This window comes from Streptomyces sp. NPDC002125 (assembly GCF_053593715.1).
Window position 1 is genome coordinate 1 of the sequence record NZ_JBSFDD010000027.1, and the last position, 113,523, is coordinate 113,523.

Below are 113,523 nucleotides of genomic sequence, written 5' to 3' on the forward strand. Positions count from 1 at the left end.
TCGACGCCACCACCGCCGCCGAACGCTCCATGGCCTTCGAAGCCCTCGACCAGCTCGCCATGGAACACCTCCTCGGCGTCCGCTGACCCACCCCCGGGTGACCGGAGATATGCGGGCTCCGCCCCTCGCCGTTCGACGGCGGGGAGCGGAGCCCGCCCGGCATTATCGGCCGTCCGTCAGCTCAGCGACGCGGGCCGGGCGTAGGCGGCCGGGTCGGCCAGCACGTCCTGGACCACCAGCGCCGCGGCGCCCCGAGCCGCGTCACCCGCGACGGACGACGCGCGCAGCCTTCCGCCGCCCCGCGTCCAGAGCCCGGACACCACACGGCCCGTCAGTTCCTCGTCGGCGGGCGGCGAGAGCCACGGCATCAGACCCCGGTACATCCCGCCGAGCACCACCGCGTCCGGGTCGAAGAGATTCACCGCGCCGGACAGCACCTGCCCCAGCATCCGGCCCGCCTCGGCCACCGCCGCCAGCGTCACGGGGTCGCCCGCCTGGGCGCGCCGCTCCAGCTCCATCACGGCGGCCGCCCCGCCCGCCGCCTCGTCGATGCCCGCGGCCCGCAGCAGGGCCGACTGGCCCGCGTACTGCTCCAGGCAGCCGCGCGACCCGCACCGGCACTCCGGGCCCGCCGGGTCCACCACCACATGGCCGATCTCCCCGGCGAAACCGTGCGCGCCGCGCAGCAGTTCCCCGTCGAGCACCAGGGCGCCACCGACACCGATCTCGCCCGTCAGATAGAGAAAGCTGCGGACCGTGTCGAGCCCGCCGAACCACAGCTCGGCCAGCGCCGCGAGATTCGCCTCGTTCTCCGAACGCACCGGCAGCGGACCCGTGCCCGGCCGCTGGGCGGCGAGGGCGTCGGCGAACAGTTCCTCGGCCGCGACCTGGTTCCAGCCCAGGTTGGGCGCCTGGCGCACCGAGCCGCCCGACACGAGTCCCGGCAGCGCGAGGGCCGTACCGACCGGGCGGAGATCCTGCTCCCGCGCCGAGTCCAGGGTCCGGGCGGCGATCGCCGCGGCCCTGGCCAGCACCTCTTCCGGGGGCGCGCCGCGGTTGTCCAGGTGCTCGGTCTGCCGGACCCGTCCGGTGCCCGCCAGGTCCACGACGCACACCGACACATAGTCGATGTTGACCTCGACGCCGAGCCCGGCGGGCCCGGTGCGGGCCACCTTCAGGGCCGTACCGGGGCGCCCGGCCTGCCCGCTGAACGTCTTGCCCGACTCCGTGACGAAACCGCTGTCCAGCAGCTGCTCGACCAGGGAGGACACCGCGGCCCTGGTGAGTCCGACCCGGGCCGACACCCCGGCCCGGGTCGCCTCGCCGGCCTCGCCCTCGTCCCGTACGGCACGCAGCACGAGGCTCAGATTGTGGCGTCGCACGGTGTCCTTGTCGGCCTTGGACCCCAGGGGCGCGAGGTAGCTCTTCATATCGTCGACGAGCCTATGTGATGCCCGTCGGGGCCGGTCCCGCGGTGGTGGCGATGTGCGTCACCGGGGCGCGCGAGCCCGGCCCGGCCCGCACGGGGCCCCTAGAGGTCCGCCGCGTCCTTCACCACGCCCAGGTCGACGAACTTGAAGCCGGTCGCCTCCCTGCCCTCCCCGCCGCCCGCCGCCGAGGTCTCGTGTCCGTCCTGGACCACCAGGAGACCGCGCGGATAGCGGGAGCCCAGCGGCTCGTCGAGCACGGCGGCACCGTCGCACTCCTCGCTGCCGTCGAGGTCGGCCGAGACGGCGGTGACCCGGAAGCCGCCCTCGTACTCGTTGTCCTCGGAGACCTCGCGGTCGTACAGGGCGAAGCTGTTGTCACCCTGGCCGGACGCGAGGAGGTAGCCGTCACCGCCGGACTCCTGGAGAAGGGTCAGCCCCTCCACGTCGGCCGCCAGCCGCTTGCCGCCGAAGCCCGGGTCCGTGCCCGGCGCGCACTCCTCGGTCTCCGGGTCGTACGTCCCGGGGACGCCGTACTCCCTGACCTTGTCCACCAGGACCGGGCGGCCCTTCAGCCCGGCCGGCAGACGCCAGATGCCGACGTCCTCCTGGCCCGCGTAGAGGGTGCCGTTCTCCGGGTCGACGACCATGCCCTCGACCTGCGGCAGCTCGCCCGGCTCACCGCACGGCGTCCACGAGGTGCCGTCCGGGAGCCGGAACGACGAGGGCAGGGAGAGCGTGCGGACGAGGCTGTAACCCACCGTGCCCGCAGCCGTCGGCCGGAGTTCCAGCAGCGCGAGGTCGGTGGTGTTGCGGCGGCTGACGAGCGCGTACGAGCGCCCGGTCGACCGGTCCTGCCAGGTGGCGAGCCCGTACACCGTCCGCTGCTCGTTGATCTCGGCCTGGTCCGACGAGAAGACCGGGGCCGCGGCGGGGTCGGTGACGTCCTTGAGCGGACCGCCCGGCTGCGAGGGGTCGACGCGGTAGATCCGGAGGCGGTCGTTGCCCCGGTCGCTCACCACGGCGACGTCGGCGCGGCCCGTCGGGGTGCCGAGCCCGGTGAGCAGGTCGACGTTGTTGAACCGGCCCGGGGCGTCGTCCTCCGAGGCCGCCGCGGGTGCCGGGAGGGACTGGACCAGGGACGCGTCCAGGCCGTAGACCCGGAGCCCGCCCTCCTTGGCGGTGGCGACGACCAGGCTCCGGCCGGGGTCGGCGTCGTTGCGCCAGATCGCCGGGTCGTCGGCGTTGGCGTTGTCCCCCGCCTCGTCGTCGTACAGCGCCGCCGTCTCCGACGTCGCACCGACGGACGGCAGGGACCGCGCGTGGGCGGGGGACAGCGGGACGAGGGTGATCAGTGCCGTACCGAGGAGGGCGGAGGCCGCCAGGCGAGGCGAGCGGTGCGTGCGCACAGATGCTTCCTGTCGTGAGAGGGACATGTCCATGACTCGTCAGGAAGTGTCGGGCGGCGGGGCGGGCCTACGGTGTCACGCCCATGAGAAGGACGTGGGCGGCAGGTGAATTCGCGGTGTCGAGGGCCCGGGTCCGGTGACGGCCGCCACCGGACCCGGGCACCCTCGCGCGCCGGTGGGGATCAGGGCTTCGCGCCCCGGGCCTCCAGCATGTCCGCCATGAGCGTGATCTCGGACTCCTGGGCGCGGGCCATGCCCGCCGCCAGGTCGCTGATCTCGTCCGTCCGCGCCGAACCGGCCGCCGCCCGCGCCATGTCGGCGCCCGCGCGGTGGTGGACGGTCATCAGCCGCAGGAACAGCACCTCGGCATCCCTGCCCTTGGCGGCGCGCAGCCGGTCCAGCTGGGTGTCGGTTGCCATGCCCGGCATGAGCGCTCCGTCGTCCGGGGTGGCGGGGTGGCCCATCCACTCCATCGGCGCCCGGTCCGAGCTCTTGGGCCTGCCCCACGACTCCAGCCAGCCCAGCATCATGCCCCGCTGGTTGGCCTGGGTGTTGATGATGTCGTACGCGAGCCGTCGCACGGCCTCGTCGTCCGTGCGGTCCCGGACGATGAACGCCATCTCCACCGCCTGCTGGTGGTGGACCGACATGTCCCGGGCGAAGCCCACATCGGCCGAGCTCTCGGCCGGGGCGGTCGCGGAGGTCCCGGAGCCGGACGTCCCCGAGCCGGAGGGGGAGGCCTCCGACGGCCGTACGACCATCAGCAGCACCAGCCCCACCGCCACCACGAACACCACGGCCCCCGCCCACACCAGTGACCGGGAGGAGCGCGCCGTCGAGGTCACTTGGCGATCCCGCCCGAGCAGGCGGCGCCCGGCTCAGGGGTCTGCGCTCCCTGGACGTACTTGGTGAAGAACTGCGCGACCCGTGCGTCCGTGGCGCTCTTCACCGTGAGCTGCTTGCCCCAGGCGCTGAGCATCAGCGGGTCCTTCTGGTCGGCCACGGGGCTCATCAGCGAGTAGGGCGTCTTGGACACGCGCTCGGCGAGCGCCTCGACGTCGGCGTCCTTCGCCTTCTCGTTGTACGTGACCCAGACGGCGCCGTGCTCCAGGGAGTGGACGGCGTTCTCGTTCGGTATCGCCTCGGTGTAGACGTCGGCGTCGCAGTTCATCCAGACCGGGTTGTGGTCACCGCCGACGGGCGGGTTCATCGGGTAGTCGACGGCCTTCTCGACGTGGTTCTGGGTCAGCTTGTCCCAGGACTTCTCGCCGGTGACGGGGGAGGTCTTCGCCTGTTCCTCGGCCTTGTCCTGCTCGTCGGCGGCCGACATCAGATAGCCGCCCCCCGCGACGAGGCCGGCGAGCACGACGACGGCAGCGGTGATGGTGATGATGCGGCTGCGGCGCTCGCGGGCCCGCTCCTTGCGGCGGGCCTCGTCGAGCTTGGCGCGGCGAGCGGCGGCAGAGCTGTTCTGGTTCTTGGCGGAAGCCATGTCTCAGGTCCTCGGATTCGGCGGATGGCGTGCGCGGAACGTGCGCTACGCGGGGAAGAGGGCATACGGACGTGCCGCCTGAGGCGCTCTCACGGCGCGGGAGGGCGGAGATCCGGCCTCTAGATCCGCTGGACCTGAAGACGCAGACGGTCGACGGCGTCCACGCCGTCGTTGCAGGGCCCCCGGATGGGCGCCGCGCCGGTGGGCGGAGCGGCACGGGGCGCGGCCGAGCCGCAGGGCAGCGCCACGGGAGCGGCGTGCCCGGGCAGGACCACGGCCGACGAGTGGTCCGTCGTGCCGTGACAGGAGCTGCCGACCCCGCGCTCGGCCGGTGAGTCGGCCACGACGACGGACACGACCGCCGACGGCACAGGGGTGAAGGCCCGGACCTCGGTCCGGGAGGAGGCGTCGTCGCGGGGCGCGGCGGTGGCGGTGTGCGAGCAGCAGAGGAACACGGCCAGGAGCATCAGCGCCCATGCCAGGGCGACGGGCAGGCTGTTCGTGCCCCGCCGCCGTGTCGTCCGCCCGCTCTCTCCGGTCATCGCCGCCATCGTAATGGTGTGTGAATGTTCAATGAGTCCGGCCCACAGCTTGGCAGGATAGTGTGCCGCGGTGACGACGCAATCGAACGTACCTGCGGGCTGGCATCCCGATCCGCATGGCGCACCCCAGCTGCTGCGCTACTGGGACGGCTCCAGGTGGACCGAACACACCCACCCGGCCCAGACCGCCCAGGCCCAGCCCGCGGCTCAGCCCCAGGCCGCTCAGGCTCAGGCCCCGGCGCAGGCCCAGGCTCCGGTCCAGGCGGCGCAGCCGCAGCCCGTGGTGCCGCAGCAGCAGTTCGCTCCTCAGCAGGCGGCTCCCCAGCAGGGCGTGCCCGGCGCCGGCTCGCTCTTCGACCAGCAGGTCCTGGTCGTGAACCAGAAGGCCAAGCTGATCGAGCTCACCAACGAGTACAGCGTCTTCGACCAGCAGGGCAACACCGTCGGTTCGGTCGTCCAGGTCGGCCAGAGCACCGCGCGCAAGGTGCTCAGGTTCGTGTCCAGCATCGACCAGTACCTCACCCACCGGCTGGAGATCCGCGACGCCTACGGTCAGCCGCAGCTGCTGCTGACCCGCCCGGCGAAGTTCATCAAGTCGCGGGTCGTCGTGCAGCGCCCGGACGGACAGCCCGTCGGCGAGATCGTGCAGCAGAACGCCATCGGCAAGATCAATTTCGCCATGATGGCCGACGGCCGGCAGGTCGGAGCGATCAAGGCGGAGAACTGGCGCGCCTGGAACTTCGCCATCGTCGACCACAACGACGCCGAGATCGCCCGGATCACCAAGACCTGGGAGGGCCTGGCGAAGACGATGTTCACCACGGCCGACAACTACGTGCTCCAGATCCACTACCAGCTGCCCGAGCCGCTGCTGAGCCTCGTCGTGGCGACGGCCCTGACCGTGGACACCGCCCTCAAGCAGGACGCCCGCGGCTTCGGCTGAGCCCCGGGCCGGTATCTCTCGCGCACGCGTACGGGGCGGCGCCCGGCCCTGCCGGACGCCGCCCCGTACCGGCGTCTACTCCGCCTTCTCCGGCTCGCTCTCCGCCATCTCGGAGAGCACCCGCTCGGCCACCGAGAACGCGGAGTTGGCCGCGGGGACCCCGCAGTAGACCCCCGTCTGCAGGAGCGCCGCGCCGATCTCCTGGGGGCTGAGGCCGTTGCGTACGGCCGCGCGGACATGCATCGCCAGCTCGCCGTAATGGCCGTGCGCGACCAGGGCGGTCAGCGTGATGAGGCTGCGCTCGCGCCGGGACAGCGTCGGGTCGGTCCAGATCTCGCCCCAGGCGTAGCGGGAGATGAAGTCCTGGAACGGCGCGGTGAACTCCGAGGTCGCGGCCTGGGCCCGGTCGACGTGGGCATCGCCCAGGACCTCGCGGCGTACGACGGTGCCGCTGCCGCGCTCCCGGGGCGCGAAGTGGGCGCGCAGCGCCTCCCGCACGGCCGCCGGGCGTTCCGCCGGCGCCAGGTGCGAGGCGTGCGGCAGCTCGGTGAGGGCCGCGCCCGGGATTCCGTCGGCGATCTCCCGTGCGTGCGCGGGAGGCGTCGCCGGGTCCTCGCGGCCCGCGACGACCAGCGTCGGCGCCCGCACGTCGGAGAGCGCGTCCCGCAGGTCGAAGTCCGCCAGCGCGTCGCAGCACGCGGCGTACGCGGCGGGGTCGGTGCCCAGGAGGTCGTCGAGCAGCCGGGGTTCGGTGAACCCGGGCGTGAACCAGCGGCCGGCCGCGCTCTCCGCGACCTTCCCGAGCCCTTCGGCGCGCACCAGCGCGGCGCGCTCCCGCCAGGGGCCCGGGTCGCCGAAGTGGGCGGAGGAGCAGACGACCGCCAGGCGGTCGACGCGCTCGGGGTGGTGGGCGGCGAGCCAGAGGCCCACCGCGCCGCCCAGCGAGACCCCGGCGTACGAGAACTGCTCCAGGGACAGCGAGTCGGCGAGCTCCAGCACCAGGGCCCCGAGATCGGCGACGGCCGCCCCGGGGGCGATCAGACCGGCGGGCGAGCCCCCGTGCCCCGGCAGGTCCCACCGCACGACCCGGTGGGCGGCGGAGAGTTCGGGGGCGACCCCGTCCCAGAGGGCGGTGGACGTACCGAGCGACGGGCCGAGCAGGAGCGCGGGAGCGCTCGCCGGACCTTCGGCGCGGTGGTGGAGGAGACGGGCGGGTGTCGTGGTCATCGGCGCTCCAGAGCGCGGTCGGTGAAGGGCCCGGCGCAGCCGGTGTACCGGGCGGGGTCGGTCAGTTCTTCGAGATCGAGGCCCTCGAAGGCGGGCTCCGCCGCGAGGATCCCGGCGAGGGTCGTGCCCTCGTCCCGGGAGCGCGCCGCGGCCTCGGTGAGGATCTCCTTGGCGCGTGCGCGGCCCACCCGGGCGGCGGCGACGGCGGCCAGCCGCTCCGAGACGATCAGGCCGCCGGTCAGTCCCAGATGGCTCCGCATCGTTTCGGGGAAGACCCGGAGCCCCTCCGCGAGCTCCGCCGCGTCCCGGGCGGCGCCGCCGACCAGGCGCAGCAGGTCGCGCAGCGGCTCCCATTCGGCGTGCCAGGCCCCGGCGGGCCGTTCGTCCTCGGCGGCGAGCGAGCCGTAGAGCGTGGCCGCCGCGAAGGGCGCGCGGCGCGCGGCGGCGGCGATCAGGGTGGCGCGCACCGGGTTGGCCTTGTGCGGCATGGCGGACGAGCCGCCGCCGGAGCCCTCCGCGAGCTCGGCGATCTCCGTACGGGAGAGCGTGAGCACATCGGCCGCCGTCTTGCCGAGCACGCCCGCGGTGAGGGCGAGCGCACCTGCCAGGTCGGCGACGGGGGTACGCAGGGTGTGCCAGGGCAGCAGCGGTTCGGCCAGGCCCAGTTCCCGCGCGTAGGCCGCGACGAGCCCGAGCCCGCCTGTGTCCCCACCGGTCCCGGAGGCATCCGTGGCGAAGGCGGCCAGCGTGCCCGCCGCGCCGCCGAGCTGGGCGGGCAGCGAGTCCCGTACCGCACGCAGCCGGTCCCGCGCGTCCAGCACCGAGGACCGCCAGCCCGCGGCCTTGAGGCCGAAGGTGGTCGGCACGGCGTGCTGGGTCAGGGTGCGGCCGGGCATCGGCGTGTCGCGGTGCTCGGCCGCCAGCCGGGCCAGCGCGCCGGCGGTCCGGTCCAGGTCGGCCAGGACGGACGACAGGGTTCTGGACGCGACCAGCATCGCCGCGGTGTCCAGGATGTCCTGGCTGGTGGCGCCCCGGTGCACATACGGCCGGGCCTCCTCGTCGACCGCCCCCGACAGCGCGGCGACCAGGGGGATCACCGGATTGCCGCCGGACCGCGCCCGCAGCGCCAGATCGCGTACGTCGAACCGCTCGGCCTCCGCCGCCCCGGTGACCGCCCGCCCGGCCCCCGCGGGAGCCAGCCCGCAGGCGGACTGGGCCCGCGCGAGAGCCGCCTCGGCGTCCAGGAGCGCCTGGAGAAAGGCGTGGTCGCCGGTGGCGGCCTCGGCCGCGGAGCCGGCCCGCCCGGGGGCGAGAAGGCCGGCGTCGCTCTCGTGCATCAGCTGAACTCCAGGAAGACCGTCTCGCCGTCGCCCTGGAGACGGATGTCGAAGCGGTAGGTGCGGGGGTCCGTGCGCGTCGCGACCAGTGTGGCGCGGCGCTCGGCGTCCAGCGACTCCAGCAGCGGGTCGCCGGCCCCGGCCGCCCCGTCCAGCAGGTCGGGGAGGTACACCCGGGTGAAGAGGTGGTGGACCAGACCGCGGGCGAAGACGGCGGCACAGATGTAGGGGGCGCCACCCGGCGGCAGGGTGCGTACGACCCATCGGCCGTCCGCGTCCGTCGGCGCCCGGCCGAAGCCGGTGAAGTCCACGCCGTTGCGCCCGATCACCTTCCCCGACGAGGGGTCGTGGCGCAGTGAACCGGGGAGGCCGGTGCGCGATCCGTCGGGCGCGGGCTGCCAGGTCTCGACGATCGCGTCGGGCACGGGGACGCCCTGGCCGTCGAGGACGTAGCCGTGGACGGTGATCGTGTCGGGGTGGCCCGCCGGGGCGACCTCGCCGCCGCCGGGGAAGGGCAGGGCGTAACCGTAGAAGGGACCCACGGTCTGGGAGGGAGTCGGTGCGTGGGACATCAGGCGTCGCCTTCTTCCTCGGTCCAGGTGGCGCACGGGCCGTCGAGGACGATGTCCCAGCGGTAGCCGAGGGACGTCTCGGGAACGGACAGATCGTGGTCGTACGCGCAGACCAGCCGCTCGCGCGCGGCCTGGTCCGTGACGGAGCGGATCACCGGGTCGTACGGGAGGAGCGGATCACCCGGGAAGTACATCTGGGTGACGAGCCGCTGGCTGAACGACGTGCCGAACAGCGAGAAGTGGATGTGCGCGGGGCGCCAGGCGTTGGTGTGGTTGCGCCACGGATAGGCACCCGGCTTGACGGTCGTGAACGAGTAGCCGCCGTCGTCATCGGTGAGGCAGCGTCCGAAACCGGTGAAGTTCGGGTCGAGCGGCGCCGGGTGCTGGTCGAGCTGGTGGGCGTACCGCCCCGAGGCGTTTGCCTGCCACACCTCGACCAGCTGTCCGCGCACGGGCCGGCCGGCCCGGTCCAGCACGCGGCCGGTCACGGTGATGCGCTCACCGAGCGGCTCGCCGTGGTGCTGTGCGGTGAGGTCCCGGTCCAGCGCGGTCACATCGGTGACCCCGAACGCGGGCCCGGAGAGCTCGACCGCCTCCGGGTCGCGCAGGGGTATGAGCGAGCGGTGCGGGTGGCGGTAGTGGCTGCTGCGGTACGGGGGATAGTCGCGCGGCGGATGGGAGGCACCCGGCACCGCGGCGGCCTGCGCCTTGGCCACCTCCGTGTCGATCTCCTGCTGGGTCAGTCCGTCGGGCAGGGGCTGGGCGGGAAGGTCACGTGCGGTCATGTCACGGCTCCGTGAAAGCTGATAATGCTCAGTACACTGAGTAAATGCGATGTCCGTGAAGCTATCCAGAGGTCGCTGTCACGGTCAAGACCCTCAGTGCACTGTGTATCTTCGACATCCTGGCCGGCGGAGGGTCCGGCCCACAGCGATCCGGGGCCGACGGGGCGCCCGGCCCACGGTGATCCGTCGGCCGGCGACACCGTCGGCCGGCGGCCGACAGAGAGGGCGTGCCGTGCAGGCGGTCGACCTGAGCACCCACCCCGGGCACCTGGCCCGGCGTCTCCAGCAGGCGCACCACCTGCTCTGGAACGCGATGGTCTCGCAGGAGACCACCTCGCCCCAGTTCGCCGTGCTCAACGCGCTGACCGCCGAACCCGGCCTCGACCAGCGCACGGTGGGGGAGCGGGTCGGCCTGGACCGGTCCACCATCGCCGAGGTCGTCAGCCGGCTGCTGCGCCGGGGGCTGCTCGACAAGGTGCGCGACCCCCAGGACGGCCGGCGCTCCCTGCTGCGCCTCACGGAGGAGGGCGCGGACACCCACCGGAAGCTCGCCCTGCGCACGGTCCGGATGAACCAGGTCTTCCTCGGCCCGCTCTCCGCGGACGAGCGGCGGACGCTCTTCGACCTGATGCACCGGGTGTCGGACGCCGCCGAGACCTTCCGGGTGCCGGAGGAGGCCAGGTGACGGCGGGCCGGGCCGGGAGGTTCGAGGTGGCACCCGTGGACCTTCGTCCGGAGGAGGCGCTCCAGGGGCTGCCCCCTCGTCCCTGACGGGACAGCCCTCAGGGAGTGCGGAGGCCGAAGCGCGCGCCCCGGGGGTCGCGGACGACGGCGACCCAGGGGCCGCCGGGGACGTGCCTCGGCGGTGCGAGCTGCTCGCCGCCCGCGCTCAGCACCGTGGCGGCGGTGGTCTCCGTGTCGGTGACCGTGAAGTAGGGCAGCCAGTGCGGCCCGGTCTCCTCGGCCTCGTCGGGTGACTGCTCCTTGAGACCGCCGAAGGCCGCCCCCTCCACGCCCCAGTGGGTGAAGTGCTCCGACGCGTCGACCGTCCAGCCGAACACGGCCGGATAGAAGGCGAGCGCTCCCTGTGGGTCGGAGGTGCGCAGTTCGGTCCAGCCCAGGGCGCCGGGGGAGTTGAAGCGCCCCGCGCCCGGGAAGGCGCGTGCCTGCCAGAGGCAGAACGCCGCCCCCGACGGATCGGCGGCCACGGCGAACCTGCCCTGGTCGAAGACGTCCATCGGCCCCATCAGCACGGTGCCGCCGGCCGCGCGCACCGCCTCCGCCGACGCGTCCGCGTCCTCGGTGGCGAAGGAGACCGTCCAGGACGGCGGCTGGTCCGGGCGGTAGACGGGGGTCAGGGCGGCGACCGCGTCCTCGCCGATGCGCGCCATTGTGTAGCCGCCGGCCTCGGGGCGGGGGTCGGTCTCGGACCGCCACCCGAAGACCGCCGCGTAGAAGGCCTGGGCGCCCGGCACGTCCGGCGTGCTGAGCTCGACCCAGCAGGGCCCTCCCGGCACCGGCTTCATGAGCTTCATCCCGTTTCCTCCCGATGCGCGCGCCTGTGCACGCCTTCCTACGCTGTTGTCCAGCACGCTAGAGCGGCGTGGAAGCGGCGGCTACCGGAGGCGGAGCCGCGCACGATCCAAGTGTTTTACAGGTGTAACACCTGTTAAGGTAAATGGGTGAGTGATACAGCCATGCGACCCCGGAAGCCATCCGTCCACAAACTGCCGGTCACTGGCGTCCTGCGGCTGAGGAGCCCCGCGGAGACCTGGTACAAGCCCGCGCTGAGCGTGGTGGTCGCCTCGGCGGTCCCGAATCTGCTGCTGTACTCGCTCGACCGGCTCGACCTCGTGATGTACACGATGGCCGGCTCGCTCTGCGCGCTGTACGGGCACAACCTGCCGTACGCCCGACGGGCCCACACCGTCCTCCGGGTGATCCTCGGCATGGCCGCGGGTTTCGCCGTCGCCCTGGTCACGGCGTCGCTCACCGACTCGACCGCTGTCCTGATCGCGGTCGGAGCGCTGCTCGCCGCCGTGCAGAAGACCTTCTGCGACGCCACCCGCATCGGCCCTCCCGGCAACGTGATCTTCGCGTTCGTCACATCGGCCGCGCTCTTCGTCCCGCAGGAGCTGGGGCAGGTGCCCGGGCACATGGCGCTGATGCTGGCCGCGGGCGCCTTCTCCTGGCTGGTCACGGCGGGGCCGGCCCTCTGGCGCAGGGAGGGGCCCGAGCGCCTCGCCACCGCCCGCGCCCTCGACGCGGCAGCGGCGTACGCGGCGGAACCCGGTCACCGGACCCGGCACGCCGCCGCGGCAGCGGTTCAGGCCGCCTGGCAGGCGCTCCTCGCCTCAGGCCGGCCCACCCCCGTACGCCAGGGACTGGAGAGGCTCGTCGTCCATGCCGAGCGCGCGCTCGCCACCACGGCGGTCGACGGCCCCGTCCGCGGCGTCGACCCCGAGCAGCTGCGCCGATGGGCGAAGGAGACCCGGGCGCGCGGCCCCGTCCCCAGCCCGCCGCCCGCGCCCGGCACCGTCGAGCAGCTCTTCGGGATCGACGCCGAACGGGCCGGTCAGCGCATGCGGCGCGGCAGGCGCGAGGCGCGGCGCAGGCTGCTGCGCGCACTCGGCCCCGGCTCGCCCGTGCTGCCCGTCGCCTTCCGCACCCTCCTCGGGACCGCCCTGGCCGGCTATGCCTCCTGGGCGCTCGGCGTGGGCCACCCGTACTGGGCCATCGTCACCGCGGCCTCCGTCTACCAGCCCAATCTCGCCCTCTCCTGGAGCAGGGCCGTGCAGCGGACCGTCGGCAACCTCCTCGGCGTCCTGGTCTTCGCCGCGGTCATCCCGGTCGCCCGTATCGGCCCGCTGGCCCTCGTGCTGTGCGTCCTGTTCTTCAGCTTCGCCGCCGAGGCCCTCATCACCCGCAACTACTGGCTCGGTTCCATCGCCGTCACCCCGATGGCCCTGCTGATCCTGGAATTCGGCGGCTTCCAGCCGGCGGGTCAGCTCATCACCGACCGTGCCCTGGACACCCTGGTGGGTGTCGCCGTCGGCTTCCTCGCCGCCGTCGCCGTCACCAATCGGCGCGCTTCCGGCCGTGTGGAGCAGGCCCTCGCCGCGGCGGGGGACGCCCGGGAGCGCGCCGAACGGGCCGTCGCCGACCCCGAGGCGGACCCCCTGGCGCTCGAAACCGCGCGCAGGCGGCTCACCGCCGCGCTGGTGGAACTGCGCGACGCCAGTGATGTCGCGTCCGGCGAATGGTGGCAGCGCGCCCTGCCGGAGGAAGAGCTGCTCGCCGCTGAGCAGGCAGGACACCGTACGCTCGCGGCGACAGCACAACGGCAGGGGCTGATCACCCTGCCCCCGGCGAACGGAGCGGTGTGACCGACGACATCGTGGCCTCGGTGGTACGGCAGTGGCAGGCCGTCAAGCCGGGACTGGACACCGGACCGATGGAGCTCATCGGCCGAATCAACCGCTGCGCGGCCCTTCTCCAGCAGGCCGAGGACGCCCCGCTGCGGGCCGCCGGACTGACCCGGGCGGAATTCGATCTGCTCGGCGCGATGCGGCGCACCGACCGCGAGCTGACCCCGGGTGAGCTGGCCCGTGAGACCTTCTCCTCCGGTGCCGCCGTCACCAAGCGCCTGCGCGCCCTCCAGGAAGCCGGTCTGATCGGACGCCGCAGTGACGCCCGCGACCGCAGGGTCGCCCATGTCGGGCTGACCGACGAGGGGCGCGAGCTGGTCGACCGGCTGCTGCCCGAGCAGCTCGCCTACGAGCGGTCGGTGCTCTCCGGGCTGGACGACGAGACGCGCGGCGGGCTCAGCGAACAGCTCGGCGAGCTGCTGGTACAGCTGGAGGGCCGCCTCGGCGGAGGCCGCCGCTGACGCACCGTCGCTCCCTTCGGCGAGGCGCCGAGCCTGACGAGCGATCTCACTCTCCGTCATGGTCATGGGGGTGGTGAACCGCCGCTTCCGGCGGGTCGGGCGGGAGTTCGACCACGGCGCCGCATCGTGACGGCCGGGCGCAGGCGCATGCGTACACCCGTCCGTCGCTCAAGGATCTGCTCCTTTTCGATCCGATTCGATCACATGTACCCCTGTCCTGTTCTGCGGGACAGGGGTATTCGTATCTGCGGAAGGTTTTCGCTCAACTGATCGGATTATTCGGCTTTGTCGCTGGAAATTCGCGGGCTGCTCCAGCGTGCCTTTCTGGGATCTTGTCCTTATCAGCAGGACAAAGTAGTCCGGTTTGGGCTGATTCCCTGTGGATGTCACTCCTCGCGCACGTCTGACGGCGGTGAGTGCGAAAACTGGCGAGTGTATTACCGCCGGCGTGCTCGCGCAGGGGGTTGGGCGAATGTGCCGAAGCACTGATCTGATCTGGCTAGGCTCACGCGCAGTGAAGTCGAGTTGATATGAATTCGCGCACTCGTTCATAACTGTCCGAACAAGTGCGTATACCTCCCGAATCAACCGCCAGAGGGTTTAGATGGTCCGTGTTGAATCACCGCCGACCAACAGAGACATCCCGGTAATCCGCGCCGCACTCCTGCCCGTTGTGCTGATGGCCGGAGCCACCACCGCCGGCGCGGTGCCGGTCACCGGGGACACGCGGGTGGCAGTCGTCCTGTGCGGTGCGATCGCCACCGTCGTGGTCGCCACGCTCGCCGTCGTGCTCAACCGCCGCCGCCGGGCGACGCACGTCCAGCGCGCGCAGTACGAACAGCGCATCGCGTTCCTGGAACACCGCATCGCCTCGCACGACCAGGAGACCGTACGGCTCACCAAGGAGCTCCTGCCCGCCGCGATCCGCAGGCTGCGTGCCAGCAACTCGCCGCAGGAGGTGATGCGCGACATCGTCGACGCCGACGAGACCTACCGCAACCTCCCCAAGGCGCAGCGCGCCCTGGTCCTCCAGGTCCTCGACATCATCGACAACGAGGAGGCGATGCGTGACTCCGCGCAGCGCGCCTTCGTCAGTGTCGCCCGCCGCGTCCAGGCCATCGTCCACCGACAGGCCAGTGAGCTCCGGGAGATGGAGGACCACCACGGGCGCAACCCCGAGGTCTTCGACGACCTGCTCCGCATCGACCACGGCACCGCGCTGATCGGCCGGCTCGCCGACTCCATCGCCGTGCTCGGCGGCGCCCGCCCCAGCCGTCAGTGGCCCAAGGCCGTACCGCTCTTCAGCGTGCTGCGCGGCGCGATGTCCCGCATCCTCGAGTACCAGCGCGTCGACCTGCACTCGATCGCCAAGGTCGCCATCGTCGGCACGGCCGTCGAACCGCTGATCCACGCCTGTGCCGAACTCCTCGACAACGCGACCCGCTACTCGCCGCCCCAGACGCGGGTGCACGTCACCGCCGTCGAGGTGCAGACCGGCATCGCCATCGAGATCGAGGACGGCGGAGTCAGCCTCAGCGAGGAGGCGCGTGCGCGGGCCGAGAACATGCTCGCCCAGGCTCAGGCAGGCATCAACATGAACGACCTGGGGGAGTCCCCGCGCCTCGGCATGGCCGTGGTCGGCAGGCTCGCCCGGATGTACCAACTCCAGGTATCCCTGCGGCAGTCCGCGTACGGCGGTGTCCGCGCCGTGCTCGTCGTACCCCGCGACATGATCACCACCGGGCCCGCTCCCGGCATCGCACACGGCATCGGCGCCACCTCGCGGCCCCAGAGCTCGCTCGACATGTCGCAGATGAAGCACGTCGTGCCCCCGCGCGGCAAGCACAAGGTGCGTCCCGCCGCGACCGGGCCCGTCCCGTCGGTCGCCGCTCCGGCCGCCCCCGTCCCCGCACCGGCGGCATCCGCCGCACGGCCCGCCACCCCGGCGGCCGCCATGGGGGACGACGAGATCGTGGTCACCGAGTGGACCGCGGGCGGGCTTCCGCAGCGCCGAAGCCGGGGCCGCGCACCGCTCGGCTCGCACAACCTCCCGCAGCAGTCCGCGCCGGCCGCCGAGCCCCCCGCCGCGCGCAACGGACACGGCGGCGACACGGCACCTCCCGGTCTCTGGCTGGAGGCATTCACCCAGGCGGTCAACGGTGTGCCCAAGGACCAGGACAACGGCGAAGACTCTGACGACGCGTGGGACAAGGGAGACCAGAAGTGATCCAGCAACGGGGAAACATGGACTGGATGCTCAAGGAACTGGCCGACGACGTACCGAGCATCCACCAGATCGTGGTGCTCTCCGCCGACGGACTGCGCATCGCCCGCCACGGCGGTGACCCCGACGTCGCCGACCGCCTCGCCGCCGCCTGCGCCGGGCTGCAGAGCCTGGCGGCGGCCGTCGCCACCGAAATCCCCTACAGCGACGGCCTGATGAAGCTCGTCGTCATCGAGGTCACCGGAGGGTTCTTCTACCTGATGGCGGCCGGAACCGGCGCCTACCTCGCGGTGCTGGCCGGGGAGACGGTCGACGCCGGCCTCGTCGGAGCCCGTATGCGCGACATGGTCGTCCGCATCGGGGCGCATCTGACGAGTCCTCCGCGCCACGACGGGCAGGCCGGATGAGCCCTCCCCGACGAGAACGCCGCAAGGCCGACCCGGAATTGAGCGACCCGGAACGGCTGTATGTGATCACCGGTGACACCGACGGCGAGAGAGCGGCACTCGACCTCGTCACGATGGTGGTGGCGCAGGCCGAACCGTCGCCCACGGTCCAGCCCGAGCAGGCCGCGATCCTGCGGCTCTGCAAGGCGCCGCTGTCCGTGGCCGAGATCTCGGCCTATCTGAGCCTGCCCTTCAGCGTGGTCACCTCGCTCCTGACAGAACTCCTGGCGACCGAACTGATCGAATCGCGCGCGCCCATCGTCCGCGCCGCGCTCCCGGACCGGTCCCTCCTCGAAGCGGTGATGCATGGACTTCAGAAGCTCTGACACGATCACGGGCCCCCGCAGCGAGGACGTCCTTCCCAGTACGGCCACGGCCGCGGTGAAGGTCGTCGTCGTCGGAGGGTTCGGGGTCGGCAAGACGACCATGGTCGGCTCGGTCAGCGAGATCCGGCCCCTGACGACCGAAGAGACCATGACCCAGGCCGGTGTCGGCGTGGACGACAACGTGGGCGTGGAGACGAAGACCTCCACCACCGTCGCCATGGACTTCGGCCGGATCAGCCTCAGCGACGAACTGATCCTCTATCTGTTCGGCACCCCCGGCCAGGAACGCTTCTGGTTCCTGTGGAACGGGCTGTTCGAAGGAGCACTCGGAGCCGTCGTCCTGATCGACACCCGGCGGCTCCAGGTCAGCTTCGACGTCATCGGCAGGCTGGAGGAGCGCGGGGTGCCCTTCGTCGTCGCCGTCAACACCTTCCCCGACGCACCCCATCACCCCGTCGAGGCACTGCGCAGCGCCCTCGATCTGCCGGACGAGGTCCCGATGATCGACTGCGACGCCCGGCTGCGCACCTCCAGCCGCGACGTGCTGATGACCCTGATGCGCTATCTGCACCGCCTCGCCGTGCCGCTCGCCTGACCACCGGCACACATCCGTCTCCGAACGGGCCCTGTCCCCCACGTGCCCGTCTCGCGTACGCCATATTCCTGGAGCCACTGTGACAACCCCCTTCCCGTACGAACCCGGATCGGCCACAGGTCCGGTGCCACCCCCGCAATGCCCCGCGCACGCCACGGGTACGGGCCCCGGCGGCCTGCGCCGTCTCTTCGGCCCCGAGGCCGAGGCCGACCCCGCCGGACTGTACGAGAAGCTGCGCGCCGAACACGGGACGGTGGCGCCCGTCCTGATGCACGGGGACGTTCCCGCCTGGTTGGTGCTCGGGCACAGCGAGAACCTCCACATGACCCGTACCCCCTCGCAGTTCTCCCGCGACTCGCGCCGCTGGCGCGCCCTGCAGGAGGGCACCGTGGCCCCGGACCACCCGCTCGCCCCGGTCTTCACCTGGCAGCCCGTGTGTTCCTTCGCCGAGGGCGCCACCCACGAACGGCTGCGCGGAGCGGTCACCGACAGCATGGCGCGCATCGACACCCGCGGGGTGCGCCGCCACATCAACCGGTACAGCAACCGGCTCGTCAACGACTTCTGCAAGGAGGGCCGCACCGAACTGGTCAGCCAGTTCGCCGAGCGACTCCCGATGATGGTGATGTGCGCGATCATCGGCATGCCGGAGGAGTACAACGACCGCCTGGTGCAGGCCGCCCGTGACATGACCCGGGGGTCGGAGACCGCCGTCGCGAGCAACGCCTACGTGATCGGCGCGCTGGACCGGCTGGTGGAGCGACGCCGGAAGGTGCCCGGCGAGGACTTCGCCACCTGGCTGGTCGAACATCCCGCCGGCCTCACCGACAAGGAGGTCAGCGAGCACCTGCGGGTGGTGCTGATCGTCGCCTACGAGACCACCACCAACCTGATCGCCAACGTGCTGCGCATGGTCCTCACCGACCCCAGGTTCCGCGCCCGGCTCAGCGGCGGGCACATGACCGTCCCCGAGGCGGTCGAGCAGACGCTCTGGGACGAGCCGCCGTTCACCTCGGTCCTCGGCCGCTGGGCGGTGGGCGACACCGAGCTCGGCGGGCAGCAGATCAAGGCCGGTGACGCCCTGATCGTGGGCATCGCCCCCGCCAACACCGACCCCGCCGTGCGGCCCGACCTCACCGCCAGCATGGAGGGCAACCGCGCGCATCTGGCATTCAGCAGCGGCCCCCACGAGTGCCCGGGCCAGGACATCGGCCGCGCCATCGCGGACGTCGGTGTCGACGCCCTGCTGATGCGCCTTCCCGACCTCGAACTCAGCGTGGAAGAGAGCCAGTTGAGCTGGGTCGGGAACTTCGTTTCACGGCACCTGGTGGAGCTGCCCGCGAGCTTTGCCCCGAGCCCTGAACAGGAGATCGACGCCGAACCGCTGCCCGCGGTCTCCCGTGCCCGGTCGCAGGCCGACTGGGAGGTGGCCTCGCCCGCGATGCCGCGGCCCGCGGGGACCGTACCGGCCGGCTACGCACCGGGCGGGGCGCAGGCCGCCGCCCCGCACGCGCCGTCCGACACCCCTGTGGCCGTCCCGGCGCAGCGGAGCAGGCCGCCGAAGCTCTGGCAGGCCGTGGTGCGCTGGTGGAACGGACACTGACACCGGACGCCGTGCCGGGTGCCCTGGTCCTCCGGGTCCAGGGCACCCGGCCGCGTGCCCCGTACCATCGAGCAGCGTGAAGCTGACAATTCTTGGCGGTGGCGGATTCCGGGTCCCTCTCGTGTACGGGGCGCTGCTCGGCGACCACGCCGAAGGCCGCGTGACACGGGTGACCCTGTACGACACGGACGCCGACCGGCTCACCGCGGTCGCCCGGGTCCTCGTCGAACAGGCCGGGGGCATCGGTGACGCGCCCGCCGTCCTCGCCACGACGGATCTCGACGAGGCCCTGCGGGGAGCGGACTTCGTCTTCTCCGCGATCCGGGTCGGGGGACTCGAAGGCCGGGCGGCCGACGAGCGGGTCGCGCTGGACGAGGGCGTCCTCGGCCAGGAGACGGTCGGGGCCGGAGGTATCGCCTACGGGCTGCGCACCGTACCCGTAGCGGTGGACCTCGCCCGGCGCGTCGCGCGGCTCGCACCCGACGCATGGGTCATCAACTTCACCAACCCGGCGGGGCTGGTCACGGAGGCGATGTCCCGGCACCTCGGCGACCGCGTCATCGGCATCTGCGACTCGCCCGTGGGACTGGGCCGCCGGATCGCCCGCGTCCTCGGCGCGGACCCCGACCGGGCGCGGATCGACTACGTGGGGCTCAACCACCTCGGCTGGGTGCGCGGTCTGCACGTCGGAGGCCGCGACGAACTCCCGCGCCTGCTGGCCGACCCGGAGCTGCTCGGCTCGTTCGAGGAGGGCAGGCTCTTCGGCCCGGACTGGCTGCGCTCGCTCGGGTCGGTCCCCAACGAGTACCTGCACTACTACTACTTCAACCGGGAAGCCGTCCGCGCCTACCAGGAGGCCGAACAGACCCGGGGCGCCTTTCTCCGCGAGCAGCAGGAGGGCTTCTACGCCCGTATGAAGGACCCGGCCGCCCCGCCGCTGGCCACCTGGGACCGTACGCGCGCCGAACGCGAAGCCACGTACATGGCGGAGAACAGGGACGTGGCAGGGGCGGGCGAGCGCGAGGAGAGCGACCTGGAGTCCGGCGGCTACGAGCAGGTTGCCCTCGCCCTCATGAGGGCCGTGGCCCGCAACGAACGCACCTCGCTGATCCTCAACGTCCGCAACAGGGGCACCCTCCGGGTGCTCGACGAGGACGCCGTCATCGAGGTGCCCTGCATGGTCGACGCCGACGGCGCGCACCCGGTGACCGTCGATCCGCTCCCGTACCACGCCGTCGGGCTGGTCACCGCGGTGAAGGCCGTGGAACGCGCCGTGCTGGAGGCCGCGGAGACCGGCTCCCGGGCGGCGGCCGTGCGGGCCTTCGCCCTGCACCCGCTGGTCGACTCCGTCTCGGTGGCCCGCCGGCTGGTCGACGGCTACACCAAGGTCCACCCCGGGCTCGCCTACCTGGACCGGCCGTGACCGTCAGCCGCTTCCCACGTCCAGGAGTTCACGGCTGACCAGGATGTGCAGCTGGGCCTCCAGCCAGGCGGCGGACCCGGCGGAGCCGGGCGCGCCCGTCGCCTCCAGGAAGGCCCGGAGCAGGGCCGCGGCACGCGCCAGGCCGCAGGCCCGGGCCAGTGCCCTCAGATCGCGGACCAGGAGGGAGCCGGGCAGCTCGGTCCAGGAGGCGCCGGCCGGGGTGACGCTCGTGGCGCCCACTCTGTTGCCGGAGATCGTCAGCGCTCGGCTCGCGGTGCGCCGGGCGCTCTCACTGACCGGATTGCCCGTGGCCAGCCTGCTCAGTGTCGTACCGAGGTGACGGCGCGCGGACAGCCGGTGGCCCGTCAGCTCCTGTCCGTCGGCGGCGGCCCATTGCTTGTGGAGCACGAGGACGGCGGCTGCTCCCGGATGCGCGAAGTACACCTCTGCGGCGGCTCCGGCAGCGGTCGTGCGGACCCGGCAGCCGAGCGCGGTGAGCCGCACGCGGCGCAGCGGTGTGTCGCCGGGCTCCCGCACCCCGAGGACCGACGGCAGCGCGGCGGCCCTGCGCCGGGCATGGATCTCGGTGAGCAGCTCCGCGACGAGCTCGGGGCGGTGGTCGGCGCTGCGGGTGGTGTAGGCGGTGAGCCGTTCCGCGAGTTCGGCGACGGCGCCGGCCGGCCAGTGCAGGGATCCGGCGGTGAGCGCCTCGGCGGCACGGGTCAGCGCACCGGCGAGCACCGGGCTCGCGTGGACGACTCCCGTCATCAGCAACTCGTCGGCCAGGGATGCCGCGTGGTCCAGCGCGGGTGAACCTCCGGCGGCGGTACGGGCCGTGGGAGGACCGCCGACCTGGACGGTGTCCTGCCCGCCCTCCTCGGTGGCGGCGCGGAAGGCCCACACGGCGAGGGCCACCACCTCGCCGCGCAGTGCTGCGGCGGCGTCCGTCAGGGCGTAGGCGATCTCACCGGGAACCGGGAACCGGGAAGCGCACGGTGCACGTGGGGAGTTCCACCCAGGGCTCCGGGCGGTCGGAGGTGGGGTGGTGCACGCGCGCACCGTAACCGCGCTCGAACGTGCGGCGGGCGGCGGCCAGGGCCGGTGCCCCGAAGGCCCTGGTCAGTGCCTCGTCGTGTCCACCAGCCCGCTCACGCGGCCACGCCCTCGGTGAGTTCGGCGAGATCGGCGAGCAGTTCGGACACGACGACCGGGTCCAGGCCGGAGAAGCGCAGAGGGTAGCCGTGCCTCGCGGGGTAGTGGTCGCCCGGAGCGGAGGCGAGCCAGACCGTCTCCAGGGTCTGGTCGGGGAACATGTCGACCACGCCCACGGCGATGCCGGTGTCCAGCGCGATCACCAGGTACTCCTTGTCGCCGAGCCGCTTGGAGATCCAGCGCTCCACCCCGGCGTCCTGGGGCACGCCGCGCTCCCACCCGCGCCGCTGGAGCCCCAGCACCTTGCCCGTCGTCACCTTGAGCCCCTCGAACCGCGGCAGCCGGTAGCTGTCGGCCTCCTCCGGGCCCAGTGCCGCCACCGCGCGGCCCAGCTGGGGGAACGGCTGGAGGATCTCGTAGTCCGCGAACACCTCCGACCATGCGGCGAGCCCGGCCCCCAGGTGCAGCGGGTGCGCGAGGTACACGGTCGCCCCGTCGGGCAGAGCGAAGGCATCGTCCTCGGCATCGGCGAACGTACGGTCCTCCGCGACCCGGAACGCCGTGCGCACCCCGTCCGTCTCGCTCAGCCACACCAGACGGCGCACCAGGTGCCACAGCAGCGGATGTCCCACGAACAGCTCGCGGAACTCCTGCGCCGTCCAGGAACGCCCCGTCACCATCGCGGCCTCGAACCGGCGCACCTGGTCGGACGCGATCGTGCGCACATCCTTCTTCAGCGCCATGAACCGCTTGCGCTCGGCCGGAGCCAGCTCCGCGTCGTCCTTCGCGCCGGGCACGGGCAGGTCCTTGCGGCGCTTCCCCTCACCGTCCAGGACGAACGGCCGCAACTGCTCGTCGAATCCGACCGTGAAGGTGCGCGTACCGTAGTCGACGACCGTCGAACCGCTCGCGTCCAGGCCGAAGTCCGGGACGAGCCTGTCGGACAGCTGCTCGCCGGACAGCCCCAGTCCTGCGGCGACCTCGGCGATCTTCTCCTGGGCGCGCGCCTTGAGGCCCTTGAACTTCACCCGCTGTGCGATGCCGTGCAGATGCAGCAGCGCCACATCCGTGCCGATCTCTGCCAGCACGTCCAGCCCCTCGACGGCCCGGTGGTGCGCGGCCTCTCCCGGCCAGGCACGGATGACAGGGGTGAGCCGCCGGACCGTCCCGTCGTCGCCCAGCAGCCCCAGGGCGTGCAGCGCCCATGCCTCCTTCGCCGGCTGGTCGGCCTCCCTCCACCGCTCGAACAGCGCCCACACGAACTCGGCGAGCGAGCCGGCCTCCGCCACGTCCGTGACCGCGGTGAGGCCCGGATACGGGTCTCCGGGCCTGGACATGGCCAGCATGGTCAGGGCATGGCGCACCGAGTCCTCCGGCAGTGCGCCCCCGGCCCGTGCCGCGATCTGCGGCAGCAGCAGCGGCTGGGCCCAGCCGGGAAGCTGAGGCACCGTCGAGGGCAGGGCGAGCTCCAGCGGGTCAACGGCCAGCAGCACACCCACCGCCTCCGCCGCCGGCTCGCCGTACGTCGCGGCCGCCTTCCGCACCGTGTCGGGCCCGTGCAGGGAGGCGATCAGGACGAGGGCCTGCTCGGCGGCCCGGCGGGCGGCCCCTGCCTTGCCCACGGCGTCCGGAACGAGGAACGCGGCGGCCGTGACACCGTGCCGCCGGAACCAGGAACGCGCCGTCGCCGCCGTCGACTTCAGCCGCAGCGTCCAGCTCGCCATGTGCCGGGCGACGGACACGTCGACGAACGGCAGCAGCAGCGGGGCGAGCGAGCCCGGCTGGCGGGGCACGGCCCGCAGCAGCAGCGGCAGGGCGTCGAGCCCGAAACGCGCGACGACCGGCCTGAGGGTGTCCAGGCCGTCGTAGATGTCGGTCGGATCCCAGACGGCGAGCGCCTCGGCCACCAGCTCCTCCGGCGCGTTGATGTAGACCCAGGCGGACTGCAGGCTCGATCCGGTCAGACCCTGCCACAGCCCGGCGATGTCCCTCTCCCAGTCACCGCTGCCGTGCGCCTCGGTGTACCAGCTGGAGGACGCCGCCCAGGCGTCCCGCTCCCCGGGCAGCCAGTCCACCGACGGCGCGTGATCAGCGGTCAGCCCCGTCACGACGACGGGCGCGGCCGTCGCCCGCGGCCGGGTCCACGGCGGGGACGTCAGCACGGAGGGCAGGGCGCTCGCGTCGGTGTCGGGGACACGGTCCACGGGGTTGAGCAGCGGATCGATCACCGCCACGAGATCGTCCCCGAGCGTCGGCAGCACCGAGGACACCAGCGCGGGGTGCGCGGCAACATGGCTCAACAGCCATCGGCGCGCGTCCTTGGCCCCCTGCTCGTCCTTGTCGCGGACCTCCTCGGCGAGCAGACGCAGGGCGCGCACGGGATAGCGCCGCATCGCTTCGAAGAGGGCGGCGCGGGTGTGCTTGGAGTCCGCGTGGCGGAGCAGCAGGCGCAGTGCCTCGTCCGTCGGGATCTCGGCCAGGGCAGCGGCTGCCTTCTTCGTCGTGTCCGCGTAGTAGCTGGGCTGGAGGCCCTGGGCCAGCAGCGGGGCGACGGCCGTGCCGACGCCCTCCGCCACCGTCGCGGTCAGCGCGACGCTCTCGTGCACGCCCGGGGGGTCGCTGAGCGCCTCCAGCTGATCGGCGGAACGGAGCGAGCAGAGGAGCATCACTCCGATGGTGTGGTCCCTGGAGCCGGTCGCCTCGGGGTCCGAGCAGAGCTCGTCGACCCAGGCGGTCTTGCTCGGCGCGAGGTACGAGGCGATGACCTTGCGCGGGGTGTCCGTGCGGGACTCCGCGAGCGCGGCGACCGTCGCGCGGTACGTCTCCTCGTCGGCAGCGGCGATCAGCGCCCGGACGCGGTCGCCGACCGGGCCGTGCGAGCCCAGATGGCTGTACAGATGCGTGGTGAGGGGCGCGGTGCGCGCCTCCAGCCAGGGATCGGAGCGTTGCGCACCGGACTGCATCCAGTGCGCCTCGACCAGGAAGTACTCCACGGCGGCACGTGCGGCGAACGGCAGCCCGTGCCGGGCGATCCACAGATCCGCCCACCCGGACGTCGGCGGCACCGCGACGACCGACGCCAGCACCGCCGCGCCGGTCGGCGAGTGCGCCCCCGCCCGGTGGGTGCGCAGCGCGGCCACGAGCGCGTCGTCGCTGCGGGGCGCGTCCATGAACTGCTGGATCCAGCCCGTCTCCTCGGCTTCCCTGCGCTCCAGTGTGTCTAGCTCCTCGCGGCGCACCCTGCCCGGGGCACGCCGCACGCCGCCGCGCCGGGGATGGAGCGCCCGCTGCCAGGCGGCAGGCAGCACGAAGGTGTCCTCGTCCGGGAGCGTCCCGGACTCCTCGGGGGCGGGCGAGGCGGCGGGGACGGAGCCGGCAGCGGGGACGGAAGCGGCAGGCGTGCTCCCGGACGCCCCCACCTCGCGATACCCCTTGCGCTCCTTCTCGGCGATCGTCTTCAGCACCTGGGCCTCGGCCGCCTCAGCCGACGGATACTCCTTCGACTGCGTCCGCCCGTCGCTTCCGCACCGGCCGTACCGCACGGTCACCACGGTGCCCTCCGCCCCGGTCTCCCAGAACTTCGACGCACTGCCCTCAACGAACTCCCAGCGGCGCACAGGCCTGCCCCCCTTACCCGACCCCCGCTCCGCAGCGGGTTTGTGGATCAATGGGGCCAGACTAGAACCGGCCACTGACAACGCCCTCGGGAGGTGCCGCCGAGGGCCTCGGGTCAGGGAGCGGGCACGGCCCTCGGCCGGCCGGCCGGGTCCCAGGACGGCACGACACCGGTGACCTGGCAGACCATGAGGAAGAGCGGGATGGGCGGCGTATAGGGCGTGCGGCTGTCCGGAGCGTGGATCAGCCGAGGGCGCCCGGCGGGGACGTACGCCCCGGTGGCGTACGACGACTGCTCGGGCCAGTCCAGATCGAGATCCGAACCCGAGGGGACGATCCACCACCACTGGTCGGCGTCGGCGAACACGCATCCGGCGCGCGGCAGATGCGACATCAGGCGGAACCCGTAGCGCGCGGGCACGCCCACCGCGTCGTATCCGAGGCTCGCCGACAGCGCGGGTGGCAGCGGCAGCCGGACGCGGCCACCTGGCCCGTCCTCCTCCACGGAGCGGGCCCGGCGCGTGCCGAGCAGCTGGGACAGGGCGTTCTTCAGCATGTCCGCTCCATGTCGTACGGCAGTTCCGCCCATACGATGCGACCCGAGCCGTTCCCCGCGTCCAGGGAACCCCAGGCGGCGCTCATGGAGTCGACGAGCAGCAGTCCGCGTCCGTGTTCCCCGTCGGCCGTGGGAGACATCCGGGGGCCGCCGGGCTGATGGCCCTGGTCCTGGACGGATATGCGCAATCGGTCCGCGTCGCACCTGAGCTCGCAGACGACACGGTAACTGGCGGTGTGCACGACGGCGTTGGTGACCAGCTCGGAGACGGTCAGAACCGCAGCGTCGTGGGCATCGCCGCTCACCCGCCAGTCCGCCAGCCGCTCCCGCGTGAGGCGCCGGGCACCGGCGACCGACTCGGGATGCGCCGGCAGCGCGAAGCAGTAACGGAGCGCTTCCGTCCCGGGACTGAGGTCCAAGAGCCGGGGGATGAGCGCACTGCCAGGTGCCACGACCGATTCCTCACAGTGGGGGCTGTGTCACGCTTCGCACCGTCCCGAAACGGCCGGGCGCGACTACGCGAACTTGGTTCGGTCACCAACTCTCCCCCTGACATGAACACTTGGCAAGGGGCACTCTGAAAAATTCAGAGTGGCTGTGTCCTTGGAGCCGGGCACATGGCACACTGCTCGCACACAGCGCATCTGGAGGTCTGAAGTGAGCGAACCGCGGTCCGCCCCGACCGTGGGCCAGGTCGTTCTCGGCAAGCGCCTGCAGGATCTGCGGGAGCGCGTCGGCCTGAGCCGCGATCAGGCGGCGAAGGTGCTCCGTGTCGCCCCCGGCACCATACGCAGGATGGAGACGGCCGAGGTCGGGCTGAAGATTCCCTACGTCCAGCTCCTCCTGAAGGCGTACGGGATCAGCGAGGACGAGACCGACGCGTTCGTCGTGCTCGCCGAAGAGGCCAACAAGCCCGGCTGGTGGCAGCGCTTCCACGACGTGCTGCCCGACTGGTTCAGCATGTACGTCAGCCTGGAGGGCGCCGCGAGCCTCCTGCGCATGTACGAGCCGCACTTCATCCCCGGCCTGCTGCAGACGGAGGACTACGCCCGCTCCGTCCTGCGCACCGGCGCCGTCGGCCAGACCAGGCCGGCGGACATCGAGCGCCATGTGGCGCTGCGGATGGAGCGTCAGTCGCTGCTCACCAAGGCCGAGGCGCCGAAGCTGTGGGTGGTGATGGACGAGACGGTCCTGCGCCGTCCGGTCGGCGGCTCCGAGGTCATGAGAGCGCAGATCGACCGGCTGCTCGAAGCGACCGAGATGCCTCATGTGACCCTCCAGATCGCGGAGTTCTCGACCGGTCACCACCCGGGTACCTACGGCCCGTTCGTCCTCTTCCGCTTCGCGGTCCCCGAACTCCCGGACATGGTCTACAGCGAGTACCTCACGGGCGCCGTCTACTTCGACGCGCGCCCCGAGGTGGCTTCCTATCTCGAGGTCATGGACCGAATGGCGGCTCAGGCCGCAACTGCACAAGGCACGAAGGAAATCCTCCGGGACTTCCGCAAGGAGTTGTGATGAACCACATATACAACGGCATGCCGGCCGCCGACCTCGGCACCGAAGGCTGGTACAAGCCGTGGAGCGGTGGTAACGGGGGCAACTGCATCGAGGCCATGAAGCTGGCGGACGGCCGAGTGGCGGTACGCCAGTCCGCCGACCCGGACGGCCCCGCGCTCATCTACTCCAACGGCGAGATCGCCGCCTTCATCCAGGGTGCCAAGGCCGGCCAGGCCGACTTCCTCCTCACCTGACACACCGCCACACCTCCTCGCTCCACACGCTGTTCGCCGAACACCACGACCAACGGAGTGCGTCATGACCGGGCAGGACCCCCAGAACGTCGAGATCGACACGAGCAAGCCGCATCCGGCACGGATGTACGACTGGTTCCTCGGCGGAAAGGACAACTACCCGGTCGACGAACAGATGGCCAAGCAGCTCCTCGCGCTGGACTCCCGGGGCCGGGACATGGCCCGGGTCAACCGGGCCTTCATGCACCGAGCCACCCGCTGGCTCGCGGAGAGCGGCGTACGCCAGTTCCTCGACATCGGCTCCGGCATCCCCACCGAGCCCAACCTCCACCAGATCGCCCAGCGGACCGCCCCGGACGCCCGCGTCGTCTACTGCGACAACGACCCGATCGTGCTCGCCCACGCCTCCGCACTGCTGCGCTCCACCCCCGAGGGCGCCACCGAATACATCCAGGCAGACGCCCGGCGGCCCGACGTGATCCTGGAAGCGGCGGGCAAGATCCTCGACTTCGACCAGCCCATCGCGCTCTCCCTCCTCGCGCTGCTCCACTTCGTGGACGACGAGGACGGCGCCGCCGAACTGGTCGACCGGCTCGTGGAGCGCCTGCCGTCCGGCAGCTACCTGGTGCTCTCGCACACCACGGGCGACTTCGACCCCGAGGGCGCCGCCAAGGCCCGCGAAATGTACAAGGCCCGGGGGATGACCCTGCGGCCCCGCTCGCGCGCCGAGCTCACCGCGTTCTTCCACGGCCTCGAACTCCTCGAGCCGGGCGTCTCGCTCTCCGCCGACTGGCGTCCGGAGCTCGGCGAGGTGATCGACGTCGCGGGCGTCGACCCCATCCCGGGCTACGCGGGCGTGGCGCGCAAGCGCTGATCCCCGGACCCGGCCCACCTCCGACCACGGGGGCGGGCGACAATGGGGGCATGTCACGACGTACCTCCCGCCCGCGCGTCCCGGCCTCCGCGGCACCGGGCCGGACCACCCCGGAATCACCGTGCCCGTGCGGTCTGCCCGCCGCCTACGCCGAGTGCTGCGGCCGGTTCCACTCGGGTGCGGCGGCGGCCCCGACCTGCGAGGCGCTGATGCGTTCGCGGTACGCGGCCTTCGCCGTCCGGGACGCCGGATACCTGCTGCGCACCTGGCATCCGGCGACCCGCCCGCAGACCCTCGACCTCGACCCGGCGACGCGTTGGGTCCGGCTGGAGATCCTGGCGGCCACCGAGGGCAGCGCCTTCCACACCACCGGCACGGTCACCTTCCGCGCCCACTACACCGACGGCGGCGGGCCGGGCTCGCTCCACGAGAAGAGCCGCTTCGTCCGCCACGAGGGCGCGTGGGTGTACGAGGAGGCGGTCTTCGCCGAGTAGGGCCCGGCCCGGCGGGATCAGACCGCGGCCACGGCCGGCTCGGGCGGGGCCAGCTGCTGGGCCAGGTCCTCCGCGAGCAGCCGCTTGGCGATCACGTCGACCGCCGCCCGCAGCTGCCGGTCGTCGGGCCTGGCGCCGTCCTCGGCCAGCCGTTCGTTGAGCCAGCGGCCCCACGCGTCCGAGATGGTCGCCGCCTCCCGCGCGCCCGCCGCCGTATGGGTGAAGAGGTGGCCGTCCCCCGTGAGGTAGCCCTCCTCGATCATCCGGTCGAAGACCGGCACCAGGACCTCGGGCGGGATGCGGTGGCGGGCGGCGATCAGCCTGAGCCCCGCGTGGCCCACCATCCGGGTGAAGAGGTCGACCTGCATCACGGCCCAGGCCCCCGCCATGTCGAGGCGGGTGTCGGACCGGGCCACGATCCGCCGGGCGGTGTCCGGACCGGCCCCGTGGAGGATTCGTGCCACGGCGGATTCGAGCACCTTCTCCGCGTCCCCGGTGCTCGGCTGGGCGAAGCCCTCGCCCATGTCGGTCGAACCCGCCCGGGCGCTGTCGCGCAGCTTCACCTGCTTCAGGAAGAGCGAGACGACGAAGCCCAGCAGGGCCACCGGCACCGTCCACAGGAAGACCGTGTGCAGGGTGTCCGCGTAGGCCTGGGCCAGGGGCGCGGTCTGCTCCGCCGGCAGCGCGTGCACCGCCTGCGGGCTCTGAGCGGCCCGCGCGAGCGTCGCCGGGTCGCCGCCCGCCCGCGCGGCCTCCTCGACGCCGTGCGTCAGATTCGGCCGCAGCGCGTTGGCGTAGATGGTGCCGAACACCGCCGTGCCGAACGAGCTGCCGAGCGTACGGAAGAAGGTCACGCCGGACGTCGCGGTGCCCAGGTCCGCGTAGTCGACGGTGTTCTGCACGGCGATCGTCAGCACCTGCATCGACAGGCCGATGCCGATGCCCAGCACCAGCATGTACAGCGATTCCAGCCAGACCCCGCTGCCCGGGCCCATGCGGGACAGGAGATAGAGACCCGCCGCCATTACCAGGGAGCCGATGACGGGGAAGAAGCGGTAGTGACCGGTCTTGCTCACCACGTTGCCGCTGAAGATCGAGGCGGCCAGCAGGCCCAGCACGAGGGGCAGGGTCCGTACACCGGAGAGCGTGGCCGAGTCCCCGTCGACGTACTGCAGATACGTCGGCAGGTAGATCATCGCGCCGAGCATGGCGAAGCCCACGATGAAGCTCAGGACGGAGCAGACGGCGAACACCGGATTGCGGAAGAGCCGCATCGGCAGCATCGGTTCCTTCGCCCGGAGCTCCACCACGCAGAAGAGCGCCAGGGCGACGAGGCCGCCGACGAACAGGCCGATGATGACCGGTGAGCCCCAGGCGTACTCGTTGCCGCCCCAGCTCGTCCCGAGGATCAGCGCGCTGGCGCCGGCCGCGATCAGCGCGATGCCCAGGTAGTCGATGACCGGGCGGCCGGCAGCCCGCACGGAGGGGATGGTCCGGGCGGCGGCGATGACCACCACGATCGCGATCGGCACATTGACGTAGAACGCCCAGCGCCAGGTCAGATGGTCGGTGAACAGTCCGCCCAGCAGCGGTCCGACGACCGTGGCGACACCGAAGACGGCGCCGATCGCCCCCTGGTACTTGCCCCGGTCGCGCAGCGGGATGACATCGGCGATCAGCGCCATGGACGTCACCATCAGCCCGCCCGCACCGATGCCCTGCACACCCCGCCAGATGATCAGGAGGAGCATGTTCGACGCGAGACCGCAGAGGAACGAGCCGGTGATGAAGATGACCGCGGAGATCTGGAAGATCAGTTTCCGCCCGAAGAGGTCGCCGAACTTGCCGACCAGCACCGTCGCCACGGTCTCCGCCAGCAGATAGGCCGTCACCACCCACGACATGTGTTCCGCGCCGCCGAGGTCCGAGACGATCGTGGGGAGCGCCGTGCCCACGATCGTCTGGTCCAGGGCCGCCAGCAGGATGCCCAGCACGATCGTGACGAACACGATGTTCCGGCGCCGGGGGTCGAGGACGGGCGGCGCTGCGGCACTCCGCGGGGCGGGGGCGGTATCGCTTGCAGTCGTCACCTTCGCACCGTCACACCCGGCCCCGCCCCACGCATCCGGGGGACGGCCGGACGGGTCAGGCCAGAAGGGCCCGCACGGAGTCCGTCATCCGGGCCACGAAGTTGTCGCGCACGTCCTCGGGGACGCGGTCGAGGGAGAGATACGGGTTGAGGTCCTCCAGCTCCACGAGCAGCAGCTCGCCCTCCGGCGCCCGGCAGGCGTCCACCCGCTGGATACCGTGGGAGAGGGTGTTCCACTCCACGAAGCGGCGCGCGAATTCCAGGTCCCCGGGGCCCGGCGCGTACGGTTCGAGCACCCAGCGCCGCTCGGGGTCGGGCGCGTGCAGGGCGTACTGGAAGTCGTGGTCGACGAAGTAGAAGGACACCTCGTAGCTGAAGTCGATCCGGGGCTGGACGAGCAGGGTGCCGTCGGCGCCCTCGGGAAGCTCCGGCTCCTCGGTGAACCGCAGGCCCACGGAGTCCGCCCCGAGCTTGGGCTTGACCACATATCCGGCGGCCCGGGGGAGCAGCCCCAGGTCCTCGGCGCGGTCCACCGTGGGGATCACGGGGAACCCGGCACGGCTCAGATCGACGAGATACTGCTTGCCCGCCATGTCCGCGCGCCCGTCGAGCGTGTTGTAGACCCGCACCCCCGCTTCCCGCGCCCGGGCCCGGAACGCGTCGTAGGCCTCCTGGTAGTGCAGCACCGGACCGCTGTTGCGTACGACGACCGCGTCGAAGCCGTCGAGGAGCGCCGCCGCGTCCCGGGGGTGACAGAGCGCGACGTCGAAGGCCTCCCGCAGCCGGGACGTGAGGAAGATGTCCTCGTCGCAGTAGCGCCGGCCGCGTGCCTCGTAGGCGAGATCGGTGACGAAGAGGAGAGAAGGGCGTGGTGCGCCGGAGACGGCGTTCAAGGAATACTCCCAGGGGGTTCGGGATCGGGCTGCCGGTCAATAGCCTTGCTGGTGTTGCCCGTTCACTGTCATGAAGCACCTTGGTCTCTGCCCCACAGGAGTCACACGTGTCCCAGGCGTCCTCACCTCCCGATATTCTCTCGCCCGCCTTCGCAGCCGATCCCTACGGGGCCTACCGGACGATGCGTGAGAGCGCCCCACTGATCCACCACGAGGCCACGGGGAGTTACCTGGTCTCCCGCTACGAGGACGTCGAGCGCGTCTTCAAGGACAGGGCCCAGGAATTCACCACCGAGAACTACGACTGGCAGCTGGAGCCCGTCCACGGCAGGACGATCCTCCAGCTCAGCGGCAGGGAGCATGCCGTCAGGCGCGCCCTGGTGGCCCCGGCCTTCCGCGGCGCGGACCTCCAGGAGAAGTTCCTGCCCGTGATCGAGCGCAACGCCCGCGAGCTCATCGACGCCTTCCGGCACACGGGCGAGGCCGATCTCGTCGCCGCCTTCGCGACCCGCTTCCCCGTCCTGGTCATCGCCGACATGCTCGGCCTGGACAGGGAGGACCACCAGCGCTTCCACGGCTGGTACACCAACGTCATCGCCTTCCTCGGGAACCTGGCGGGCGACCCCGAGGTGACGGCGGCGGGGGAGCGCACCCGCCAGGAGTTCGCCGAGTACATGATCCCGGTCATCCAGCAGCGGCGCGAGAAGCCCGGCGACGACCTGCTCTCCGCGCTCTGCGCCGCCGAGGTGGACGGCGTACGCATGAGTGACGAGGACATCAAGGCGTTCTGCAGCCTGTTGCTCGCGGCCGGCGGGGAGACGACCGACAAGGCCATCGCCTCGGTCTTCGCCAATCTGCTGGCCAACCCCGAGCAGCTGGACGCCGTGCGCCGGGACCGGTCCCTGATCGACCGGGCCTTCGCCGAGACGCTGCGCTACACCCCTCCGGTCCACATGATCATGCGCCAGACCGCAGGAGAGGTGGAGCTCTCCGGTGGCACCGTCCCGGCCGGTGCCACCGTCACCTGCCTCATCGGCTCGGCCAACCGGGACGAGGCCCGCTACGCCGAACCTGACCGCTTCGACCTCTTCCGCGACGACCTGACCAGCACCACGGCGTTCTCCGCGGCGGCCGACCATCTGGCGTTCGCGCTCGGCCGGCACTTCTGCGTGGGCGCGCTGCTGGCCAGGGCCGAGGTCGAGACGGGCGTGAACCAACTGCTGGACGCGATGCCGGACCTGCGGCTCGCGGAAGGCTTCAGCCCGGTCGAGGAGGGCGTCTTCACCCGGGGCCCGGCATCGCTGCTCGTACGGTTCACCCCGGCCGGAGTCTGAGGGCCGCCGGACGCCCCCGGGCCCACCCCCGTCTGCCGGGGGCCGGCCCGGTGCGTCAGCGGATGTGCCGCCCCGATATGGCGCGGGCGATGACCAGGCGCTGGATCTCGCTCGTCCCCTCGAAGATCGTGTAGATCTTGGCGTCGCGGTACATCCGCTCCACCGGGTGCTCCCTGCTGTAGCCGGCGCCGCCGAGGATCTGGACGGCCTTCTCCGTGGCGGAGACCGCGAGCTCGCCCGCGCGGAGCTTGGACATGGACCCCTGCCCGGCGTCGAAGGTCCGGTCGTTCCGCGCCATCCACGCGGCCTGCCAGATCAGCAGGCGTACGGCCTCGATCTCGGTACGGATGTCGGCCAGCGCGAACGCGATCGACTGGTTCTCGATGATGGGGCGGCCGAACGCCTCGCGTTCCCCGGCGTACTCCAGCGCGTACTCGTACGCCGCCCGCGCGATGCCCAGCGCCTGCGCCCCCACCGTGGGGCGGCTGACCTCGAAGGTCGCCATGGCCGCCTGGCCCTTCGCCGTGCCGCCCTCGCGGGCGCGGGCGAGCCGCGCGTCGAGCTTCTCCTTCCCGCCGAGCAGACAGTGCCCCGGGACGCGTACGTCGTCGAGGAAGACGTCGGCGGTGTGCGAGGCGCGCAGGCCGAGCTTCTTGATGGTGCGGCTCGCCGCCAGGCCCTCGGTGCCGGGCGGCACGATGAACGCCGCCTGCCCCCGGGCGCCCAGCGAAGGGTCGACGGACGCGACCACCACATGGATCTCGGCGATGCCGCCGTTGGTGATCCACGCCTTCTGGCCGGAGAGCACCCACTCGTCCCTGGCCTCGTCGTAACGGGCCCTGGTCGTCATCGCGGAGACGTCCGAGCCGGCCTGGGGCTCGGAGACGCAGAACGCGGCCACCTTCGGGTCGTCCTCGTCGCCGTAACACTGCGGGACCCACTCGGCGAGCTGGTCGGGCGTGCCGGAGGCGAAGATCCCCGCGACTGCGAGCGAGGTGCCGAAGAGCGCCATGCCGATGCCTGCGTCCCCCCAGAACAGCTCCTCGTTGGCTATCTGGAGGGAGAGACCGCTGGGGTCCCCGTACATGTCGGCGAGGGACTCGAATCCGTACAGACCGATCTTGGCGGCCTCCTGGATGACGGGCCACGGGGTCTCTTCCCGGGCGTCCCATTCGGCGGCCGCGGGGCGCACCACCTGGGCGGCGAAGCCGTGCACCCAGTTGCGCAGGTCCTGCTGTTCCTCGGTCAGGGCGAGGGAGAAGTGGCTCATGGCTCAGGCCTTCGGGATGTCGAAGTAGCGGGTGAGCCCGGAGGCCAGACCGACGTCACCGGCGACCTTCAGCTTGCGCATCATGAACATCGTCACGGGATTGCCGTTGCCCGAGACCAGTTTGAGGAATTCGGCGTCGCCCATCACGAGCGTCGTACGGGGGTCACCGTCGGAGCGGCCCGCGCTCACGGTGCAGGCGCCGTCGGCTATCGCGGTCTCGTAGACCTCGTCCGTCTCGCCGGTGATCTTCCAGCGGATCAGAGCCGTCAGCCCGCCGGCCGCTTCCGGGCGGAACTGCTGCCGCATCCTGCCGAAGACCTCGCTCAGCACCCGGGTGCGCAGGTCGCCGCGCATGACCTCGCCCAGCTGCTGGGCGGACAGGCCCTTCACGATCCGCGCGAACTCCTCGGGGGAGACGGCGGCGAAGTCGAGCCCGGACAGTTCACCGGTGAGGTTGCCGCTGCTGTTGTCGGCCACGCCAAATCCTTACTCCAGAGTAAACTTACTTCTGGGTAAGGTAAGGGGGCAGCCGCCGCTTCGCAAGCGTCACCAGGCGCTGTCCGGACGGACCGGGAGACGGGGGTGATAGGCGGACAGCACCTTGTTGGCCCACGCCAGCTCGGACAGGGCCTGCTCGCGGTCGGCCTGGTCCTCGACGCCGAGCGTCGGTCCGCGGAACCTGCGCACCTCGCGGGCGGCGCAGACGGCGTCGAACTCCGCCTGGAGGATGTGCGGCGGCGTGCAGGAACCGATCAGCTCGGCGACCCGGTCCGGGATCGGCACGGGGACGAGGAGGTGCGAGGCGGTCATCGGGGTTTCCCTCTCGGATGGTTGGCCAGGAGGTGGTGCTCCGCGGCGGCCGGTGGGCCACCGCTCCTCCTTATGTAACGGGACGCAGTTCCTGGTTTCTCGTTGAGAACGTCTCCGTGTCGCAACCGTTTGGGACTGACCGTCTATTTCGCTTTACCAGAAGGTAAGTTGACTTCCCGTCATGTGTGTGGTGGTGCGGCTTCAGCTGAGTGCCTGGCCGCCCCGGGCGCGTAACCGCAGCGCGCGCAGCACCGCTTCGGTGGAGAAGCGGCTCTCCGGATCGGTCAGCTGCTCGCCGAAGATGGCCTCCAGGCTGCGCATCCGGTACCGGACCGTCTGGGGATGGACATCCAGCAGCTCGCCCATCTGGGCAGCGGTCCCCCGGGTGTCGAGCCAGATCCGCAGCGTCTCGATCAGCCGCTCGCGCCGTGTGGTGCTGATGCCGGACACCGGGGCCAGCTCGCGCTCGGCGAGCTGGTCGAGGAGGACGGGGTCGGAGAGGAGCCACAGCGTGATGAGGTGGTCCTCGCAGAGGATGACCGGTGCGTCGTCGATGACCCCCGCGTCGACCAGTTCGAGCACACGGCGGGCCCAGCGGATCGAGTCGGCCGCGAGCGCGGTCGGCACGGTCAGCCCGACCGCCGCGCCGCCGCCCGGGATCGTCCGGGCGAGCATCTCCCTGCGCGCTTCGCTGAAGGCCCCGGGAACCAGCAGGTGCGGCTGAGGATCTCCCGGGTCGATCAGGACGTCGTGGTCCGCGCTGATCCGGTCGAGTCCGGCCGGTGCGCGCACCGCGACGAGCGTGACGGTCTCGGGCAGGGTCCACCCCGTCTGCTCGCACAGCTCGGCGATGGCGCTGCGGGGCACCGGCCTGCCGGCGAGGATCAGATGCAGCAGCCTCCGGCGCACCGCCTCGCTCTGCTGGTCGGACTGGGCCTGCACCTCCAGATAGCCCTCGCGGGACAGCGACTCGAGCTCGTCCACGTAGGCGAACAGGGCGTCGGCGAAGCTGAGCATCAGCGCGGGCGAGAAGTTGTAGCTCCGGCCCACCTTCTTCGCCCGGCGCAGCGCGACCCGCGCGCCCAGTCGGTAGGCGCCCTGGAGCGCGTCCATGGTGCGGCCCTCGTATGCCTCGAACCTGCCGAATCTCCGGCACATGTCGTCACGCAGGACGGTGGGGGAGGAGGGTTCGGCGACCAGGTCGACGAATGAGGAAAGGCTCTGTTCGACGCCCATGCGGATGGACGTCCCATTGGGGCCGTTCAGCAGACGCGCGTATTCCGGATAGGCGCGGGTCACTTCCATGCCTATCTCTTTGATCAGGCTCGGCAGTTCGGGTCGCATGATCGCGGCGAACTCCTGGGGGAGGGGCCCCAGCGGGTCTCCGGTGTCCAGCGGCTGGATGAGTCTCGGCATGACCGTCCCCTTGCTTTCCTGGGCCCGGCTGAGTGGAGCAGGTGGGGGAAAGCGCTCCCACGGACCGACAGGTGTATACCAACATCGGCGCCGAAGATAGACCAAGTCGGGCGGGGTGCACACAGCTTGGACAAGATCGAAGTGCAAGGGGCACACATCGTGGCGCCGTTGTGGTGCTCCCGTGCAGGTGGGGCGGTAAATGCTCACTTCCGGACAATGTTTTCGGCCGCAGGCCGCCTCGAGCCGCAGATGAGGGGGGTCCGGCGGTCGCGCCGACGGCCGTCGCGGGGTGGCGGTCGGGCCCTCGGCCGGCTCCTTGTGATCTTCTCCCGGCACCCCGGCGTGAGCGCCGCGTCCGCGCCGGGTTTCCGGCACCGTGTGGTATTCCCGAGAAATATTGCGCACCAAGTGACAAGTGTGCGGGCCGAATTAGTGACCCGTTGACGAGTAAAAAAACTTGCCGGACCAATCTTGACCCGCAGGATTGTGCTCCAAGTTTCCCGCAAGTAACGTCACGCCCTGTCACAGAACGTGTGTGGCTGAAAGCGCAGCACGGCCCCCCACGCAACACGATTCATCGCGGCACTCCCTGCGCCTTTGCAGGAATTCGAGTGCTGTCCCCGCAACAGTGCACCCGCACTGCCGAATCGGAGGAACTCACTGTGCGCAACACCCTCAGAAAGATCGCACTCACGGCCGGTGCCGCAGCGGCCGCCGTCACCCTCGGAGCCACCACCGCCACCGCCGGTGTGGCCGCACCGACCTGGACCGTCACCCCCGCTCCCTCGCCGGTGGCGGTCTCGGCCACCAACTCCGGCACCGTCTCCCTCAGCCTCAACGGCATCCCGCTGACGTGTACGACATCGGCGGCCAGCGCCGTGCTGGCGACCGCCTCCGGCACCACCAACGTGACGGTCGGCACCATCGCTCCGCTGACCTGGAGCGGGTGCACCAGCCCGTTCGGCCCGGTGACACCGACCGCCAACACCTCCCCGGCGTGGCAGCTGAAGGCGAACACCTACAGCGCCGGCACCACCACCGGTTACATCACCGGCGTCAAGGCCACGCTGACCGTCCTCACGTGCACCTTCACGGTGACGGGCGATGTCACCGCCAGCTACAACAACACGAGCGGTCAGCTCACGATCGGCAACAACGCCACGTACCAGCTGACCGTCGCCACCGTCACCCCGGGCTGCGCCGGGATCGCGGCCGTGGGCCAGCACCCGACCTACACCGCCAAGTACAACGCGGTCAAGACGGGCACCACCATCAAGCCGGGCATCGTGTACACCCCCTGATCAGGCCACGAGCCACTCAGGAGTGAGCGGGGATCGCACGGCGGGGCCCGCCCGCCGTGCGATCCCCGTGTCCACCAGCACGTGAGTCCACTCGCCGGGGGTACACGTCCGACCGGTCCGAAAGGGGACATCGTCAGTGAGAGGCACTCGCATGACGGGAGCACGCAGGCGCACGGCTCGGGGGGCCGCGGTGGCCACCGCGGTGCTGCTGGGAAGCATGGTCCCCGGGGCGCAGGCCGTGGCCGGTGTGCAGGAGGTCGATACGGAGCTGGCCTACACCTGCGGCTTTCCGGAGGGCGAGCACGCGGTGGAGGTCCACGTCACCGCGAAGGCTCCCGAGTCCGCTCAGGCGGGACAGGCGATACAGCCCGAGGACCTGCGGTTGGACCTGATGCTGCCCGTGGGTGCGTCGGCCGCTCTCTCCGACTCCGGAGCGGCGACCGTGAGCGCGGAGGCGCAACTCTCGGTCGACATCGCCCAGGGGGATCAGCGCGCCCGGACGGAGTGGATCGGGAAGACCGCCGAGCCGGCGCCGATCCCGGAAACGGGCGACCTGGCGCTCAGCACGTCGGGGAGCGTCCCCTACGTGAAGCCCGAGGTCCCCGGTGACCTGGCATTCGAGGCGGGCGCCCTCTCCGTGGAGCTCGCTCTCAAGAAGGCCGACGGGGCACCGGCCGAGCCGCCGGTCCAGTCCCTGAGCTGCACCTTGGACGCCGGGCAGGAGGCGACGCTGGCAGAGGTGCCGGTGAGTGGTGAGAGCGGGGAGCCGGGGGCGGAGCCCACCCCGACCGCGTCCTGGCCCGACGAGCGGGTGACAGGCGGAGACGAGGACCTCCCGGAGGTCGGAGCTCCGGCCAAGCCCGCTGCGGCCGATGCACCTCCGTGTGCGGGCGATCCGAATGACTACATGGGCATGGTCGCCTATGTCACCGGCTATGCGAACGTGACGAAACTCAAGGGGGCGACCAAGTTCCCGCCGGCTTGTGCGCGGATCACACAGGGCGAGAGCAGGATCGTGCCCGATGGTGAATTCCTGCACGTCTACCAGGACTCGGCGGTGGATCTCGACCACGAGGGGAAGCCGCAGCTTCCTCCTGTTTCCAGTACCTTCCTCACCTTCGGATTCATGCCGACGACCGCGACCCTGGAAATGACTCAGATCCCCCCGGCGACCAACCCTGACGGCACCCGTGTTCCGAACATCAAGTCAGACCTGGCGATCAATATCGCCGAGGGTTCGACCAAGGCCGTGACGGTGGTGACTCTCGATCTGATGCTCAGGCTCCGCGACGTCGAGGTCAACGGTGTTCCTCTGGACGTCGGAGCCAACTGCCGCACCAGTAAGCCCTTCAGCCTGAGACTGGAGGGGCACATGACGCTGAAGGACGGGGTCCAGGTGGGGTACACCCTGGCGACCGGGGGCGAGCTGACCGGCGCGGTGACACTGCCTCCCTTCAGTGGGTGCGGCGCCGACGAGGACCTGGACAACATCTTCACCGCGTCCCTTTCCGGAGTGCCGGGCTATGTCAAGCAGGTGCAGGGGGCTCCTTGTGCGCCCTCGCAGCACACGCCCGGTGCCGGCGGCGTCTGTACGGACGCCTACGAGCCGACGGACGTGCCCCAGGCGCGCCGCTGACCCCCAGCCGAACCGCCCAACCGCACCGAACACAGCAATCCCCCGACACGCCTGACGAATTGAGGGAACGATGAGATCTGCCTCGAGGACCTGGATCAAGGCCGGCGGAGCCGTCGCCGCGTCGGCCGCGCTGGTCATGCCGCTGACCGCGTCGCCGGCCGGTGCGGCCACGGCCGCCGCCCAGCTGGGCGGCGCGTGGGCCCCGTTCGACCGGTGTCCCGTGGACGCCCCCGCCATGCTCGCGACGGACGGCGACACGGCCGTCCCGCTGTGCGTGACGTCCACCTCGCCCAACGGGACGATCAAACTGGGCGACGTCACGGCGACGACCGGTTCGACGAACCTGCAGTTCGGTGTCATCCAGCACCCGGCCGATGGGACGTACACGGTCGTCCCGCCGCCGGCCGGATCCATCGTCAGCGGGAAGACCACCATCCCCGGCGGTCTCCTCGGCATCATGTGCCCCAGCAACGTCCCCGTGGTCTCCGCCGTCTGCGGGCAGATCACCAACGCCACCCTGAACAAGGTGACCGCCACGGTGGAGTCGGCCGGCACACCGACCGAGTTCAGCCTGGTCGCCGGGATCTCCACCGGGCCGATCGTCAAGCTGCCCGTCAAGATCCGTCTGGAGAACCCGTTGCTCGGCTCCAGCTGCTACATAGGGAGCAACAGCAACCCGGTGCTCCTGCGCCCCGGGAACCTCAGTGCCCCGTCCCTGGCCGCTGCCCGATTCAACGGTGACGGAACGCCCAACCCGGATGAGGGCTCGCTCATCAACCTCGCCCTGTCGGGGGCCGGGCAGGGCGACAGCCAGTTCTCCGCGCCCAAGGCCGGCGGCTGCGGTCTCGGCGGCATCCTCAGCTGGGCGATCGACCTCAAGGTGGGCCTGCCGGCCGCCGCCGGGTCGAACAACCTCGTCCTGAACGATGCCAAGACCTCGACGATCGGCCTCACCGCGCCGGGGCTCTCCGTGCCCAACGCCGGCAAGGAGCTCTCCCAGAACTGGCACTCCGCAGTGCAGTAGTCCCGGGTACCGGCGCGGCACGCACCTTGTCACTCGGTGCGTGCCGTCGTACCACCCGTCCGAGCCCGCCCCGACCGCATGCACCCTGGTCGGGGCGGGCTTCGGCGCGTCCGGAGGCGTTCACGGAGCCCGCCGACCCGCTCCGGGGTCCCTCACTTTTCGACAGGTTTCGCGCGCCGATTACTCATCGGGACACAAGAAAACGGGGCTGCGCAATTACCTCGGAGAAAGTTCGTGAAGTGCTATTGCGGACTTAGGTTACTGGCCCGTAGCGTCCCGTCTGAGCAGCTGGGAAACACCTCCGTACCTGCTTGTTCGACGTACGTGGAGTCCTGGTCGAGCCCTCTTGAACCGGGATTCCGCCGGGAGTTCATCCGGCCCCGGACCTTCCGCCGGAGGTGGACGACTTCCACCCCCGGGGTCCCGTGGCTCCGGCCCCCCTGGGCCGCGGGACCCCGGTGCACCCGGAGAGCTTGCGCAGTTTCCGACAAACCCGCCGAGCGGGGTTGTCATTCGGTGACAAGTGATCCGCACCGAGATCGACATCCGGCGATTTCCGCTGCTCAACGGCTTGTCCTGGCGGTTTCGACGGACATAACGTGCGCCTCCTGGTGCATGTGTGACAAGCCGTCGTTGCACGTACCGGAGCCGGAGCGCAGACAGATGACGTCGTTCACCACCACTTCGAGGGAGGGCCGATGGGAATCGAAGTAGTCGTCGAAGGCCTGACGAAATCCTTCGGCAAGCAGAACATCTGGCAGGACGTCAGTCTCACGCTGCCGGCCGGTGAGGTGAGCGTCATGCTCGGCCCTTCCGGCACCGGGAAGACCGTGTTCCTGAAATCCATCATCGGACTGCTGAAGCCGGAAAAAGGCCGTGTGCTCATCAACGGCGTCGACATGGTGAACAGCCCCGAGCGGGAAATCATGGAGACCCGGAAGCTGTTCGGGCTCATGTTCCAGGACGGCGCCCTCTTCGGCTCGATGTCCCTCTTCGACAACATCGCCTTCCCCTTGCGCGAACACACCCGCAAGAAGGAGTCGGAGATCCGGCGCATCGTCATGGAGCGGATCGACATCGTCGGACTGCTCGGCGCGGAGGGAAAGCTGCCGGGCGAGATATCCGGCGGTATGCGCAAGCGGGCCGGCCTCGCCCGCGCCCTCGTCCTGGACCCGCAGATCATCCTCTGCGACGAACCGGACTCCGGACTCGACCCGGTGCGCACCGCCTACCTCTCGCAGCTGCTCATCGATCTCAACGCGCAGATCGACGCGACGATGCTCATCGTCACCCACAACCTCGACATCGCGGCCACCGTCCCGGACAACATGGGCATGCTGTTCTGCCGCAACCTCGTCACCTTCGGGCCGCGCGAGGTGCTGCTCACCAGCGACATGCCCGTGGTCTCGCAGTTCCTCGCCGGGCGCCGCGAGGGCCCCATCGGCATGTCGGAGGAGAAGGACGCGGCCACCCTCGCAGCCGAGCAGACGAACGGCCACGGATACGCCACGGGCCCCCGCTCCGTCGTCCCGCAGCTGGAGCCCTCGCCCGGGATGCCCGTACGGCAGGCGGCCCTGCGGCGCCGGGAGCGGGTCATCTCCATGATGGGCCAGCTGCCGGAGGCCGCCCGTACGGCCATCATGAACAGCTACACGCCGACCTTGGACGGTGGGCGCCGATGACGGCACCACTGCCCGTGCGGCCACCCGCTCCGGCCGCCGAGAAGACGCCGGAGCCCCCCGGACAGCGACCGCCCTCCCGGCTCCTCGCCCCGCTGCGCCAGACCGGGCAGCTCTTCGCCCTCGCCCTCGCCGTCGCCCGGGCCGTATTCCGACGCCCCTTCCAGGTACGGGAGTTCATCGAGCAGTTCTGGTTCGTCGCCAGTGTCACCATCCTGCCCGCGGCCCTGGTCTCGATTCCCTTCGGCGCCGTCATCGCCCTCCAGGTCGGCTCCCTCACCGAGCAGCTGGGCGCCCAGTCCTTCACCGGCGGCGCCAGCGTCCTCGCGGTCATCCAGCAGGCCAGCCCGCTCATCGTCGCCCTGCTGATCGCCGGAGCGGCGGGCTCGGCCATCTGTGCCGACCTGGGCTCCCGCAAGATCCGCGAGGAGCTCGACGCCATGGAGGTCATGGGCGTCTCGCCCATCCAGCGCCTCGTCGTGCCGCGCGTCCTGGCCACCATGTTCGTCGCCGTCCTGCTCAACGGCCTGGTATCCGTCGTCGGCACGCTCGGCGGCTACTTCTTCAACGTGATCATGCAGGACGGCACCCCCGGCGCCTACCTCGCCAGCTTCTCCGCCCTGGCCCAGCTCCCCGACCTGTACGTCGGCGAGCTCAAGGCCCTCATCTTCGGCTTCATCGCCGGCATCGTCGCCGCCTACCGAGGGCTCAACCCCCGCGGCGGCCCGAAGGGCGTCGGCGACGCGGTCAACCAGTCCGTCGTCATCACCTTCCTGCTCCTGTTCCTCGTGAACATGATCATCACGGCGGTCTACCTCCAGATCGTCCCCCCGAAGGGGGGCTGACCGATGTCGATGCTCGGCTGGCTCGACCGCTCGGGTGAGCAACTCACCTTCTACGTACGGGCACTGATCTGGATCCCCCGGACCCTGCGCCGCTACCTCAAGGAGGTGCAGCGGCTGCTCGCCGAGGTCGCCTTCGGCAGCGGTGGCCTGGGGGTCATCGGCGGCACCATCGGTGTGATGATCGCGATGACCCTCGCCACCGGCACGGTCGTCGGCCTCCAGGGGTACGCCGCCCTCGACCAGATCGGCACCTCAGCCCTGACCGGCTTCATCTCCGCGTACTTCAACACCCGCGAGATCGCTCCACTCGTCGCGGGCCTCGCGCTCTCCGCGACCGTCGGCGCGGGATTCACCGCCCAGCTCGGCGCGATGCGGATCAACGAGGAGGTCGACGCCCTGGAAGCGATGGGCGTGCGCTCCATGCCCTACCTCGTCACCACACGGATCATCGCGGGCGTCGTCGCCATCATCCCGCTGTACGCGATCGGGCTGCTCTCCTCCTACGTGGCGTCCCGCTACGTCACCGTGCTGTTCAACGGGCAGTCGGCGGGCACCTACGACCACTACTTCAATCTCTTCCTCTCCCCGGACGACGTGCTGCTGTCGGTGCTCAAGGTGCTGATCTTCAGCGTCCTGGTGATCCTCGCCCACTGCTACTACGGCTTCCACGCCACCGGCGGCCCGGCCGGCGTGGGCGTGGCCGTGGGCCGCTCGGTGCGCAACGCCATCGTGCTCATCAGCGTCACCGACTTCTTCCTCTCGCTCGCCATCTGGGGCGCGACAACAACTGTGAAGGTGGCCGGCTGATGCCTTCTCCGACGGCGCAGACGGCGCGCCGCAGACTCGCGGGAGTGGCCTTCGTGCTCGTGCCCGCCATGCTCGTATGGCTGTCGGTGTCCGTGTACGAGAAGGACTTCACGGAGACCGCCACCGTGACCGTGCGCACCGGCAGCGTCGGCAACGAGATGCACGACAACGCCGATGTGAAGCTGCGCGGTGTCGTCATCGGCCAGGTGCGCGACATCGCGGCCGAGGGGGACGGGGCGCGCCTCACCCTCGCCATCCAGCCGGACAGGCTCGGGCAGATACCCGACGACGTCACCGCCCAGATGCTGCCCACCACACTCTTCGGCGAGCGGTTCGTCGCCCTCGTGCCGCCGGCGGTGCCGTCCGCACGGGCACTGAGGGCGGGCGCGGTGATCCCCCAGGACCGCTCGGCCAACGCCATCGAGCTGGAGGAGGTCCTCGACAACGTCCTGCCGATGCTGACCGCCGTCAAGCCGGAGAAGCTCGCCGCCACCCTCGGCGCCGTGTCCCAGGCGCTCGAAGGACGGGGCGACAAGCTCGGCGACACCCTGGTCACCCTCGACGCGCACCTCAAGGAGTTCAACCCGCAACTCCCCACGCTCAACGCGGACATCAAGGAACTCGTCAAGGTCAGCACGCTCTACGCCGACGCCGCACCCGATGTCCTGGACGCGCTCACCGACTTCACCACCACCAGCGGAACCATCGCCGAACAGCAGGCGGAACTCGCCGGTCTGTACGGCTCCACCACCGCCTCCGCCCAGGACGTCACCTCCTTCCTGCGCAAGAACAAGGACAACCTCATCCACCTCTCCGCCTCGGGCCGCCCGACGCTGGAACTCCTCGCGGAGTACTCGGACGCCTTCCCCTGCACCCTGCGCACGATGGCGGGGTTCGTCCCCGCCATGGACAAGGCGCTCGGCAAGGGCACCGACCGGCCCGGACTCCACGTCACCCTCAGGCCCGTGGAGTCCAAGGGCAAGTACGTGGCCGGGAAGGACACCCCGGTGTACGGCGCGACCGGCGGCCCGCACTGCTACTCGGTGCCCTACACCGGAAGGACGGTGCCGACCGCCGATGTGCGGTCCGCTCCCACCACGGACACCGGCACGCCCGAAGGGGAGGCCCAGGAGTCCGGGGAGAGGGCGCTCGGCATGCCCAACTCGCCCGAGGAGAGCCGGCTCGTCAACGAACTGGTCGCCCCCTCCCTGAAGATCCGGCCCGAGACCCTGCCCGACTGGAGCAGCGTGCTCATCGGTCCCGCGTTCCGCGGTGCGGAGGTGAAGCTCAAGTGAAGCGCCGCTCCCTCACGGGACCTCTCGTGAAGTCGATCGTCTTCGTCGTGGTGACCGTCCTGGCCACCACCGTCCTGGGCCTGTCCATCGCCAGTACGGATGTAGGCGACACCACCTCGTACAAGGCGAGGTTCACCGATGCCACAGGGCTCGTCGTCGGCGACAGCGTACGGATCGCCGGGGTCAAGGTCGGGCAGGTCGAGTCCATCGAGGTCGCCGACAAGCGGCTGGCCGAGGTCGGATTCGCCGTCCGCAAGGGGCGCAAGCTGCCCGCGTCGGTGACCGCGTCGATCAAGTACCTCAACATGGTCGGCCAGCGCTACATCGACCTCGACCAGGGCGCCGGGCCCGTCGGCGAGAGCTTCAGGTCGGGAGCCACCATCCCGCTCTCACGCACCACACCCGCGCTCGACCTCACCCAGCTCTTCAACGGCTTCCAGCCGCTCTTCGAGGGACTGTCGCCACCAGACGTCAACCAGCTCGCCGGATCGATCGTCCAGGTCCTCCAGGGCGAGGGCGGCACCGTCGACAGCATCCTCTCCCACGTCGGATCGCTGACCGGCACCGTCGCGGCCAAGGACAAGGTGATCGGCGAGGTGATCAAGAACCTCAACACGGTCCTGAAGACCGTCAACGACCGCGAGGCGGGTTTCGACGAACTCGTCGTCACCCTCCAGAAGCTCGTCACCGGCTTCGCCGGCGACCGCGAACCGCTCGGTGAGGCGGTCACCGCGATGGGCGCGCTCACCACCGTCACCGCCGGCCTCCTCCAGGACGGACGGGGGCCACTGAAGGACGACATCGCCCAGCTCGGACGCCTCACCGACCGGCTGGACAAGAACGCGCCCACGATCGAGAGCTTCCTGAGGAAGACCCCCGCCAAGATGGAGGCGATCACCCGCCTCACCTCCTACGGGTCATGGCTCAACCTCTACCTCTGCGAGGCCAGGGTCAGCGGTGTGACGACCGAGGACGGCAGTGCTCCGCCCACCGGCATCACGATCGCCCAACCGAGGTGCCAGGCATGAGAATCAAGCCCGTACGCGAACGCAACCCGGTCGCCGTCAGCATCGTCGGACTCCTCGTCCTGGCCCTCGTGGGCCTCGCCGCCTACCGCGCGGACGCCCTGCCCTTCATCGGCGGGGGCACCACCTACAGCGCCGACTTCACCGAGTCGGCGGGGCTCGGCGAGGGCGACGAGGTCCGCATCGCCGGAGTGAAGGTCGGCGAGGTCACCGGCGTCTCGCTCGACGGCGCCAAGGTCAAGGTCGACTTCAAGGTCCGGGACGCCTGGATCGGGAACTCCTCCACCGTCGGAATCGCCATCAAGACACTCCTGGGCGACAAGTACCTCGCCGTCGACCCGCTGGGCGACGCCCCGCAGGACCCGGGCTCCCGCATCACCGCGAGCCGCACCACATCCCCGTACGACGTCACCCAGGCGTTCAACGGACTCGGCGACACCATCGAGGAGATCGACACCGCCCGGCTCGCCCAGAGCTTCGAGACGATCTCCGAGACCTTCAAGGACTCCCCGCCCGACGTGCGCAGCGCGGCGGACGGACTCTCCGCGCTGTCGAGGACCGTGTCCCAGCGGGACGCCCAGCTCGCCACCCTCCTCAAGGGCAGCAAACAGCTCACCAAGACCCTCGCGAGCAGGAAGAGCAGCTTCGAGACCCTGCTGGAGGACGGCAATCTGCTGCTGGGCGAGATCCAGGCCCGGCGCGACTCCATCCACCTGCTGCTCACCGGGACCCGGGACCTCGGCACCCAGCTCACCGGCCTCGTCAAGGACAACGACAAGCAGCTGAAGCCGACCCTGGACTCGCTCGGCCGGGTCACCGCGGTCCTCGTGAAGAACCGCAAGAGCCTCGACAAGATGCTGTCCCTGGCGGGTTCCTACAACCGGCTGGTCGGCAACACGCTCGGCAACGGCCGCTGGTTCGACAACTACGTCTGCGGTGTCGTCCCGAAGAGCTACCTGCCGGCGGGCACACCTCCGGCCGGTGGCGACTGCATGCCGCCGAAGCAGGGAGGGCGCTGACATGAGACGCACCCGCATCATCGGCATCGGCGCAGGTCTCGCCGTCGTGGCCGTCGCCGCCACCTCGGGGGTGATGGCCATGGACGACCAGGGGAAGACCACCATCACCGCCCACTTCGACCAGGCGACAGGCGTGTACGCCGGATCGGACCTGCGCATCCTCGGAGTCAAGGTCGGCACCGTCGAGTCCGTGCAGCCGCGCGGCAAGGAGGTCCGGGTCACCCTGAAGCTCGACAAGGGCGTCGAGGTCCCCGCGGACGCGCATGCCGTCGTCGTCGCCCCCAGCCTGGTTGCCGACCGGTACGTACAGCTCGCCCCGGCCTACACCGGGGGAGCGAGGCTGAAGGACGACGCCGTCCTGCCGGCGGCGGCCAACGCCACGCCCATCGAGGTCGACCAGCTGTACGAGTCGATCACCGAGCTCTCCACGGCGCTCGGCCCGGACGGGGCCAACGCGGACGGGGCGCTCTCGGAGCTGCTCGACACCGGCGCCAAGAACCTCGACGGCAACGGAAAGGCGATCGGGGACTCCGTCGAACAGTTCGGCAAGGCCACGAAGACGCTGGACAGGAGCAGCGGCAACCTCTTCGACACGCTGTCCTATCTCCAGACCTTCACCACCATGCTGAAGGACAACGACGGCAACGTGCGCGCCGCCGAGCAGCAGCTGAACTCCGTCACCGGCTTCCTCGCCGACGACAAGGAGAACCTCAGCGCGGCACTCACGGAGCTGAGCAAGGCGCTCGGCCAGGTCAAGGCCTTCATCCAGAAGAACCGGGGCGCGCTCAAGAAGAACGTGGACCTCCTGGTGCCCCTCACCCAGACCCTCGTCGACCAGCGCGCCTCGCTCGCCGAGTCGCTCGACACACTGCCCCTCGCTGCGGGCAATGTGCTCAACGCCTACGACCCGGCGAACCGCACCCTCAACGGGCGCACGAATCTCAACGAGCTGTCGATGGGCGGACCGCTCACCGAACCAGGGTCCGCGGCCGGACCGGAAGGGCTGGCGCCGGTGGACACCGCCCGGCAGAAGGCACTGCCCGTCCTGCCGCTGCCCCCGGTCGGCACCGTCTACGGCACCCCGGAGAAGACCGGCACCCAGCAGAAGAAGGAGGCGACCGAATGAGCCCCGCCCTGCGCAGACCCGGCACCCGCGCGGTCACGGGCCTCGGCGCCCTGGTCGCCGCGGGCGTCGGCTTCGTGCTCGTGGCCACGACCGTCGGCCTGCCCTCGCTCGGGGGCATCGACCAGGTGCCGCTGCCCGGCGGGGCCGACCTCGGCGACCACCCGTACGAGATCACCGCCGAGTTCGGGGACGTCCTCAGCCTCGCACCCCAGTCGTCCGTCAAGGTCAACGACGTCGCCGTGGGACGGGTCACCAGGATCTCCCTCACACCGGGCAGCTGGACCGCCAAGGTCACCATGCGCGTCAACGGCACGATCGAACTGCCCGCCAACGCCTACGCCCACCTCGAACAGTCCAGCCTCCTCGGCGAGAAGTTCGTCCAGCTCTCGGCCCCGGCCTCCGGCACCGCCGAGGGCGCACTCAGCGACGGCGACCGCATCCCGCTCTCCCGCACCAACCGCAACCCCGAGGTCGAAGAGGTCTTCGGCGCCCTGTCGATGCTGCTCAACGGCGGCGGGGTCAGCCAGCTCAAGACCATCACCACCGAGCTCAACAAGGCGCTCGCCGGACAGGAACCCCAGATCCGCTCGATGCTGACGCGGGTCGACACCCTCGTGACCGACCTGGACGCCCACAAGGAGGACATCACCCAGGCGCTCGACGGCGTCAACCGGCTCGCAGCCACCCTCGCCACCCGTAAACAGGACGTCGGCACCGTCCTCACCGGGCTCAGCCCCGGACTGAAGGTCCTGGAGAAGCAGCGCGGTTCGCTCATGACCATGCTCCGCTCGCTCGACTCGCTCTCCACCGTCGCCGTCGACACGATCAACAAGAGCAAGGCGGACATGATCGCCGACCTCAAGGCCATCGCCCCCACGCTCACCGCACTCGCGGACTCCGGCAACGACCTGCCCGACTCCCTCCAGGTGCTGCTCACCTACCCGTTCACCGACGAGGTGCTGCGCGGGGTGAAGGGCGACTACCTCAACGTCTACCTGGATGTGACCGCCCTGCCCGGCACGCAGATCATTCCCGCGCTCACCGAGCCCACGGAGCCCGGCACGGCGCGGAAGCCGAAGACGGCGCTGCCCCTGCCGCTCCCCTCCGTCACCACGTCAGGAACGGAGGGCACCGGCTGATGATCACGCTCGCCGTCAGGCTCAAGAACATCGCCTTCCTCGTCATCGCCGTACTCGTCCTCGGCTTCCTCGGAGTGCGGTACGCCGACCTCGGCCACTACGTCGGGATGCGCGACTACTACACCGTCACGGTCCAACTGCCGCAGACCGGCGGCCTGTACACCCACTCCAACGTCAGCTACCGGGGCGTGTCCGTGGGCAGGGTCGGCCCCATCGAGCTCACCGACGAGGGCGTCGAGGCCGAACTGCGCATCAAGAACGACGCACCCCGCATCCCGGACGGCCTGCGTGCCGTCGTCGCCAGCCTCTCCGCGGTCGGCGAGCAGTACATCGACCTGCGGCCCACCCGCTCGGACGGCCCCTTCCTGGAGAACGGCTCCGTCATCGACCAGGCCGACACGACCATTCCCGCACCGGTCACCGACGTCCTCACCAGTGTCAACGACCTGACGAAGTCCGTGGACGCGGAAGCCCTGCGCACGGTCGTCGACGAGTTCGGCGCGGCGTTCGAGGGGCGTGGCGACGACCTCCAGGTCCTGCTGGACACCGGCAGCGAGTTCGTCCAGGCCGCCGACGAGGCACTGCCGACGACCACGAAACTGATGGCCGACGGCGAGACCGTGCTGCGCACCCAGGCCGAACAGGGCGAAGCGCTCAAGGGCTTCGCCTCCGGGGCCAGGGAACTCGCCGCCGAGCTCAAGGGATCCGACACCGACCTGCGCCGGCTCATCGCGGCGGCCCCCGGCGCCACCGAACAGATCAGCGGGCTGCTGCGCGACCTCGACCCCGCGTTCGGCGTGGTCGTCGCCAACCTCCTCACCACCTCCGAGGTCGCCGTCACCCGGCAGCGCGGGCTGGAGGAACTCCTCGTGAAGGTCCCCGCCGTCGCTGCGGCGGGCGCGAGCGCCATCGACGCCGACGGAGCGAGGTTCGGCATGTCGGTCACCTTCTTCGAACCCCTGCCCTGCACCTCCGGATACGGCGGCACCACCTACCGCGTGGGCACCGACCTCTCGACGCCCCCCGCCGTCAACACCAAGGCACGCTGCGCCTCCTCACCCGGCAGCGGGATCAACGTCAGGGGCAGCGCCAACGCACCCAGCGGCGGCCCCGTGCCCGAACCGTTCGAGCCCGGCTCGGGGCTCCTCCCCGACGCACGCGGCACCACCGGGGACACCGCCGGGCCGCGCGCCGGCGGGATGGCCGGACTGCTCGGCCTGGGAGGCGAGTGATGGACAGGCGCACGAGGACGGGGCTCGGCTGGGCCGGACTGCTCGCCGCCGTACTGGTCTGCGCGCTCGGCGCGTGGTCGTACGCCGGAGCGCGCGGCGACGACACCCTGGCGTACGCGAAGAGCCGTGACGCCGCGCTCGCCGACGGCAAGCGGCACCTCACCCGGCTGACCAGCATGGACGGCAGGAGCGCCGCGAGCGTGAAGTCCGGGCTGACCGCCTGGCTCGCCGCCTCGACCGGACCGCTGCACGACCGGCTGGAGAGCTCGCGGAAGAAGGACGCGGGCGAACTCACCGAGTCCGGCGCCACCGCGCGGGGCAAGGTCACCGACGCGGCCCTGACCGCGCTCGACGACCGCGCCGGAACGGCGGCGCTCATCGCGACCGTCGACGTCGAGGTCACCCCGCGCACCGGCAAGGGCGGCACGGAACGCAAACGCTTCGAGGCGACCCTTGCCCGGACCGGGGACGGCTGGAAGATCAAGGCACTTGACGCACTGCCGGTCGGGAGCGGCTCATGAAGCAGAGCACGGCGACGACGGAGGCCCTTGCGGACTCCGCCCCGGAGACGGACCACGGACCGGAAACGGACTCCGCCCCGGAGACGGATCCCTCTCCGGAGACGGACCACGGACCGGCGGACGGCCCCGAGCCCCGGCGGTGGACGCGCGTCCTCGCCGCGGTGCTGGCCTTCGTCCTGCTGGGCGCGGGCGGAGCACTCTTCGTCCAGGGGCAGCGGCTGCGCGACACCCCGGCCACCTCCAACCTTGCGCTGACCGACTCCGAGGCGACCACCCGGGTCGCGGGCGATGTGAGCAGCGCGCTGGGCAAGGTCTTCTCGTACAGCCCGGGGGCCACCGCCGCGACGAAGGAGTCGGCGAAGCAACTGCTCGCGGGCGAGGCGCTCCAGCAGTACGCGGCCCTGTTCGGCCAGGTCGAGAAGCAGGCGGCGGACCAGAAGCTGACGCTCACCACCCAGGCCGTACGCGCCGGGGTCACCAGGCTCAGCGGCAGCAGCGCCCACCTCCTCGTCTTCCTCGACCAGGTCTACGAGCGCGAGGGGAAGGCCGCCACCACGGCGGCGGCCCAGCTGTCCGTCACGGCGGAACTGCGCGGCGGGCACTGGCGGATCGTCGACATCACCTCCAGGTAGGGGAGAGGCACCAATGGCACGGGTACGGACGACGACGAATCCGCTGCGGGCGGCGGCGGTCGCGCTGACGGCCGTGGCGGCCGTCGCCGCGGGATGGGGCGGCTGGTCGCGCTACGACGCCGCGCACGACGCATCGGCGGCCTACGCGCAGGCCCGCGACGACGCGCTGGCGGCGGGGGAGCAGGCCGTGCAGAACATGAACACCCTCGACCACGCGAAGCTCGCCGACGGTCTGGACAGCTGGGAGGACTCCACCACCGGTGACCTGCACCGGCAACTCGTCGATGGCCGCGACGCGTTCGTCAAGCAGATCGAGGAGGCCAGGACCGTCAGCACCGCCAAGGTCCTGTCCGGAGCGGTGACGGAGCTGGACGACCGGGCGGGCAAGGCCGGAGTGATGGTGGCGCTCCGGGTCACCGTGACCGCGCCCGAGGGCGAACCCGCGGTCAAGGAGAGCCGGATGCTCGGGCAGCTCACCCGCACCTCGGAGGGGTGGAAGCTCAGCGCCCTCGGTCAGGCGCCCGTCGGCAGCACCGGCGGCTGACCGCGCCCGCCCTTCCCGCCCAGCGCCCCGCCTCCGAGAGGACCACCGACATGTCGACCACCCGACACCTCGTCAACCGCCGCCGCAGGCTCGCCACCGTCGCCGCGGCCACCGCCCCGCCCCGGACGGCCACGGCCCCCGCAGAGGAGACGGAAGCCTGGGCACCCGAGGCCGTGGACCCGCCCCGGGCCGAGGAGGAACCCGCGGCGGAGGAGAAGGACGCCCCTCCGCGCAAGCGGCTGCCCAGCCTCCGCATCAGGCTGCCCGCCGTCCTCTGCGCCGCGACCCTGCTCCTCGGCGCCTTCGCCGCCTGGTCGTTCACCTCGGCCGGGACGCTGCGGGACGAGCCGAGCCGGCAGAACACGGCGCTCACCGACATCGGCCGCACCAGCGAGGTCAAGGGACAGATCACCGAGGCCGTCGGCGCGGTCTTCTCCTACGACTACGCCTCGCCGGAGAAAGCGGACACGGCCGCGAGGAGGTACCTGACGGGCAAGGCGGTCCAGCAGCACGAGGACATGCTCGCCGAGGTACGCGCACAGGCGCCGAAGCAGAAGCTCGTCCTCACCACGACCGTCACCCAGAGCGGCGTGGAGGTGCTGGACGGCGACCGCGCCCGGCTGCTGGTCTTCGCCGACCAGAGCAACACCCGCACCGGCAAGGAGGAGGAGACGACCTACGCGGCGGCCATGTTCGCCGTGGACGCCGTTCGCCGCGGTGACACCTGGCGGATCGCGGCCATCGACACGTTCGCGCGATGACCCAGGAGAGGGAGGACACATGAGGTTCGACGGAACCATGCGCCGCGGACTCACCGGCACGGCCACCGCGGTCGCCGCCATGGCGGCGCTCACCGCGTCCCAGGCCCCGGGCCTCGCACTCGGAGGCACCGCCGACAGCACGAAGAACGTGGCATCGGACGACGTCGTCTGGACCGAGGTGCCGAACGACGACAGTTACCACACCGAGCTGCCGCCGCTGGAGTCACCGGAGCCGCCGAAGACCACCGGGCCGCGGAAACCGGCCCCCGCCGTCGCACGGTCCTGGGCGGAGGCGGGCATCCCTTCCACGGTCCTGGCCGCCTACCGCAACGCGGAGAGAGCCATCGGCCGCAGCGACCCCGGCTGCCGTCTGTCCTGGCAGTTACTCGCGGCCATCGGCAAGGTCGAGTCCGGCCACGCGAGCGGGGGACGGGTGGACACCGCGGGCACCACCCTCACACCGATCCTCGGCCCCGTGCTGAACGGCGCGGGCTTCGCCAACATCCCGGACACCGACGGCGGGGCCTACGACGGCGACACGCGCTACGACCGGGCCGTCGGGCCCATGCAGTTCATCCCCTCGACCTGGGCGCACTGGGGCGCGGACGGCAACGGCGACGGTCGCAAGGACCCCGGCAACATCGTCGACGCGTCCCTCGCCGCCGGTCACTACCTGTGCGCCGGAACCCGCGACCTCTCCGTACGGTCGGACCTGGACCGGGCGATCCTCAGCTACAACCACTCGGACACCTATCTGCGTACGGTCCTGTCCTGGCTGGAGTTCTACCGCAAGGGCGCCCACCCCGTCGCCGACGGAAAGGGCGTGATCCCGAAGAGCCCCGGTGCGGGAAGCCCCAACGCGCCGAAGGCCCCGGTCGGAGGACCGGGCAGCCCGAGCGACCCCGGCAAGGGTGGCGGCGGAATCATCATCGGCCCGCAACCCGGCGGCACACCGGGCCCCTCCGCCTCGCCGACCCCGACGCCCTCGGGGACCGGCACTCCCGGCCCGAGCGCCACCCCGACACCCACGGACCCGGGCCCGGGCCCGGACCCCGATCCCACCGATACCAGCACGCCCGACCCGACGACCACCCCGGACCCCACCACGACACCGGACCCGGAACCCAGCACCACGGACCCCACCCCCGACCCGGAGCCCGGCACCACCGGCCCCGGCTGCCCCACACCCACCGCGGAGGCCGACGCCACGACGCCCACGGACGCGCCGACCGACGATCCCTGCGCCACGCCCGCCCCCACCCCCAGCGCCTGACGGGTCAGCCGGCGTCGAGCACCTCGGCCAGGTCGTACCGCACCACTTCCTCCAGCTGCGCATAGGTGCAGCCGGAGGGGGTGCGGTCCGGCCGCCACCGCCGGAACTGGGTCGTGTGACGGAAGCGATCGCCCTCCATGTGGTCGTACGCCACCTCGCAGACCCGCTCCGGCGCGAGGGCCACCCAGGACAGGTCCTTCTTGCCCGACCAGCGGCTCGGCGCACCCGGCAGCCGTGACCCCTCGTGTGCCGTGGCATCCGCCCAGGCCGCCCACGGGTGGCCGGCGGGGTCGATGCGCAACGGGTCCAGCTCCTCGATCAGTTCGGCGCGCCGCTTCATCGGGAACGCCGCGCACACCCCCACGTGCTGGAGGACGCCCCCGGAGTCGTACAGACCGAGCAGCAGGGAGCCGACCACAGGGCCGCTCTTGTGGAAGCGGTAGCCCGCCACCACGCAGTCGGCGGTCCGCTCGTGCTTGATCTTGTACATCGCGCGGGTGTCCGGCCGGTACGGCAGATCGAGCGGTTTGGCGACCACACCGTCCAGCCCCGCGCCCTCGTACCGCTCGAACCACTCCCGCGCGAGCGCCTGGTCCGTGGTGGACGGGGCGAGGTGGACGGGTGCCGACGCGCCTGCCAGCGCACCTTCCAGGACGGCCCGCCGTTCCGTCTGCACGGTGGCGAGAAGCGAGGAGTCGTCCAGGGCGAGGATGTCGAAGGCGACGAGACTCGCCGGGGTCCGCCCGGCCAGCATCCGCACCCGGGAATCGGCCGGATGGATGCGCTCGCTCAGCCGGTCGAAGTCCAGCCGCCCCTCGTACGTCAGGACGATCTCGCCGTCGATCACACAGCGCCGGGGGAGATTCTCCCGTACGGCGGTGACCACCTCGGGGAAGTAGCGGGTCAGGGGCTTCCCCGTCCGGCTCCCGATCACCACCTCGTCGCCGTCCCGGTGCACGATCGCCCGGAAGCCGTCCCACTTCGCCTCGTACTGCATCCCGGGCGGAATCCGCTTCACGGACTTGGCGAGCATCGGCTTCACGGGAGGCATCACCGGCAGGTCCATGCCCCGATTCTCGCCCACCGTACGGAGCACGTCCTCCGATATGCGGCATATGTGGTCCCGGCCTACGGTGTCCGACATGGGAGCAGGAGCAGCGGTGGAACTGGACGTGGACGGGCGGGCCGTCCGGCTGTCCAACCCGGACAAGGTGTACTTCCCGGAGAAGGGCTACACCAAGAAGGACGTGGCCGACTACTTCCAGGCGGTGGGGCCCGGAATCCTCCGCGCCCTGCGCGAGCGCCCCACCACTCTCCAGCGCTTCGTCGACGGGGTCCAGGGCGAGTTCTTCTACCAGAAGCGCGCGCCCAGGAACCTCCCCGACTGGACCCCCACCGCCCGGATCGAGTTCCCCAGCGGCAGGCATGCCGACGAGATGTGCCCCACCGAACTCGGCGCGGTGCTGTGGGCCGCCAACCTCGGCACCCTGACCTTCCACCCCTGGCCGGTGCGCAGGGCCGACACCGACCACCCCGACGAGCTGCGCATCGACCTCGACCCGCAGCCCGGCACCGACTACAAGGACGCGGTACGGGCGGCCCACGAGCTCCGCTCCGTCCTGGAGGAGAACGGACTGCGCGGCTGGCCCAAGACCTCCGGCGGGCGCGGCATCCATGTCTTCGTCCCCCTCGTCCCGGAGTGGACCTTCACCCAGGTCAGACGCTCCGCCATCGCCGTGGGACGGGAGCTGGAGCGCCGGATGCCGGAACGGGTGACCACCGCCTGGTGGAAGGAGGAGCGGGGCGAGCGGATCTTCGTCGACTACAACCAGACGGCCCGCGACCGCACGATCGCCTCCGCCTACTCCGTACGCCCCTTCCCGCACGCCCCGGTCTCCGCGCCGCTGCGCTGGGACGAGATCGACGACGCGGAACCCCGCGACTTCGACCTGCGGAGCATGCCCGCGCGGTACGCGGAGGTGGGCGATCTGCACGCCGACATGGACGACCACGCCTTCCGGCTCGACCAGCTGCTCGAACTGGCGCGGCGGGACGAGCACGAGCACAAGCTCGGTGACCTGCCCTACCCGCCGGAGTACCCCAAGATGCCGGGCGAGCCCAAGCGCGTACAGCCCAGCCGGGCCCGCCGGGACGACGGCGACGGCGACGGCGACGGGGCATGAGCGAGCGGGCCGACGGCGCACACGGAGCCCAGGGCGAGCACGAGGCGCAGGGCGAGCAGGGGGCCCACGGCGAGCACGGGACGCAGGGCGGACGCGCGGCGCACGGGGCGCACGGGAGGCCGCCGACCCGGCGGGAGAAGTGGCAGACGTACAAGGACTCGCCCTTCTTCCCCGCGACGGTCCTGCTCTTCATCCTCGCGGCAGCGGCGGGGCTCTTCGCGGGTTCGTACACCTATGCGATGGCCAATCCGACGCCGCACCGCATCCCGGTCGCCGTCCTCGAAGGCTCCAGGACGCCCTACGCCGCCGAGTTCGTCAAGGAGATGGAGGAGGCGCTCGACGCCTCGCTCGAACTCCACAGGTACCCGGACATGGCACAGGCCGACGCGGCGATGAACGAGCAGAGGGTGTTCGCGATCCTGCGGAGCAAGGGCGACGGCGTGATGATGCAGGTCGCCGGAGCCTCCGGGGCCACCGTCGCCCAGCTCCTGGGCGAGACCGGGGTGAAGGTGGCCGACACGATCGGCGTCCCGCTCACGGTCGAGGACGCCAAGCCGCTCCAGAAGGGCGACCCGCGCGGTCTCGCCCTCTTCTACATCTCGCTCGCCGCCGTCATCATCGGATTCGTCGGAGCGATCCAGCTCAGCGTGCACGCCCGTGCCCTGCTGCCGCTGGAGCGCATCCTGTTCACGCTCGGCTACGCGCTGCTCGGCGGCTTCGCCATCGCCGCCGTCGTGGACTGGGGGCTCGGCGCGCTCGATCTGCCGTTCGTCCAGTCCTGGCTCATCCTGGCGTTCACGATGTTCACGTCGGGCATGGTCTTCACGATGTTCAACACCCTCATGGGACGCTGGGCGATGATCCCGACCTGGGGTGTCATGGTTCTGCTGGGCAACCCCTCGTCCGGCGGCGCGGTGTCCTGGCCGCTGCTGCCCTCGCTCCTCGGCCACATCGGGCGCTGGCTGCCGCCCGGCGCCTCGGTCAACGCCCAGCACACCGCCGTCTACTACCAGGGCCATCAGTACGTCTTCCCGTATCTGGTGCTGGCCGCCTGGGCGCTGGTCTCCTGCACGGTCTTCTGGGTGTGGCGCCACCGGCACCCCGGAGGCCGCGACCGCGTGCCGGAGCACGCGGCCGCGGCCACCTGAGTGTGCCTCGCCCCTACAACTCCTTGATCCGGATGTCGCGGTACGAGATCACGTCCGTGGTGCTGTGGACCTGGAGCCCGATGTAGCCGGAGGCGTAGCGCCGCCCGTCGGTGCCCGGGTCGTCACCCCGCGGAGGCTCGAAGAGCTGCCCGCCGGTGTTGTCGAACTCGTTGATCAGGACACCGTTGCGGTAGACCGAGTAGTGCTGGTCCACGACCTTGACCTCGTAGTCGTTCCAGGTGCCCTTGGGAGTGACCCCGGCGCCGCCGAGGCCGACCCGGTCGAAGCCGTACAGGGACCCGGTCTTGTACATGTCGCCGTCGGGCCGGTCGTTGACCTGGATCTCATGGCCGTACTTGATGGCGACCCACTCCGGACGTGACTCCTCCGGGTGGTCGTGGACGTCCGGGAACCGGACGAAGACCCCGCCGTTGGCGTTGCCGGCCCCGGGGGCGTCGTCCCGCCACTGGAGCTTCAGCGAGAAGTCCCCGTACTGCCGGGCCGGGAACCAGAGCATCCCCATGCCGTCCACGGTGGTGGAGCTGGTGATCGAGCCGTCCTCCGTGTTCAGCCCGAACTTCCCGCCGCCGACCTGCTCCCACTTGGCGAGGGACTCGGCGGTGCCGTCGAAGAGTTTGCGGTACCCCTCGTCCTGGCCCGGCTTGCCGATGCCGGACTGCTTGGCCGCCCTGTAGATCTTCTTGTGCTCACGGGCGTCGATGACCCCGTCGGCCAGCAGCTTGTCCAGGACCTTGTCTACGTGCTTGAGGAAGAGCGCGTGCGAGGACCAGTCCTTCTCGTCCTCGATGAGCTCGTTGACGGTGCAGCGGTTGCCGGTGATCCGGTTGGGAACGCCGGTGTCCACGGTGCCGACGATGACCGTGAGCCGTACGTCGTACTCCGGGCAGTTGGGCGCGGGCACCCCGCCGCTCTCGGCGATGGTGAACGAGGACTGCTTGGCCTCCGAGGTGTTGCCCGCCTTGTCCGTCGCCCGGTGGGCGAAGGTGTGGCGGCCGACGCGGTCGACGATCACGGGCGTGGTGTACGCGAGGTACGGGCCGCCGTCGAGGGAGTACTCGACCTTGTCCACACCGGAATCTGCGTCGGTCGCGGTGACCGTGGCCCTGGCGCTGGTGATGAACGCGCCGTCGGAGTTCTTGTCACCCGTCACGGCGACCGAGGTCTCCGGCGGGGTCTTGTCCTGCGACGGAGGCTCGACGACGGTGAAGCCGACGGACTTCTCCGCGGCCGCGTTGCCCGACTTGTCGGTGGCGCGGTAGCGGACGGTGTGCGTTCCCACCTCGTGGACCATCACGGGCGCGGTGTACGGCTGCCAGGCTCCGTCGGCCCCGACGGCGTACTCGATGGTGTTGACGCCCGACCCGGTGTCGGACGCGGTCACGGTGACCGTGGCCATGCCGAGGTAGGCACCCGTGTCGTCCTTCTCGCCCGACACGGTCGCCGAGGTCTCCGGCGGGGTCTCGTCGTCCGTCGGCGGCGCGGCCACCGCGAAGTCGACGGACTTCTCGGCCGCCGCGTTGCCGGCCTTGTCGGTGGCGCGGTAGCGGACCGTGTGCGTCCCCACCTCGTTCACCACGACCGGCGCGGTGTACGGCTGCCAGGCTCCGTCGGCCCCGACGGCGTACTCGACGGTGTCGACGCCCGAACCCGCGTCGGTCGCGGCCACGGTGACGGTCGCCTGGCCGATGTACGCGCCGTCGGCGTTCTTGTCGCCGTCCACCTTCGCCGAGGTCTCGGGCGCCGCGGTGTCCTCACCGCCGCCGTCGTCCTCCGTCACGGTGAGGATGCCTTGCATCGAGCCGTGGCCGGGAATCGTGCAGTGGTAGAAGTACCGGCCGGGCGTGAGGGTGACCTCGACGCTGTGCTTGCCGCCTTCGCTGTCGCTCGGGTTGGCCAGGATGTTGACCGGTACGTCGTTGTTGAACTCCGGGTCCGACACGCTGAAGGTCAGCGTGTGCGGCATACCCGTGGTGTTGCCCGTGGCCGCGCTGTTCTCGAAGACGATGGTCGCCGCGCCGGCCACGGCGGTCTTCGGCGCCGTCAGATAGTGGTCGATGGGGTCACCGGCGGTCCAGTTGAGGACCTGGTCGGCGGCCGTCGCCCGGTCGTCGTCCCGTCCGTACGCGGCCGTCGAGGTCAGCCCGAGGACCATCAGGAACGAGCCGAGCAGGGCGAGCCACCAGTGTGCGGGCCCGTGCCGTCGTCGCGCGAGGAGCGAAGGGTGTCTCACTGCGCTGCCGCCTTCCTGGCCAGGTCTGCGGCGGCCGGGGTCGGGCCGCCGCCCTTGTAGGTCACGCGCCACAGCGCGGACTTGGAGTCGGAGGTGAAGAAGCCACGCCCGTAGTCCAGGACGTAGAGCGAGCCGTCCGGGGCGAACTTCCAGTCCATGAGGTTGCGGATGCCGTCGGCGCCGACCGGGATGATCTTCTTCAGGGACTCGGCGTGCGTGGGCAGGCCGCCCTTGCCGACCGTCCTCGGGTCGGTGAGCACGGCGTGACGCGGCTGGGTGTCGTCGTAGAAGTCACCGACGAACCACTTCCCGTCCCAGTACGAGGGCCACTTCGCCTCGCTCGTGCTCGACGCGTCGTAGCGGTAGACCGGGCCGTTCATCGTGGCCTGGCCGCCGCCCTTGAGCCAGGGCAGGAGCTGCTTCTGGTCCTCGACCTTGTAACTGGGGATGCCGTTCGCGTCGCGCGGGTAGTCCACGCCGCCGCCCTGGGGCGAGTACCAGATGGTGTTGCCGGTCACCGGCGGCAGCTTGACCAGGCCGTCGTTGTTCGGCGACTCGTTCTTCGGCGCGTCGCAGTCGTACCAGCCCAGCGGCTTGGAGGGGTCGGGCAGATTGCGGTCCCGGTAGGGCTGCTTGTTGCCCATGCAGTACGGCCAGCCGTGGTTGCCGGCCTTGGTGATCGCCGCGAACGTGTCGTACTTCGCGGGACCCCAGGTCGTGCTGGGGGCGCCGGCGTCCGGGCCGACCCAGCCCGCGTACAGCGTGTCGGTCGACGTGTCGACGGAGATGCGCGCCGGGTTGCGCACGCCCATCACATAGATCTCGCCGCGGGTCTTGCCGCCGCCCTCGTCCGGCTCCTTGCCGGTGAAGAGGTTGCCCTCGGGCAGGGTGTACGTGCCGTCGTCCTCGGGGTGGATGCGCAGGATCTTGCCGTTGAGGTTGTTGGTGTTGCCCGCGGTGCGGCGGGCGTCGGCGAACGACACGCCCTTGTAGTTCGGCTGCGGGTTGTTGCCCGAGTAACCGTCGCTGAAGCCGGATGAGTTGTTGTCACCCGTGGCGATGTAGAGGTTGTCCTTCGAGTCCCACGCCATGCCGCCGCCCGCGTGGCAGCAGCTGTGGATCTGGACCGGCCAGTGCAGCAGCACCTTCTCGGAAGCCAGGTCCAGCTTGTCCGTGGCGGGGTCGAAGGTGAAGCGCGAGACCTGGCGTACCGCCATCTGCTTGTCCCGGTCGATCTTCGCGTGCGGGGTGTAGTGCAGATACACCCAGCCGTTGGTGGCGAAGTCCGGGTCCAGCTCGATGCCGAGCAGGCCCTCCTCGACCTTGACCAGCTCGTCGCCGCCGCCCTTGTTGCCGAAGACGCTCAGCTTGCCGGCGAGGGTGACCTTCTTGGTCGCGGGGTCGTACACATGGATCTCGCCCGAGCCCTTGCCGACGTTCGGGTCGTTCCAGTCGGTCACGACGGGCACACTGCTGTCCGCGCCGCCGCGTCCGATGTAGAAGACCCGCCCGTCCTTCGCGGTGACGAGTCCGTGCGGCTCGCCGATCTGGTCGTTCTGTCCCGGCTGGTTGGGCTGGGTGAGCCGCTCGGCCGCGTAGTTGGAGTCGATGGTGGCCTTGCAGTCGGCCTGCGACAGCCTGCTCGTCCAGGCGAGCGCGCCGCGCAGGTGGTCACGGAAGTCGGTCTCCGCGAAGCTCGCGGCCGTACCGCCCATGGCGGTGTAGAAGGACCGGCCGCCGTCGTAGTCACGGCACCAGGAGACCGGGTGGTCCCAGCCGTTGGCGCTCGCGCCCGGGGTGTACGTGATCTCGCGCACCCGGGCCACGGTGTGGACGTCGCCGGACGGGTTGTCCTTCCAGTTCATCCAGGTGTCCGGGCGCTTCCACTCCAGCGGGAGGTTCTTCGTCGCCGGGTGCTGCCGGTCGCCGATCTCCACCGTGGCACGCTGGACGTTCTTCGGGCTGTCCGCCGTCGGACGCGCGCCGACCAGTCCGGTGAACCAGTCGGAGTACGGTTCGGTGCGCGCCGCGTCATGGATGCCCAGGAAGCCGCCGCCGGCCTCCATGTAGGCCTCCAGGCCCGCCTCCTGCTCGGGGTCGAGCACATCGCCGCCGCCGGTCAGGAAGACGACCGCGTTGTACCTGCCGAGCTGCTTGCCGTTGGTGAAGACCGCGGCGTCGTCGGTGGCGACGGTCTTGAAGCGCCCCGCCTCCGGCCCGCTGAGTCCGATCTTCTCGATGGCCGCGATACCCGCGTCCACGGTCGGCGACTCCTCGCCCGCCGACGCGTGGAACACCAGCACCCTGACATTGGCCCCGCCGGGCGGCGTGGGCAGGGACAACGTTGTCGCCACCCGCTCCTTCAGCCCCGGATCGGGAAAGGGACTGGCGGTGGCCGCGTTGCCGCCGAGCAGGGACGCGGTCAGGGCGCCTGCCGCCACGGCCGCCGCGACGCCGCGACGCGATCTGGACCTGTGATGTGGTGTGCGCTGCATGTGGTCACCCACCCCTCTTGGTCGCTTCTCCGGTCACTTCTCTCTCATCGCACCTCTGAGCTCACTGCGACAGCGCACGAAGCTAGACCTCTTTTCGCGGCACGCCAATACCTAAAGCAGCAATCGAACGAACTTTGTCCTGAGTGTGGATAAACGCTGGCCCCCCGGCTACGGTGTGGGCCGTCCGAGGCAGCAGTGCGTCAGTTTCCTTCTCGCAGTGGGGAGTTCGACATGGACCGAAGGACCTTCAACCGCCGGATGCTCGTGGGTGGAGGGGTGGCGGCGGCCACCGGCGTGACATCGATGTCGCTCGGCGCGGTGCAGGCCACCTCCGCGGAGAACCCGGCGAAGACCGCCCCCGCCGGAGGGACCGTGCGCCATCTCAAGCTGTACGCCGAGAAGCTGGCTGACGGACAGCTCGGATACGGGCTGGAGAAGGGCAAGGCGTCGATCCCCGGGCCGCTCATCGAGATCACCGAGGGCGACACGCTGCACATCGAGTTCGAGAACACCACGGACGTCGACGCCAGCCTCCACGTCCACGGCGTCGACTACGACATCGCGAGCGACGGCACCCGCATGAACCGCAGCCATGTCGAACCCGGCGGCACCCGTACGTACACCTGGCGCACCCACGCCCCCGGCCGCCGCAAGGACGGCACCTGGCAGGCGGGCAGCGCCGGTTACTGGCACTACCACGACCACGTCGTCGGCACCGACCACGGCACCGGCGGCATCCGCAAGGGGCTCTACGGGCCGCTCGTCGTGCGCCGCAAGGGCGACGTCCTGCCGGACAAGACGATCACGATCGTCTTCAACGACATGACGATCAACAACAAGGCCGCCCACGAGAGCCCGAACTTCGAGGCCACCGTGGGCGATCGCGTCGAGGTCGTCATGATCACGCACGGTGAGTACTACCACACGTTCCACATCCACGGGCACCGCTGGGCGGACAACAGAACCGGCCTGCTCACCGGCCCCGACGACCCCAGCCGCGTCGTCGACACGAAGATCTGCGGCCCCGCCGACTCCTTCGGCTTCCAGATCATCGCGGGCGAACACGTGGGAGCCGGCGCCTGGATGTACCACTGCCACGTCCAGAGCCACTCCGACATGGGCATGGCCGGACTGCTGCTGGTCGCCAAGGCCGACGGGACGGTCCCGGGATACGACCCGCCGCACCACGCGGCGGGCGCGGAGGAGACGCACGAACACTGAGCCCGCGCCGGGGTCAGACCTCGGCGGCGAGCCGCAGCTGTTCCTCCTCGACGATGCGCCGTGCGAGGTCGCCGTCCGACACGTCCACCGCGTCGGGGGTGGCCTCGGCGACATCGCTGCGCCGCGCGTACGCGTCGAAGAGCCGGTCCTTGCGCGCGAGGATGTCCAGCATCCGCTGGTCCACACTGTCCGCCGCGAGGAGCCGGTGCACCTGCACCGTCCGTATCTGCCCCATGCGGTGCGCCCTGGCCACCGCCTGGTGCTCCATCGTCGGCTTGATCTGCGGCTCGCACAGGATCACGACCGAAGCCGCCTGGATGTTGAGGCCGATGCCGCCGGCCTGTATCTGGCTCAGCAGCACCGCGTGACCGTCCACCGCGCCGAACGCGTCGACGAGCTCCTGGCGGCGCGCGGCCGGGAGGGAACCGGAGACGGGGCCGAACACCCCGTCGCCCAAGGCCTCCCTGACGGTGCCGAGCACCTCGCGGAAGTACGAGAACACCACGACCTTGAGCCCGTTGTCCTCGGCCTCCGCGACGAGCTCGCGCAGCCGGTTCAGCTTCGCCGACGTCTCGGGACGGGCGTACGCCGCGCGGCGCATCCGCATGAAATGCCCCGATCCGACCGCCTCGCGGTACGCCTCCAGGTCGGCGGGGGAGAACTCCTCCCACTCGTCCGCCTGCACCAGCGCGGGCAGTTCACCGAGGACGTCGTCCTGGTTGCGGCGCAGATAGGCGGGGGCCACGGCCCTGCGGAACGCGTGCGAGCCGGCGACGCCGTGCGTGGACGTCACCAGTGGAGCCAGCTCGGGCCGCAGCTGGCGCACCAGGCTCCGGAACTCCTCGACCCGGTTCTCCATCGGGGTGCCGGTCAGGAACAGCACCCGCTCGGTGTGCTCCGTCCAGCCGCTCACGGCCCGGGCGCGCCGGGTCGCGGGGTTCTTCACGAAGTGGGCCTCGTCCACCACCACCATGCCGGGCCTGACCCCGCACGCCGGGCCGTCCGGCAGCGTGGCCAGCGCGTCGAAGGTGGTCACGGCGACCCCGCCCCGCTCCCGCCACTCGCCGAACGCCTCCTGCCGCTCCGGACCGTGCACCGGCACGGCCCGCAGGGTGGAGCGGGCGGTCACCTCCCGCCGCCAGTTGATCAGGACACTCGCCGGGCACACCACCAGGAAGTGCGTCTCGCCCTTCGCCGCGAGATGGGCCACCGCGGCGATGGCCTGCACGGTCTTGCCCAGCCCCATCTCGTCCCCGAGCACCACCCGCTTCTGGGCCAGCGCGAAGCGCGCGCCGAAGGACTGGTAGCCGCGCAGCGAGACCCGCAGACAGGTGTCGTCGAGCCGCAGTCCGCGCACCCGGTCGGCGATCCCCGCGGGCAGGAACCCCTCGGCCGCGTCCCGGTCGGGCCCGCTGCCCGACAGCTCTGCCAGCAGGCTGTAGTACTCGGCGGACCGCAGCTCGAAGTCGACCCACGCCTCCGCCTCCGACGCGGGCTCCCGCAGCAGGTCGACGGACGCCTGCCCGAAGAGCAGCGGCAGCCCGCGCTCGGCGGCGTCCCCCGTCACCGCCCGTACGGAGGCCACGGCGGCCAGCGCCCGGGCGGCGGCCGTCCGGCCCGTGAACAGCATCCGCAGCCTGCTCCGCGCCGGGGCGGCCCCGGCGAGCAGCGGTTCCAGCTCCTCGGTCAGGCGGCGGGCGGCGTCGGCGGCCCTGCGCACGTCCGGGCCGCCCTCCACCAGCCGGTGCAGGGCGACGAGCAGCGCGGTGGTCGCCGCGTCCGCCGCGTCCATGTCTATCCGCACGGCCACGGTGTCCCGGACGGCGTGCGCGATCTGCCGGGCGGCGGCCAGCGCCTGGTCCGCGGTGTGCGCGCCCACACCGGGGATCTCGCGGAGCTCGTAGCGCCTGGCTCCGTGGACCGTGCCGACGCTCGCGTAGCCCGCCTGCGTCAGCGCGCCCAGCCGCAGTCTGCCCTCCGTGACGTCCGCCAGCCGGGACACGGGGATGGACGCCAGCTCCCGGGCGACCAGCGAGTCCAGCAGAGGGGCGAGCGCGGTGTGCGCGGCCTCGACGGCCCGGCGGTGGTCGTCCAGCACCGCCCGGGCGGTTCCGGCGAGTTCCCGGGCACCGTCGAGCAGCTCGCGTGCGGCTCTTCCCGTGGGCGCCCGGCCCGTGGGTCCGGCCTGAGTCATGTACGTCCTTCTGTCCCCCGCGACCGCGCTCCGCCGGCGCCGCGGCCCAACCACGACCGGAGCCATCGTCCCACGCGTCCCGCTCCGCCCCGCGCAGCGGCGAACTGCGGTTGTCGGTGCCTGCTGCAAGACTCGGAAGGAGCGGTATCTCCATGTCCGACCAAGACGAGCGAGAGAACGGGACTCGCTGAAGGAGCACATCATGCCCGACCCAGCTTTCGTCACCGGCGCCCCCAACTGGATCGACCTCGGCACCCCCGACCTGGACGTGGCCACGGCCTTCTACAGCGGTCTCTTCGGCTGGGAGCTGGTGCCGGGCGGACCCGAGACCGGTGGCTATGGCATGTATCAGCTGCGGGGCAGGACGGTCGCGGGTGTCATGACCGTGCCCGAGGAGCAGGGGAAGCCCGCCTGGTCGGTCTACTTCCAGACCCCCGACGCCGACGCCACCGCACGGACGGTCGAAAAGGCCGGGGGCACCGCCGCGTTCCCTCCGATGGATGTGCTGGACTACGGACGCATGGGCGGCTTCACGGACAACGCCGGCGCGTACTTCGGCGTCTGGCAGCCCGGTACGAACACCGGCCTCGGCCTGATCATGGAGCCCGGCTCGCTCATCTGGTCCGAGCTGTACACCCCGGACGTCCCCGCGGCCGCCGCCTTCTTCCACACGGTCTTCGGGTGGCAGACCCAGGTGATGGAGTACCCCGGCGGTTCCTACACCGTCGTCCGGCCCGCCGGGAGCGACACCGAGGACGCCTCATTCGGCGGGCTCGTCGCTCTGGACGAGGTGCCCGGCGAGGACAAGGCCGGACCGCACTGGCTGCCGTACTTCGCGGTGGACGACGCCGACGCCACGGTCGCGGCGACGGAACGGCTCGGCGGCCGGGTCACCGCACCCGCGTCGGACGTGCCGGAGGTCGGCCGGATCGCGACCCTCGCCGACCCGGCGGGCGCGGCCTTCGCGGTGATCAAGCCCGTCCCGATGCCGTAGATCATGTCCGCAAAGCCCTGCCTGGACCTGCTTTGCGCAGGACCGGCCCCCGGGGACGCGCCGGGCGGGAGCGAGTGAGACCCCGTCCGGCCGTGCGTTGAACGGCTGTTGATCACTTGTTTATCGCCATCCGGCATCGTGTGCCGCATGCCGATCAACACGATGACCGACGAGCTCACCTGGCAGGAGACCGCGTTGTGCGCGCAGGCCGGGCCCGAGTTCTTCTTCCCGGCCCCCGGTAGCTCCACCCGGGAGGCCAAGCAGCTCTGCAACGCCTGCGAGGGCCGCCTGGCCTGCCTCGAATACGCACTCACCCACGACGAGCGCTTCGGCGTCTGGGGCGGGCTCTCCGAGAAGGAACGCGAGCGGCTGCGCAGGACCCGCCCGGCCGGGTACTGCGCACCGGGCGTCGGCGAGTAGTCCTCCCCGGGCACACGGCGCCTTCCGGCAACCGGCGTCTTCCGGTTCGCCCGGCGCCTCCGGGGCGCCGCAGCCTTCCAGGCGCCCGGAGCCTTCCGGTCACCGGAGCCTTCCCGTCACCGGCGCCTTCCCGTCACCGGTGTCCGCGCCGGTCACCCGATGCGGAAGGTCTCGCCGTACACCTGCCACACCAGGGGCTGCTCCAGGCCGAGGTTGCCCTCGCGCAGGAAGACGCGCTGCGCCGTGTCGATCCTGGTCGTGTCGCGCTGCACCTTCCTGGCCTTGATGGCGGACCTGCTCGCGTCGAGGAAGGCGTCCAGATACGCCTTCTCCTCGCCGCCCTCGGCGGCCGTGTCCGCCGAGTCCATCGCGGCGTCGCGGATGCCGTAGAAGCCGTCCGCCCCGACACCCGGCCCGTGCAGCACCATCGCGTCGTAGTAGATGAACTGCCCCAGGGTGCCGAGGCCGTCGAGCTTCGCCAGCCGGACCGCCGGATCGAAGTACAGCCGGTCGCGGGTCTCGTCCTGCGCCTCCCGGAAGGCCGGGTCCTCGGCCGCCTCGCGCCACGCGTCCGTGAAGCCGGGGTCCAGCCCCTCGTGCGAGTCGGTGCCGTCCACCTCACGCAGGGCGGACAGGAACGGGGCGAGCGGATTGTCCGGCTGTTCCTCGGTGTAGGCCTCGACCAGCTGCAGCATGTCGTTCGTGCCGGAGCAGAAGCCGATGATGCCCGCCGTGTAGCCGGCACCGTCGCCGATGTCCTCGATCGCTTCGTACCGGCTGCGCCAGTCCAGGGTCGATGCCTCGGCGCTGGCCACCAGCCGGGAGGCGGTCTCCTTCATCTCCGGCGCGGCGAGGCCCGGCGGCAGCGCGTCGATCTCCTCGGACTGCTCGTCGGTCTCCGCCGCGGCATCCGGCTCCGCCGTGCCGCTCTTCGTGGGACCGGCCGCCTGCGAGGTCACCGTGGGCGGCTCGGAGTCGCCACCGTTGAACAAGATCGAAGCGGCGATGACGATCGGCGCACCGAAAAGAAAAAGACGCGTCACAGGTTTCACCCGGCACAGAGTACGTTCCGTGAGGCTCGGGGGAAGACCTCATGCGAAAGGGCGGCGCACACGTGCGTGTGCGCCGCCCCTCGTCAGGGTGCCCGCGGTTCGGGGAGCGGAGCCCGGACCGCGTTCGCGTCAGGCGCCGGCGGCTCGGGCCGCCATGCGGGCCTTGCGCGCGGCGAGCTTCTCGTCGAACTTCGACGCCTCGCTGTCCAGGCCGTTCATGTACAGGCCCAGCTCCTCCTGCGCCTTGAGGCCCTCCGGGCCGAGTTCGCCGATGTCGAGGACCTTGAGGTAGCGCAGCACGGGCTGGAGCACGTCGTCGTGGTGGATGCGCATGTTGTAGATCTCGCCGATCGCCATCTGGGCGGCGGCCCGCTCGAATCCGGGCATGCCGTGTCCGGGCATGCGGAAGTTGACGACGACGTCCCGCACGGCCTGCATCGTGAGATCCGGGGCGAGCTCGAAGGCCGCGGCCAGCAGGTTGCGGTAGAAGACCATGTGCAGGTTCTCGTCGGTCGCGATGCGGGCCAGCATCCGGTCGCAGACGGGGTCGCCCGACTGGTGGCCCGTGTTGCGGTGCGAGACGCGGGTCGCGAGCTCCTGGAAGGCGACGTACGCCACGGAGTGCAGCATGGAGTGGCGGTTGTCGGACTCGAATCCCTCGGCCATGTGAGCCATGCGGAACTCTTCGAGCTTGTCCGGGTCCACGGCGCGCGAGGTGAGGAGGTAGTCGCGCATCACGATGCCGTGCCTGCCCTCCTCCGCGGTCCAGCGGTGCACCCACGTGCCCCAGGCGCCGTCGCGCCCGAAGAGGGAGGCGATCTCGTGGTGGTAGCTGGGGAGGTTGTCCTCGGTCAGCAGGTTCACGACGAGGGCGATCCGGCCGATCTCGGTGACCTTGGACTGGCCGGTCTCCCACGCCTCGCCGTCCTCGAAGATGCCGGGGAAGTTCCGGCCGTCGGAGAACGGTACGTACTCGTGGGGCATCCATGCCTTGGCGACTTTGAGATGGCGGTTGAGTTCCTTCTCCACCACCTCCTCCAGTGCGTACAGCAGTTGGGCGTCGGTCCACGCCTTCGAACTGCCGAGGTGGGGAGAGGTGATCGTCACGGGGGCTCCTGGGGACGGGAGAATTACCTACGGCTTCGTAGGTTACGTGACCGTAGGTTAAGGCGGCGGTAAGGCCCGAGCCAACCCCCGCCCTCGCGATGCGCGCTCACACACTGTTATCCGTGCAGGTAGGAAGCATTTTTTCGGCAAGGCAAGTCACGCCTCGACGGACCCGGCGCCCGGCAGCCGGCCGGGGTCGACATCGCGGAGTCCCTCCTCGTCCAGCAGGAGCCAGCGGGTGATTCCCAGCGACATCAGGAACGGCATGTCATGGCTCGCCACGACGAGCGCGCCCTCGTAGGCCTCCAGCGCCGAGGTCAGGCGCCGCACGCCGGACAGGTCGAGGCTGTTCGTCGGCTCGTCAAGCATCAGCAGCCGGGGCGCGGGCTCGGCCAGCAGCAGCGCCGCCAGCGTCGCCCGGAGGCGCTCCCCGCCGGAAAGTGTCCCCGCCGCGCGGTCCGCGCGTGTCCCCTTGAAGAGGAAATGCGCCAGCCGCGCCCTGATGCCGTTGGCCGTGGCGCCCGGCGCGAAGCGGGCCACGTTCTCCACCAGGGACAGACCGTCGTCGAGCACGTCGAGCCGCTGCGGCAGAAAACCCACCGGCACCCGTGTGTCCGCCTCGCCCGACGCCGGGGCGAGCTCGCCCGCCAGGGTGCGCAGGAGCGTCGTCTTCCCCGCGCCGTTGCGGCCGACCAGCGCGACGCGCTCCGGGCCGCGCAGATCCCACTCTCCCGGCACCCGTATCCCGTGGGCCAGCCGGACGTCGCGCAGCAGCAGGACCTCGCTGCCCGGATGCACCTTCGTGTGCGGCAGCTCGATCCGGATCGCCTCGTCGTCGCGCACCGCGTCGACGGCCTCGCCGAGGCGCTCCTCGGCGTCCGCCAGCCGCTCGGTGTGCATGATGCGGTATCTGCCGGCCGACTCCTGTGCCGTCTGCCTGCGCTGCCCCATCACGGCCTTCGGCTCGCGCTTGGTGTCCCACATCTTCTGCCCGTACCGCCTGCGCCGGGCCAGCGTGACGTGCGCGTCGGCCAGTTCGCGCCTCTGGCGTCGTACGTCGGCCTCCGCGACCCGCACCATCCGCTCGGCGGCCTCCTGCTCCACGGCCAGGGCCTCCTCGTACGCCGACAGGCTGCCGCCGTACCAGCTGACCTCGCCGTCGCGGAGATCGGCGATCCGGTCCACCCGCTCCAGCAGTTCGCGGTCGTGGCTGACGGTGACCAGCACCCCCGTCCAGGCGTCCACCGCGTCGTAGAGCCGCCTGCGGGCGTACAGATCGAGGTTGTTGGTCGGCTCGTCCAGCAGCAGCACCGCGGGGCGGGCCAGGAGCAGCGCGGCCAGCCGCAGCAGCACGCACTCGCCGCCCGAGAGCTCGCCGGTCCTGCGGTCGAGCCCGGCGCCGCCCAGGCCCAGCTGGCCGAGCAGGGCGCGGGCGCGCTCCTCGACGTCCCAGTCGTCCCCGACCGTCGCGAAGTGCTCCTCGCGGACATCGCCCGCCTCGATGGCGGAGAGCGCCGCGCGTTTCGCGGCGACGCCCAGTACCTCATCCACCCGCAGCGTGGTGTCCAGGACGAGGTTCTGCGGGAGGTACCCGATGTCGCCGACCGTGGTGACCCGCCCCGACGAGGGGGTGAGTTCACCCGCGATCAGTCGCAACAGGGTCGACTTCCCGCAGCCGTTGAGGCCGATGAGTCCGGTCCGGCCGGGGCCCACGGAGAGCTGGAAGGAGTCGAACACCTCGCTCCCGTCGGGCCAGGCGAACGACAGGGAGGAACAGGTGATGTGTGTGGCGGATGCAGGCACAAGGGCCTCCAGGAAGCGTCGGGGAATCACGGAGAAAGGGGCTCGGACACACCGGGGTCACGCGACGGGGCACGCGTGCGTCAGGCACGCGGCACGCGGTGCGGACACCTCAGATGTGGAGCAACGTCCTTCTCCGATACGACGGCTGCGGGGGCGATGACGACGTTACGGACGGACCCCGCCGCCGCGCAACCGAATTGGGGCCGCTCCGCGGCCCGAAGGGACCCCGGCGGCTCGAAGGGGCCTCGCGGCGGTCAGCAGGACCCGCCCAGCAGATCGGTCAGCCCGCCGTCCAGGTCCATGAAGCGGTACTCGTCGCCCACCGGGACCAGCTCCTGCGCCCGCTTCAGGAAGCGCCGCAGCTCGGAGGTCCGGACATGCACCATGGCGATGCCCTCCACGGCGTGGAACTCCAGCACCGTACGGTCGTAGCCGAACGGCCTGACCCGGACGTCCCCGACCCCCGCCGGCGCGTCCATACCCGTGGCGAGCAGCTCACGCGAGAACTCCCACGACACCTCCGTGCCTTCGAGGGTCGCCGGCGCGGGAAACGCCATGCGGACGGCGAAGGGGTCCTTGCGGTCGTACTGCAGAGTGGCGGGCAGTGTCTCCATACGAGGTGCGGACGCGACCATACGGGCCTGCACGGACTGCTCGATAACGCTGGACAAGACCTGCTCCCTCTCGCCTCAAACGACGGTTCCCGGCATTGGAGTAGACGACGGAACGCCTCCATCCGTGCACTGGCGGGCGGAGTGAGCTGCGTCACCGCCCGTCCTTCCACCGATCTTCCCCCGGTCACCTGCCCCGATTCGCGCGGGGCACCCTGGACGCCTGCCTGGCGGTGCGTTAGCTTCCAGCGGCATGAGGGCCATGGGGAAGACGAGACGGCTGGTGGCACTGGGACTCTGCGCGGCGGCGGTGACCGCCGCGCTGGCCGCACCACCGGCGCTCGCCGCCCAGGAGAAGCGGCCGGAACCCGGCTGGACGCTCACCCCCACGGGGACGGACGCACGCTTCAGAGGCCTCGCCGCCGTCGGCCGGGACACCGCCTGGGTCGCGGGCTCCGGGGGCACGGTGCTGCGCACGCTCGACGGCGGACGGCACTGGAGCGACGTCTCGCCCCCGGCCGCGGCCGGGCTGGAGCTGCGCGACATCGAGGCCTTCGACCGCCGGCGGGCCGTCGCCCTGGCCATCGGCGAGGGCGAGGCGTCCCGGGTCTTCCGCACCGAGGACGGCGGCGCCACCTGGACCGAGTCCTTCCGCAACACCGATGCCCGTGCCTTCTACGACTGCCTGACCTTCTTCGACAGCCGCCACGGGCTGGCGATGAGCGACCCGGTGGACGGGAGGTTCCGCATCCTGTCGACCTCGGACGGCGGGCGGACCTGGCGGGTGCTGCCCGACGCGGGGATGCCCGAGGCGCTGCCCGGCGAGGCCGGTTTCGCGGCGAGCGGCCAGTGCCTCGTCAGCTCGGGCGCCAAGGACGTCTGGCTCGCCACCGGCGGCGCCGCGACCGCGCGTGTGCTGCACTCCGGCGACCGCGGCCTGACCTGGACCCCGGCGGCGTCGGGCATCCCTGCGGGCGATCCCGCCCGCGGGGTCTTCGGCCTCGCCTTCCGCGACCGTGCGCACGGCATCGCGGTCGGCGGCGACTACCGCGCGGGCGAGGCGTCCCCGGACGCCGCGTCCGTCACGGGGGACGGCGGCCGGAGCTGGCAGCGGGCGGCCACCCCGCCGCCCGCCTACCGGTCCGGCGTCGCCTGGCTGCCGCACAGCACACGGTCCGCGCTGGCCGTCGGCCCGACCGGGACCGACCTCACCCGCGACGGCGGGCGCACCTGGCGGACCGTGGACACCGGCTCGTACGACACGGTGGACTGCGCGCCGGACGGCGGCTGCTGGGCCTCGGGGGAGAAGGGCCGAGCGGCCCGGCTGAAGTAGCCGCCCGGGCACCCCACGCGCGTACGCACCTCACGCCCGTACCCGACTCACCTCGTACGCACCTCACGCACGAATGCACCTCACGCCCGTATGCCTGAAGGGACCTTTCCGCTGTGACCGATGCCGACCACCAAGAAGTGCTGGGAAGGATCGCCGAAGGACTCGTCTACACCGAGTCGGAAGCGGCCTTTCTGGCCCCCGGGCGCCGCGCGGACCAGATCTTCGAGTACAACCGGACACCTCCCGGCCGGACGGAGGAGCGCCGGGCACTGCTCGTCGAGATCTTCGGCTCGGTCGGCGAACGTACGGCGCTGCTGGCGCCCTTCCACGCGGCCTTCGGCAGCAACGTACACATAGGCGACGACTTCTTCGGGAACGTCAATCTGACGTTCGTCGACGACGTGGACATCCGTATCGGCAACGACGTCATGATCGCCCCCAGCGTGACGCTGACCACGACGGGGCACCCGGTGCATCCCTCGCGGCGCGCCGATTTCGGGCGGTTCTCCGAACCGATCCACATCGAGGACAAGGTGTGGATCGGCAGCAACGCGGTGATCCTGCCCGGCGTCCGTATCGGCTACGGCTCGGTCATCGGCGCGGGCAGCGTCGTCAGCCGCAGCATCCCCCCGATGTCCATCGCGCTCGGGACACCGTGCCGTGTGGTCCGCGCCATCACCGACGAGGACCTCACGACGCGTACGGCAGGACACCGGGGAGGGCGCCGGGCCGCGACCGGACTGCCGCACCACAAGCCTGTGGCTGCCGTCCGCGGGGACTCGGGTGAGACCATTCGTCCATGATCGGCGACCTGGAAATGAGTGCATGAGCGGCGACCTGGAAGTGAGTGCCCTGGCGATCAACGTCACGATCCCGGAGGCCCTCCGCTGGACGGACACCCGGCGCGGCGAGGCGTTCACGCTGACCACGCTCAACGTCCGGCTGCTCCCGGACGGCCGTCTCGCCGCCAAGGCCTACGGCCGGCCGGTCGGCGGCGGCCGGGGTGCCTATGTCTCGTTCCCCGTCCCGGACAGGCCCGAGCTGACGGACCTGATCGACAGCGCCGCCGGCCGTGCCGGGGCGCTGTGGGCCGCTCACCGCGGTCTCGGCTGAGCGTCCCGGCCGTGCCCGGCGCATGGGAACGGCGATGATCACCGGCTGCCTAGACTGACGCGTCATGACGACTTTCAGGATGCCCGCCGACGAGGCCGAAGCCCGAGCCGTCCAGGACGCGTTGCGCGAGCGGGTCGTGCTGGACGAGCCGGGGCCGCCGCCGGGTACCGGCCGGGTGACCGGGGTCGATGTCGCCTACGACGACGAGCGGGACCTGGTCGTCGCGGCGGCCGTCGTCCTGGACGCGGCGACCCTGGCGGTGATCGCCGAGTCCACCGCCGAGGGCCGGGTGACGTTCCCGTACGTCCCCGGGCTCCTCGCCTTCCGCGAGATCCCGGCCGTACTGGCCGCCCTGGAGGGCCTGCCGGTGGACCCGGGGCTCGTGGTCTGCGACGGCTACGGGCGCGCGCACCCGCGCAGGTTCGGGCTCGCCAGCCACCTCGGCGTCCTCACCGGGCTGCCCGTCATCGGTGTCGCCAAGAACCCCTTCACCTTCCGCTACGAGCAACCGGGCCCCCGGCGCGGCGACTTCGCCCCGCTCCTGGACGGGGACGAGGAAGTGGGGCGGGCGTTGCGCACGCGGGACGACACGAAGCCCGTGTTCGTCTCGGTCGGCCACCGCACCGACCTGGACAACGCCTGCGCCCATACGCTCGCCCTGGCCCGCGACTTCCGCCAGCCGGAGACCACCCGCCGAGCGGACGCCCTGTGCCGGACGGCGCTCCGGGAAGCCATCAACTGATCCCGGACCCGCTCGGCGATCTGTTGCCAACTGAGTACACGTACGGATGTTGCTCGTCGAACATCAGGGGCAGGCTGGTACACATGATCGACCACCACACACCTCAGATGAGCGCCGGAACCGTACGTCTCTCCCAGCGTGGCATCGCCGTCGGCATGACCCTCGGCGTTCTCGCGGGAATCGCCTGGACCGTGTCCATGATCGTCACGCTGGCGTCCTGGATGCTCTGATCCGGCGTCCGTCCTCCGGGGTCAGCGCACCGCCGCGACCCGGAAGCGCAGCCCGGCCGCCCTCAGCCGCTCCAGCAGGGCGTCGCCCGCCGCCACGGCCGTGGTGACCTGCCCCGAAGTGGCGGGCAGCTCGTCGAACGCGAGGGCGAGGGCCGCCTCGGCGAGCATCTTCGCCGTCTCGTCGTAGCCGGGGTCGCCCCCGGACACCTCCGTGAAGACCCGCCGGCCGCCGCCCTCACCGACGAAACGGACGGTGAACCAGCTGCGCCGCCTGCGCTGTTCGCTCGGGCCGGTGCCCGGTTGGACCCGCGCCGAGAGCCAGGACCTCGCGGCCGGGATCTGGGCGGCCCCGGCCAGCAGCCCCACGGCGGCCGTGCCGCCGAGCGCCATCGGCAGCCGCTTCACCGAGGCGAAGTGCCGGTAGCGGAAGTCGGGCCCGTAGCGTTCCAGTGCCCGCGCGGACCGCTCCACGACGCGGGGGTCCAGCGTCGGCAGCGGCAGCCCCCAGGTGCCGGTCTCCGGGCTGAAGTGCGGTGAGCCCTGCGGGGCGCGGGCCCGGCGCCCGACCAGGCGCGGCTCGTGCAGCCTGCGTTCCCGCGCGGCCCGGACCATCTGCGGGCCGCGGCTCATGGCGGTCAGCGCCGAGGCGAACGTACCGCCGGAGAACACCGCGTCGGTGCGGACGTAACCGTCCACGGTCAGCGGCACCCCCTCGGGGAGGTGCCGCACGGTGAAGTAGACACCGAGGTCGTGCGGTACGGAGTCGAAGCCGCAGGCGTGCACGAGCCGGGCCCCCGTCTCGCGGGCCCGTGTGTCGTGCTCCAGATACATCCGGTCGACGAACTCCGCCTCTCCCGTGAGGTCGGCGTAGTCGGTCCCGGCCTCCGCGCACGCGGCGACCAGCCGTCCGCCGTATCTGACGTACGGCCCCACGGTCGACGCGACCACGTGTGCGGACCCGGCGAGTTCGCGCAGGGCCACCGGGTCGTCCGCGTCGGCCGTCAGCAGGGGGAGGTCCGCGCAGGCCGGGTGGTCCGCGGCGAGTTCTGCCCGCAGCTCCTCCAGCCTGTCCCGGCTCCGGCCGGCCACCGCCCAGCGGCAGCCGTCCGGTGCGTGCGCGGCGAGATATCGGGCGGTGAGTGCCCCCACAAAGCCGGTGGCCCCGAAAAGGACGACGTCATAGGGGCGTTCTGCCCCGTTCTGCCTGTTCATGAGTGCCTCCGCAGGGGCCGGCGCCGATGTAGCAGGCAGAGGCTAGCGGAGGGGTTCGTGGCGCTGTGAGGCCGGGCGGGCTCAGGTGCGAGAGGATCCCGGGGAAAGAACTAAGCGCTTGCTCGGCCAAAAGGGTTGTGCGGAGCGCGGTCCGTTCTTAGCATCATCGATGTTACATCAGTTGTGTCACACCGCTGGGGGCTTGATGGCAACGACAGGACAGGGACCGCGCGGACCGCTGGCCGGGGTGCGCGTCGTCGAACTGGCGGGCATCGGCCCCGGGCCGTTCGCCGCGATGCTCCTCGCGGACCTCGGCGCCGACGTGGTGCGCGTGGACAGACCCGGCGGCTCGGTGATCGGCATCGAACCCGCCTTCGACCTCACCAACCGCAACAAGCGGTCCGTCCTCGTCGATCTGAAGGCCGAGGACGGCGCCGAGACGGTCCTCGCCCTCGTGGAGCGCGCCGACGTACTCATCGAGGGATACCGGCCGGGCGTCGCCGAGCGGCTCGGCATCGGCCCCGACGCGTGTCTGAAGCGCAATCCACGGCTCGTCTACGGGCGGATGACCGGCTGGGGCCAGGACGGCCCGCTCGCCGACCGTGCGGGGCACGACATCGCCTACATCGCCCTCACCGGCACCCTCTCCATGATCGGCAGGGCCGGCGAGCCGCCCGCCGTGCCCGCGAACCTCGTCGGCGACTTCGCGGGGGGCTCGCTCTATCTCGTGGTCGGCGTGCTCGCCGCCCTCCAGCACGCCCGCACACCCGGCGGGAGCGGACAGGTCGTGGACGCCGCCATCGTCGACGGCGCCGCCCATCTCGCGACGATGATCCACGGAATGCTGGGGGCCGGCAGCTGGCAGGACCGGCGCGGCTCCAACCTCCTCGACGGCGGGTGCCCCTTCTACGGCTCCTACGCGACCTCCGACGGCGAGTACATGGCGGTCGGCCCCCTGGAGCCCCGCTTCTACGAGGAGTTCGCCCGCCTCCTCGGGCTGGGGGACGAGGCCCCCGACCGCAACGACCCCGGGCGCTGGGAGGAGCTCCGCGCCCTCGTCGCGGACCGGTTCAGCACCCGTACGCGCGCCGAGTGGACCGAGGTCTTCGAGGGGACCGACGCCTGTGTCGCCCCGGTCCTCTCCCTCACCGAGGCGCCCCACCACCCCCATCTCGCCGCACGCTCCACCTTCGTGGAGCACGGCGGGCTCACCCAGCCCGCGCCCGCGCCCCGCTTCTCCGCGACGCCCGTCTCCGTGCGCAGCGCACCCGCGCTGCCCGGAGCGGACACCGAGTCCGTCGCGGCCGACTGGGACCTGCCGGGCCTGCTGACCACCGGGAAGGAAACGACCGGCTGATGGAACTCTCCCTGCCGCTCAACTACGCGGGCGACCCGCGCGCCGCCTGCGACGAGGTCGCCGCGCTGGAGTCCGCCGGACTCGACGCCGTCTGGGTCGCCGAGGCGTACGGCTTCGACTCGCCCACCCTCATGGGATATCTCGCCGCCCGCACCGAGCGCCTGAAGATCGGCGCGGCCATCCTCAACGTCTACTCCCGCACGCCCGCCCTCATCGCCCAGACCGGCGCGGGCCTCGACGCCGTGTCCGGCGGGCGCGCCCTCCTCGGACTCGGCGCGTCCGGCCCGCAGGTCGTGGAGGGCTGGCACGGAAAGCCGTACGACAAGCCGCTCGGCAGGACCCGCGAGACGGTCGAGCTCTGCCGCCGCATCTGGCGCCGCGAGGTCATCGACCACCACGGCATCACCGACATGCCGCTGCCCGCGGAGAAGGGCGGCAAGCTCGGCAAGCCGCTGAAGATCCTCACCAAGCCGGTGCGCGACACCATTCCGCTCTACGTGGCGTCCCTCGGCCCGGCCAACGTCAGGATGACCGCCGAGATCGCCGACGGCTGGCTGCCCACCCTCTACATCCCGGAGAAGGCCCAGCAGGTCTGGGGCACCGCGCTCGCCGAGGGCACGGCGAAGCGCGACCCGGCGCTGGGCCCCCTGCAGACCGTCGCGGGAGGCCTGCTGGCCATCGGCGACGACGCGGCCGCTCTCCGGGACCTCGCCCGCCCGCAGATCGCGCTGTACGTCGGCGGGATGGGCGCCCCGGGCAAGAACTTCTACAACGACCTCGCCGTCGCCTACGGCTACGAGAAGGAGGCCGCGACCATCCAGGAGCTCTACCTCTCCGGGAGGAAGAGGGAGGCCGAGGCCGCCGTCCCGGCCGAGTTCTGCGAGCTCATGACGCTCTGCGGCCCCGAGGGGTACGTACGCGACCGCCTCGACGCCTTCCGCGAGGCCGGGGTCACCATGCTCAACGTCACGCCCGTCGGCTCCGAGCCGGCGCGGCTGATCTCCACCGTCAAGAACTGGCTCCAGGGGGCTTGAAGTGCAGCGGCAGATCTTCACCGAAGAGCACGACGCGTTCCGCGAGACCGTCCGCACCTTCCTGGCCAAGGAGGTCCTCCCGCACCACGAGCAGTGGGAGAAGGACGGCATCGTCTCGCGCGAGGCCTGGCTCGCGGCCGGCCGGCAGGGACTGCTCGGCCTCGCCGTCCCCGAGGAGTACGGGGGCGGAGGCAACTCCGACTTCCGCTACAGCGCCGTACTCGCCGAGGAGTTCACCCGCGCGGGGGTCTCCGGGCTCGCGGTCGGCCTGCACAACGACATCATCGGCCCCTATCTCACCGGCCTCGCCAACGAGGAGCAGAAGCGGCGCTGGCTGCCCGGCTTCTGCAGCGGCGAGACCATCACCGCCATCGCGATGACGGAACCCGGAGCGGGCTCCGACCTCCAGGGCATCCGCACCGCCGCCGAGGACAAGGGCGACCACTGGCTCCTCAACGGCTCGAAGACCTTCATCTCCAACGGCATCCTCGCCGACCTGGTGATCGTCGTCGCCAAGACCTCCCCGGAGGGCGGCGCGAAGGGCCTCTCGCTGCTCGTCGTCGAACGCGGCGCCGAGGGCTTCGAACGGGGCCGCAACCTCGACAAGATCGGCCAGAAGGCCCAGGACACCGCCGAGCTCTTCTTCAACGACGTACGCGTCCCCAAGGAGAACCTCCTCGGCGAGCTCGACGGCGCCTTCATCCACCTGATGACCAATCTGGCCCAGGAACGGATGGGCATAGCGGTCGCCGGGATCGCCGCCGCCGAACACCTCCTGGAGATCACCACGCAGTACGTCAAGGAGCGCGAAGCCTTCGGGCGCCCGCTCTCCAAGCTCCAGCACATCCGGTTCGAGATCGCCGAGATGGCCACCGAGTGCGCCGTCACCCGCGCCTTCCTCGACCGGTGCATCGTCGACCACTCCGAGGGGACGCTCGACGCCGTGCACGCCTCGATGGCCAAGTGGTGGGCCACCGAGCTCCAGAAGCGCGTCGCCGACCGCTGTCTCCAGCTCCACGGCGGATACGGGTACATGACGGAGTACCGGGTCGCCAAGGCCTTCACCGACGGCCGCATCCAGACCATCTACGGCGGGACGACCGAGATCATGAAGGAGATCATCGGCCGCTCGCTGCTCGCCTGACCTCTCTGCCCAGCACCGACCCCGAAAGGCAGCTGCCTTGAGTACCGAAGCATTCGTCTACGACGCGATCCGCACCCCGCGCGGCCGCGGCAAGGCCAACGGCGCCCTGCACGGAACCAAGCCGATCGACCTCGTCGTCGGCCTCATCCACGAGATCCGCGGCCGCTTCCCCGGACTCGACCCCGCGGCCATCGACGACATCGTCCTCGGTGTCGTGAGCCCGCTCGGTGACCAGGGCTCCGACATCGCCCGGATCGCCGCGATCGCCGCCGGACTCCCGGACTCCGTCGCCGGTGTCCAGGAGAACCGCTTCTGCGCCTCGGGTCTCGAAGCCGTCAACCTGGCCGCCGCCAAGGTGCGTTCGGGATGGGAGGACCTCGTGCTCGCCGGTGGCGTCGAATCGATGTCCCGGGTGCCGATGGGCTCCGACGGCGGGGCCTGGGCCATGGACCCGATGACCAGCTTCGACACGGGCTTCGCCCCGCAGGGCATCGGCGCCGACCTCATCGCCACCATCGAGGGCTTCTCGCGCCGCGACGTCGACGAGTACGCCGCGCTGTCCCAGGAGCGCGCCGCCATCGCCTGGAAGGAGGAGCGCTTCGCCAGGTCCGTCGTCCCCGTCAGGGACCGCAACGGGCTGCTCGTCCTCGACCACGACGAGCACATGCGCCCCGGCACCACGGCCGACTCGCTGGCCTCCCTCAAGCCGTCCTTCGCCACCATCGGTGAGATGGGCGGCTTCGACGCCGTCGCCCTCCAGAAGTACCACTGGGTCGAGAAGATCGACCACGTCCACCACGCGGGCAACTCCTCCGGGATCGTCGACGGCGCCGCCCTCGTCGCGATCGGCTCCCAGCAGACCGGTGAGCGCTACGGCCTCACGCCGCGCGCCCGGATCGTCTCCGCCGCCGTCTCCGGCTCCGAGCCGACCATCATGCTGACCGGCCCCGCGCCCGCCACCCGCAAGGCGCTGGCCAAGGCCGGGCTCACCATCGACGACATCGACCTCGTCGAGATCAACGAGGCCTTCGCCGGTGTCGTCCTGCGCTTCGTCAAGGACATGGGCATCAGCCTCGACAAGGTCAACGTCAACGGCGGCGCCATCGCGCTCGGCCACCCGCTGGGCGCGACCGGCGCGATGATCCTCGGCACGCTCATCGACGAGCTGGAGCGGCAGGACAAGCGCTACGGCCTCGCCACCCTCTGCGTCGGGGGCGGCATGGGCATCGCCACCGTCATCGAGCGTCTCTGACCGTCCCCCGGCCACCCCTGCTTACGGAGAAGACAAGAATGACCGAGAGCACGACCATCCGCTGGGAACAGGACGAGACCGGCGTCGTCACCCTCGTACTCGACGATCCCCACCAGTCCGCCAACACGATGAACCAGGGCTTCAAGGACTCCATCGCGGCCGTCGCCGAGCGCGCAGCCGCCGAGAAGGAGTCCATCCGGGGCATCATCTACACCTCCGCCAAGAAGACCTTCTTCGCGGGCGGCGACCTCAAGGACATGATCAAGATCGGTCCTTCGAGCGCCCAGGAGGCGTTCGACGCCGGAACCGCCATCAAGCAGTCGCTGCGGGTCATCGAGACCCTCGGCAAGCCCGTTGTCGCCGCCATCAACGGCGCGGCGCTCGGCGGCGGTTACGAGATCGCGCTCGCCGCCCACCACCGCATCGCCCTGGACGCCCCCGGCTCCCGCATCGGCCTGCCCGAGGTCACCCTCGGCCTGCTGCCCGCGGGCGGCGGCGTCACCCGCACCGTACGGCTGATGGGCATCACCGACGCCCTGCTGAAGGTGCTGCTCCAGGGCACCCAGTACACCCCGCACCGGGCCCTGGAGAACGGCCTGGTACACGAGGTCGCCGCCACCCCCGAGGAGATGCTCGACAAGGCCCGCGCCTTCATCGACGCCCACCCCGAATCGCAGCAGCCCTGGGACGTCAAGGGCTACCGCATCCCCGGCGGTACCCCCTCGAACCCGAAGTTCGCGGCCAACCTGCCGGCCTTCCCCGCCAACCTGAAGAAGCAGCTCGCGGGCGCCCCCATGCCGGCCCCCCGCAACATCATGGCCGCCGCGGTCGAAGGGGCGCAGGTCGACTTCGAGACCGCGCAGACCATCGAGGCGCGCTACTTCACCGAGCTGGTCACCGGCCAGGTCGCGAAGAACATGATCCAGGCGTTCTTCTTCGACCTCCAGGCCGTCAACTCCGGGGCCAGCCGTCCGGACGGCATCGAGGAACGCCAGGTCCGCAAGGTCGCCGTCCTCGGCGCCGGGATGATGGGAGCGGGCATCGCCTACTCCTGCGCGCGCGCCGGCATCGACGTCGTCCTGAAGGACGTCTCCACCGAGGCCGCGGCCAAGGGCAAGGCGTACAGCGAGAAGATCCTCGCCAAGGCGCTCTCCCGGGGCCGTACGACCGAGGCGAAGCGTGACGAGCTGCTGGCCCGCATCACCCCGACCGGCGACCCGGCCGACCTCGCCGGCTGCGACGCCGTGATCGAGGCCGTCTTCGAGGACACCGCGCTCAAGCACAAGGTGTTCCAGGAGATCCAGGGCATCGTCGAGCCCGACGCGCTGCTCTGCTCCAACACCTCGACGCTGCCCATCACCGTGCTCGCCGAGGGCGTGGAGCGGCCGGTGGACTTCATCGGGCTGCACTTCTTCTCACCCGTCGACAAGATGCCGCTCGTCGAGATCATCAAGGGCGAGAAGACCGGCGACGAGGCCCTGGCCCGTGCCTTCGACCTCGTACGCCGGATCAAGAAGACCCCGATCGTCGTCAACGACTCGCGCGGCTTCTTCACCTCGCGCGTCATCGGCCACTTCATCAACGAGGGCGTCGCGATGGTCGGCGAGGGCATCGAGCCCGCGTCGGTCGAGCAGGCGGCGGCACAGGCCGGCTACCCGGCCAAGGTGCTCTCCCTCATGGACGAGCTGACGCTCACCCTGCCCCGCAAGATCCGCAACGAGACCCGGCGCGCCGTCGAGGAGGCGGGCGGCACCTGGGCCACGCACCCCGCGGACGAGGTCGTCGACCGCATGGTCGACGAGTTCGGGCGGCCGGGCCGCAGCGGGGGAGCGGGCTTCTACGAGTACGGCGAGGACGGCAGGAGGGGCGGCCTCTGGCCGGGCCTGCGTGAGCACTTCACGAAGCCGGGCTCCGAGATCCCGTTCGAGGACATGAAGGAGCGCATGCTCTTCTCCGAGGCGCTGGACAGCGTCCGCTGCCTGGAGGAGAACGTCCTCATGACCGTCGCCGACGCCAACATCGGCTCCATCATGGGCATCGGCTTCCCGCCGTGGACCGGTGGCGTGCTCCAGTACATCAACGGTTACGAGGGCGGCCTCCCCGGCTTCGTGGCCCGCGCCCGGCAGCTCGCGGAGCGCTACGGCGACCGCTTCCTGCCGTCCGCGTCCCTGGTGGAGAAGGCTACGAGGGGCGAGACCTTCACCGACTGACGGTGTCCCTCGCGGGCCGTGTTCACTTCCGCTCGCCGGTGTTGAACGCGGCCCGCAGTTCCTCCTTCAGGGACCGCTGGAAGGCCGTCAGAAGGGCCTGGAGCACCATCGGCTGCATGTGGACCGAGAGGGACTTCATCGCCTTCACGCGCTCCGGGTCCGACTCCCGCTCCCGGTAGGGATGCCACACCTCGTCCCGGAACATCCGGGTGAGCTCGTGGGCCGCCGACCGGGTGTGCTCCAGCAGGACCGTGCGCGCGGCCAGGATCGTCTCGTGCGCGATGGGGACGTCCAGGAGCTCCACCCCGAGCCGCAGCAGCCCCGGGTCCACGCGCAGCGGCCCCTCGGGCGTCGCGGGGCGCTCCAGCACGCCCATCGCCGCCAGCCGGTCCACGTCCTGCGCGCTGAGGGCCCGGCCCGCCCGGCGCTCCAGCTCGGCACGCTCCATGTCCTCGGCGGAGTCCGGGGCCCAGGAGGCCACCAGGGCGCGGTGGATGGCCAGGTCCTTCGCGCTCAGGTCGGGCGGCAGCTGCTGGAGATAGCGCTCGATCGCGGCCAGCGTCATGCCCTGGTGCTGGAGTTCCTCGATGAGGGCCAGCCGGGAGAGGTGGTCGGGTCCGTAGTGCCCCACGCGCCGGGGGCCGATCACCGGCGGCGGCAGCAGGCCTCTGGTGCTGTAGAAGCGCACGGTACGCACGGTGACGCCCGCCCGCGCCGCCAGCTCGTCGACGGTCAGCGTCGGCTCCTCGGTCCCGGTCGCCATGTCCACTCCTCGTTTCCTGGGCACTGCCGTTCCTGTGCCTCTCTGCGGGTGCCCGGTCCGTACCTGTCCGGTCCGTGCCCCGTCACTGTGCACCAATCAGGTGCAACAGTATTGCTGTCTCACCACTGTTGTGAAAGTGTCCGGCAGCATTGAAGCGCAGTCCAACCCCCGGTACGGACCGCTCGGTCCGGCCGATGGCGACAGGAGGCGGCCGTGACCACGATCCTGCGACTTCCCGGTGAGCCCGATCAGCTCACACTCCCTGCCCTGCTGCTGCGCAATGCCGAGGATCACGGGGACCTTCCCGCCCTCTCGTGGCGCGCCCCGGCCGACGACGACACATGGACCACCCTCACCTGGCGCGAGGTGCGCCGGGAGGCGGCCGTGCTCGCCGCCGGCTACAGCGCGCTGGGGGTGGAACGCGGCGAGCAGGTCCTCATGATGATGGGCAACAGGCCCGAGCACTGGCTCAGCGACCTGGCCCTCACCCACCTCGGGGCCGTCCCCGTCACGGTGTACGGCACCGCGGCCCCCGAACAGACGGCGCACATCGCCCGGCACAGCCGCGCCAGGTTCGCCGTGGTCGAGGGCGCCGGTGAACGGGAGCGCTGGGAACCGCTGCTGGCGGACCCCACCGTGCCGCTGGAGAAGATCGTCGTCGTCGAGCCGGGCGCCGCCGGTCCGCACCTGTCCTACGGCTCGCTGCGCGAGACCGGTGAGCGGCTGCGGAGCGAGGAGGCCTTCGACAAGGCATGGAGGGAGATTTGCGCGGGGGACCCCCTCACCGTCGTCTACACCTCGGGCACCACGGGCGACCCGAAGGCCGTCCCCCTCACCCACCACAGCGTGGTGGTCAACGCCCTGGCCTTGGACCAGGTGGTGGAGCTGCCCGACCACGTCGAGCACATCTGCTACCTCCCCTTCGCCCATATCGCGGAGCGGATGCTCGGCATCTATCTGCCGGTCTTCCGGGCCTCGCACGTCCACCTCTGCGCGGACACCGCCGCCGTGGCCGTCACCGCGCGCACCCTGCACCCCGCCCAGTTCTTCGGCGTGCCCCGGGTCTGGGAGAAGCTCGCCGCGTCCGTACAGGCCGCCCTGGCCGGGCTGCCGGAGGTACAGCGGGCCGCCATCGAGAAGGCGGGCGCGACCGCCCGTGAGCACGTGGCCTGCCGGGAGCGCGGCGAGCAGCCGTCCGCCGAGCTGGAGGCCGCCTACCGGGCGGCCAAGGACACCGTCCTGGACCCCGTGCTCTCCCTGGCGGGCTTCGAGCGGCTGGTGTGGACGGCCAGCGCCTCCGCGCCGATGCCGCTCGACGTGGTGCGCTTCTGGGCCGGCTTCGGCATCGTCATCATGGACGCCTGGGGACTCACCGAGACCGTCGGCGTGTTCACCACCAACAGCCCGTCGGCCTTCCGTCTGGGTTCGGTGGGGCGTCCGCTGGAGGGGCTGGAGCTCCGGATCGCGGAGGACGGCGAGATCCTCGTACGGGGCGCCACGGTGTTCGCGGGCTATCTGCGCGCCGACGGTACCGTGGAGGAAGCGCTCGACGCGGACGGCTGGTTCCCGACCGGGGACATCGGCAGGGTCGACGACGACGGCTACCTGTGGCTCACCGACCGCAAGAAGGAAATGATCATCACCTCGACCGGGAAGAACGTCTCCCCGGCGCTCGTCGAGAACACGCTCAAGGAACACCCCCTGATCGGTCAGGCCCTCGTCCACGGGGACGGCCGCTCCTACCTGGTGGCCCTGCTGGTCCTCGACACGGAGATGGCGCCGGCCTGGGCGGCGGCCCGCGGCATCGAGGGCGACCCGCTCACCCACCCCGAGGTCCACGAGGAGATCGCCCGTGCCGTAGAGGCCGCCAACGCCCGGCTGAACCGCACCGAACAGATCAAGCGCTACCGGCTGCTGACGCGGGAGTGGGGCCCGGACACCGGCGAGCTCACACCCTCCCTGAAGCTCCGCCGCAGGGTGATCCGCGACCAGTACGGCGAGATGCTCGACGCCCTGTACGCGGGGGACGGGGCCTGAGCGACGGGCGCTGTCGGAGGCGGCCCGTACGCTGACGATATGCCGGGGATCACGTATGTACGGGGGGACGCCACCGCGCCGCAGGGAAAGGGCGTCAAGCTGATCGTGCACGTCTGCAACGACCTGGGCGGCTGGGGCAAGGGCTTCGTCCTCGCCCTGTCCCGCCGCTGGCCCGAGCCCGAAGTCTCCTACCGCCGCTGGCACCGCGAGCGCGCGGGGAACGACTTCGGGCTCGGCGCCGTGCGGTTCGTCCAGGTCTCACCGTACATCTGGGTGGCCAACCTCGTGGGACAGCACGGGATGCGCACCGGCAGCAAGGGCGTGCCGGTGCGCTACGGGGCGATCGACGAGGGACTGGCGAAGGTGGCCGTGCGAGCCGCGGAGCTCGGCGCCTCGGTCCACATGCCGAGGATCGGCTGCGGGCTCGCGGGCGGCACCTGGTCCCGGATCGAACCCCTCATCACCGAGCGGCTGGTGGGCCGGGGCATCGATGTGACGGTGTACGACTACGGCTGAGGGCCGCCCGGGGCGCCCGGGGCGTCCTCAGAGGCCGTAGCTCTTGCCGATGATGTCGCGCTGGATCTCGCTGGTGCCGCCGTACACCGTCGACACGACCGCCGCGCGCAGATGGCGCTCCATGTCGTACTCCGTCGCGTAGCCGTAGCCGCCCATCATCTGCATGCCCTCCAGCGCCGCGTGCTTGGCCGTCTCCGTGGCCTTGAGCTTCGCCATGGACGCCTCGCGGGGGAACAGCCTGTCCGGCTCGGCGTCGCAGGCCGCCGCCACGTCGAAGACCAGCAGCCGGGCGCACTCGATGTCGGTCGCCAGATCCGCGAGCCGGTGCCGCAGGGCCTGGAAGGAGCCGACCGGGCGGCCGAACTGCTCGCGCCCCCGCACGTACGCGACGGTGTCCTCCAGGATGCGTTCCGCCAGACCCAGCATGTTCGCCGCGAGGAAGAGCCGCTCCGCGTTCAGCCCGGCCATCAGCTGGCTCCAGGCGCGGTCGGCCGTGCCCACCACGGCGTCGGCGGGCAGCCGGACATCGGTGAAGAAGACGTCGTTGACCTCCCGGCCCCCCATCGTCTCGATCTGCCGGATCTCGATCCCCGGTGTGCCGGCCGGGACATGGAACATGGTCAGCCCGTCGTGCTTCGCTCCGCCCGTGCCGGTCCTGGCCACCAGCAGGATGTGCTCGGCCAGATGCGCGTTGGAGATCCACGTCTTGTGGCCGTTGACCAGCCAGCCGCCGTCAGGAGTGCGTTCGGCCCTGCACCGCAGGGCCGCCACGTCCGACCCGGCCCCCGGCTCCGACATCGCGATGGACAGCACCTGTCCGGCCACCGCACCGCCGATCGCCGCCTTGCACTGCTCCTCGCTGCCGAACCGCTCGTACGCCTTGGCCGTGATCACCGAGGTGATGAACCCGCCCGCCGGGACGAGGCCCCGGGACGTCTCCCGCAGGAACAGGCAGGCGTCCGTCATCCCGCCGCCCGCGCCGCCGTACTCCTCGGGCAGGCACACCCCGAGCCAGCCGAGCTCGGCCAGCCGGGTGTAGAGGGAGGGGGCGTGCGGTCCGCCCGTCTCCGCCGCCAGCGCGTCGCGCTGCTCACGCGTTCCGCACTCGCGCCGGGCGAAGTCGCGCAGTGCCGTGACGAACGCCCCCTGTTCGGCGGAGAGGGAACGGGGAAGGGCGTGGGTGACGGACATTCAAGACCTCCATGAGGGTGTGACGACCGGTCGCCGGGGGCGGCCAGGGGTAGTTACAAAGAAACGGAGTGGGTAACAGTGTTGCGTTGTCGGTAAGGTGGGTGGTCACGGCGGACGGGGAGGGCTCATGGCGGCACGGGGCAACGACGATTCACTGCTGGCCAGGGCGCTCGTGGAGACGCCCCCGACCGACGCGCTGAGCGAACAGATCCTGGACGCGGCCCGCGAGCAGTTCATGACCTTCGGGCTGCGCCGCTCGACCGTCGACGACGTCGCCAAGCGCGCGAAGGTCTCGCGGGTGACGGTGTACCGGCGCATCGGCAACAAGGACAGCCTGGTCTCCGCCTGCCTGCTCCGTGAGTACCGCAGATTCGTGGTGGACGTGGACGAGGCGGTGGCCGCCCTGCCCACGATGGAGGACCGGCTCGTCGCCGGCTTCGTCGCCGTCCTCAAGCACATCCGCGAACACCCGCTGGTGGGCGGCCTCCTGAAGCTGGAGCCGGAGATCATGCTCCCCTTCCTCACCCTGGAGAGCGGCCCCTCCTTCCTCGCGATGCGCGGATATCTGACCGACCGGCTCCGCCGCGCCCAGCGCGCCGAAGGGCGGCCGGAGACGGACCCGACACCGGTCGCCGAACTGATGGTGCGGATCACCGTCTCCTTCCTCCTCAATCCGCTGAGCTGCTTCGAACTGGACGACGACGAGCAGGTCCGCGACTTCGCCCGCCGCTATCTGGTGCCGCTGCTCAACGCCGGGTGAACACCGGTCAGAACCGGGCGTGCAGCCTGCGGCCCAGCTCGACCGCCTTGGCGACCTTCTCCCGGGGCGTGGCGAACGACGTCAGATCCACCGCGGGCGCGAACCGCCGTACGGTGACCGAGCGGGGAGCGGCGAAGGACCGCAGCCCCTCGTCGCCGTGGATGCGGCCGTAGCCGGACTCGCCCGATCCGCCGAACGGCAGCGAGGGGATCGCGGCGAAGCCGAGCACCGAGTTCACCGACACCGCGCCGGAGCCGAGGCGCTCCGCCCAGGCGAGACCGTTCGCCCGGGACGCCGTGAACACCGCGGCGCCCAGCGCGTACTCCGAGGCGTTGGCACGCTCCACGGCCTCGTCCATGTCCCGCACCGGGTTCACCACCACGACCGGGCCGAAGGTCTCCTCCGTCACCGCCGGCGAGTCCTCCGGCACACCCGAGAGGACCACCGGCCCGAGCACCCGGCCCCGCAGGGAGTCGGGACCGCCCAGCTCGGCCCTGCCGCCGTCCACCAGCGCCTGCTTCACATGGCGTTCCACCACGTCGAGCTGGGAGGGCAGGGTGAGCGGACCGTACGCCTCGCCGTGCACGAGCGCCCGCGCCCGGCTCACGATGCGGGAGCACAGGTCCTCGTGCACCGATGCCACCGCGTACACCCGCTCCACACCCGCGCAGGTCTGCCCCGCGTTGCCCATCGCGCCCCACACGATCGCGTCGGCCGCGGCGTCCAGATCGGCGTCGGCCGCGACCAGCACCGCGTCCTTGCCCCCGCATTCGGCGAGCAGGGGAGTGAGGGTGGTCGCGCAGGCGGCGGCCACCTTGCGGGCGGTGCCGGGCGAGCCCGTGAAGGCGACCTTGTCGACCCCGGAAGGCCCCTCGGCCCCGGCCAGAGCGGCCCCGGTGGAACCGGGACCGGTGACCGTCGTCAGCAGATCCGCGTGGTCCGGGAGGGCCTCCCCGAAGCTCCGGGCCAGCAGAACCCCCACCCCCGGGGTGAGTTCGGAGGGCTTGAACACCACGGCGTTGCCCGCCGCGAGGGCGTAGCCGATCGAGCCCATCGGGGTGTACAGCGGATAGTTCCACGGCCCGATCACCCCGATCACCCCGAGCGGGCGGTAGGCCAGCAGCGCCCGCTGGTGGACCGACAGGAGGCCGGACGCCACACGGCGCCTGCCCAGCACCCGGCGGGCGTTGCGTGCCGCCCAGTCCAGATGGACCAGCGTGAGCAGCACCTCGGAACGCGCGTCGTGCACCGGCTTCCCGGTCTCGGACGCGATCAGCTCGGCGAACTCGTCCACCCGCCGGGCGAGCGACCGCTTCCAGAGCAGCAGCGCGCCCCGGCGCTCCCGGGGTCCCAGCGCGGCCCACGCCCGGCCGGCGGTCCTGGCCCGCGCCACGGTGGCGCGGATGTCGTCGAGGCTGTGCTCCTGGCGGTCGGTCCGGGTCGTCATGCGGTCTTCTCCTTGGGCAGGGGTTCCAGCGGGCGGCTCTGCGCCCAGTGAGGTCCGAGGTCGTCGAGCCGGTAACCGAAGGGATAGCTGCGCGGCCGGGGCCGGGAGGGCAGCCAGCGCGGCCGGGCGGGCATCAGCCGCACGCCGTGCGACCGGGCGCGCACCAGCCGCGTCGCCGCCGCCCGCACCAGCCGGGGCTGCGGACGGAAGCCGAGTGCTTCGAGTAAGGGCTCGTCCAGCAGGGCGAGGGAGAGCCGCGCCACCAGGGGGCGCAGCGGGGCCGGGTACCACGCGGCGATGATCCGGAAGGTGGCGTTGGCGACCCTGCGGTTCGCCGGGTCGTAGGCGAACATCTTGGCCTCGTAGGAGTCGAGCAGCGCCTCGAACTCCTCGTAGGTGGCGGGGGCGCCCTCGATGCCCATCATCACCGCCATCCGCCGCCCGACCTCGGCGAGCGCCGCCGCTTCCTGGTGGCACAGGGGCCGCCACCCGAAGCGGTCGATCCAGCGCTTCGGGCCGACGACGGTGGTGGCCAGCACATAGAGGTAGTCCTCGTTCGGGATGCGGTACTTGCCGTGGATCCGGTTGAGATGGCGCGCGGCGGCCTTGGCCCGCTCCGAATCGAAGCCCTCGGCGGCCATCTCGTATCCGAACAGGACGGTGTCGTCGTAGCGCTTCTGGCCGTTGCGCTCGAACTCCTGGGTGCGGTCGAGGAGTACGGAGATCCTCGGTACGCCGTAGTCGCGCAGGAACGCGACGCTGATGCCCTGCCGGTAGTCCCAGGGGAACTCGTACTGCGACATCAGCCGGAGTATCTCGGCGCAGTCGCGGGCGGGATCCATCCGGCGGATCTCGCGGAGTCGGCTGTAGCGGCCCATGATGTGCGACCTCCTCTGTGGTCGGAGCCGTTCACGTACGGGGGCGGGCGGTGGGGCCGGTCGGGCCCCCGGAGCGCGACTCCGCTGTAACCACCGGCATCTGACGGCCCCTCTCGTCCCTGGAGAGTCAAAGTTACAAATACTATTGACTTGTTTCACGGGCGCGTCAACACTGCTGACAGAGATTCGAAGAAGGAAGGCCCGGAAACCACCGGTCCGCTGGATCCCCGGCTTACTCCTCCGCCCCGAGCGCCGCCGCCGCACGCGCGATCGCATACTGGAACACGCACCGGCCCGGCACCGGTCCGGGCATCCGCCTACCCCTGGGAGCGCCCGCATGACCGGCACAGAAAGGCCCGCACCGCCCCCGCCCGGCGGCGTGCTGTGGAGCCTGGCGGGCGACATCCGGGGGCTGCTCATGCTTCCCGCTGCCCTCACGCTCCAGGTCGCCCACCCGGCCGTGGGGGCGGGCGTCGACGACCACTCGGTCTTCCGCACGGACCCCTGGGGACGCGGCGAGAGGTCCCTCAGCTCCCTCCAGCTCTGGGTGTACGGGGGAGAGGCGGCGGCCGAGGAGGGGCACAGGCTCAGGAAGCTGCACCGCACCATCCAGGGCACCGACACCCGGGGCCGCCGCTACCACGCGCTCACGCCCGCGAACTACGCATGGGTGCACGCCACCGGCTTCCCGGTCTACCAGCACGCCTCGCGCTATCTGGTGCGCCCGCTCACCGAGGCACAGGAGCGCGCCCTGTACCGGGAGTGGCTCCAGGTCGGCCGCGTCCTGGGCATCCAGGACCGGGACATGCCGCAGACGGTCGAGGAGTTCTGGCCGTACTACCGCAGGATGCTGGCCGACGAGGTGGAGGCCACCGTCGTCGTGCGGGAGCTGGTCGCCACCGGCGCACCCGTGCCCCCGCCCGACCGGGGACCGCTCGTGCTGCGGCTGCTCCTGCGGGCGCTCTGGCCGGTGCTGCTGCCGCCGCTGGCCCGGTTCCGTGCCTTCATCACCGTCGGTCTCATGCCGCCGGACGCCCGTGCGGCCATCGGGCTCGACTGGACCCCGGAGCAGGAGCGGCGCCTGCGGCGCTTCGGCGCTGTGGTGCGGCGCGTCGTGCCGGTGCTCCCGGAGCGGCTGCGCTATCTGCCGCTCGCCCGGAGCGCGCGGAAGGAGTGGCGGGCCGGGGGAGCGCGGCCGGGCGGGAACCGGGCTGGGCTCCGGTGATCCGCCTGGGCCGCCCCGGGCCGACGCCCTGCGGATCATCGGCCCCAGCCCCGGTGATCCGCCCGCGGGGCCTCAGGCCGACGCCCTGCGGATCAGTTCCGTCGGTGTGATCACGGACTCCGGCCAGCTGCCCGTGTCGCTGTTCAGCCGCTCCATCAGCAGCCGCACCATGAGCCGACCCATGCCCTCCACGTCCTGACGGACCGTCGTCAGCGGAGGTTCGGTGGCCTCGGCCACCGAGGCCATGTCGTCGAAGCCGACCACCGCCACGTCCTCCGGCACCCGCACACCCCGCTCGCGCAGCACCCGCAGCGCACCCGACGCCATCATGTCGTTGGACACGAAGACGGCGTCCAGATCGGGGTGGGCGGCCAGCAGTTCCGCCATGGCCCGGGCTCCGCCCTCCGGGGTGAAGTCGCCGTCCGCGATCAGCTCCGGCCCCGCGTCCGGCAGTACGTCGTGGTAACCGTCGATCCGGTCGAGCGCCGATGTCTGGTCGCGCGGTCCGGCGATGTGCGCGATGCGCCGCCGGCCCAGGGAGACGAGATGGCGTACGGCGGCGCGGGCACCGCCCCGGTTGTCGCAGTCGACGTACGGCACCTGCGGCGCGTCCCCGGCGCCCGGCGCCGGGCGCTCGGGACGGCCCCCGTAGACCGTCGGCACCCGGAACCGCCGGATGATCGCGGGCAGTTCGTCGTCGGTGTGCAGCGAGAAGGCGAGCACACCGTCCACATGGCCCCCGGCCAGATAGCGGGTGACCCGGTCGAAGTCCCCGCTGCCCTCCACCAGGAGCAGGACCAGCTGTGCGTCGTGGGCGTTGAGCTCGCGGCTGATTCCCCGGATCTGGCGCGAGAAGAACGGGTCGGAGAAGACCCGGAACTCCGGCTCGTCGATGATCACGGCGACCGCGCCGTTGCGCCGGGTGACCAGCGTCCGCGCCGCGTGGTTCGGGATGTAGCCGAGCTCCTCCACCGCCTCGCGCACCCGCTCCACCAGGGGAGGGCGCACGCCCGCCCCGCCGTTGACGACACGGGATGCCGTCGCCCGGGACACGCCGGCCCGGGCCGCCACCGCCTCCAGGGTGGGCCGGACGTCACGCTGCGGATCGGAGGTCGGGTCGGGCAAGAGTCGCTCCTCGTACACGCGCGCCCCGGCGGGGGAACGGCTGGAACCGGTGGGTTCGGTGCGCGTGAACCGGCGGGTTCGGCCCGAACGCGGTCAGCCTAACCGCCCCGCCGGGGCAGGCCCCCGCGATCACGCGACGCTCAGGTGACATACCGGCTCATAAACGGTCAAGGCGGAACGGCTTGTTGGTCCCCGGGGATGCACGCTGTGTGTGGTACTGCCTACGGAGAGCGAATTCTCGCACTGCGTGAAAGGTGCCATCTGTGTCACAAGACGAGCAGAGTTCGGGCGGGCGGGGGGACTACCTCCCGGTCACGGCCGATCTACCCGCCGAGCCGCCCCACGGCCGGCGCCCCACGACCGACCGTGTGGTCTTCGGCGTCACGGCGGTGCTCACCGTCGCCTTCGTGATCTGGGGTTCCACGGCCACCGATTCGCTGGAGGACGTCTCCAGCACGCTGCTCAACGGGCTGATCCACAACGGCGGCTGGGCCTTCATGCTGGCGGCTTCCGGCTTCGTGGTCTTCGCCCTCTGGCTCGCGATCAGCCGCTACGGGACGATCTCGCTGGGGCAGGAGGGCGAGGAGCCCGAATTCCGCACGGTCTCCTGGGTCGCGATGATGTTCAGCGCCGGCATGGGAATCGGCCTGATGTTCTACGGAGTGAGCGAGCCGCTGGCCCACTTCGTGAACCCGCCGCCGGGAACCCGCCCCGCGGACGCCGCCGAGGCCATGCAGACCGCCATGGCCACCACCCTCTTCCACTGGACGCTGCACCCCTGGGCGATCTACGCGGTCGTCGGGCTCGCCATCGCGTACAGCACCTACCGGCGGCGCAGGAGGCAGACGATCAGCTCCGTCTTCGTGCCGCTCATCGGCGAGAAGCGCGCCCACGGCACGCCCGGCCGGATCATCGACATCCTCGCGATCTTCGCGACCCTCTTCGGCTCCGCGGCCTCGCTGGGGCTCGGCGCCCTCCAGATCGGCAGCGGCTTCCAGGAGCTCAACTGGATGGAGAAGACCGGCACGGGCCTGCTGGTCACGATCATCGCCGTGCTGACGGTCGCCTTCGTCGCCTCCGCGGTCTCCGGGGTCGAGAAGGGCATCCAGTGGTTGTCCAACATCAACATGGTGCTCGCGCTGATCCTGGTGGTCTTCGTCTTCATCGCGGGCCCCACCATCATCGTGCTCGACCTGCTGCCCACCTCCATCGCCGCGTACTTCGGCGACCTCGCCCAGCTCGCCGGGCGCACCGAGGCCACCGGTGCCGGGGAGGTGGCCGACTGGCTCGCCAGCTGGACGGTCTTCTACTGGGCGTGGTGGATCTCCTGGACGCCCTTCGTCGGCATGTTCATCGCCAGGATCAGCCGGGGCCGTACGATCCGCCAGTTCGTCGGCGGCGTGATCCTGGTCCCCAGCACGGTCAGCCTGGTCTGGTTCGCCGTCTTCGGCGGGTCCGCGATCCGGCTGGAGGAGGCGGGCAGGCTCAAGGACGTCGGGGACACCCCGGAGGCGCAGCTCTTCGGCGTCCTCCAGCAGTTCCCGGTCGCCACGATGATGAGCATCCTGGTGATGGTCCTGGTCGGCATCTTCTTCGTCTCGGGCGCCGACGCCGCCTCGATCGTGATGGGCACCCTCTCCCAGAAGGGCGTCCTCGAACCCGCCAAGTGGGTCGTGATCTTCTGGGGCGTCGTCACCGGCGCCGTGGCGGCCGTCATGCTGCTCGTCGGCGACGGCCAGGGCGACGCGCTGGCGGGTCTGCAGAACCTGACGATCCTCGTGGCCGCGCCGTTCACCATCGTGATGATCGGGATGTGCGTATCGCTGATGAGGGACCTGCGGCACGACCCGATGATCGTCCGCAGGGAGTTCGGTGTGGAGGCCGTCGAATCCGCGGTCATCGAGGGACACGCCAAGTACGACGGGGACTTCGAGATCCGGATCGGCCCCGGCACCGCGGAGATCACCACCGACGAACGCCACAAGGGCGGCCCGGCGGCCTGACGGGCGCCCCGCCCGTCGGACGGCCGCCCGGCCGGAGGTCACCCGACGGGCGCTCGGCGCACCAGCCGGGCCGCGGCCCTCGCACAGCCCCACGCCACCGTCACCCCGGCTCCGCCGTGGCCGTAGTTGTGCACCAGCAGACCGCCGCCCGGCAGCTCCTCCGCCTCGATGCGCACCCCCGCGTCCCTGGCGGGCCGCAGCCCCACGCGGTGGCCGATGACCCGGGCCCCCGCGATCTCCGGCCGCACCCGGGCACAGCGCGCCACGATCTCCCGCGCGGTGCGGGGGTCGGGTTCCGTACGCGGATCGTCGGCCTCCGCCGTTCCGCCCAGGACCAGCCCGCCCGGCTGCGGGAAGAAGTACGTCGTCTCGCTGGACGCCGGGTCCGCCTGGACGAACCACTCGTCGACGCCCGGATTCTCCACCACCACCAGCTGGCCCCGGACCGGCCGCACCCCGGGATCGTGAGCCAGCTCGCGGGCGCCGAGCCCGGCGCAGTCGACCACCACGGGAGCCTCGGCCGAGGCTTCGGCGAAGTCGCGTACCGCACGCCGCTCGGCCACCCCGCCCGCCTCGGCCAGCCGGTCCTCCAGTGCGCGCAGATGGACCGGCATGTCGATCAGCGGCAGGGTCACCCGCAGCCCCTCGGCCACGTCGGAGGCCCCCTCCAGGCTCCGGGCCCAGGGCCCGAGGGCGGCGAGCCGCTCGCCCCCGTGCACCCCGGCGACCATCCGCACGCCCGTCCTTCCGGGGGCCGCCGCCATCTCCTCGTACACCCGGAGCGTTTCGAGGGACCACGCGCCGACCAAGGCCTCGGGCTCGATCCGGTACGGCCACCACAGCGCCCCGGCCACGGCCGACGTCGTGTCCTGGGCCGCGTCCCGGGACCAGACCCGCACCCGCAGACCGCGCTCCGCCAGTACCAGCGCCGTGGTCAGCCCGCTGACCCCGCCGCCCACCACGATCACGTCCGACACCGCGCTCACCCCAGTCTCCCTGCCGTCACCGCGCTCGCCGGTGCCCGGACGGCCATGGTCGCACTCCGGGGGCCTCCGTCCGGCGGGCAGGGGGACCGCTTCCGTTCGTTAGGATCGGCACCCTGATGACTGCCACTCTCGTCGCCAAGGAACTCGCCGCCGGCCACGGTGACCGCACCCTCTTCGCCGGACTCGACCTCGTCGTCGCGCCCGGTGACGTGATCGGTCTCGTCGGAGCAAACGGCGCCGGCAAATCCTCGCTGCTGCGCCTGCTCGCCGGACTCGACCGGCCGGAGGAGGGCGAGCTGCGGCTCTCCCCGCCCACCGCCACCGTCGGACACCTCCCGCAGGAGCCCGAGCGCCGTGCGGGGGAGTCCGTGCGCGAGTTCCTCGCCCGCCGCACAGGGGTCGCCGACGCCCAGGCCGCGATGGACGCCGCGACCCAGGCGCTGGTCGACGGTGCGCCCGGCGCGGACGACGCCTACTCCGAGACGCTGGAGCGCTGGCTCTCCCTCGGCGGCGCCGACCTGGACGAACGCGCCGAGGAGGTCGCCGCCGACCTCGGGCTGACCATCGGCCTCGACCTCCCGATGACCGCGCTCTCCGGCGGCCAGGCGGCCCGCGCCGGACTGGCCTCGCTGCTGCTCTCACGCTACGACGTCTTCCTGCTCGACGAGCCCACCAACGACCTGGACCTCGACGGCCTGGAGCGCCTGGAGCGCTTCGTGTCCGGGCTGCGGGCCGGCACCGTCGTGGTCAGCCACGACCGCGAGTTCCTGATGCGCACGGTCACCAAGGTCCTGGAACTCGACCTCGCCCAGCAGCAGATCAACCTCTACGGCGGCGGCTACGCCTCCTACCTGGAGGAACGCGAGCGCGCCCGCACCCACGCCCGCGAGGAGTTCGAGGAGTACGCCGACAAGCGCTCCGCGCTGGAGGGCCGCGCCCAGATGCAGCGCGGCTGGATGGACAAGGGCGTGAAGAACGCCCGCCGCAAGGCCACCGACAACGACAAGATCGGCCGCAAGTTCCGCAGCGAGGCCAGCGAGAAGCAGGCCGCGAAGGCCAAGCAGACCCAGCGCATGATCGAGCGCCTCGATGTCGTCGAGGAACCGCGCAAGGAGTGGGAGCTGCGGATGGAGATCGCCTCCGCCCCGCGCTCGGGCTCCGTCGTGGCCACCCTCCGCGACGCCGCCGTCGTCAGGGGGAACTTCTCCTTCGGGCCGGCCACCCTCCAGATCGACTGGGCGGACCGGGTCGCCATCACCGGCGCCAACGGAGCCGGGAAGTCCACCCTGCTCGCCGCCCTGCTCGGCAGGCTGCCGCTCGACGCGGGCCACGCCACGCTCGGTTCGGGCGTCGTGGTGGGCGAGGTCGACCAGGCGCGCAAGCTGTTCCACGGCACGGAGAGCCTCCTCGACGCCTTCTGCGCCGCAGTCCCCGACACCGAGCCCGCAGAGGTGCGCACCCTGCTGGCCAAGTTCGGCCTGCGTGCCGCTCATGTGCTGCGCCCCGCGACGACCCTCTCGCCCGGTGAGCGCACCCGGGCGGGCCTGGCACTGCTCCAGGGCCGGGGCGTGAACCTGCTGGTCCTGGACGAGCCGACGAACCATCTGGACCTGCCCGCGATCGAGCAGCTGGAATCGGCGCTGGAGGCGTACACCGGGACGCTGCTGCTCGTCACGCACGACCGCCGGATGCTGGAGGCGGTCCGCACCACGCGCCGCGTCGAGGTCGCCGACGGCAAGGTCACCGAGTCCGGCTGACGACGCGGACCGCCCGCAGGGGAGCCGGGACGGGCCGACGGAACGGAACCTGCCCGCCCCGGGAGCCGGGGCGGGCAGGTGCTTCGCGTGCGGGGCTGCGGGTGCCTCAGTCGACGTAACTGATCTCCGACGAGGAGTAGATGCAGTTGGTGCCGTCGGCACCCGAACCGATCTCGCTCGGCTCGCCGCTCGTCGTGCCCTTGTACTTGGTGCAGATCTTCATGTCCCGGTCGCCGTCCTCGTAGATCGTGACGTCCGAGATCCGCGCCGTGTCGCCGTAGTTGGTGTTGATACCGACCAGGCTGGTGCCGGGCGCGGTGGCCCAGATGTTCTGCAGCTGGATGTGGCGGGCGTTCTGCGTGGAGCAGTTGCCGCAGGAACGGACCAGCTTGCCGAAGTCGTCGACCTGGAAGTTCTTCACGACCAGGGTGCCGACACCGTTGTGCTGGAAGACCTTGTCCTCGGCCAGCTTCGCGCCGCCGCCGTCGATCGTGCGGACGGTCGAGGAGGAGCCGCCGCGGAAGGTCGCGGCGTCCTCGCCCACGTCCTCCCACCAGACGTTCTTGATGGTGCAGGTGCCCGCGCAGTGCACGCCGTCGGCCGCCGGGGCGCCGAGGATGACGTTCTGCAGGGTGGCGCCGTCCGCCAGCTTGATCATGGGCGGCTGGTCCTCGTCCTGGCCACCGCTGCCCAGGTCACCGCTGCCGTACAGGCGCTTCATGCCACCGTCGTACGTGCCCGAGACCTCGATGGTCGACGAGACCGCCTGGCTGCCGTTGGCGCTCGGCCACGACGGCCGGTCCGTGGGCGGGTCGGTCGGCTCGGTGGGCGGGTCCGTCGGCTCGGTGGGCGGGTCCGTGGGGACGGTGCCCGACGCGGTGAAGGTCCAGCTCTTGCTGGTCACCGAGTCGCAGGAGTTCTGCTGGATCACGGCGCCCGACGCCGTCGAACTGTCCTTCACGTTCAGGCACTTGCCGCCGTTGCTGTTGACGACGCGGTAGGTGTTGCCGCTGACCGAGGTCAGCGTCCACACCTGGGTGGTGGCGCTGCCGCAGGTCTGCTGCTCCACGGCCTTGCCGGCGCTGGTGGAGGCATCCCGCACACCGGCGCACAGCGAGCTGCTGGCGGCGGTCAGCTTGTAGCCGCTGCCCGACGCCGTGAGCTTCCAGGTCTGGCCGGCGGAGCCGTTGCACGCGGCCTGGGCGAGCTGCGTGCCCGCGGCGGTGCTGGAGCCCGGTACGCCCAGACACAGGCCGCTCGCGACGTTCGCCAGGCTGTACGAGCCCGCGGCGGGGGCTGCCGAGGCCGAGCCGGTCGCGAAGAGGGCGGTGAGGCCCGCCGCGAGCAGTGAAACCACGGCGACAAGGGTGGCGGCCGCACGGCCGCCTCGTCTCCTGACGTGCTGATTCTCAGTGCGCACTGGCTATTCCTTTCACCGCCTGCGGCGTCCTCCGCAGGCACCTGTCATGGGTTGGCGCGGTGGTGAAGGTCGTTCCCAGCCTCGGAACAAGATTCCGTATGCTGAACAGAGTTCGTGTATGCGAACAGCCGTGACGGTACGTCACGCGGATTGAGCGGTCAATAAGTTGGGACGAAGGATCAGTCGCGCTGTCGTTCGGGTGCTGCCGTGGAGTCCCTGACGACCAGTGAGGTCGCCAGTGTGGTCTGTGCGGTGGCCGGTTCGGGGTCCGTGGACTCCAGGGTCTGGATCAGCAGATCGACCGCCGTCCGCCCGGCCGGCGCGGTGGGCATGGCGACCGTCGTGAGCCTCGGCCGGTTCAGCCGCCCGGCCACGGTGTCGTCCACGCCGATCACGCTGATGTCACCGGGCACCCGCACCCCGCGTGCGTCCAGCCCCTCGACGAGGCCGATGGCGACCAGGTCGTTGTAGCCGATCACACCGGTGGCGCCGGTGCCGATCACGGCGGCAGTCGCCTCGATGCCGCCCTGCTCCGTCGGCGCGTTGGGGCCCAGCACGTCGAGCCGGAGGCCCGCGTCGGCGGCCGCCTTCCCCGCGGCCCGGCGCATCTGCGCACTGGTCCACGAACCGCGTGGACCGCAGACCAGGGCCAGATGCTCATGGCCGAGGCCGGCGAGGTGCTCCACGGCCAGGCCCGCGCCGTGGGCCACGTCCATCAGCACGGCGGACAGCCCCGCCACCTGGCGGTTGACCAGTACGAAGGGCAACTCCCCGCCCAGCCGTGCGATCACCTCGTTGGGCAGCCGGGGGCTGACCAGGACCACGCCGTCCACCTGACGGGCCAGGGTCCGGATCAGTTCCTCCTCGGCCCGGGCGTCCTCGTCGGTGTCGGCCACGAAGACCTGGTAACCGCGGACCCGGGCGTACGCCTGGGCCGACTTGATGAGCGGGGGGAAGAACGGGTTGGCGATGTCGGACACGATCAGCCCGAGATTCCTGGTGCGGCCCGTGGTCAGCGCACGCGCGGACTCGTTGGGCCGGTAGCCCAGCCGCGCGGCCGCGGCGACGACCCGCTCCCTGGTCTCCCTCTTCACCAGAGGGGACGCGGAAAGGGCGCGCGAGGCGGTGGAGACATGGACCCCGGCGGCCTCTGCCACATCGCGGATGGTCATGGCCACGCTCGCGTCCTCCTGTCCGCCTCCGTGCCGGCCGCTGCGGAGTTCTGCAACCGGTTGCCCGGGGCGGGGGGCGTCAGGGAGCCGCACGAGCCCGGAACCGCGGGGCGGGCCTCCGGTGCGCGGGCGCCATCGACGTCCTCTCCGTCGGCGGAATGCAACCGGTTGCAGCCGGCTGGCATCAGCGTGGCGGTGCGTCCTGGGCATGTCAATGCTTGGGGCCGATACCCGCGCCGGGTAATGGTCCTGACCCGATATCCAGCAGGTGGAAACCCCCACGCGCACCTTCCGCGCCCCCGCCCTGCCGGAGGGGAGGGCTGAGAGGGCGCGGACGAGTGCGGCGGGGGTGGACCGGGTCCGGGGGTGCGCGGCGGGGCGGACAGGGCCCGGAGGGCGCGCGGCGGGGTGGACCGGGCCCGGGGGCGCGCGGCGGGGCGGACAGGGCTCGGAGCCCCGCCCACCCCACGGGTCAGCGCTTGCGGCCGCCCCCGTCGGGGCCGGTCAGCCCGGCGCGCCGCAGCGCGTCGGCCATGGCGCTGTTCGCCGGTGCGGCGCCCTGGCGCGGGGAGCCGCCTCCTCCGCCACCACGCCGGTCACGTCCGCCCTGGCCGCCGCCCTGGCCCTGGTTCCGCCCGCCCCGGCCGTCCTGCGCCTGACCCTGGCCGCTCTGGCCGCCCTGACCCTGTCGCTGGCGCGGCGGGCGGTCGCCCCGGCCGCCGCCGCGCTCGCGCTTCGGGCCCTGGCCGCCGCCCTGTCCCTGTCCCGCCGTCGCCTCGTCGTCGAGCCGCAGCGTCAGCGAGACACGCTTGCGCGGGAGGTCGACCTCCATGACCTTGACCTTCACGATGTCGCCCGGCTTCACGACGTCCCTGGGGTCCTTCACGAATGTCCTGGACATCGCCGACACATGGACGAGCCCGTCCTGGTGGACGCCGATGTCGACGAAGGCGCCGAACGCCGCCACATTGGTGACGACTCCCTCCAGCACCATCCCGGCCGCCAGGTCGCCGAGCTTCTCGACGCCCTCCTTGAAGGTGGCCGTCCTGAAGGCCGGGCGCGGGTCGCGGCCCGGCTTCTCCAGCTCCTTCAGGATGTCCGTGACGGTAGGCAGCCCGAACTTCTCGTCGACGAAGTCGTCCGGCCGCAGCGAGCGGAGGGTGTCCGTGTTGCCGATGAGCGAGGCGACGTCCCCTCCCGTCCGCTTCACCATGGTCCGCACCACGGGGTAGGCCTCCGGGTGCACGCTCGACGCGTCCAGCGGGTCGTCGCCGCCCCTGATCCGGAGGAAGCCCGCACACTGCTCGTAGGCCTTCGGCCCCAGTCGCGCCACGTCCTTGAGCGCCCTGCGGGAGCGGAACGGGCCGTGCGTGTCACGGTGCGCCACGATGTTCTCCGCCAGCCCCGAGCCGATGCCCGAGACCCGTGAAAGCAGCGGTGCCGACGCGGTGTTGACGTCCACGCCGACGCCGTTCACACAGTCCTCGACCACCGCGTCCAGGGAGCGGGACAGCTTCACCTCGGACAGGTCGTGCTGATACTGGCCGACCCCGATCGACTTCGGATCGATCTTCACCAGCTCGGCCAGCGGGTCCTGGAGCCGGCGCGCGATCGAGACCGCACCGCGCAACGACACATCCATGTCCGGGAGTTCCTGCGAGGCGAAGGCCGACGCCGAGTACACGGAAGCGCCCGCCTCCGACACCATCACCTTGGTGAGCTTCAACTCGGGGTGCTTGTCGCAGAGTTCACCAGCGAGCTTGTCGGTCTCGCGGGATGCGGTGCCGTTGCCGATCGCGATCAGATCGACGTGGTGCTCCTTGGCGAGCCGCTCCAGCGTGGCCAGCGACTGGTCCCACTTGTTCGCGGGCACATGCGGGTGGATGACGTCCGTGGCGACGACCTTGCCGGTCGCGTCCACCACCGCCACCTTGACGCCCGTACGGAAACCGGGGTCGAGGCCCAGCGTCGCCCGGGTCCCGGCGGGCGCGGCGAGCAGCAGGTCGCGCAGGTTCGAGGCGAAGACGCGTACGGCCTCGTCCTCCGCCGCCGTGCGCAGCCGCAGCCGCAGGTCGATCCCGAGGTGCACCAGGATCCGGGTCCGCCAGGCCCAGCGCACCGTGTCACCGAGCCACTTGTCGCCGGGCCTGCCGCGGTCCGCGACCCCGAACCGGCGGGCGATCATGTTCTCGTACGAGGAGGGGCCGGGCTGCTCCGAAGGCTCCTCGGGTTCGAGCACGAGGTCGAGGACGTCCTCCTTCTCGCCGCGCAGCATCGCGAGGACCCGGTGCGAGGGCAGCGCGGTGAACGGCTCGGCAAAGTCGAAGTAGTCCGCGAACTTCGAGCCCGCCTCCTCCTTGCCCTCGCGCACCTTCGCGAGGACCCTGCCGCGCGACCACATGCGCTCGCGGAGCTCGCCCGTCAGGTCGGCGTCCTCGGAGAAGCGCTCCGTCAGGATCGCCCGGGCGCCCTCCAGCGCGGCGGCGGCGTCCGCGACCCCCTTGCCGGCGTCGACGAACGGCGCGGCGGCGACGAGCGGGTCCACGGACGGGTCGTCCAGCAGCCCGCCGGCCAGCGGTTCCAGACCCGCCTCCCGCGCGATCTGCGCCTTCGTCCGGCGTTTCGGCTTGAACGGCAGGTAGATGTCCTCCAGCCGTGCCTTGGTGTCGGCCGCCCGGATCTGCGCCTCAAGGGTGGCGTCGAGCTTGCCCTGTTCGCGTACGGAGTCGAGGACCGCCGTGCGGCGGTCCTCCAGCTCCCGCAGATACCGCAGCCGCTCCTCGAGCGTGCGCAGCTGCGCGTCGTCGAGCATCTCGGTCGCTTCCTTGCGGTAGCGCGCGATGAACGGCACGGTCGAGCCGCCGTCGAGCAAGTCGACGGCCGCCTTCACCTGACGCTCACGTACGCCGAGCTCCTCGGCGATCCTGCCTTCGATGGACGTCGTCACGGTTTTCCCGACTCGCCTTCTCGTACTGGCTGTGCTGGCTGTGCCACTGGGGTGGTCCACACCCGGGTGGGCCCCTTCGCCTGCATTGTGCCGGGTGGCCGGGGGCCGTGTCGCGTGACCTGCTCGATCACGGCCCCGGCGTCCTGCCGGACGACGACGTCACGCGCGCCGGGTACGGCCGCCGCGCGACGCGCCGCCGAAGAGGCTCGCCAGGAGCCGGAAGGGCAGCGTCACCACGGTGGCAACGGCGGAGCCGACGGTGCTGAGAGCGTGTGCGATCGCACGGAACACGGTGTGCCTCCTTCGTAGGGTGTACAGACCGCGTAGCCGCTCCGGAGCGTCGCAAACATCCCCGGAGCCTCGCATCCGGATCATGCCGCGCGCGTGCCGCTCCGTACCGACGGCCCAGGGCTCAGCCCTTGCCGACCAGGTCGGCCGGGAACGCCCCGGCGGACGCCGCCGCGAACAGGAAGCCGCGCCCCAGCTCGGTGAGCCGGGCGACATCGTCGGCGCCCAGGTGCTCGTAGGGCGCGGCGTCCATCCGGTCCGTCGCCTCCTCCAGCCCGGCCCGGAGCGCCGTGCCCGCTTCGGTCAGCTCGCCCTCCGCGTCCAGTACCCCGCGGTCCCGCAGCCGTGCCACCGCGGCGTCCCAGTCCGTGCGGCGCCAGCCGCGCGTGGCCAGGATCCAGCGCGGCGCCATGCCTTTGCCGGTCGCGGTGTGGCTGACCAGGGCCTCCAGCGGGTCGAGACCGGCCGCGAGCAGCGCGGCCAGGTGCCCGTCGCCCCGGTGCTCACGCAGCAGCGTCGCCGCGTGCCAGTACGCCAGGTGCGGTTCGTCCGGCACCTCCAGATCGGCGTGCGCGGCGTACAGCGGACGTGCGTGCCGGGTGCACGCCTCCGCGGCCCGCAGCGCCAGCGCGGCGGCCTCCGCCATCTCCGGGGAGCCGATGGTCTCCTCGCCGAGCACCCGGCGCAGCGTCGAGTCGGCCGCCCGCAGCCGGGCGTCGAGCGCGGCCTGCGGCGACAGCTCCGACCAGACGGAGGGCAGGTGGCGGGCCACCAGCTCGTGGTTGAAGTTGTAGAAGGTCGCGGTCACCGTGCCCGCGCCGGCGGCCCCCAGGGCCGCGCCGCGGGCGGCGAAGTAGACGCGGCTCTCGTCCGTGACGCCCAGCAGACCGAACTCCTTGCCGAGGTCCGGCGAGAAGTAGACACAGGAGTGCAGCGGGTTGAGTGCGTTGTGGCAGCGGCGCCCGGCGCGCGGCGGAAGAGTGCTCATGCCCGCACGTTACCGACTGGTTGGTACGTCGGGTAGCCCCGGGGTGGAGGGCGCCCGGCCCGTGCGACGCCCATGGCAGGAAAGGTGGGGTATTCGTCATTGCGGCCATGAGACCCGCCGCCCAGGATGGCGGGCATGAAGCAGCGATCCGTGCTCGTCGTCCTCTTCGAGGGCGTCCAGAGTCTCGATGTCAGCGGGCCGATGGAGGTCTTCGCCGGCGCCTCCCGCCACCCCGGGGTCTCCTACGAGCTGCGCACCGCCTCGCTGGACGGCACGCCGGTCCGCTGCTCCAGCGGCCTCACCCTCGTCCCCGACGGCGCCCTCGCCGACGCCCCCGCGCCCGATCTGCTCCTCGTGCCGGGCGGTACGGGAACCCGCGCCCCGGACCCCGGGCTGGTGGACTGGCTGCGCGCCCACGCCCCCTCGGCCCGTCAGCTTGTCTCGGTCTGCACCGGCGCCCTGCTCCTGGCCGAGGCGGGCCTGCTCGACGGCCACCGGGTGACCACCCACTGGTCCGTCTGCGCGCGGCTCGCCCGTGACCATCCGGCCGTGGAGGTGGACCCCGACCCGATCTTCGTACGGGACGGACGGCTGGCCACCTCCGCGGGTGTCACCGCGGGCATCGACCTCGCGCTCGCCCTGGTCGAGGAGGAGCACGGGCGGGAGGTCGCGCTCGGCATCGCCCGCCATCTCGTCGTCTTCCTGCGACGCCCGGGTAACCAGGCGCAGTTCAGCGCCCAGCTCACCGCCCAGACCGCCGTCCGCGAGCCGCTCCGCGAGGTCCAGCACTGGATCGCCGAACACCCGGACGCGGACCTCTCGGTGGAGGCCCTGGCAGCCCGGGCCAGTCTCTCGCCCCGCCACTTCGCCCGCGCCTTCCAGACCGAGACCGGCCTGACCCCGGGCAGGTACGTCGAGCGCGTACGCCTCGAACAGGCGCGCAGGCTGCTGGAGGACACCACCGACGGCGTCACCGGTGTCGCCCGCGCCAGCGGCTACGGCACTCCGGAGGCGATGCGCCGCGCCTTCGTCCGAGCCCTGGGGACGGCGCCCGCCGAATACCGGCGCCGCTTCCGCACCCAGTCCGTATGACCGCCCGCAGGGTGGCCGGTCACCCCACGTGAAAGGAACACCCGTGCAGATCGCCATCGTGCTCTTCGACCGCTTCACCGCGCTCGACGCCGTCGGCCCGTACGAGATGCTCGGCCGCACACCCGGGGCCGAGACCGTGTTCGTCGCCGAGCGCACGGGGCCCGTGCGCAACGACAGGGGAAGCCTCTCGCTCGTCGCCGACCGGACGCTCGCCGACGTACCCGCCCCGGACCTGGTCATCGTGCCGGGCGGACCCGGCCAGAGCGACCAGATGGAGAACGAGACCCTGCTCAACTGGCTCCGTACGGCCGACGCCACGAGTACCTGGACGACCTCCGTGTGCACCGGCTCGCTGCTGCTCGCCGCCGCAGGGCTGCTCACCGGCCGCCGGGCCACCTCGCACTGGCTCGCCCTCGACGTCCTGGGGGCCTACGGCGCCGAGCCGAGCGGAGAGCGCGTGGTCACCGACGGCAAGTACGTCACCGCCGCAGGAGTCTCCTCCGGCATCGACATGGGGCTCACCCTGCTCGGCAGGATCGCGGGCGACGAACACGCCATGACCGTCCAGCTGCTGACCGAGTACGACCCCCAGCCGCCCTACGACACCGGCTCCCCGCAGAAGGCCCCGGCGGACATGGTCGAGAAGTGGCGGGCCCGGAGCCGGTTCATCCTGACGTAGGCGCGCCGCCGGAGGAGCCCGTGGTCCAGGTGAACCGGGGCGCACGGCGCTCCAGGAAGGCGGCGACCCCCTCCGCGGTCTCCCCGCTGCCCTGCGCCTGCCGCGACCAGTACGCGTCCCGGTCCTCACGGCCGTCGGCGAACTCCTTGGCGGCGGCCTGCGTCAGCTGCGAGCGCGACGCCAGCACCCTCGCGAAGGCGAGCACCCGCTCCTCCAGCCCGCCCGAAGGCAGCACCTCGTCCACCAGCCCCGTGCGCAGCGCGCGCTCGGTGCCGATCAGCTCGCCCGAGAACAGCAGGTACTTCGCCGAGGCCGGGCCGACCAGCGAGACGAGCCGGCGGGTCGAGGAGGACGGGTAGACGATCCCGAGCTTGGCCGGGGTGACGCCGAAGGACGCGCCCTCCTCGGCGAACCGCAGATCACAGGCGGCCGCGAGCTGGCTGCCGCCGCCCACGCAGTAGCCGCGCACGGCGGCCAGCGTCGGCCGCGGGAAGGCCGCCAGGGCCTCCTCGGCCCGTACCGCGAGCGCCTGCGGCCTCCCGCCGGGGTCCCGGAGGGAGGAGATGTCCGCGCCCGCGCAGAACGTGTCACCCGCCCCGGTGAGCACCAGGGCGCGCACACCGGGGTCGGCCGCCAGCCCGTCCAGCAGCACGGGCAGTGCCTGCCACATGTCCGCGGTCATGGCGTTGCGCTTGGCGGGGTTGCTGATGACGACGGTGGCGACCCCGTCCACGACGGTGTGCTCCAGCCGGGGTTCCGTCCGTGCCGCCCGTTCCGTGAGGTCCATGCGCCGGATGCTATCCGTACGGCTCGAACCTATGATCAAGACGGGGTCGCCGAGCGAGCACGCACCGTGAGGAGCCGTCGATGGCCGGACCCATGACCGACAGCAGGAAGCTCCGCAGGAGTTTCGGCGGCCTCGTCCTGCTCGGCGCCCTGCTCGTCGTCGCGGGCCTCGTCGGCCTCGTCTACACCGGCGTCGCCACCCTCACCTCGATGATCCTCTTCGGCTGGCTGCTGCTCGTCGGCGGACTCGTCGGACTCCTCCACGCGGTCCAGGCCCGCGGGACCCCGTACTTCTGGCTGGGCGTGGTGGTCGCCGCGCTGAACCTCGCGGCGGGCGTCGTCGTCATCCGGCACCCGCACGGCACGGCCGAGGCGCTCACGATGTTCGCCGCGCTGCTCTTCCTCACCGGGGGAGTGTTCCGGCTGGTCGGCAGTGTCGTCGTACGCGGCCCGCAGTTCGGCTGGACCCTGCTCCAGGGAGCCTTCGGACTGCTGCTGGGCCTGCTGGTCCTCTTCGACTGGCCGCACAGCAGCCTCTACGTGCTCGGCTGCTTCTTCTCGCTGGCCCTGCTGTTCGACGGACTCGGGCTGATCGCGATCGGCGTCGGTGGCCGGCACGTCGTCAGCATGGTGACGGACCAGATGACGCCTGAAGAAGGTGAGAAGTAGTCCGTTCTCCTGACGCGGACATACCCATACGGTCAAATTGCTTCCATAAGAAGCCACTTGCGATCAGCGTTGCAGTCCGGACCATGCCGTTCCCGACACTCATTACCCGATGGTCAGTGACGTGCGAGTCGAGAGCGGGTGCCGGTCTATGGAGAGCCGCGGGAGTGTTCCGGCCCGACCGGTGCCGTACGAGGGAGTGTGGCGCTTCACGGCCCCCGCCGTCGACGCCTCGGTGCCCCAGGCCCGGCACGCGGTACGGGACCTGATCGACCGGCAGGCGGTGCCCGTCGAGGACGACATCCTCCAGGGGCTGCTGCTGATCGTGTCCGAGCTGGTCACCAACGCGGTCCGGCACGCGGCACTGCTCTCGCCCGAGCTGGCGGTCGAGGTGGCCATCGGGGCGGAGTGGATCAGAGTGTCCGTCGAGGACAACCACCCCTACCGCCCCACGGCCCTGGTCACCGACTACGGACAGACCGGGGGCCGGGGGCTGCTGCTCGTACGCGAGATCACCGCCGAGGCGGGCGGGGTCTGCGACGTGGAGCACACGGCGGGCGGCGGCAAGATCATCTGGGCGGCGCTGCCCCTGAAGACTCAGCTCTGACCGCCCCCTGCGAGATGCCGGGTCTCACCAGCCCGCGGACGGACCCGTCAGCTCCCTGATCGCCGGCCGCGCCGCGTCCAGGACGGTCATGAACCAGGCCGAGAACGGTGCGGCGGCGTGCCGTTCCGCCAGCTCGGCGGCGCTCACGAAGGCCGTCTCGCCGACCTCCTCCGCGTCCGGCCGCAGCTGCTCCTGGGCCAGCCCGACGAACAGGTGGTTGAACTCCTGCTCCACCAGGCCGGACACCGGGTCGGGGTGGTTGTAGCGGACCGTGCCGGCGGCGGCGAGCAGCGAGGGCGAGATGCCCAGCTCCTCGTACGTGCGCCGGGCCGCGGCGGCGAAGGGGGCCTCACCCGGATACGGGTGGCCGCAGCAGGTGTTCGACCACACGCCGGGGGAGTGGTACTTGCCGAGCGCCCGGCGCTGGAGCAGCAGCCGTCCCTGCTCGTCGAAGAGGAAGACGGAGAACGCCCGGTGCAGCTGACCGGGGGCCTGGTGAGCCGCGAGCTTCTCCGCGGTGCCGATGGTGGTGCCGTTCTCGTCGACCAGTTCGAGCATGATCGCGTCTGCTGTTCCGTTCGACGAGCTGTGCGCCGCGGTTGCTGGTGTGCTCGGCATACCCATCCTTCGCTTTGGTTCCCGGCCTCGTGCGCCGGACCCCTCGAGTGCGGTCAAGTCTGCCGTACAAAAGCCGCCTGTCCGTACTTCGGGTGCGGGCATGTCCGCCCCGCCGCGCCCCGGAGAGGGGCGGCGCGGACCCCGCGTCGGACTCCGAGGCCTCCGAGGAGTGGATCATGCCCGCCGGGAACCGCGCGGAATCCCCGGTGCCGTTCACCCCGCCGGGAACCACGGAGCCATGCGGCACCGGGCTCGGGGCCCGCCGTGGCCGCTCAGTGACAGAGCCGCGCCTCGTGCTCGGCGTGCCCGCTGGGCTCCAGCTGGAAGGTGCAGTGCTCCACGTCGAAGTGGTGACCCAGGCAGCCCTGGAGGTCGTGCAGGAGCTTCTCGTGCCCGATCGAGTCCAGCATCTCCTGGTGCACGACCACATGGGCGGAGAGCACCGGCATGCCCGACGTGATCGTCCAGGCATGCAGGTCGTGGACGTCCAGCACACCGGGCAGCGCCGTGATGTGGGCACGCACCTCGTCCATGTCGACGCCCTTGGGGGCCGACTCCAGGAGTACGTCGAGCGTCTCCCGCAGCAGCTTGACCGTGCGGGGCACGATCATGAGGCCGATCAGCAGCGAGGCGATGGGGTCGGCGGCCTGCCAGCCGGTGGCCATGATGATGCCCGCGGACACCAGCACCGTCACCGAGCCCAGCGTGTCCGCGACGACCTCCAGATAGGCACCCCGCACATTGAGGCTGTCCCGCTGCCCGCGCATCAGCAGGGAGAGCGAGACCACGTTGGCGACCAGGCCGACGGCGGCGAACGCGATGGCCAGGCCGCCCCTGGTCTCGGCCGGGGTGATGAAGCGGTCGACGGCCTCGAAGACCAGATAGCCGCCGACGCCCAGGAGCAGCAGACAGTTGGCGAGCGCGGCGAGGATCTCGGCGCGGGCGAAACCGAAGGTGCGGTTGGGGCCCGCCGGCCGGTTGGCGAAATGGATCGCCAGCAGGGCCATACCCAGGCCCAGCGCGTCGGTCGCCATGTGCGCGGCGTCCGCGATCAGGGCGAGTGAGTCGGCGAGCAGCCCGCCGACGATCTCCATGACCATGACCCCGAGCGTGATGCCCAGGGCGACCCGGAGCCGGCCCCGGTACGCGGCGGCCGCCGTCCCCGTCGGGGGCGGCCCTCCGTGCGTATGACCGTGATCGTGGCCAGCCCCCATGAGAACGCCTCCGGATAACGCGTCGTAAGCCTCGGACAGCTCGGACGCACCTCGCCCGACGCCGCCAGTGAACTACGGGGCCGGGGTGAGGGGCAACACGGTACTGAACACCGTTGTCATAGTCTCTGACCTGCGGAAACGTCCGCAGGTCAGAGAGTCGGAGGCAGCGGCCCCGTCACGGCGCGGCGCGGACATCCGGGTGGCGCAGGCACCAGCCCTCCCAGGCCGACTCCACCATCTCGCGCATTCCGCGCCGTGCCGTCCAGCCCAGCTCCTCGGTCATCCGGGAGGCCGAGGCGACCGCCCTGGCCGCGTCCCCGGGCCTGCGCGGCTCGACCACGGGCTCGAAGGGCCTGCCGGTGACCTCGGCCACCAGCTCGGCCAGCCGCCGCACCGAGACGCCCTCGCCCCGGCCGATGTTCACGGTGAGATCGCCGCCGTCCGCGTCCTTGTCGAGCTGCCGGGCGACCGCGAGATGCGCGTCCGCCAGATCGGCCACATGGATGTAGTCGCGGATGCAGGTGCCGTCCGGCGTCGGGTAGTCGTCACCGAAGATCCGGGGAGCCTCCCCCCGCGTCAGCCGGTCGAAGAACATGGGTACGACGTTGAAGACACCCGTGTCGGCCAGCTCGGGCTCCGCCGCCCCCGCCACGTTGAAGTACCGCAGACAGGCCGTCGAGATGCCGTGCGCCCTGCCCGCGGCGCGCACCAGCCACTCACCGGCGAGCTTGGTCTCGCCGTACGGGTTGATCGGCGCGCACGGCGTGTCCTCGGTGATGAGCTCCACGTCCGGGACGCCGTACACCGCGGCCGACGAGGAGAAGAGGAACCGCCGGACCCCGGCCGCGACCACGGCCTCCAGCAGCACCGCGAGCCCGGACACGTTCTCCCGGTAGTAGAGCAGCGGCTTCTCGACCGACTCGCCGACCTGCTTCTTCGCCGCGAGGTGCACCACACCCGAGATGGAGTGCTCGTCCAGCACCCGGTCGAGCACCGCGCGGTCGGACGCCGAACCGCGCACCAGCGTGATGCCCTCGGGCAGCCGCTCCTCGATGCCCGTAGAGATGTCGTCGAGCACGACGACCCTTTCCCCGGCCGAGGTCATGGCCTTCGCCACATGTGCCCCGATGTAACCGGCCCCGCCTGTGATCAACCACGTCATACGCGTCAGCTTATGCGCTGGGCGGACGCGGTTTGTGAGGCGAGGCGTTGATCGACGATGATGATCGCGAACGGCGCCGCATGATGGCCGGTTCACCCGAACGGAGCACAAACGGGCGGTGAACTCGGTCTTCCGTTCATCCGATAGCCTCAGCCGACGTGCCGCCGGCCCACCCCCGGGCCGCACTGTCGCGCGCCGTTCCCGTCAGCGCCAAGGAGTGAGTTCGTCTGTCGACCGCCATCCTCTCCGGTGCGCCGGTACCCGGATCGTCGCTCGAGGACGATCTGAGGTCACTCGGCTTCGACGTGACCGCCGCAGCCGACGCCTCCGAGGCCGCGGAGCTGCTCGCCGCGGTCCCCGCGAGCGGGCGCGTCGCGCTCGTGGACCCACGTTTCGTCGGCCATGTCCACGCCCTCAGGCTCGGACTCACCGACCCCCGCTTCGCGGCGGCCGCGATCCCCGGCGCGCTCACCGCGCAGCCCGAGGCGCGCCCCGCGCTGCTCCGGGCCCTGCGCCGTGCCGTCGTGGCCGTCGGCGCGGGGAGCCCCGTCGGGCCTCCCGGCGCCGAGCCCGCCACCGAGGACCGCACGGTCCCCGGCCGGCTGGCCGTGGCGCTGGACGCGGAGGGCACCCATGTCCAGCGGCCCGAGCTCGGTTCGCTCACGGCAGCGGTGCCCACAGGACCCGAGGAGCGGGTCGCCGCCAGGGCAGCCGTCGACGCCGTCGACGACGAGGCCGTACGGCTGCGCAGCGCGGTGAAGGCCCACGACGGCTTCTTCACCACGTTCTTCATCAGCCCGTACTCCCGCTACATCGCCCGCTGGTGCGCCCGCCGGGGCCTCACCCCCAACCAGGTCACCACCGCCTCGCTGATCACCGCGCTCATCGCGGCGGGCAGCGCGGCGACCGGCACACGCGGCGGCTACATCGCGGCCGGAGTGCTCCTGCTCCTCTCCTTCGTCCTGGACTGCACCGACGGGCAGCTCGCCCGCTACTCGCTCCAGTACTCGACGATGGGCGCCTGGCTGGACGCCACCTTCGACCGCGCCAAGGAGTACGCCTACTACGCGGGCCTCGCGCTCGGCGCCGCCCGTGGCGGTGACGACGTATGGGTGCTGGCGCTCGGCGCGATGGTGCTCCAGGCCTGCCGCCATGTCGTCGACTTCTCGTTCAACGAGGCCAACCACGACGCGGTGTCCAACACGAGCCCCACGGCCGCGCTCTCGGACAAGCTCGACAGCGTCGGCTGGACGGTCTGGCTGCGCCGGATGATAGTGCTGCCCATCGGCGAACGATGGGCCATGATCGCCGTGCTGACCGCCGTGACCACGCCCCGCGTCGTCTTCTACGCCCTGCTCGTCGGCTGCGCCCTGGCCGCCTGCTACACCACGGCGGGCCGGCTGCTGCGCTCGCTGACGCGCAAGGCCCAGCGCACCGACCGCGCCGCGGGCGCACTCGCCGACCTCGCCGACTCCGGACCGCTGGCCGAGGGCGTCGCCGCCGTGCTGCGGCGCCCTGGCGGTGGCTTCACAGCCCCGTTCCTGGCGTTCGCCGGTGCGGCCGTGCTGGTCGCCGCGGCGCTGTTCGCCCCGTACGGCAGCTGGCTGACCGTGGGCGCGGCGGTGCTCTACGCGGTCATCTCCGGCCTCGCCGTGTCGCGGCCGCTCAAGGGTGCGCTCGACTGGCTCGTACCCCCGGTCTTCCGGGCCGCCGAATACTGCACGGTCCTCGTGC

At 71.4% G+C, this 113,523-nt stretch carries 102 protein-coding genes and 1 pseudogene (1 of these 103 only partly in view); 58 read left to right on the forward strand and 45 right to left on the reverse strand.

The genetic code is table 11. The features are described 5' to 3' along the window. Positions 1-176: 176 nt before the first annotated feature. From ACWCQM_RS32550 to ACWCQM_RS32570, 5 genes are all read right to left on the reverse strand, one after another. The gene (locus ACWCQM_RS32550; protein ID WP_450918666.1) at positions 177-1,430 is read right to left on the reverse strand and encodes an ROK family protein; all 1,254 of its coding nucleotides are present in this window, start codon (positions 1,428-1,430) and stop codon (positions 177-179) included. A gap of 101 nt (positions 1,431-1,531) precedes the next feature. Further along, positions 1,532-2,836: a phytase gene (locus ACWCQM_RS32555; protein ID WP_450918667.1), complete on the reverse strand. Its 1,305-nt coding sequence runs from the start codon at positions 2,834-2,836 to the stop codon at positions 1,532-1,534. A 182-nt stretch (positions 2,837-3,018) separates the two neighbouring features. Further along, positions 3,019-3,681, reverse strand: coding sequence for a DUF305 domain-containing protein (locus ACWCQM_RS32560; RefSeq protein WP_450918668.1), 663 nt, complete (start codon positions 3,679-3,681; stop codon positions 3,019-3,021). Beyond that, positions 3,678-4,328: a DUF3105 domain-containing protein gene (locus tag ACWCQM_RS32565; RefSeq protein ID WP_450918669.1), complete on the reverse strand. Its 651-nt coding sequence runs from the start codon at positions 4,326-4,328 to the stop codon at positions 3,678-3,680. Before ACWCQM_RS32565 ends, ACWCQM_RS32560 begins: the two co-directional genes overlap by 4 nt. Positions 4,329-4,447: 119 nt before the next feature. Beyond that, complete coding sequence (locus ACWCQM_RS32570) at positions 4,448-4,870, reverse strand: hypothetical protein (protein WP_450918670.1); 423 nt, start codon at positions 4,868-4,870, stop codon at positions 4,448-4,450. 70 nt (positions 4,871-4,940) lie between these two features. Between ACWCQM_RS32570 and ACWCQM_RS32575 the strand changes: the two genes are divergently transcribed. Further along, a complete protein-coding gene (locus tag ACWCQM_RS32575; protein ID WP_450918671.1) occupies positions 4,941-5,813 on the forward strand; it encodes a phospholipid scramblase-related protein in 873 nt (290 codons plus the stop codon). Between the two features lie 75 nt (positions 5,814-5,888). On the opposite strand, the gene pcaDC is transcribed toward ACWCQM_RS32575, so the two are convergent. The 4 genes from pcaDC to pcaH are packed head-to-tail and all read right to left on the reverse strand — an operon-like array spanning position 5,889 to position 9,734. After that, the gene (gene pcaDC / locus ACWCQM_RS32580) at positions 5,889-7,040 is read right to left on the reverse strand and encodes a bifunctional 3-oxoadipate enol-lactonase/4-carboxymuconolactone decarboxylase PcaDC (RefSeq protein WP_450918672.1); all 1,152 of its coding nucleotides are present in this window, start codon (positions 7,038-7,040) and stop codon (positions 5,889-5,891) included. Beyond that, positions 7,037-8,377 carry a 3-carboxy-cis,cis-muconate cycloisomerase gene (gene pcaB, locus ACWCQM_RS32585; protein ID WP_450918673.1) on the reverse strand — a complete coding sequence of 447 codons (1,341 nt, stop codon included), beginning with the start codon at positions 8,375-8,377 and terminating at the stop codon, positions 7,037-7,039. The genes pcaDC and pcaB overlap by 4 nt, the downstream gene beginning before the upstream one ends. Next, entirely contained in the window at positions 8,377-8,949 is a 573-nt protein-coding gene (gene pcaG, locus ACWCQM_RS32590) for a protocatechuate 3,4-dioxygenase subunit alpha (protein WP_450918674.1), read from the reverse strand. Before pcaG ends, pcaB begins: the two co-directional genes overlap by 1 nt. After that, positions 8,949-9,734: a protocatechuate 3,4-dioxygenase subunit beta gene (pcaH, locus tag ACWCQM_RS32595; protein ID WP_450918675.1), complete on the reverse strand. Its 786-nt coding sequence runs from the start codon at positions 9,732-9,734 to the stop codon at positions 8,949-8,951. The genes pcaG and pcaH overlap by 1 nt, the downstream gene beginning before the upstream one ends. Before the next feature lie 232 nt (positions 9,735-9,966). On the opposite strand from pcaH, the gene ACWCQM_RS32600 reads away from it, so the two are divergent. Then, complete coding sequence (locus ACWCQM_RS32600) at positions 9,967-10,419, forward strand: MarR family winged helix-turn-helix transcriptional regulator (protein WP_450918676.1); 453 nt, start codon at positions 9,967-9,969, stop codon at positions 10,417-10,419. A gap of 97 nt (positions 10,420-10,516) precedes the next feature. Here the strand turns inward: ACWCQM_RS32600 and ACWCQM_RS32605 are convergent, their stop codons facing one another. After that, complete coding sequence (locus tag ACWCQM_RS32605; protein WP_450918677.1) at positions 10,517-11,269, reverse strand: VOC family protein; 753 nt, start codon at positions 11,267-11,269, stop codon at positions 10,517-10,519. A 162-nt stretch (positions 11,270-11,431) separates the two neighbouring features. Between ACWCQM_RS32605 and ACWCQM_RS32610 the strand changes: the two genes are divergently transcribed. From ACWCQM_RS32610 to ACWCQM_RS32645, 8 genes are all read left to right on the forward strand, one after another. Further along, a complete protein-coding gene (locus ACWCQM_RS32610) occupies positions 11,432-13,120 on the forward strand; it encodes an FUSC family protein (RefSeq protein WP_450918760.1) in 1,689 nt (562 codons plus the stop codon). Then, positions 13,117-13,623: a MarR family winged helix-turn-helix transcriptional regulator gene (locus ACWCQM_RS32615; RefSeq protein WP_267078418.1), complete on the forward strand. Its 507-nt coding sequence runs from the start codon at positions 13,117-13,119 to the stop codon at positions 13,621-13,623. Before ACWCQM_RS32610 ends, ACWCQM_RS32615 begins: the two co-directional genes overlap by 4 nt. A gap of 604 nt (positions 13,624-14,227) precedes the next feature. After that, positions 14,228-15,850 carry a sensor histidine kinase gene (locus ACWCQM_RS32620; RefSeq protein ID WP_450918678.1) on the forward strand — a complete coding sequence of 541 codons (1,623 nt, stop codon included), beginning with the start codon at positions 14,228-14,230 and terminating at the stop codon, positions 15,848-15,850. Continuing rightward, positions 15,847-16,254 carry a roadblock/LC7 domain-containing protein gene (locus ACWCQM_RS32625; protein WP_014049573.1) on the forward strand — a complete coding sequence of 136 codons (408 nt, stop codon included), beginning with the start codon at positions 15,847-15,849 and terminating at the stop codon, positions 16,252-16,254. The genes ACWCQM_RS32620 and ACWCQM_RS32625 overlap by 4 nt, the downstream gene beginning before the upstream one ends. Continuing rightward, a complete protein-coding gene (locus tag ACWCQM_RS32630) occupies positions 16,251-16,619 on the forward strand; it encodes a DUF742 domain-containing protein (RefSeq protein WP_267078420.1) in 369 nt (122 codons plus the stop codon). Before ACWCQM_RS32625 ends, ACWCQM_RS32630 begins: the two co-directional genes overlap by 4 nt. After that, entirely contained in the window at positions 16,600-17,214 is a 615-nt protein-coding gene (locus ACWCQM_RS32635; protein WP_267078421.1) for a GTP-binding protein, read from the forward strand. Before ACWCQM_RS32630 ends, ACWCQM_RS32635 begins: the two co-directional genes overlap by 20 nt. A 79-nt stretch (positions 17,215-17,293) precedes the next feature. Further along, on the forward strand, positions 17,294-18,817 hold the full coding sequence (locus ACWCQM_RS32640) for a cytochrome P450 (RefSeq protein ID WP_450918679.1): 1,524 nt from the start codon (positions 17,294-17,296) through the stop codon (positions 18,815-18,817). Positions 18,818-18,893: 76 nt separating this feature from the next. Beyond that, positions 18,894-20,240 (forward strand): 6-phospho-beta-glucosidase, encoded by a 1,347-nt coding sequence (locus ACWCQM_RS32645; protein WP_450918680.1) that lies wholly within the window; start codon positions 18,894-18,896, stop codon positions 20,238-20,240. 3 nt (positions 20,241-20,243) lie between these two features. Here ACWCQM_RS32645 and ACWCQM_RS32650 read toward each other — a convergent pair whose 3' ends face one another. The 4 genes from ACWCQM_RS32650 to ACWCQM_RS32665 all read right to left on the reverse strand — a co-directional run bounded on the left by ACWCQM_RS32650 (position 20,244) and on the right by ACWCQM_RS32665 (position 26,015). Then, complete coding sequence (locus tag ACWCQM_RS32650) at positions 20,244-21,155, reverse strand: hypothetical protein (protein ID WP_450918681.1); 912 nt, start codon at positions 21,153-21,155, stop codon at positions 20,244-20,246. A 233-nt stretch (positions 21,156-21,388) separates the two neighbouring features. Then, on the reverse strand, positions 21,389-25,009 hold the full coding sequence (locus ACWCQM_RS32655) for a DUF4132 domain-containing protein (protein ID WP_450918682.1): 3,621 nt from the start codon (positions 25,007-25,009) through the stop codon (positions 21,389-21,391). 113 nt (positions 25,010-25,122) lie between these two features. Continuing rightward, positions 25,123-25,563: a hypothetical protein gene (locus ACWCQM_RS32660; RefSeq protein ID WP_450918683.1), complete on the reverse strand. Its 441-nt coding sequence runs from the start codon at positions 25,561-25,563 to the stop codon at positions 25,123-25,125. Further along, the gene (locus tag ACWCQM_RS32665) at positions 25,557-26,015 is read right to left on the reverse strand and encodes an ATP-binding protein (protein WP_450918684.1); all 459 of its coding nucleotides are present in this window, start codon (positions 26,013-26,015) and stop codon (positions 25,557-25,559) included. Before ACWCQM_RS32665 ends, ACWCQM_RS32660 begins: the two co-directional genes overlap by 7 nt. Before the next feature lie 205 nt (positions 26,016-26,220). Here ACWCQM_RS32665 and ACWCQM_RS32670 point away from each other — a divergent pair, with 205 nt between their 5' ends. The 4 genes from ACWCQM_RS32670 (at position 26,221) to ACWCQM_RS32685 (ending at position 28,685) form a co-directional block, all read left to right on the forward strand. Further along, positions 26,221-27,081 (forward strand): helix-turn-helix domain-containing protein, encoded by an 861-nt coding sequence (locus ACWCQM_RS32670; protein WP_450918685.1) that lies wholly within the window; start codon positions 26,221-26,223, stop codon positions 27,079-27,081. After that, a complete protein-coding gene (locus ACWCQM_RS32675; RefSeq protein ID WP_014049581.1) occupies positions 27,081-27,317 on the forward strand; it encodes a DUF397 domain-containing protein in 237 nt (78 codons plus the stop codon). Before ACWCQM_RS32670 ends, ACWCQM_RS32675 begins: the two co-directional genes overlap by 1 nt. Before the next feature lie 64 nt (positions 27,318-27,381). After that, positions 27,382-28,191: an SAM-dependent methyltransferase gene (locus ACWCQM_RS32680; protein ID WP_450918686.1), complete on the forward strand. Its 810-nt coding sequence runs from the start codon at positions 27,382-27,384 to the stop codon at positions 28,189-28,191. 50 nt (positions 28,192-28,241) lie between these two features. Next, positions 28,242-28,685, forward strand: a complete 444-nt coding sequence (locus tag ACWCQM_RS32685; protein WP_450918687.1) for a YchJ family protein — start codon at positions 28,242-28,244, stop codon at positions 28,683-28,685. Between the two features lie 17 nt (positions 28,686-28,702). Here ACWCQM_RS32685 and ACWCQM_RS32690 read toward each other — a convergent pair whose 3' ends face one another. Together ACWCQM_RS32690 and ACWCQM_RS32695 are read right to left on the reverse strand one after the other, a co-directional pair. Beyond that, on the reverse strand, positions 28,703-30,775 hold the full coding sequence (locus ACWCQM_RS32690; RefSeq protein ID WP_450918688.1) for an MDR family MFS transporter: 2,073 nt from the start codon (positions 30,773-30,775) through the stop codon (positions 28,703-28,705). Positions 30,776-30,830: 55 nt separating this feature from the next. Next, the gene (locus ACWCQM_RS32695) at positions 30,831-31,667 is read right to left on the reverse strand and encodes a hypothetical protein (RefSeq protein ID WP_450918689.1); all 837 of its coding nucleotides are present in this window, start codon (positions 31,665-31,667) and stop codon (positions 30,831-30,833) included. A 107-nt stretch (positions 31,668-31,774) separates the two neighbouring features. Here ACWCQM_RS32695 and ACWCQM_RS32700 point away from each other — a divergent pair, with 107 nt between their 5' ends. Further along, complete coding sequence (locus ACWCQM_RS32700) at positions 31,775-33,001, forward strand: cytochrome P450 (RefSeq protein ID WP_450918690.1); 1,227 nt, start codon at positions 31,775-31,777, stop codon at positions 32,999-33,001. 55 nt (positions 33,002-33,056) lie between these two features. Here the strand turns inward: ACWCQM_RS32700 and ACWCQM_RS32705 are convergent, their stop codons facing one another. The 4 genes from ACWCQM_RS32705 to ACWCQM_RS32720 form a co-directional block, all read right to left on the reverse strand. Further along, on the reverse strand, positions 33,057-34,271 hold the full coding sequence (locus tag ACWCQM_RS32705) for an acyl-CoA dehydrogenase family protein (protein ID WP_450918691.1): 1,215 nt from the start codon (positions 34,269-34,271) through the stop codon (positions 33,057-33,059). Positions 34,272-34,274: 3 nt separating this feature from the next. After that, complete coding sequence (locus ACWCQM_RS32710) at positions 34,275-34,748, reverse strand: SCP2 sterol-binding domain-containing protein (protein ID WP_450918692.1); 474 nt, start codon at positions 34,746-34,748, stop codon at positions 34,275-34,277. Positions 34,749-34,817: 69 nt separating this feature from the next. Further along, entirely contained in the window at positions 34,818-35,081 is a 264-nt protein-coding gene (locus tag ACWCQM_RS32715) for a hypothetical protein (protein WP_450918693.1), read from the reverse strand. A 201-nt stretch (positions 35,082-35,282) separates the two neighbouring features. After that, complete coding sequence (locus ACWCQM_RS32720) at positions 35,283-36,497, reverse strand: PucR family transcriptional regulator (RefSeq protein WP_450918694.1); 1,215 nt, start codon at positions 36,495-36,497, stop codon at positions 35,283-35,285. Between the two features lie 662 nt (positions 36,498-37,159). On the opposite strand from ACWCQM_RS32720, the gene ACWCQM_RS32725 reads away from it, so the two are divergent. The 17 genes from ACWCQM_RS32725 (at position 37,160) to ACWCQM_RS32805 (ending at position 54,356) form a co-directional block, all read left to right on the forward strand. Continuing rightward, complete coding sequence (locus tag ACWCQM_RS32725) at positions 37,160-37,798, forward strand: hypothetical protein (RefSeq protein ID WP_450918695.1); 639 nt, start codon at positions 37,160-37,162, stop codon at positions 37,796-37,798. A gap of 151 nt (positions 37,799-37,949) precedes the next feature. Further along, positions 37,950-39,434, forward strand: a complete 1,485-nt coding sequence (locus ACWCQM_RS32730; RefSeq protein ID WP_450918696.1) for a DUF6801 domain-containing protein — start codon at positions 37,950-37,952, stop codon at positions 39,432-39,434. Between the two features lie 70 nt (positions 39,435-39,504). Then, on the forward strand, positions 39,505-40,458 hold the full coding sequence (locus ACWCQM_RS32735; protein WP_450918697.1) for a hypothetical protein: 954 nt from the start codon (positions 39,505-39,507) through the stop codon (positions 40,456-40,458). A 698-nt stretch (positions 40,459-41,156) separates the two neighbouring features. Further along, complete coding sequence (locus tag ACWCQM_RS32740) at positions 41,157-42,140, forward strand: ABC transporter ATP-binding protein (RefSeq protein WP_450918698.1); 984 nt, start codon at positions 41,157-41,159, stop codon at positions 42,138-42,140. Beyond that, the gene (locus ACWCQM_RS32745; protein ID WP_450918699.1) at positions 42,137-42,982 is read left to right on the forward strand and encodes an MlaE family ABC transporter permease; all 846 of its coding nucleotides are present in this window, start codon (positions 42,137-42,139) and stop codon (positions 42,980-42,982) included. The genes ACWCQM_RS32740 and ACWCQM_RS32745 overlap by 4 nt, the downstream gene beginning before the upstream one ends. Before the next feature lie 3 nt (positions 42,983-42,985). Further along, on the forward strand, positions 42,986-43,789 hold the full coding sequence (locus tag ACWCQM_RS32750; protein WP_450918700.1) for an MlaE family ABC transporter permease: 804 nt from the start codon (positions 42,986-42,988) through the stop codon (positions 43,787-43,789). Next, positions 43,789-45,084 carry an MCE family protein gene (locus ACWCQM_RS32755; protein ID WP_450918701.1) on the forward strand — a complete coding sequence of 432 codons (1,296 nt, stop codon included), beginning with the start codon at positions 43,789-43,791 and terminating at the stop codon, positions 45,082-45,084. The genes ACWCQM_RS32750 and ACWCQM_RS32755 overlap by 1 nt, the downstream gene beginning before the upstream one ends. Then, positions 45,081-46,112 (forward strand): MCE family protein, encoded by a 1,032-nt coding sequence (locus tag ACWCQM_RS32760; RefSeq protein ID WP_450918702.1) that lies wholly within the window; start codon positions 45,081-45,083, stop codon positions 46,110-46,112. Before ACWCQM_RS32755 ends, ACWCQM_RS32760 begins: the two co-directional genes overlap by 4 nt. Then, the gene (locus tag ACWCQM_RS32765; RefSeq protein ID WP_450918703.1) at positions 46,109-47,128 is read left to right on the forward strand and encodes an MCE family protein; all 1,020 of its coding nucleotides are present in this window, start codon (positions 46,109-46,111) and stop codon (positions 47,126-47,128) included. Before ACWCQM_RS32760 ends, ACWCQM_RS32765 begins: the two co-directional genes overlap by 4 nt. A gap of 1 nt (position 47,129) precedes the next feature. Continuing rightward, positions 47,130-48,254 carry an MCE family protein gene (locus tag ACWCQM_RS32770; RefSeq protein WP_450918704.1) on the forward strand — a complete coding sequence of 375 codons (1,125 nt, stop codon included), beginning with the start codon at positions 47,130-47,132 and terminating at the stop codon, positions 48,252-48,254. Further along, the gene (locus ACWCQM_RS32775; protein WP_450918705.1) at positions 48,251-49,393 is read left to right on the forward strand and encodes an MCE family protein; all 1,143 of its coding nucleotides are present in this window, start codon (positions 48,251-48,253) and stop codon (positions 49,391-49,393) included. Before ACWCQM_RS32770 ends, ACWCQM_RS32775 begins: the two co-directional genes overlap by 4 nt. After that, a complete protein-coding gene (locus ACWCQM_RS32780) occupies positions 49,393-50,625 on the forward strand; it encodes an MCE family protein (RefSeq protein WP_450918706.1) in 1,233 nt (410 codons plus the stop codon). The genes ACWCQM_RS32775 and ACWCQM_RS32780 overlap by 1 nt, the downstream gene beginning before the upstream one ends. Further along, on the forward strand, positions 50,625-51,146 hold the full coding sequence (locus ACWCQM_RS32785) for a hypothetical protein (protein ID WP_450918707.1): 522 nt from the start codon (positions 50,625-50,627) through the stop codon (positions 51,144-51,146). Before ACWCQM_RS32780 ends, ACWCQM_RS32785 begins: the two co-directional genes overlap by 1 nt. Beyond that, positions 51,143-51,778 carry a hypothetical protein gene (locus ACWCQM_RS32790; RefSeq protein WP_450918708.1) on the forward strand — a complete coding sequence of 212 codons (636 nt, stop codon included), beginning with the start codon at positions 51,143-51,145 and terminating at the stop codon, positions 51,776-51,778. The genes ACWCQM_RS32785 and ACWCQM_RS32790 overlap by 4 nt, the downstream gene beginning before the upstream one ends. Positions 51,779-51,791: 13 nt before the next feature. Continuing rightward, positions 51,792-52,322: a nuclear transport factor 2 family protein gene (locus ACWCQM_RS32795; RefSeq protein ID WP_450918709.1), complete on the forward strand. Its 531-nt coding sequence runs from the start codon at positions 51,792-51,794 to the stop codon at positions 52,320-52,322. Positions 52,323-52,372: 50 nt separating this feature from the next. Next, the gene (locus tag ACWCQM_RS32800; protein WP_450918710.1) at positions 52,373-53,083 is read left to right on the forward strand and encodes a hypothetical protein; all 711 of its coding nucleotides are present in this window, start codon (positions 52,373-52,375) and stop codon (positions 53,081-53,083) included. A 19-nt stretch (positions 53,084-53,102) separates the two neighbouring features. Beyond that, positions 53,103-54,356 carry a lytic murein transglycosylase gene (locus ACWCQM_RS32805; protein ID WP_450918711.1) on the forward strand — a complete coding sequence of 418 codons (1,254 nt, stop codon included), beginning with the start codon at positions 53,103-53,105 and terminating at the stop codon, positions 54,354-54,356. A 4-nt stretch (positions 54,357-54,360) separates the two neighbouring features. Here ACWCQM_RS32805 and ACWCQM_RS32810 read toward each other — a convergent pair whose 3' ends face one another. Continuing rightward, complete coding sequence (locus tag ACWCQM_RS32810) at positions 54,361-55,422, reverse strand: ATP-dependent DNA ligase (RefSeq protein WP_450918712.1); 1,062 nt, start codon at positions 55,420-55,422, stop codon at positions 54,361-54,363. Between the two features lie 94 nt (positions 55,423-55,516). Here ACWCQM_RS32810 and ligD point away from each other — a divergent pair, with 94 nt between their 5' ends. Together ligD and ACWCQM_RS32820 are read left to right on the forward strand one after the other, a co-directional pair. Further along, positions 55,517-56,539: a non-homologous end-joining DNA ligase gene (ligD, locus tag ACWCQM_RS32815; protein ID WP_450918761.1), complete on the forward strand. Its 1,023-nt coding sequence runs from the start codon at positions 55,517-55,519 to the stop codon at positions 56,537-56,539. Further along, on the forward strand, positions 56,536-57,687 hold the full coding sequence (locus ACWCQM_RS32820) for an ABC transporter permease (protein WP_450918713.1): 1,152 nt from the start codon (positions 56,536-56,538) through the stop codon (positions 57,685-57,687). The genes ligD and ACWCQM_RS32820 overlap by 4 nt, the downstream gene beginning before the upstream one ends. Positions 57,688-57,700: 13 nt before the next feature. On the opposite strand, the gene ACWCQM_RS32825 is transcribed toward ACWCQM_RS32820, so the two are convergent. Next, positions 57,701-59,938: an OmpL47-type beta-barrel domain-containing protein gene (locus ACWCQM_RS32825; RefSeq protein ID WP_450918714.1), complete on the reverse strand. Its 2,238-nt coding sequence runs from the start codon at positions 59,936-59,938 to the stop codon at positions 57,701-57,703. Further along, positions 59,935-62,433, reverse strand: a complete 2,499-nt coding sequence (locus ACWCQM_RS32830; RefSeq protein WP_450918715.1) for a ThuA domain-containing protein — start codon at positions 62,431-62,433, stop codon at positions 59,935-59,937. Before ACWCQM_RS32830 ends, ACWCQM_RS32825 begins: the two co-directional genes overlap by 4 nt. Before the next feature lie 231 nt (positions 62,434-62,664). Here ACWCQM_RS32830 and ACWCQM_RS32835 point away from each other — a divergent pair, with 231 nt between their 5' ends. Then, positions 62,665-63,654, forward strand: coding sequence for a multicopper oxidase domain-containing protein (locus tag ACWCQM_RS32835; protein WP_450918716.1), 990 nt, complete (start codon positions 62,665-62,667; stop codon positions 63,652-63,654). Positions 63,655-63,667: 13 nt separating this feature from the next. Here ACWCQM_RS32835 and ACWCQM_RS32840 read toward each other — a convergent pair whose 3' ends face one another. After that, positions 63,668-65,848, reverse strand: coding sequence for a DEAD/DEAH box helicase (locus tag ACWCQM_RS32840; protein WP_450918717.1), 2,181 nt, complete (start codon positions 65,846-65,848; stop codon positions 63,668-63,670). A 202-nt stretch (positions 65,849-66,050) separates the two neighbouring features. Here ACWCQM_RS32840 and ACWCQM_RS32845 point away from each other — a divergent pair, with 202 nt between their 5' ends. Both ACWCQM_RS32845 and ACWCQM_RS32850 read left to right on the forward strand, forming a co-directional pair. Then, a complete protein-coding gene (locus ACWCQM_RS32845; protein ID WP_450918718.1) occupies positions 66,051-66,842 on the forward strand; it encodes a VOC family protein in 792 nt (263 codons plus the stop codon). A 147-nt stretch (positions 66,843-66,989) separates the two neighbouring features. Beyond that, positions 66,990-67,262, forward strand: coding sequence for a WhiB family transcriptional regulator (locus ACWCQM_RS32850; protein WP_450918719.1), 273 nt, complete (start codon positions 66,990-66,992; stop codon positions 67,260-67,262). Positions 67,263-67,414: 152 nt separating this feature from the next. Here the strand turns inward: ACWCQM_RS32850 and ACWCQM_RS32855 are convergent, their stop codons facing one another. From ACWCQM_RS32855 to ACWCQM_RS32870, 4 genes are all read right to left on the reverse strand, one after another. Next, entirely contained in the window at positions 67,415-68,305 is an 891-nt protein-coding gene (locus tag ACWCQM_RS32855; RefSeq protein ID WP_450918762.1) for a chitosanase, read from the reverse strand. Positions 68,306-68,443: 138 nt separating this feature from the next. Continuing rightward, positions 68,444-69,421 (reverse strand): acyl-ACP desaturase, encoded by a 978-nt coding sequence (locus tag ACWCQM_RS32860; RefSeq protein WP_450918720.1) that lies wholly within the window; start codon positions 69,419-69,421, stop codon positions 68,444-68,446. 156 nt (positions 69,422-69,577) lie between these two features. Then, positions 69,578-71,224: an ATP-binding cassette domain-containing protein gene (locus ACWCQM_RS32865; RefSeq protein ID WP_450918721.1), complete on the reverse strand. Its 1,647-nt coding sequence runs from the start codon at positions 71,222-71,224 to the stop codon at positions 69,578-69,580. Between the two features lie 254 nt (positions 71,225-71,478). Further along, a complete protein-coding gene (locus tag ACWCQM_RS32870; RefSeq protein ID WP_073749000.1) occupies positions 71,479-71,895 on the reverse strand; it encodes a spore wall synthesis regulator SsgD in 417 nt (138 codons plus the stop codon). A 193-nt stretch (positions 71,896-72,088) separates the two neighbouring features. On the opposite strand from ACWCQM_RS32870, the gene ACWCQM_RS32875 reads away from it, so the two are divergent. The 5 genes from ACWCQM_RS32875 to mmpA all read left to right on the forward strand — a co-directional run bounded on the left by ACWCQM_RS32875 (position 72,089) and on the right by mmpA (position 75,253). Continuing rightward, positions 72,089-73,168 (forward strand): WD40/YVTN/BNR-like repeat-containing protein, encoded by a 1,080-nt coding sequence (locus ACWCQM_RS32875; RefSeq protein WP_450918722.1) that lies wholly within the window; start codon positions 72,089-72,091, stop codon positions 73,166-73,168. A gap of 113 nt (positions 73,169-73,281) precedes the next feature. Next, positions 73,282-73,971 (forward strand): sugar O-acetyltransferase, encoded by a 690-nt coding sequence (locus tag ACWCQM_RS32880; protein WP_450918723.1) that lies wholly within the window; start codon positions 73,282-73,284, stop codon positions 73,969-73,971. 22 nt (positions 73,972-73,993) lie between these two features. Further along, on the forward strand, positions 73,994-74,281 hold the full coding sequence (locus tag ACWCQM_RS32885; protein ID WP_450918724.1) for a hypothetical protein: 288 nt from the start codon (positions 73,994-73,996) through the stop codon (positions 74,279-74,281). Positions 74,282-74,345: 64 nt separating this feature from the next. Beyond that, positions 74,346-75,023, forward strand: a complete 678-nt coding sequence (locus tag ACWCQM_RS32890) for an endonuclease V (protein ID WP_450918725.1) — start codon at positions 74,346-74,348, stop codon at positions 75,021-75,023. Between the two features lie 83 nt (positions 75,024-75,106). Further along, positions 75,107-75,253, forward strand: a complete 147-nt coding sequence (mmpA, locus tag ACWCQM_RS32895) for a morphogenic membrane protein MmpA (RefSeq protein ID WP_450918726.1) — start codon at positions 75,107-75,109, stop codon at positions 75,251-75,253. Between the two features lie 21 nt (positions 75,254-75,274). On the opposite strand, the gene ACWCQM_RS32900 is transcribed toward mmpA, so the two are convergent. Continuing rightward, complete coding sequence (locus tag ACWCQM_RS32900; protein ID WP_450918727.1) at positions 75,275-76,465, reverse strand: saccharopine dehydrogenase family protein; 1,191 nt, start codon at positions 76,463-76,465, stop codon at positions 75,275-75,277. A 205-nt stretch (positions 76,466-76,670) separates the two neighbouring features. Here ACWCQM_RS32900 and ACWCQM_RS32905 point away from each other — a divergent pair, with 205 nt between their 5' ends. Genes ACWCQM_RS32905 through ACWCQM_RS32925 form a run of 5 tightly spaced genes read left to right on the forward strand, consistent with a single transcriptional unit; the run spans position 76,671 to position 83,462 of the window. Further along, positions 76,671-77,822 (forward strand): CaiB/BaiF CoA transferase family protein, encoded by a 1,152-nt coding sequence (locus tag ACWCQM_RS32905; protein ID WP_450918728.1) that lies wholly within the window; start codon positions 76,671-76,673, stop codon positions 77,820-77,822. After that, the gene (locus ACWCQM_RS32910) at positions 77,822-78,856 is read left to right on the forward strand and encodes an LLM class F420-dependent oxidoreductase (RefSeq protein WP_450918729.1); all 1,035 of its coding nucleotides are present in this window, start codon (positions 77,822-77,824) and stop codon (positions 78,854-78,856) included. The genes ACWCQM_RS32905 and ACWCQM_RS32910 overlap by 1 nt, the downstream gene beginning before the upstream one ends. Before the next feature lies 1 nt (position 78,857). Continuing rightward, positions 78,858-80,000 carry an acyl-CoA dehydrogenase family protein gene (locus ACWCQM_RS32915; RefSeq protein WP_450918730.1) on the forward strand — a complete coding sequence of 381 codons (1,143 nt, stop codon included), beginning with the start codon at positions 78,858-78,860 and terminating at the stop codon, positions 79,998-80,000. A gap of 37 nt (positions 80,001-80,037) precedes the next feature. Then, positions 80,038-81,252, forward strand: a complete 1,215-nt coding sequence (locus ACWCQM_RS32920) for an acetyl-CoA C-acetyltransferase (RefSeq protein WP_450918731.1) — start codon at positions 80,038-80,040, stop codon at positions 81,250-81,252. 38 nt (positions 81,253-81,290) lie between these two features. Next, entirely contained in the window at positions 81,291-83,462 is a 2,172-nt protein-coding gene (locus ACWCQM_RS32925) for a 3-hydroxyacyl-CoA dehydrogenase NAD-binding domain-containing protein (RefSeq protein ID WP_450918732.1), read from the forward strand. A gap of 22 nt (positions 83,463-83,484) precedes the next feature. Here ACWCQM_RS32925 and ACWCQM_RS32930 read toward each other — a convergent pair whose 3' ends face one another. Next, positions 83,485-84,225 (reverse strand): MerR family transcriptional regulator, encoded by a 741-nt coding sequence (locus tag ACWCQM_RS32930; RefSeq protein WP_450918733.1) that lies wholly within the window; start codon positions 84,223-84,225, stop codon positions 83,485-83,487. Positions 84,226-84,438: 213 nt separating this feature from the next. On the opposite strand from ACWCQM_RS32930, the gene ACWCQM_RS32935 reads away from it, so the two are divergent. Both ACWCQM_RS32935 and ACWCQM_RS32940 read left to right on the forward strand, forming a co-directional pair. Continuing rightward, positions 84,439-86,262 carry an AMP-dependent synthetase/ligase gene (locus ACWCQM_RS32935; RefSeq protein ID WP_450918734.1) on the forward strand — a complete coding sequence of 608 codons (1,824 nt, stop codon included), beginning with the start codon at positions 84,439-84,441 and terminating at the stop codon, positions 86,260-86,262. A gap of 39 nt (positions 86,263-86,301) precedes the next feature. Then, a complete protein-coding gene (locus ACWCQM_RS32940; RefSeq protein WP_450918735.1) occupies positions 86,302-86,778 on the forward strand; it encodes a macro domain-containing protein in 477 nt (158 codons plus the stop codon). Between the two features lie 27 nt (positions 86,779-86,805). Here the strand turns inward: ACWCQM_RS32940 and ACWCQM_RS32945 are convergent, their stop codons facing one another. Then, positions 86,806-87,969 (reverse strand): acyl-CoA dehydrogenase family protein, encoded by a 1,164-nt coding sequence (locus ACWCQM_RS32945; protein ID WP_450918736.1) that lies wholly within the window; start codon positions 87,967-87,969, stop codon positions 86,806-86,808. A gap of 127 nt (positions 87,970-88,096) precedes the next feature. Between ACWCQM_RS32945 and ACWCQM_RS32950 the strand changes: the two genes are divergently transcribed. Then, positions 88,097-88,729, forward strand: a complete 633-nt coding sequence (locus ACWCQM_RS32950; protein WP_450918737.1) for a TetR/AcrR family transcriptional regulator — start codon at positions 88,097-88,099, stop codon at positions 88,727-88,729. Between the two features lie 7 nt (positions 88,730-88,736). Here the strand turns inward: ACWCQM_RS32950 and ACWCQM_RS32955 are convergent, their stop codons facing one another. Continuing rightward, the gene (locus ACWCQM_RS32955; protein WP_450918738.1) at positions 88,737-90,176 is read right to left on the reverse strand and encodes an aldehyde dehydrogenase family protein; all 1,440 of its coding nucleotides are present in this window, start codon (positions 90,174-90,176) and stop codon (positions 88,737-88,739) included. Then, positions 90,173-91,054, reverse strand: a complete 882-nt coding sequence (locus tag ACWCQM_RS32960) for an oxygenase MpaB family protein (protein ID WP_450918739.1) — start codon at positions 91,052-91,054, stop codon at positions 90,173-90,175. Before ACWCQM_RS32960 ends, ACWCQM_RS32955 begins: the two co-directional genes overlap by 4 nt. A 337-nt stretch (positions 91,055-91,391) precedes the next feature. Here ACWCQM_RS32960 and ACWCQM_RS32965 point away from each other — a divergent pair, with 337 nt between their 5' ends. After that, a complete protein-coding gene (locus ACWCQM_RS32965; RefSeq protein WP_450918740.1) occupies positions 91,392-92,279 on the forward strand; it encodes an oxygenase MpaB family protein in 888 nt (295 codons plus the stop codon). A 72-nt stretch (positions 92,280-92,351) separates the two neighbouring features. Here the strand turns inward: ACWCQM_RS32965 and ACWCQM_RS32970 are convergent, their stop codons facing one another. Next, positions 92,352-93,404 carry a LacI family DNA-binding transcriptional regulator gene (locus ACWCQM_RS32970; RefSeq protein WP_450918741.1) on the reverse strand — a complete coding sequence of 351 codons (1,053 nt, stop codon included), beginning with the start codon at positions 93,402-93,404 and terminating at the stop codon, positions 92,352-92,354. Positions 93,405-93,667: 263 nt separating this feature from the next. Between ACWCQM_RS32970 and ACWCQM_RS32975 the strand changes: the two genes are divergently transcribed. Further along, on the forward strand, positions 93,668-95,407 hold the full coding sequence (locus ACWCQM_RS32975) for a BCCT family transporter (RefSeq protein WP_450918742.1): 1,740 nt from the start codon (positions 93,668-93,670) through the stop codon (positions 95,405-95,407). 38 nt (positions 95,408-95,445) lie between these two features. Here the strand turns inward: ACWCQM_RS32975 and ACWCQM_RS32980 are convergent, their stop codons facing one another. After that, entirely contained in the window at positions 95,446-96,393 is a 948-nt protein-coding gene (locus ACWCQM_RS32980; protein WP_450918743.1) for an FAD-dependent oxidoreductase, read from the reverse strand. 116 nt (positions 96,394-96,509) lie between these two features. On the opposite strand from ACWCQM_RS32980, the gene ACWCQM_RS32985 reads away from it, so the two are divergent. Then, the gene (locus tag ACWCQM_RS32985; protein WP_450918744.1) at positions 96,510-98,150 is read left to right on the forward strand and encodes an ABC-F family ATP-binding cassette domain-containing protein; all 1,641 of its coding nucleotides are present in this window, start codon (positions 96,510-96,512) and stop codon (positions 98,148-98,150) included. A gap of 106 nt (positions 98,151-98,256) precedes the next feature. Here ACWCQM_RS32985 and ACWCQM_RS32990 read toward each other — a convergent pair whose 3' ends face one another. The 6 genes and pseudogenes from ACWCQM_RS32990 to ACWCQM_RS33015 all read right to left on the reverse strand — a co-directional run bounded on the left by ACWCQM_RS32990 (position 98,257) and on the right by ACWCQM_RS33015 (position 104,965). Beyond that, entirely contained in the window at positions 98,257-99,054 is a 798-nt protein-coding gene (locus ACWCQM_RS32990) for a pectate lyase (RefSeq protein WP_450918763.1), read from the reverse strand. Next, a pseudogene (locus ACWCQM_RS32995) lies at positions 99,028-99,570 on the reverse strand (RICIN domain-containing protein); the annotation flags it as partial. The pseudogene ACWCQM_RS32995 and the gene ACWCQM_RS32990, both read right to left, overlap by 27 nt. A 179-nt stretch (positions 99,571-99,749) precedes the next feature. Continuing rightward, a complete protein-coding gene (locus tag ACWCQM_RS33000) occupies positions 99,750-100,742 on the reverse strand; it encodes a LacI family DNA-binding transcriptional regulator (protein ID WP_450918764.1) in 993 nt (330 codons plus the stop codon). Positions 100,743-101,214: 472 nt separating this feature from the next. Continuing rightward, a complete protein-coding gene (locus ACWCQM_RS33005; RefSeq protein WP_450918745.1) occupies positions 101,215-103,689 on the reverse strand; it encodes a Tex family protein in 2,475 nt (824 codons plus the stop codon). A gap of 159 nt (positions 103,690-103,848) precedes the next feature. Further along, positions 103,849-103,980 carry an LPFR motif small protein gene (locus ACWCQM_RS33010; RefSeq protein ID WP_267078500.1) on the reverse strand — a complete coding sequence of 44 codons (132 nt, stop codon included), beginning with the start codon at positions 103,978-103,980 and terminating at the stop codon, positions 103,849-103,851. 121 nt (positions 103,981-104,101) lie between these two features. Next, positions 104,102-104,965: an SCO6745 family protein gene (locus ACWCQM_RS33015; protein ID WP_450918746.1), complete on the reverse strand. Its 864-nt coding sequence runs from the start codon at positions 104,963-104,965 to the stop codon at positions 104,102-104,104. A 135-nt stretch (positions 104,966-105,100) separates the two neighbouring features. On the opposite strand from ACWCQM_RS33015, the gene ACWCQM_RS33020 reads away from it, so the two are divergent. Beyond that, positions 105,101-106,057, forward strand: coding sequence for a GlxA family transcriptional regulator (locus ACWCQM_RS33020; RefSeq protein WP_450918747.1), 957 nt, complete (start codon positions 105,101-105,103; stop codon positions 106,055-106,057). 43 nt (positions 106,058-106,100) lie between these two features. Next, the gene (locus ACWCQM_RS33025) at positions 106,101-106,736 is read left to right on the forward strand and encodes a DJ-1/PfpI family protein (RefSeq protein WP_450918748.1); all 636 of its coding nucleotides are present in this window, start codon (positions 106,101-106,103) and stop codon (positions 106,734-106,736) included. On the opposite strand, the gene ACWCQM_RS33030 is transcribed toward ACWCQM_RS33025, so the two are convergent. Then, positions 106,723-107,523: an enoyl-CoA hydratase/isomerase family protein gene (locus ACWCQM_RS33030; protein WP_450918749.1), complete on the reverse strand. Its 801-nt coding sequence runs from the start codon at positions 107,521-107,523 to the stop codon at positions 106,723-106,725. The two genes, ACWCQM_RS33025 and ACWCQM_RS33030, sit on opposite strands and share 14 nt — an antisense overlap. Before the next feature lie 80 nt (positions 107,524-107,603). Here ACWCQM_RS33030 and ACWCQM_RS33035 point away from each other — a divergent pair, with 80 nt between their 5' ends. Both ACWCQM_RS33035 and ACWCQM_RS33040 read left to right on the forward strand, forming a co-directional pair. Continuing rightward, positions 107,604-108,191 (forward strand): HdeD family acid-resistance protein, encoded by a 588-nt coding sequence (locus ACWCQM_RS33035; protein ID WP_267078505.1) that lies wholly within the window; start codon positions 107,604-107,606, stop codon positions 108,189-108,191. 148 nt (positions 108,192-108,339) lie between these two features. Continuing rightward, positions 108,340-108,795 carry an ATP-binding protein gene (locus tag ACWCQM_RS33040; protein ID WP_450918750.1) on the forward strand — a complete coding sequence of 152 codons (456 nt, stop codon included), beginning with the start codon at positions 108,340-108,342 and terminating at the stop codon, positions 108,793-108,795. A 24-nt stretch (positions 108,796-108,819) separates the two neighbouring features. Here the strand turns inward: ACWCQM_RS33040 and idi are convergent, their stop codons facing one another. From idi to galE, 3 genes are all read right to left on the reverse strand, one after another. Continuing rightward, positions 108,820-109,413: an isopentenyl-diphosphate Delta-isomerase gene (idi, locus tag ACWCQM_RS33045; RefSeq protein WP_073749030.1), complete on the reverse strand. Its 594-nt coding sequence runs from the start codon at positions 109,411-109,413 to the stop codon at positions 108,820-108,822. 272 nt (positions 109,414-109,685) lie between these two features. Further along, positions 109,686-110,627 (reverse strand): cation diffusion facilitator family transporter, encoded by a 942-nt coding sequence (locus ACWCQM_RS33050; protein ID WP_450918751.1) that lies wholly within the window; start codon positions 110,625-110,627, stop codon positions 109,686-109,688. A 175-nt stretch (positions 110,628-110,802) separates the two neighbouring features. Beyond that, complete coding sequence (galE, locus tag ACWCQM_RS33055; RefSeq protein ID WP_450918752.1) at positions 110,803-111,789, reverse strand: UDP-glucose 4-epimerase GalE; 987 nt, start codon at positions 111,787-111,789, stop codon at positions 110,803-110,805. A gap of 305 nt (positions 111,790-112,094) precedes the next feature. On the opposite strand from galE, the gene ACWCQM_RS33060 reads away from it, so the two are divergent. Next, positions 112,095-113,523, forward strand: the 5' portion of a protein-coding gene (locus tag ACWCQM_RS33060) for a DUF5941 domain-containing protein (protein ID WP_450918753.1). It continues 326 nt past the right edge of the window; only the first 1,429 of its 1,755 coding nucleotides appear in the window; the start codon lies at positions 112,095-112,097; its stop codon lies off the right edge, out of view.

What these genes read in the sequence shown, in the direction of transcription:
- ACWCQM_RS32550 (WP_450918666.1), bottom strand. Translation starts at nt 1,430, where the DNA reads ATGAAGAGCTACCTCGCGCCCCTGGGGTCCAAGGCCGACAAGGACACC.
- ACWCQM_RS32565 (WP_450918669.1), bottom strand. Translation starts at nt 4,328, where the DNA reads ATGGCTTCCGCCAAGAACCAGAACAGCTCTGCCGCCGCTCGCCGCGCC.
- ACWCQM_RS32570 (WP_450918670.1), bottom strand. Translation starts at nt 4,870, where the DNA reads ATGACCGGAGAGAGCGGGCGGACGACACGGCGGCGGGGCACGAACAGC.
- pcaDC (WP_450918672.1), bottom strand. Translation starts at nt 7,040, where the DNA reads ATGACCACGACACCCGCCCGTCTCCTCCACCACCGCGCCGAAGGTCCG.
- pcaB (WP_450918673.1), bottom strand. Translation starts at nt 8,377, where the DNA reads ATGCACGAGAGCGACGCCGGCCTTCTCGCCCCCGGGCGGGCCGGCTCC.
- pcaG (WP_450918674.1), bottom strand. Translation starts at nt 8,949, where the DNA reads ATGTCCCACGCACCGACTCCCTCCCAGACCGTGGGTCCCTTCTACGGT.
- pcaH (WP_450918675.1), bottom strand. Translation starts at nt 9,734, where the DNA reads ATGACCGCACGTGACCTTCCCGCCCAGCCCCTGCCCGACGGACTGACC.
- ACWCQM_RS32605 (WP_450918677.1), bottom strand. Translation starts at nt 11,269, where the DNA reads ATGAAGCTCATGAAGCCGGTGCCGGGAGGGCCCTGCTGGGTCGAGCTC.
- ACWCQM_RS32610 (WP_450918760.1), top strand. Translation starts at nt 11,432, where the DNA reads ATGCGACCCCGGAAGCCATCCGTCCACAAACTGCCGGTCACTGGCGTC.
- ACWCQM_RS32620 (WP_450918678.1), top strand. Translation starts at nt 14,228, where the DNA reads ATGGTCCGTGTTGAATCACCGCCGACCAACAGAGACATCCCGGTAATC.
- ACWCQM_RS32630 (WP_267078420.1), top strand. Translation starts at nt 16,251, where the DNA reads ATGAGCCCTCCCCGACGAGAACGCCGCAAGGCCGACCCGGAATTGAGC.
- ACWCQM_RS32635 (WP_267078421.1), top strand. Translation starts at nt 16,600, where the DNA reads ATGGACTTCAGAAGCTCTGACACGATCACGGGCCCCCGCAGCGAGGAC.
- ACWCQM_RS32660 (WP_450918683.1), bottom strand. Translation starts at nt 25,563, where the DNA reads ATGCTGAAGAACGCCCTGTCCCAGCTGCTCGGCACGCGCCGGGCCCGC.
- ACWCQM_RS32675 (WP_014049581.1), top strand. Translation starts at nt 27,081, where the DNA reads ATGAACCACATATACAACGGCATGCCGGCCGCCGACCTCGGCACCGAA.
- ACWCQM_RS32680 (WP_450918686.1), top strand. Translation starts at nt 27,382, where the DNA reads ATGACCGGGCAGGACCCCCAGAACGTCGAGATCGACACGAGCAAGCCG.
- ACWCQM_RS32685 (WP_450918687.1), top strand. Translation starts at nt 28,242, where the DNA reads ATGTCACGACGTACCTCCCGCCCGCGCGTCCCGGCCTCCGCGGCACCG.
- ACWCQM_RS32705 (WP_450918691.1), bottom strand. Translation starts at nt 34,271, where the DNA reads ATGAGCCACTTCTCCCTCGCCCTGACCGAGGAACAGCAGGACCTGCGC.
- ACWCQM_RS32715 (WP_450918693.1), bottom strand. Translation starts at nt 35,081, where the DNA reads ATGACCGCCTCGCACCTCCTCGTCCCCGTGCCGATCCCGGACCGGGTC.
- ACWCQM_RS32720 (WP_450918694.1), bottom strand. Translation starts at nt 36,497, where the DNA reads ATGCCGAGACTCATCCAGCCGCTGGACACCGGAGACCCGCTGGGGCCC.
- ACWCQM_RS32730 (WP_450918696.1), top strand. Translation starts at nt 37,950, where the DNA reads ATGACGGGAGCACGCAGGCGCACGGCTCGGGGGGCCGCGGTGGCCACC.
- ACWCQM_RS32735 (WP_450918697.1), top strand. Translation starts at nt 39,505, where the DNA reads ATGAGATCTGCCTCGAGGACCTGGATCAAGGCCGGCGGAGCCGTCGCC.
- ACWCQM_RS32740 (WP_450918698.1), top strand. Translation starts at nt 41,157, where the DNA reads ATGGGAATCGAAGTAGTCGTCGAAGGCCTGACGAAATCCTTCGGCAAG.
- ACWCQM_RS32745 (WP_450918699.1), top strand. Translation starts at nt 42,137, where the DNA reads ATGACGGCACCACTGCCCGTGCGGCCACCCGCTCCGGCCGCCGAGAAG.
- ACWCQM_RS32750 (WP_450918700.1), top strand. Translation starts at nt 42,986, where the DNA reads ATGTCGATGCTCGGCTGGCTCGACCGCTCGGGTGAGCAACTCACCTTC.
- ACWCQM_RS32755 (WP_450918701.1), top strand. Translation starts at nt 43,789, where the DNA reads ATGCCTTCTCCGACGGCGCAGACGGCGCGCCGCAGACTCGCGGGAGTG.
- ACWCQM_RS32765 (WP_450918703.1), top strand. Translation starts at nt 46,109, where the DNA reads ATGAGAATCAAGCCCGTACGCGAACGCAACCCGGTCGCCGTCAGCATC.
- ACWCQM_RS32770 (WP_450918704.1), top strand. Translation starts at nt 47,130, where the DNA reads ATGAGACGCACCCGCATCATCGGCATCGGCGCAGGTCTCGCCGTCGTG.
- ACWCQM_RS32775 (WP_450918705.1), top strand. Translation starts at nt 48,251, where the DNA reads ATGAGCCCCGCCCTGCGCAGACCCGGCACCCGCGCGGTCACGGGCCTC.
- ACWCQM_RS32780 (WP_450918706.1), top strand. Translation starts at nt 49,393, where the DNA reads ATGATCACGCTCGCCGTCAGGCTCAAGAACATCGCCTTCCTCGTCATC.
- ACWCQM_RS32785 (WP_450918707.1), top strand. Translation starts at nt 50,625, where the DNA reads ATGGACAGGCGCACGAGGACGGGGCTCGGCTGGGCCGGACTGCTCGCC.
- ACWCQM_RS32790 (WP_450918708.1), top strand. Translation starts at nt 51,143, where the DNA reads ATGAAGCAGAGCACGGCGACGACGGAGGCCCTTGCGGACTCCGCCCCG.
- ACWCQM_RS32795 (WP_450918709.1), top strand. Translation starts at nt 51,792, where the DNA reads ATGGCACGGGTACGGACGACGACGAATCCGCTGCGGGCGGCGGCGGTC.
- ACWCQM_RS32800 (WP_450918710.1), top strand. Translation starts at nt 52,373, where the DNA reads ATGTCGACCACCCGACACCTCGTCAACCGCCGCCGCAGGCTCGCCACC.
- ACWCQM_RS32805 (WP_450918711.1), top strand. Translation starts at nt 53,103, where the DNA reads ATGAGGTTCGACGGAACCATGCGCCGCGGACTCACCGGCACGGCCACC.
- ACWCQM_RS32810 (WP_450918712.1), bottom strand. Translation starts at nt 55,422, where the DNA reads ATGGACCTGCCGGTGATGCCTCCCGTGAAGCCGATGCTCGCCAAGTCC.
- ACWCQM_RS32820 (WP_450918713.1), top strand. Translation starts at nt 56,536, where the DNA reads ATGAGCGAGCGGGCCGACGGCGCACACGGAGCCCAGGGCGAGCACGAG.
- ACWCQM_RS32830 (WP_450918715.1), bottom strand. Translation starts at nt 62,433, where the DNA reads ATGCAGCGCACACCACATCACAGGTCCAGATCGCGTCGCGGCGTCGCG.
- ACWCQM_RS32835 (WP_450918716.1), top strand. Translation starts at nt 62,665, where the DNA reads ATGGACCGAAGGACCTTCAACCGCCGGATGCTCGTGGGTGGAGGGGTG.
- ACWCQM_RS32840 (WP_450918717.1), bottom strand. Translation starts at nt 65,848, where the DNA reads ATGACTCAGGCCGGACCCACGGGCCGGGCGCCCACGGGAAGAGCCGCA.
- ACWCQM_RS32845 (WP_450918718.1), top strand. Translation starts at nt 66,051, where the DNA reads ATGCCCGACCCAGCTTTCGTCACCGGCGCCCCCAACTGGATCGACCTC.
- ACWCQM_RS32850 (WP_450918719.1), top strand. Translation starts at nt 66,990, where the DNA reads ATGCCGATCAACACGATGACCGACGAGCTCACCTGGCAGGAGACCGCG.
- ACWCQM_RS32875 (WP_450918722.1), top strand. Translation starts at nt 72,089, where the DNA reads ATGAGGGCCATGGGGAAGACGAGACGGCTGGTGGCACTGGGACTCTGC.
- ACWCQM_RS32885 (WP_450918724.1), top strand. Translation starts at nt 73,994, where the DNA reads ATGAGCGGCGACCTGGAAGTGAGTGCCCTGGCGATCAACGTCACGATC.
- ACWCQM_RS32890 (WP_450918725.1), top strand. Translation starts at nt 74,346, where the DNA reads ATGACGACTTTCAGGATGCCCGCCGACGAGGCCGAAGCCCGAGCCGTC.
- mmpA (WP_450918726.1), top strand. Translation starts at nt 75,107, where the DNA reads ATGATCGACCACCACACACCTCAGATGAGCGCCGGAACCGTACGTCTC.
- ACWCQM_RS32900 (WP_450918727.1), bottom strand. Translation starts at nt 76,465, where the DNA reads ATGAACAGGCAGAACGGGGCAGAACGCCCCTATGACGTCGTCCTTTTC.
- ACWCQM_RS32905 (WP_450918728.1), top strand. Translation starts at nt 76,671, where the DNA reads ATGGCAACGACAGGACAGGGACCGCGCGGACCGCTGGCCGGGGTGCGC.
- ACWCQM_RS32910 (WP_450918729.1), top strand. Translation starts at nt 77,822, where the DNA reads ATGGAACTCTCCCTGCCGCTCAACTACGCGGGCGACCCGCGCGCCGCC.
- ACWCQM_RS32925 (WP_450918732.1), top strand. Translation starts at nt 81,291, where the DNA reads ATGACCGAGAGCACGACCATCCGCTGGGAACAGGACGAGACCGGCGTC.
- ACWCQM_RS32930 (WP_450918733.1), bottom strand. Translation starts at nt 84,225, where the DNA reads ATGGCGACCGGGACCGAGGAGCCGACGCTGACCGTCGACGAGCTGGCG.
- ACWCQM_RS32940 (WP_450918735.1), top strand. Translation starts at nt 86,302, where the DNA reads ATGCCGGGGATCACGTATGTACGGGGGGACGCCACCGCGCCGCAGGGA.
- ACWCQM_RS32945 (WP_450918736.1), bottom strand. Translation starts at nt 87,969, where the DNA reads ATGTCCGTCACCCACGCCCTTCCCCGTTCCCTCTCCGCCGAACAGGGG.
- ACWCQM_RS32950 (WP_450918737.1), top strand. Translation starts at nt 88,097, where the DNA reads ATGGCGGCACGGGGCAACGACGATTCACTGCTGGCCAGGGCGCTCGTG.
- ACWCQM_RS32955 (WP_450918738.1), bottom strand. Translation starts at nt 90,176, where the DNA reads ATGACGACCCGGACCGACCGCCAGGAGCACAGCCTCGACGACATCCGC.
- ACWCQM_RS32960 (WP_450918739.1), bottom strand. Translation starts at nt 91,054, where the DNA reads ATGGGCCGCTACAGCCGACTCCGCGAGATCCGCCGGATGGATCCCGCC.
- ACWCQM_RS32965 (WP_450918740.1), top strand. Translation starts at nt 91,392, where the DNA reads ATGACCGGCACAGAAAGGCCCGCACCGCCCCCGCCCGGCGGCGTGCTG.
- ACWCQM_RS32985 (WP_450918744.1), top strand. Translation starts at nt 96,510, where the DNA reads ATGACTGCCACTCTCGTCGCCAAGGAACTCGCCGCCGGCCACGGTGAC.
- ACWCQM_RS33000 (WP_450918764.1), bottom strand. Translation starts at nt 100,742, where the DNA reads ATGACCATCCGCGATGTGGCAGAGGCCGCCGGGGTCCATGTCTCCACC.
- ACWCQM_RS33015 (WP_450918746.1), bottom strand. Translation starts at nt 104,965, where the DNA reads ATGAGCACTCTTCCGCCGCGCGCCGGGCGCCGCTGCCACAACGCACTC.
- ACWCQM_RS33020 (WP_450918747.1), top strand. Translation starts at nt 105,101, where the DNA reads ATGAAGCAGCGATCCGTGCTCGTCGTCCTCTTCGAGGGCGTCCAGAGT.
- ACWCQM_RS33030 (WP_450918749.1), bottom strand. Translation starts at nt 107,523, where the DNA reads ATGGACCTCACGGAACGGGCGGCACGGACGGAACCCCGGCTGGAGCAC.
- ACWCQM_RS33035 (WP_267078505.1), top strand. Translation starts at nt 107,604, where the DNA reads ATGGCCGGACCCATGACCGACAGCAGGAAGCTCCGCAGGAGTTTCGGC.
- ACWCQM_RS33040 (WP_450918750.1), top strand. Translation starts at nt 108,340, where the DNA reads ATGGAGAGCCGCGGGAGTGTTCCGGCCCGACCGGTGCCGTACGAGGGA.
- idi (WP_073749030.1), bottom strand. Translation starts at nt 109,413, where the DNA reads ATGCCGAGCACACCAGCAACCGCGGCGCACAGCTCGTCGAACGGAACA.
- ACWCQM_RS33050 (WP_450918751.1), bottom strand. Translation starts at nt 110,627, where the DNA reads ATGGGGGCTGGCCACGATCACGGTCATACGCACGGAGGGCCGCCCCCG.
- galE (WP_450918752.1), bottom strand. Translation starts at nt 111,789, where the DNA reads ATGACGTGGTTGATCACAGGCGGGGCCGGTTACATCGGGGCACATGTG.